At 71.2% G+C, this 115,343-nt stretch carries 89 protein-coding genes and 6 pseudogenes (1 of these 95 cut by a window edge); 57 read left to right on the forward strand and 38 right to left on the reverse strand.

All coding sequences use genetic code 11. The features are described from left to right. From GWK25_RS19540 to GWK25_RS19565, 6 genes are all read left to right on the forward strand, one after another. The coding region (locus GWK25_RS19540) for a sensor histidine kinase KdpD (protein WP_251828935.1) at positions 1-1,247 on the forward strand (1,247 nt) is incomplete at its 5' end. Further along, the gene (locus GWK25_RS19545; RefSeq protein WP_215451838.1) at positions 1,244-1,681 is read left to right on the forward strand and encodes a roadblock/LC7 domain-containing protein; all 438 of its coding nucleotides are present in this window, start codon (positions 1,244-1,246) and stop codon (positions 1,679-1,681) included. The genes GWK25_RS19540 and GWK25_RS19545, both read left to right, overlap by 4 nt. Before the next feature lie 20 nt (positions 1,682-1,701). Then, a complete protein-coding gene (locus tag GWK25_RS19550; protein WP_215451839.1) occupies positions 1,702-2,118 on the forward strand; it encodes a DUF742 domain-containing protein in 417 nt (138 codons plus the stop codon). A 187-nt stretch (positions 2,119-2,305) separates the two neighbouring features. After that, positions 2,306-2,911 carry an ATP/GTP-binding protein gene (locus GWK25_RS19555; protein WP_215451840.1) on the forward strand — a complete coding sequence of 202 codons (606 nt, stop codon included), beginning with the start codon at positions 2,306-2,308 and terminating at the stop codon, positions 2,909-2,911. A 224-nt stretch (positions 2,912-3,135) separates the two neighbouring features. Next, on the forward strand, positions 3,136-3,549 hold the full coding sequence (locus GWK25_RS19560) for a roadblock/LC7 domain-containing protein (protein ID WP_184897217.1): 414 nt from the start codon (positions 3,136-3,138) through the stop codon (positions 3,547-3,549). A 130-nt stretch (positions 3,550-3,679) separates the two neighbouring features. Continuing rightward, positions 3,680-4,759 carry a DUF6397 family protein gene (locus GWK25_RS19565; RefSeq protein ID WP_215451841.1) on the forward strand — a complete coding sequence of 360 codons (1,080 nt, stop codon included), beginning with the start codon at positions 3,680-3,682 and terminating at the stop codon, positions 4,757-4,759. Positions 4,760-4,767: 8 nt separating this feature from the next. On the opposite strand, the gene GWK25_RS19570 is transcribed toward GWK25_RS19565, so the two are convergent. Together GWK25_RS19570 and GWK25_RS19575 are read right to left on the reverse strand one after the other, a co-directional pair. Further along, the gene (locus GWK25_RS19570; protein ID WP_184897395.1) at positions 4,768-5,643 is read right to left on the reverse strand and encodes an acyl-CoA thioesterase II; all 876 of its coding nucleotides are present in this window, start codon (positions 5,641-5,643) and stop codon (positions 4,768-4,770) included. A 19-nt stretch (positions 5,644-5,662) separates the two neighbouring features. After that, positions 5,663-8,176, reverse strand: a complete 2,514-nt coding sequence (locus GWK25_RS19575) for an RNA helicase (protein WP_215451842.1) — start codon at positions 8,174-8,176, stop codon at positions 5,663-5,665. Positions 8,177-8,342: 166 nt separating this feature from the next. Here GWK25_RS19575 and GWK25_RS19580 point away from each other — a divergent pair, with 166 nt between their 5' ends. Beyond that, a complete protein-coding gene (locus GWK25_RS19580; RefSeq protein ID WP_215451843.1) occupies positions 8,343-9,137 on the forward strand; it encodes a metal-dependent hydrolase in 795 nt (264 codons plus the stop codon). 65 nt (positions 9,138-9,202) lie between these two features. Here GWK25_RS19580 and GWK25_RS19585 read toward each other — a convergent pair whose 3' ends face one another. The 3 genes from GWK25_RS19585 to GWK25_RS19595 form a co-directional block, all read right to left on the reverse strand. Next, positions 9,203-9,673, reverse strand: coding sequence for a DUF5709 domain-containing protein (locus GWK25_RS19585; protein WP_215451844.1), 471 nt, complete (start codon positions 9,671-9,673; stop codon positions 9,203-9,205). Between the two features lie 228 nt (positions 9,674-9,901). Further along, a complete protein-coding gene (locus GWK25_RS19590; protein ID WP_215451845.1) occupies positions 9,902-11,683 on the reverse strand; it encodes an ABC transporter ATP-binding protein in 1,782 nt (593 codons plus the stop codon). Next, positions 11,680-13,536, reverse strand: a complete 1,857-nt coding sequence (locus tag GWK25_RS19595; RefSeq protein ID WP_215451846.1) for an ABC transporter ATP-binding protein — start codon at positions 13,534-13,536, stop codon at positions 11,680-11,682. Before GWK25_RS19595 ends, GWK25_RS19590 begins: the two co-directional genes overlap by 4 nt. A 369-nt stretch (positions 13,537-13,905) precedes the next feature. Between GWK25_RS19595 and GWK25_RS19600 the strand changes: the two genes are divergently transcribed. The 3 genes from GWK25_RS19600 (at position 13,906) to GWK25_RS19610 (ending at position 17,922) form a co-directional block, all read left to right on the forward strand. Further along, complete coding sequence (locus GWK25_RS19600) at positions 13,906-14,601, forward strand: L,D-transpeptidase family protein (protein ID WP_215457453.1); 696 nt, start codon at positions 13,906-13,908, stop codon at positions 14,599-14,601. Between the two features lie 79 nt (positions 14,602-14,680). Beyond that, positions 14,681-16,339, forward strand: coding sequence for a peptide-N4-asparagine amidase (locus tag GWK25_RS19605; protein ID WP_215451847.1), 1,659 nt, complete (start codon positions 14,681-14,683; stop codon positions 16,337-16,339). Positions 16,340-16,482: 143 nt separating this feature from the next. Next, positions 16,483-17,922: a cation:dicarboxylate symporter family transporter gene (locus GWK25_RS19610; RefSeq protein WP_308404267.1), complete on the forward strand. Its 1,440-nt coding sequence runs from the start codon at positions 16,483-16,485 to the stop codon at positions 17,920-17,922. A 102-nt stretch (positions 17,923-18,024) separates the two neighbouring features. Here the strand turns inward: GWK25_RS19610 and GWK25_RS19615 are convergent, their stop codons facing one another. Next, complete coding sequence (locus tag GWK25_RS19615) at positions 18,025-18,480, reverse strand: MarR family winged helix-turn-helix transcriptional regulator (protein WP_215451848.1); 456 nt, start codon at positions 18,478-18,480, stop codon at positions 18,025-18,027. 134 nt (positions 18,481-18,614) lie between these two features. On the opposite strand from GWK25_RS19615, the gene GWK25_RS19620 reads away from it, so the two are divergent. Together GWK25_RS19620 and mltG are read left to right on the forward strand one after the other, a co-directional pair. Next, positions 18,615-20,546, forward strand: a complete 1,932-nt coding sequence (locus tag GWK25_RS19620; RefSeq protein WP_215451849.1) for an ABC transporter ATP-binding protein — start codon at positions 18,615-18,617, stop codon at positions 20,544-20,546. 53 nt (positions 20,547-20,599) lie between these two features. After that, a complete protein-coding gene (gene mltG, locus GWK25_RS19625) occupies positions 20,600-21,496 on the forward strand; it encodes an endolytic transglycosylase MltG (RefSeq protein ID WP_215451850.1) in 897 nt (298 codons plus the stop codon). Between the two features lie 98 nt (positions 21,497-21,594). Here mltG and GWK25_RS19630 read toward each other — a convergent pair whose 3' ends face one another. Then, the gene (locus GWK25_RS19630) at positions 21,595-22,671 is read right to left on the reverse strand and encodes an NAD(P)-binding domain-containing protein (RefSeq protein WP_215451851.1); all 1,077 of its coding nucleotides are present in this window, start codon (positions 22,669-22,671) and stop codon (positions 21,595-21,597) included. Between the two features lie 366 nt (positions 22,672-23,037). Between GWK25_RS19630 and GWK25_RS19635 the strand changes: the two genes are divergently transcribed. Further along, entirely contained in the window at positions 23,038-23,460 is a 423-nt protein-coding gene (locus GWK25_RS19635) for a secondary thiamine-phosphate synthase enzyme YjbQ (RefSeq protein WP_215451852.1), read from the forward strand. A gap of 311 nt (positions 23,461-23,771) precedes the next feature. Here the strand turns inward: GWK25_RS19635 and GWK25_RS43560 are convergent. Beyond that, positions 23,772-23,934: pseudogene (locus tag GWK25_RS43560) on the reverse strand (ISL3 family transposase); the annotation flags it as partial. Between the two features lie 57 nt (positions 23,935-23,991). On the opposite strand from GWK25_RS43560, the pseudogene GWK25_RS19640 reads away from it, so the two are divergent. After that, a pseudogene (locus GWK25_RS19640) lies at positions 23,992-24,525 on the forward strand (hypothetical protein); the annotation flags it as partial. Positions 24,526-24,687: 162 nt separating this feature from the next. Here GWK25_RS19640 and GWK25_RS19645 read toward each other — a convergent pair. Further along, positions 24,688-25,338 carry a TetR/AcrR family transcriptional regulator gene (locus GWK25_RS19645; protein ID WP_215451853.1) on the reverse strand — a complete coding sequence of 217 codons (651 nt, stop codon included), beginning with the start codon at positions 25,336-25,338 and terminating at the stop codon, positions 24,688-24,690. 744 nt (positions 25,339-26,082) lie between these two features. Between GWK25_RS19645 and GWK25_RS44545 the strand changes: the two genes are divergently transcribed. From GWK25_RS44545 to GWK25_RS19675, 6 genes and pseudogenes are all read left to right on the forward strand, one after another. Continuing rightward, complete coding sequence (locus tag GWK25_RS44545) at positions 26,083-27,255, forward strand: helix-turn-helix domain-containing protein (RefSeq protein WP_215451854.1); 1,173 nt, start codon at positions 26,083-26,085, stop codon at positions 27,253-27,255. Between the two features lie 548 nt (positions 27,256-27,803). Then, positions 27,804-28,574 (forward strand): annotated as a pseudogene (locus tag GWK25_RS19655) (aminotransferase class I/II-fold pyridoxal phosphate-dependent enzyme); the annotation flags it as partial. Positions 28,575-28,613: 39 nt separating this feature from the next. Further along, positions 28,614-30,401: an S-methyl-5-thioribose-1-phosphate isomerase gene (mtnA, locus tag GWK25_RS19660; RefSeq protein ID WP_215451856.1), complete on the forward strand. Its 1,788-nt coding sequence runs from the start codon at positions 28,614-28,616 to the stop codon at positions 30,399-30,401. Between the two features lie 25 nt (positions 30,402-30,426). Beyond that, positions 30,427-31,005, forward strand: coding sequence for an acireductone dioxygenase (locus GWK25_RS19665; protein ID WP_215451857.1), 579 nt, complete (start codon positions 30,427-30,429; stop codon positions 31,003-31,005). Then, positions 31,002-31,760 (forward strand): acireductone synthase, encoded by a 759-nt coding sequence (mtnC, locus tag GWK25_RS19670; protein ID WP_215451858.1) that lies wholly within the window; start codon positions 31,002-31,004, stop codon positions 31,758-31,760. The genes GWK25_RS19665 and mtnC overlap by 4 nt, the downstream gene beginning before the upstream one ends. Next, positions 31,757-32,587, forward strand: coding sequence for an S-methyl-5'-thioadenosine phosphorylase (locus GWK25_RS19675; protein WP_215451859.1), 831 nt, complete (start codon positions 31,757-31,759; stop codon positions 32,585-32,587). Before mtnC ends, GWK25_RS19675 begins: the two co-directional genes overlap by 4 nt. A gap of 169 nt (positions 32,588-32,756) precedes the next feature. On the opposite strand, the gene GWK25_RS19680 is transcribed toward GWK25_RS19675, so the two are convergent. The 7 genes from GWK25_RS19680 to GWK25_RS19710 all read right to left on the reverse strand — a co-directional run bounded on the left by GWK25_RS19680 (position 32,757) and on the right by GWK25_RS19710 (position 43,041). Beyond that, positions 32,757-33,995: a flavin reductase gene (locus GWK25_RS19680; protein ID WP_251829960.1), complete on the reverse strand. Its 1,239-nt coding sequence runs from the start codon at positions 33,993-33,995 to the stop codon at positions 32,757-32,759. Positions 33,996-34,111: 116 nt separating this feature from the next. Continuing rightward, positions 34,112-35,230: an acyl-CoA dehydrogenase family protein gene (locus GWK25_RS19685; RefSeq protein ID WP_251828938.1), complete on the reverse strand. Its 1,119-nt coding sequence runs from the start codon at positions 35,228-35,230 to the stop codon at positions 34,112-34,114. A gap of 16 nt (positions 35,231-35,246) precedes the next feature. After that, complete coding sequence (locus GWK25_RS19690; protein ID WP_215451861.1) at positions 35,247-36,098, reverse strand: alpha/beta fold hydrolase; 852 nt, start codon at positions 36,096-36,098, stop codon at positions 35,247-35,249. A gap of 20 nt (positions 36,099-36,118) precedes the next feature. Then, positions 36,119-37,213: a DUF3419 family protein gene (locus GWK25_RS19695; protein WP_251828939.1), complete on the reverse strand. Its 1,095-nt coding sequence runs from the start codon at positions 37,211-37,213 to the stop codon at positions 36,119-36,121. Positions 37,214-37,262: 49 nt separating this feature from the next. Beyond that, positions 37,263-39,872 (reverse strand): aminotransferase class III-fold pyridoxal phosphate-dependent enzyme, encoded by a 2,610-nt coding sequence (locus GWK25_RS19700; protein ID WP_215451862.1) that lies wholly within the window; start codon positions 39,870-39,872, stop codon positions 37,263-37,265. 29 nt (positions 39,873-39,901) lie between these two features. Continuing rightward, a complete protein-coding gene (locus tag GWK25_RS19705) occupies positions 39,902-40,945 on the reverse strand; it encodes a 3-oxoacyl-[acyl-carrier-protein] synthase III C-terminal domain-containing protein (RefSeq protein WP_215451863.1) in 1,044 nt (347 codons plus the stop codon). Next, positions 40,942-43,041, reverse strand: a complete 2,100-nt coding sequence (locus GWK25_RS19710; RefSeq protein WP_215451864.1) for an AMP-binding protein — start codon at positions 43,039-43,041, stop codon at positions 40,942-40,944. Before GWK25_RS19710 ends, GWK25_RS19705 begins: the two co-directional genes overlap by 4 nt. A gap of 827 nt (positions 43,042-43,868) precedes the next feature. Here GWK25_RS19710 and GWK25_RS19715 point away from each other — a divergent pair. The 5 genes from GWK25_RS19715 to GWK25_RS19735 all read left to right on the forward strand — a co-directional run bounded on the left by GWK25_RS19715 (position 43,869) and on the right by GWK25_RS19735 (position 48,699). Next, positions 43,869-44,876 carry a beta-ketoacyl-ACP synthase III gene (locus tag GWK25_RS19715; RefSeq protein WP_215451865.1) on the forward strand — a complete coding sequence of 336 codons (1,008 nt, stop codon included), beginning with the start codon at positions 43,869-43,871 and terminating at the stop codon, positions 44,874-44,876. A gap of 105 nt (positions 44,877-44,981) precedes the next feature. Continuing rightward, on the forward strand, positions 44,982-45,224 hold the full coding sequence (locus GWK25_RS19720; protein ID WP_215451866.1) for an acyl carrier protein: 243 nt from the start codon (positions 44,982-44,984) through the stop codon (positions 45,222-45,224). After that, positions 45,221-46,447, forward strand: a complete 1,227-nt coding sequence (locus GWK25_RS19725; protein WP_215451867.1) for a beta-ketoacyl synthase — start codon at positions 45,221-45,223, stop codon at positions 46,445-46,447. Before GWK25_RS19720 ends, GWK25_RS19725 begins: the two co-directional genes overlap by 4 nt. Positions 46,448-46,637: 190 nt before the next feature. Next, positions 46,638-47,822: a cytochrome P450 gene (locus tag GWK25_RS19730; protein ID WP_215451868.1), complete on the forward strand. Its 1,185-nt coding sequence runs from the start codon at positions 46,638-46,640 to the stop codon at positions 47,820-47,822. A gap of 64 nt (positions 47,823-47,886) precedes the next feature. After that, entirely contained in the window at positions 47,887-48,699 is an 813-nt protein-coding gene (locus tag GWK25_RS19735; RefSeq protein WP_215451869.1) for a class I SAM-dependent methyltransferase, read from the forward strand. A gap of 397 nt (positions 48,700-49,096) precedes the next feature. Here the strand turns inward: GWK25_RS19735 and GWK25_RS19740 are convergent, their stop codons facing one another. The 5 genes from GWK25_RS19740 to GWK25_RS19760 all read right to left on the reverse strand — a co-directional run bounded on the left by GWK25_RS19740 (position 49,097) and on the right by GWK25_RS19760 (position 55,317). After that, a complete protein-coding gene (locus GWK25_RS19740; protein WP_215451870.1) occupies positions 49,097-50,800 on the reverse strand; it encodes an alpha/beta hydrolase in 1,704 nt (567 codons plus the stop codon). Continuing rightward, positions 50,797-52,005 carry a serine hydrolase gene (locus GWK25_RS19745; protein ID WP_215451871.1) on the reverse strand — a complete coding sequence of 403 codons (1,209 nt, stop codon included), beginning with the start codon at positions 52,003-52,005 and terminating at the stop codon, positions 50,797-50,799. Before GWK25_RS19745 ends, GWK25_RS19740 begins: the two co-directional genes overlap by 4 nt. A gap of 496 nt (positions 52,006-52,501) precedes the next feature. Further along, positions 52,502-52,984: a hypothetical protein gene (locus GWK25_RS19750; RefSeq protein ID WP_215451872.1), complete on the reverse strand. Its 483-nt coding sequence runs from the start codon at positions 52,982-52,984 to the stop codon at positions 52,502-52,504. After that, a complete protein-coding gene (locus GWK25_RS19755; RefSeq protein ID WP_251828941.1) occupies positions 52,981-54,753 on the reverse strand; it encodes a glycoside hydrolase family 15 protein in 1,773 nt (590 codons plus the stop codon). Before GWK25_RS19755 ends, GWK25_RS19750 begins: the two co-directional genes overlap by 4 nt. Before the next feature lie 126 nt (positions 54,754-54,879). Further along, positions 54,880-55,317: a hypothetical protein gene (locus tag GWK25_RS19760; protein ID WP_215451874.1), complete on the reverse strand. Its 438-nt coding sequence runs from the start codon at positions 55,315-55,317 to the stop codon at positions 54,880-54,882. A gap of 82 nt (positions 55,318-55,399) precedes the next feature. Here GWK25_RS19760 and GWK25_RS19765 point away from each other — a divergent pair, with 82 nt between their 5' ends. The 4 genes from GWK25_RS19765 to GWK25_RS19780 all read left to right on the forward strand — a co-directional run bounded on the left by GWK25_RS19765 (position 55,400) and on the right by GWK25_RS19780 (position 61,583). Beyond that, positions 55,400-56,110 (forward strand): helix-turn-helix domain-containing protein, encoded by a 711-nt coding sequence (locus GWK25_RS19765; protein ID WP_308404487.1) that lies wholly within the window; start codon positions 55,400-55,402, stop codon positions 56,108-56,110. Positions 56,111-57,426: 1,316 nt separating this feature from the next. Then, on the forward strand, positions 57,427-60,183 hold the full coding sequence (locus GWK25_RS19770; protein ID WP_215451876.1) for a non-ribosomal peptide synthetase: 2,757 nt from the start codon (positions 57,427-57,429) through the stop codon (positions 60,181-60,183). Positions 60,184-60,220: 37 nt separating this feature from the next. Next, on the forward strand, positions 60,221-61,144 hold the full coding sequence (locus tag GWK25_RS19775) for an NAD(P)-dependent oxidoreductase (RefSeq protein WP_215451877.1): 924 nt from the start codon (positions 60,221-60,223) through the stop codon (positions 61,142-61,144). A gap of 16 nt (positions 61,145-61,160) precedes the next feature. Further along, the gene (locus tag GWK25_RS19780; protein WP_215451878.1) at positions 61,161-61,583 is read left to right on the forward strand and encodes a nuclear transport factor 2 family protein; all 423 of its coding nucleotides are present in this window, start codon (positions 61,161-61,163) and stop codon (positions 61,581-61,583) included. A 441-nt stretch (positions 61,584-62,024) separates the two neighbouring features. Here the strand turns inward: GWK25_RS19780 and GWK25_RS19785 are convergent, their stop codons facing one another. After that, a complete protein-coding gene (locus GWK25_RS19785; protein WP_251828942.1) occupies positions 62,025-63,092 on the reverse strand; it encodes a LysR family transcriptional regulator in 1,068 nt (355 codons plus the stop codon). Positions 63,093-63,211: 119 nt separating this feature from the next. On the opposite strand from GWK25_RS19785, the gene GWK25_RS19790 reads away from it, so the two are divergent. Continuing rightward, on the forward strand, positions 63,212-63,883 hold the full coding sequence (locus GWK25_RS19790) for an FMN-dependent NADH-azoreductase (RefSeq protein WP_215451879.1): 672 nt from the start codon (positions 63,212-63,214) through the stop codon (positions 63,881-63,883). A gap of 27 nt (positions 63,884-63,910) precedes the next feature. Here GWK25_RS19790 and GWK25_RS19795 read toward each other — a convergent pair whose 3' ends face one another. The 7 genes from GWK25_RS19795 to GWK25_RS19825 form a co-directional block, all read right to left on the reverse strand. After that, positions 63,911-65,233 (reverse strand): FAD-binding oxidoreductase, encoded by a 1,323-nt coding sequence (locus GWK25_RS19795; RefSeq protein WP_215451880.1) that lies wholly within the window; start codon positions 65,231-65,233, stop codon positions 63,911-63,913. Continuing rightward, on the reverse strand, positions 65,230-65,862 hold the full coding sequence (locus GWK25_RS19800; RefSeq protein WP_308404268.1) for a TetR family transcriptional regulator: 633 nt from the start codon (positions 65,860-65,862) through the stop codon (positions 65,230-65,232). The genes GWK25_RS19795 and GWK25_RS19800 overlap by 4 nt, the downstream gene beginning before the upstream one ends. 47 nt (positions 65,863-65,909) lie before the next feature. Then, positions 65,910-66,761 (reverse strand): alpha/beta hydrolase, encoded by an 852-nt coding sequence (locus GWK25_RS19805; protein WP_215451882.1) that lies wholly within the window; start codon positions 66,759-66,761, stop codon positions 65,910-65,912. A gap of 125 nt (positions 66,762-66,886) precedes the next feature. Continuing rightward, positions 66,887-67,600, reverse strand: a complete 714-nt coding sequence (locus GWK25_RS19810; protein WP_215451883.1) for an ABC transporter ATP-binding protein — start codon at positions 67,598-67,600, stop codon at positions 66,887-66,889. Then, a complete protein-coding gene (locus GWK25_RS19815; RefSeq protein ID WP_215451884.1) occupies positions 67,597-68,412 on the reverse strand; it encodes an ABC transporter ATP-binding protein in 816 nt (271 codons plus the stop codon). Before GWK25_RS19815 ends, GWK25_RS19810 begins: the two co-directional genes overlap by 4 nt. Further along, complete coding sequence (locus GWK25_RS19820) at positions 68,409-70,436, reverse strand: ABC transporter permease (RefSeq protein ID WP_215451885.1); 2,028 nt, start codon at positions 70,434-70,436, stop codon at positions 68,409-68,411. Before GWK25_RS19820 ends, GWK25_RS19815 begins: the two co-directional genes overlap by 4 nt. 104 nt (positions 70,437-70,540) lie before the next feature. Then, positions 70,541-71,854, reverse strand: coding sequence for an ABC transporter substrate-binding protein (locus tag GWK25_RS19825; RefSeq protein WP_215451886.1), 1,314 nt, complete (start codon positions 71,852-71,854; stop codon positions 70,541-70,543). A gap of 260 nt (positions 71,855-72,114) precedes the next feature. On the opposite strand from GWK25_RS19825, the gene GWK25_RS19830 reads away from it, so the two are divergent. After that, complete coding sequence (locus GWK25_RS19830) at positions 72,115-72,864, forward strand: hypothetical protein (protein ID WP_251828943.1); 750 nt, start codon at positions 72,115-72,117, stop codon at positions 72,862-72,864. A gap of 88 nt (positions 72,865-72,952) precedes the next feature. Here the strand turns inward: GWK25_RS19830 and GWK25_RS19835 are convergent, their stop codons facing one another. Next, the gene (locus tag GWK25_RS19835) at positions 72,953-73,570 is read right to left on the reverse strand and encodes a hypothetical protein (RefSeq protein ID WP_215451887.1); all 618 of its coding nucleotides are present in this window, start codon (positions 73,568-73,570) and stop codon (positions 72,953-72,955) included. Positions 73,571-73,898: 328 nt separating this feature from the next. Between GWK25_RS19835 and hisC the strand changes: the two genes are divergently transcribed. Both hisC and GWK25_RS19845 read left to right on the forward strand, forming a co-directional pair. Then, positions 73,899-74,945 (forward strand): histidinol-phosphate transaminase, encoded by a 1,047-nt coding sequence (gene hisC / locus GWK25_RS19840; RefSeq protein ID WP_215451888.1) that lies wholly within the window; start codon positions 73,899-73,901, stop codon positions 74,943-74,945. 5 nt (positions 74,946-74,950) lie between these two features. Then, the gene (locus tag GWK25_RS19845) at positions 74,951-76,636 is read left to right on the forward strand and encodes an aldehyde dehydrogenase family protein (RefSeq protein ID WP_251828944.1); all 1,686 of its coding nucleotides are present in this window, start codon (positions 74,951-74,953) and stop codon (positions 76,634-76,636) included. Between the two features lie 132 nt (positions 76,637-76,768). On the opposite strand, the gene GWK25_RS19850 is transcribed toward GWK25_RS19845, so the two are convergent. Then, positions 76,769-77,260, reverse strand: coding sequence for an Lrp/AsnC family transcriptional regulator (locus GWK25_RS19850; protein ID WP_215457460.1), 492 nt, complete (start codon positions 77,258-77,260; stop codon positions 76,769-76,771). A 129-nt stretch (positions 77,261-77,389) separates the two neighbouring features. Here GWK25_RS19850 and pdhA point away from each other — a divergent pair, with 129 nt between their 5' ends. From pdhA to GWK25_RS19920, 14 genes and pseudogenes are all read left to right on the forward strand, one after another. Then, positions 77,390-78,511, forward strand: a complete 1,122-nt coding sequence (pdhA, locus tag GWK25_RS19855) for a pyruvate dehydrogenase (acetyl-transferring) E1 component subunit alpha (protein ID WP_215451889.1) — start codon at positions 77,390-77,392, stop codon at positions 78,509-78,511. Between the two features lie 3 nt (positions 78,512-78,514). Further along, positions 78,515-79,588, forward strand: a complete 1,074-nt coding sequence (locus tag GWK25_RS19860; protein ID WP_215451890.1) for an alpha-ketoacid dehydrogenase subunit beta — start codon at positions 78,515-78,517, stop codon at positions 79,586-79,588. Further along, on the forward strand, positions 79,585-81,126 hold the full coding sequence (locus tag GWK25_RS19865) for a dihydrolipoamide acetyltransferase family protein (protein ID WP_215451891.1): 1,542 nt from the start codon (positions 79,585-79,587) through the stop codon (positions 81,124-81,126). The genes GWK25_RS19860 and GWK25_RS19865 overlap by 4 nt, the downstream gene beginning before the upstream one ends. A 178-nt stretch (positions 81,127-81,304) precedes the next feature. Further along, complete coding sequence (gene paaN, locus GWK25_RS19870; protein WP_215451892.1) at positions 81,305-83,005, forward strand: phenylacetic acid degradation protein PaaN; 1,701 nt, start codon at positions 81,305-81,307, stop codon at positions 83,003-83,005. After that, the gene (locus GWK25_RS19875; RefSeq protein WP_215451893.1) at positions 82,998-84,221 is read left to right on the forward strand and encodes a thiolase family protein; all 1,224 of its coding nucleotides are present in this window, start codon (positions 82,998-83,000) and stop codon (positions 84,219-84,221) included. The genes paaN and GWK25_RS19875 overlap by 8 nt, the downstream gene beginning before the upstream one ends. Continuing rightward, entirely contained in the window at positions 84,218-84,970 is a 753-nt protein-coding gene (locus GWK25_RS19880; RefSeq protein WP_215451894.1) for an enoyl-CoA hydratase/isomerase family protein, read from the forward strand. The genes GWK25_RS19875 and GWK25_RS19880 overlap by 4 nt, the downstream gene beginning before the upstream one ends. Then, a complete protein-coding gene (locus tag GWK25_RS19885) occupies positions 84,967-85,821 on the forward strand; it encodes a 3-hydroxyacyl-CoA dehydrogenase family protein (RefSeq protein WP_215451895.1) in 855 nt (284 codons plus the stop codon). Before GWK25_RS19880 ends, GWK25_RS19885 begins: the two co-directional genes overlap by 4 nt. Then, on the forward strand, positions 85,812-86,642 hold the full coding sequence (locus GWK25_RS19890; RefSeq protein ID WP_215451896.1) for an enoyl-CoA hydratase/isomerase family protein: 831 nt from the start codon (positions 85,812-85,814) through the stop codon (positions 86,640-86,642). The genes GWK25_RS19885 and GWK25_RS19890 overlap by 10 nt, the downstream gene beginning before the upstream one ends. 82 nt (positions 86,643-86,724) lie before the next feature. Next, positions 86,725-87,708: a 1,2-phenylacetyl-CoA epoxidase subunit PaaA gene (gene paaA, locus GWK25_RS19895; RefSeq protein ID WP_215457461.1), complete on the forward strand. Its 984-nt coding sequence runs from the start codon at positions 86,725-86,727 to the stop codon at positions 87,706-87,708. Further along, positions 87,705-87,998 (forward strand): 1,2-phenylacetyl-CoA epoxidase subunit PaaB, encoded by a 294-nt coding sequence (gene paaB, locus GWK25_RS19900; protein WP_215451897.1) that lies wholly within the window; start codon positions 87,705-87,707, stop codon positions 87,996-87,998. Before paaA ends, paaB begins: the two co-directional genes overlap by 4 nt. Before the next feature lie 10 nt (positions 87,999-88,008). After that, a complete protein-coding gene (gene paaC, locus GWK25_RS19905) occupies positions 88,009-88,836 on the forward strand; it encodes a 1,2-phenylacetyl-CoA epoxidase subunit PaaC (protein WP_215451898.1) in 828 nt (275 codons plus the stop codon). Beyond that, positions 88,830-89,342: a 1,2-phenylacetyl-CoA epoxidase subunit PaaD gene (paaD, locus tag GWK25_RS19910; protein ID WP_215451899.1), complete on the forward strand. Its 513-nt coding sequence runs from the start codon at positions 88,830-88,832 to the stop codon at positions 89,340-89,342. The genes paaC and paaD overlap by 7 nt, the downstream gene beginning before the upstream one ends. Then, positions 89,342-90,456: pseudogene (gene paaE / locus GWK25_RS19915) on the forward strand (1,2-phenylacetyl-CoA epoxidase subunit PaaE). Before paaD ends, paaE begins: the two are co-directional and overlap by 1 nt. 8 nt (positions 90,457-90,464) lie before the next feature. After that, complete coding sequence (locus GWK25_RS19920; RefSeq protein WP_215451901.1) at positions 90,465-91,232, forward strand: enoyl-CoA hydratase/isomerase family protein; 768 nt, start codon at positions 90,465-90,467, stop codon at positions 91,230-91,232. Between the two features lie 258 nt (positions 91,233-91,490). On the opposite strand, the gene GWK25_RS19925 is transcribed toward GWK25_RS19920, so the two are convergent. Next, a complete protein-coding gene (locus tag GWK25_RS19925; protein ID WP_215451902.1) occupies positions 91,491-94,817 on the reverse strand; it encodes an NACHT domain-containing NTPase in 3,327 nt (1,108 codons plus the stop codon). A 285-nt stretch (positions 94,818-95,102) separates the two neighbouring features. On the opposite strand from GWK25_RS19925, the gene GWK25_RS19930 reads away from it, so the two are divergent. From GWK25_RS19930 to GWK25_RS19960, 7 genes and pseudogenes are all read left to right on the forward strand, one after another. Then, positions 95,103-96,305: a cytochrome P450 gene (locus GWK25_RS19930; protein WP_215451903.1), complete on the forward strand. Its 1,203-nt coding sequence runs from the start codon at positions 95,103-95,105 to the stop codon at positions 96,303-96,305. Between the two features lie 186 nt (positions 96,306-96,491). Then, positions 96,492-97,052 carry an MSMEG_1061 family FMN-dependent PPOX-type flavoprotein gene (locus GWK25_RS19935; protein WP_308404269.1) on the forward strand — a complete coding sequence of 187 codons (561 nt, stop codon included), beginning with the start codon at positions 96,492-96,494 and terminating at the stop codon, positions 97,050-97,052. Between the two features lie 56 nt (positions 97,053-97,108). Continuing rightward, positions 97,109-97,978 (forward strand): ABC transporter ATP-binding protein, encoded by an 870-nt coding sequence (locus GWK25_RS19940; RefSeq protein ID WP_215451904.1) that lies wholly within the window; start codon positions 97,109-97,111, stop codon positions 97,976-97,978. Next, positions 97,975-98,952 (forward strand): ABC transporter substrate-binding protein, encoded by a 978-nt coding sequence (locus GWK25_RS19945; protein ID WP_215451905.1) that lies wholly within the window; start codon positions 97,975-97,977, stop codon positions 98,950-98,952. Before GWK25_RS19940 ends, GWK25_RS19945 begins: the two co-directional genes overlap by 4 nt. Positions 98,953-98,995: 43 nt before the next feature. Further along, positions 98,996-101,071: pseudogene (locus GWK25_RS19950) on the forward strand (iron ABC transporter permease); the annotation flags it as partial. A 351-nt stretch (positions 101,072-101,422) separates the two neighbouring features. Beyond that, positions 101,423-104,854 (forward strand): hypothetical protein, encoded by a 3,432-nt coding sequence (locus tag GWK25_RS19955; protein ID WP_215451907.1) that lies wholly within the window; start codon positions 101,423-101,425, stop codon positions 104,852-104,854. Continuing rightward, on the forward strand, positions 104,851-105,798 hold the full coding sequence (locus GWK25_RS19960; RefSeq protein WP_251828945.1) for a GNAT family N-acetyltransferase: 948 nt from the start codon (positions 104,851-104,853) through the stop codon (positions 105,796-105,798). The genes GWK25_RS19955 and GWK25_RS19960 overlap by 4 nt, the downstream gene beginning before the upstream one ends. Here GWK25_RS19960 and GWK25_RS19965 read toward each other — a convergent pair. The 3 genes from GWK25_RS19965 to GWK25_RS19975 all read right to left on the reverse strand — a co-directional run bounded on the left by GWK25_RS19965 (position 105,744) and on the right by GWK25_RS19975 (position 108,866). After that, positions 105,744-106,982 (reverse strand): PP2C family protein-serine/threonine phosphatase, encoded by a 1,239-nt coding sequence (locus GWK25_RS19965; protein ID WP_215451908.1) that lies wholly within the window; start codon positions 106,980-106,982, stop codon positions 105,744-105,746. The genes GWK25_RS19960 and GWK25_RS19965 overlap by 55 nt on opposite strands. Before the next feature lie 101 nt (positions 106,983-107,083). Continuing rightward, positions 107,084-107,848 (reverse strand): IclR family transcriptional regulator, encoded by a 765-nt coding sequence (locus GWK25_RS19970; RefSeq protein WP_215451909.1) that lies wholly within the window; start codon positions 107,846-107,848, stop codon positions 107,084-107,086. A 112-nt stretch (positions 107,849-107,960) separates the two neighbouring features. Continuing rightward, positions 107,961-108,866, reverse strand: a complete 906-nt coding sequence (locus GWK25_RS19975; protein ID WP_215451910.1) for a glycoside hydrolase family 16 protein — start codon at positions 108,864-108,866, stop codon at positions 107,961-107,963. Positions 108,867-109,070: 204 nt separating this feature from the next. Between GWK25_RS19975 and GWK25_RS19980 the strand changes: the two genes are divergently transcribed. Next, positions 109,071-110,057 carry an SDR family oxidoreductase gene (locus GWK25_RS19980; RefSeq protein WP_215451911.1) on the forward strand — a complete coding sequence of 329 codons (987 nt, stop codon included), beginning with the start codon at positions 109,071-109,073 and terminating at the stop codon, positions 110,055-110,057. A 128-nt stretch (positions 110,058-110,185) separates the two neighbouring features. Here the strand turns inward: GWK25_RS19980 and GWK25_RS19985 are convergent. Next, positions 110,186-111,455 (reverse strand): annotated as a pseudogene (locus GWK25_RS19985) (cytochrome P450). 185 nt (positions 111,456-111,640) lie between these two features. Between GWK25_RS19985 and GWK25_RS19990 the strand changes: the two are divergent. Then, on the forward strand, positions 111,641-112,129 hold the full coding sequence (locus GWK25_RS19990) for a DUF5709 domain-containing protein (RefSeq protein ID WP_215451912.1): 489 nt from the start codon (positions 111,641-111,643) through the stop codon (positions 112,127-112,129). Between the two features lie 104 nt (positions 112,130-112,233). After that, positions 112,234-112,458 (forward strand): phosphatase PAP2 family protein, encoded by a 225-nt coding sequence (locus GWK25_RS19995; RefSeq protein WP_374200626.1) that lies wholly within the window; start codon positions 112,234-112,236, stop codon positions 112,456-112,458. A gap of 49 nt (positions 112,459-112,507) precedes the next feature. On the opposite strand, the gene GWK25_RS20000 is transcribed toward GWK25_RS19995, so the two are convergent. Beyond that, the gene (locus GWK25_RS20000) at positions 112,508-114,838 is read right to left on the reverse strand and encodes a prolyl oligopeptidase family serine peptidase (RefSeq protein ID WP_251828946.1); all 2,331 of its coding nucleotides are present in this window, start codon (positions 114,836-114,838) and stop codon (positions 112,508-112,510) included. Continuing rightward, a protein-coding gene (locus GWK25_RS20005; RefSeq protein WP_215451914.1) for an N-acetylglutaminylglutamine amidotransferase crosses the window boundary here: on the reverse strand, positions 114,811-115,343 show its 3' portion. It continues 1,252 nt past the right edge of the window; 533 of the gene's 1,785 nt are visible here — the last part of the coding sequence; the start codon falls outside the window, past its right edge — the gene reads right to left on this strand; it ends in the stop codon at positions 114,811-114,813. The genes GWK25_RS20000 and GWK25_RS20005 overlap by 28 nt, the downstream gene beginning before the upstream one ends.

Genomic DNA, 115,343 nt, shown 5'->3' on the forward strand with positions numbered 1-115,343 from the left:
CGCCCGGCCCGCCCGCGGAGGACGAGACCGGTCAGGTGGCCGAGGCCCTCGGCACCGTGCACCGCGCGGCACTCCGCGCGGCGGTCGAGCGCGCCGAACTCGCCAGCGGCATCTCCGGGGTGTTCGTCAATCTCGCCCGCCGCAGCCAGATCCTCGTGCACCGCCAGCTCGGTCTCCTCGACAGCATGGAACGCCGCTCCGACGATCCCGACGAACTCAGCGACCTCTTCCGCCTCGACCACCTCACCACGCGCATGCGACGCCACGCGGAGAGCCTGATCATTCTCTCGGGTGCCGCCCCCGGTCGTGCCTGGCGCATGCCCGTGTCCCTGACGAACGTGGTCCGGGCGGCAGTCTCCGAGATCGAGGACTACGCGCGCGTGGAACTGCGGCAACTCCCCGAAGCGGAGATCGTCGGCACCGGGGTCGCCGACCTCACCCACCTCCTCGCCGAACTCGTGGAGAACGCCGCCCAGTTCTCACCACCCCACACGCGCGTACGCGTCACCGGCGAACCGGTCGGCAACGGCTACGCCCTGGAGGTCGAGGACCGGGGCCTCGGCATGGGCAAGGAGACCCTCGCCGAGGCCAATCGCCGCATCGAACAGTCCGAGGCCCTCGACCTGTTCGACAGCGACCGGCTCGGCCTGTTCGTCGTGAGCCGTCTCGCCGCCCGCCACGGCATCAAGGTCCACCTGCGGACCTCCCCCTACGGAGGCACCACGGCCGTGGTGCTGCTGCCCACCACGCTGCTCCACAGCGGCGTGCCGGAACGTTCCCCCGAAGCGTCCGCCGAAGCGCCCCCGGAGTCCGAGGAACGCGAGTACGCGCGCGTGACCGCGGCCCCGCGTCAGGAACCCGTGGAACAGTCGGCGAACCGCCACGCCCTGACGGCGCCCATGGCCTCCGCCGGGCGGAACACGGGGGAGCAGGGCCCGACCGAGGCGCTGCCCGGTGTGACCACCCTGCGGCCGAACCGCAGGGCGCCGGACCCGGAGGAGACGGAACGACTGCCGCGCCGCGTTCGACAGGCGCACCTCGCGCCCCAACTGCGCGAGCGACACACCGGGCAGCCCGCGTCGGTTGCGCCGCCCGGAGCGGACGACGAGCGCACGCCGGAACTCGTCAGGGACCGCATGGCGGCCTACCGCGACGGCTGGGCACGAGGCGGCGGCAGGGCACCCGGCAGAGGAGTCGCACAGGGCCCCACGACGGGCCGCGACAGCAGCGAAGGAGACCCCGCATGATCCAGGACCCGAGAACCACGGCCACCGAACGGTCCGGTGAACTCGACTGGCTGCTGGACGACTTGGTTCTGCGCGTGCACGAGGTGCGGCACGCCGTGGTCCTGTCCAACGACGGCCTGGCGGTCGGCGCCTCCAGCGATCTCAGGCGCGAGGACGCCGAGCACCTCGCCGCGGTCGCCTCCGGCTTCCACAGTCTCGCCAAGGGCGCGGGCCGTCACTTCGGCGCAGGGGGCGTACGCCAGACGATGGTCGAGATGGACGACGGCTTCCTCTTCGTCGCCGCCGCCGGAGACGGCTCCTGCCTCGCCCTCCTCACCTCCGTCACGGCCGACATCGGGCTGGTGGCGTACGAGATGGCACGGCTGGTGAAACGTGTCGGAGAGCACCTGCGGACACCCACCCGCGCCGGGGCACGCCCGCCCACGGCCGGATGAACCAGGGACGGGCCGTGCTCATGACCGAAGGCAGTGACACCGGTGCCCCGCACGAACCGGCGGGCGGTCGTTGGTACGACCACGAGGCCGGGCCACTCGTTCGCCCCTACGCCGTGACGGGCGGCCGCACCAGACCGGGCCACGGCGGACCGCGCTTCGACCTGATCGCCCTGGTCTCGCTCGACCCCGGCGCACGCGGCCCCGACGACGCGTCGCTCGGTCCGGAACACCGGGCGCTCCTGGAACTGTGCCGGACCGAGACCCAGTCGGTCGCTGAGCTCGCCGCCGGCGCCGACCTGCCCGTGGGTGTCGTACGGGTACTTCTCGGGGACCTCGTCGAGACGGGCCGAGTCACCGTCAGTCGCCCCGTGCCGCCCGCGCGACTGCCGGACGAACGGATCCTGCGGGAGGTGATCGAGGGGCTGAGGGCGCTGTAGATGAACACGCACTCGGTTGCGACCCGTACCGACTTGCGCACCCAACCCGGCACCGAACGGGCACAAGCGGTCGCTGGGAAGAAATACCGGTCCAACGCCCCACGAACGGGTGGCAGTTGCCAAGATGCTGACTCCTCACGGCCGTACCGATGTCGATTACGGCCGACACTCCCGAGAGAAGTGATCGATGGTCTCCGAGCATTCCGATGAGACAGACGACGACACGGGCGCCCTGGCACTGAAGATCCTCGTCGCCGGCGGATTCGGCGTAGGCAAGACCACGCTGGTCGGCGCGGTCAGTGAGATCAAGCCGCTGCGCACCGAGGAACTCCTGAGCGAGGTGGGCCAGTCGGTCGACGACACCGACGGGGTGGACCAGAAAGTCACCACCACCGTCGCCATGGACTTCGGCCGCATCACCATCAGGTCGGGGCTCTCGCTCTACCTGTTCGGCACCCCGGGGCAGGACCGGTTCTGGTTCCTGTGGGACGAGCTGGCGCAAGGGGCGTTGGGCGCCGTCGTCCTCGCGGACACGCGGCGACTGCAGGACTGCTTCCCCGCCGTGGACTACTTCGAGCACCGGGACATCCCCTTCGTGGTCGCCGTCAACTGCTTCTCGGAAGCACGCGCCCACGGCGCCCAGGACGTCTCACGCGCCCTCGACCTGGACCAGGGAACCCCGGTGGTCCTCTGTGACGCCAGGGACCGCGACTCCGGCAAGGAAGTGCTGATACGCCTCGTCGAATACGCCGGGCGGATGCACACCGCCCGGCTGCTCGACTCCGTGGGCTGAACCGGCGCCTACACGCCTGTACCTGGCCGGATACTGTCCCTTGACACCGCTGTTTCGGGTGGGGAAGCACCCGTTGTCGCTGTTCGCGCGGAAGGACCGGCATGCCTTGTCGGTCATCTTCCCTGCCATGTTCGGATCCTGCTTGCTCCGACAGCAGCCGTGGGGAAGGCTGAATCGTCGGATCCTCCGTGTCCGGGGGAACGACGAAACGGGGAGTGCGAACGATGTCGCAGAACGCGGGGCTCGGTTGGCTGCTGGACGACCTGACCGAGCGCGTGGAACCCATACGACACGCCCTGGTGCTGTCCAACGACGGACTCGTCACCGCGGCCAGCACCGGCCTGCGGCGCGAGGACTCCGAACACCTGGCCGCGGTCTCGTCGGGTCTGCACAGCCTCGCCAAGGGCTCGGGCCGCCACTTCGGCGCCGGTGACGTACGGCAGACAATGATCGAGTTCGACGACGCGGTGCTCTTCGTCACCGCCGCCGGGCCCGGCAGCTGCCTGTGCGTCCTCAGCGCGGCGGAGGCGGACATCGGGCAGATCGCGTACGAGATGACGCTGTTGGTGAACCGCGTCGGCGAGCATCTCCGAGTGGACGCCAGGCACCCCGAACGCTCCGCCGCGATGGACCGCTGACCTGCGGTTCTCTCTGTAGCGGGAAGAGTTGTCCACAGGCCCGCCACGACTTTCCGCGAACGGGCTACGGTTTTTCCCGAAGCGAGCGCGAGACCAGCGCGAGCACCACACCGCACGGGGGAGAACCGCCATGTCCGGCGACACCGTCACACAGTCGGCCACGCACACCACAACCGCCACGCACACCACGACCACCACGACCACCGAGCCCGGCACACCCACCACACGGGGCGGCACCCCGGCATCAGCGAGGGCGGCCGGGGCAGTCAGGACCGCCGGGGCGACCGGCGCCACCCTGGCACTGAGCCGAGCCGCCCGCGAACTGGGCCTGAAACGCAGCGAACTCGACCTCGCCGTACAACTAGGCTGCCTGCGAACGGTCGTCGACGACGGAGGCGGAGGCCGTCGCGTCACAAGGGCGGAGGTCGACCGGCTCCGTGCCGAGAAGGGCTTCCCCGAGACCCTGCGGGAACGGGTCGATGCCGTGGGCACCAAGGCAGCCGCCGAGATCCTGGGCGTGCCGCCCACCCGGTTCACACGCCTGGCACGCCTGGGACTGGTCACGCCGGTCAAGTTCTCCCTCAACCGCTACCGCGCCGTGCTCTGGTTCTATCCGTCGGCCGAACTGCGGCAGTTCGCGGCCGACGAGAGGAACGCCCCCTGGCTGACGGAGCGTGTCCCGGAGGACCTCAGGCGCCGACTGGACGGGGGCCTGGACCTGCGCCCCCGGAACTGGCGCGGGCGCCACCTCGGAGCCCTGCTGAGGCAGGCGGACGACCCCTGGAGCCGCGCGGCCGCCACGGCCTCGCTGCTCGACCCCGTCCAGGTCGCCGCGATCGTCCACGACCCCTACGAGCGCGCCCACCTGCATTTCCACCGGCCGGCGCGAACCGACCACGGGACGCCCGACTCACCCGCCGCACTGATCACCGCGCGGATCATGACCGCGGACGACCCCGATGAGATCGCCTGGCTGCGGGCGGACCTCCAGCGGTCCCTCGGCGAGGCCCGGGCCCACCGACTCGCCCCGAGGCCCCGCCGGAAGGTGCCGTGGTCTCCGGCCTGGGACGAGACGCCCGGCGCGACGCCCCGCCCCGCAGCGCGGCCACCCCGGGGCCGACGACGCCCCGGGCCGCCCGCGCCCGGCGCCGGCCCAGCTGCCGAAGGACGCCGCGGTCTGCTGGGCTGGCTCCGGCGCAGACACCACTGACCCGCTGGTCACGCCTCGAGCTTTCGGAACAACCCTTCCTGGACGACCGACACGAGCAGACGTCCTTCCAGGTCGTAGATACGGCCGCGGGCCAGTCCGCGGCCGCCCACCGCGATCGGGGACTCCTGGTCGTACAGGAACCACTCGTCCGCGCGGAACGGCCGGTGGAACCACATCGCATGGTCCAGCGACGCCATGTCGAAGCCACGAGGTCCCCAGAGGGGCTCCACCGGAATGCGGACGGCGTCCAGGAGCGTCATGTCGCTGGCGTACGTCAGCGCGCACGTGTGCACGAGCGGGTCGTCGCCGAGGGGACCCACCGCGCGCATCCACACCGCGCTGCGCGGCTCGGCGTGCTCGACCTCCTCGGCCGTCCAGCGCAACCGGTCGACGTACCGGATGTCGAAGGGCTGCCGCCGGGCCATGCGCTCCAACTGCTCGGGAAGCGTGCCCAGATGCTCGCTGATCTCCTGCGTCACCGTCGGCAGCGACTCGGGGTCGGGCACCTTTCGGGCCGGCGGCAACTGGTGCTCGAAGCTCCCCTCTTCAGGCTTGTGAAAGGAGGCGGTCAGATTGAAGATGGTGCGGCCCTGCTGCACGGCGGTGACCCGGCGCGTGGTGAACGACCGCCCGTCCCGCACCCGCTCGACCTGGTACACGATCGGCACCCCGGGACGGCCGGGGCGCAGGAAGTACGCGTGCAGTGAATGCACGGGCCGGTCGCCCTCGGTGGTGCGTCCGGCGGCCACCAGTGCCTGGCCGGCGACCTGCCCGCCGAAGACCCGCTGCAGGGACTCCTGCGGGCTGCGCCCGCGGAAGATGTTGACCTCGATCTGTTCCAGGTCGAGCAGGTCGACGAGCCGCTCGGCGGGGTTGGTCGTCATGTGCTGGCCTCTCCTGTGCTCACAGCTGACCGACGTCGGTGACCTTGACGACGGCGCGTCCCTCGGCGTCGGAGGCCGCGAGATCGATCTCCGCGCTGATCCCCCAGTCATGATCGCCGTTCGGGTCGGCGAAGGTCTGCCGGACCCGCCACAGCCCGTTCTGCGGCTCCTCCTCGATCATCAGCAGCCGCGGGCCACGGGCATCGGGACCGGTGCCGAGCTCCTCGTACTCGTCCCAGTACTTGTCCATTGCCTCGCCCCACCGCTCGGCGTCCCAGCCGGCCTCGGCGTCCATCTCGCCCAACTCGTCCACCTGGTCGAGCGCGGCCAGTTCGACGCGACGGAACATGGCGTTGCGGACGAGGACCCGGAAGGCACGCGCGTTGGAGGTGACCGGCTTGACCTGGTCGGCCCGCTCCTGGGCCTCCTCGGCCGTCATCTCCTCGGGGTTGGCCAGCTGCTCCCACTCGTCGAGGAGACTGGAGTCGACCTGGCGCACCATCTCCCCGAGCCAGGCGATCAGATCCTCCAGATCGTCGGACTTCAGATCGTCGGGGACGGTGTGGTCGAGGGCCTTGTACGCGCCGGCGAGGTAGCGCAGCACGATGCCCTCGGTGCGGGCCAGCTCGTAGTGGGACACCAACTCCGTGAACGACATGGCCCGTTCGTACATGTCACGGATCACGGACTTCGGCGACAGCGGATGGTCGCCGACCCAGGGGTGGCTCTTGCGGTACGTGTTGTACGCGTGGAAGAGGAGCTCCTCCAGCGGCTTGGGGTAGCTGACGTCCTGCAGCCGCTCCATGCGCTCCTCGTACTCGACGCCGTCGGCCTTCATCGCGGCGACGGCCTCACCGCGCGCCTTGTTCTGCTGGGCGGCGAGGATCTGCCGCGGGTCGTCCAGCGTCGACTCGACGACGGACACCATGTCGAGGGCGTACGACGGGGACTCAGGGTCCAGAAGTTCGAACGCGGCCAGGGCGAAGGTGGACAGCGGCTGGTTGAGCGCGAAGTCCTGCTGGAGATCGACCGTCAGCCGGACGATACGGCCCTCGGCGTCCGGCTGGTCGAGTTTCTCGACGATGCCGCCGTCGAGGAGCGAGCGGTAGATCGCGATCGCGCGGCGGATGTGCCGAAGCTGCTGCTTGCGGGGTTCATGGTTGTCCTCCAGCAGATGACGCATCGCTTCGAAGGCGTTGCCCGGCCGGGCGATCACCGACAGCAGCATGGTGTGCGTGACCCGGAAGCGGGAGGTCAGCGGTTCCGGGTCGGAGGCGATGAGCTTCTCGAAGGTGTTGTCGGTCCAGCCGACGAACCCCTCGGGAGCTTTCTTGCGGACCACCTTGCGACGCTTCTTCGGATCGTCGCCGGCCTTGGCGAGGGCCTTCTCGTTCTCGATGACGTGCTCGGGTGCCTGCGCCACCACGAACCCCGCCGTGTCGAAGCCCGCCCGGCCCGCGCGGCCCGCGATCTGGTGGAACTCGCGGGCCCGCAGGGTCCGCACACGATTGCCGTCGTACTTGGTGAGGGCGGTGAACAGCACGGTGCGGATGGGGACGTTGACGCCGACGCCGAGCGTGTCCGTGCCGCAGATGACCTTCAGCAGACCGGCCTGGGCGAGCTTCTCCACCAGGCGTCGGTACTTGGGCAACATGCCGGCGTGGTGGACGCCGATGCCGTGCCGTACGTAACGGGAGAGGTTGCGGCCGAACTTGGTGGTGAAGCGGAAGTTGCCGATCAGCTCGGCGATCCGGTCCTTCTCCTCCCGTGTGCACATGTTGATGCTCATCAGCGCCTGCGCCCGCTCCACGGCCTGCGCCTGCGTGAAGTGCACGATGTAGACCGGAGCCTGCTTGGTGGCGAGCAGCTCGGTGAGCGTCTCCGTCAGCGGGGTCAGGACGTACTCGTAGGACAGGGGCACCGGACGCGTCGCCGAGCGGACCACGGCGGTCGGGCGACCGGTGCGCCGGGTGAGGTCCTTCTCGAACATCGAGACGTCGCCGAGGGTCGCCGACATCAGGATGAACTGGGCCTGCGGCAGCTCGAGGATCGGGATCTGCCAGGCCCAGCCCCGATCGCCCTCCGCGTAGAAGTGGAACTCGTCCATCACGACCTGACCGACGTCCGCGTGCTTGCCGTCGCGCAGCGCGATGGAGGCCAGCACCTCGGCGGTGCAGCAGATGACGGGGGCGTCGGCGTTCACGGAGGCGTCGCCGGTGAGCATGCCGACGTTCTCGGTACCGAAGATCTTGCACAGCTCGAAGAACTTCTCCGAGACGAGCGCCTTGATCGGAGCCGTGTAGAAGGTGACCTCGTCACGGGCGAGCGCCGCGAAGTGGGCACCCGCCGCGATCATGCTCTTGCCGGAGCCGGTGGGCGTCGACACGATCACGTTCGCGCCGGAGACCACCTCGATGAGCGCCTCCTCCTGGTGCGGATAGAGGGTGAGACCGCGTTCCTGGGCCCACGACTCGAAGGCTTCGTAGAGGGCGTCGGGGTCGGCGGTCCGCGGCAGCTGATCGATGAGGGTCACGCCCCCATCTTGCCTGCCCGCGCACCCGATGGGGGAATCGGCTGCGGGACCGAAGATCGCGAACGCTACGCTGTGGCGCCGACGGAACGTCAGCGCACCTGGACAACTGGACAGCGGCACAAGGCGCCTGGACAGCGACACGAACAGAACGGGACGGGGCACGGCCATGATGGGACCAGCACACTCACTGTCGGGAGCCGCCGCCTGGCTCGGGGTGGGAGCCGCGGCGGCCGCCGCCGGGCACACGATGCCCTGGCCGGTGCTCCTTGTCGGTGCGCTGATCTGCGCGGGTGCCGCGCTCGCCCCCGACCTGGACCACAAGGCGGCGACGATCTCCCGTTCCTTCGGTCCGCTGTCACGCTGGGTGTGCGAGATCGTCGACAAGCTGTCGTACGCCGTCTACAAGGCGACGAAGAAGCAGGGCGACCCGCGCCGCTCCGGTGGTCATCGGACGCTCACGCACACCTGGCTGTGGGCGGCGCTGCTCGGCGCCGGTGCATCCGTCGCCGCCATCACCGGGGGCCGCTGGGCGGTGCTGGCCATTCTCTTCGTGCACCTGGTCCTGGCCATCGAGGGCCTGCTGTGGCGGGCGGCCCGGGGTTCGAGCAGCGATGTGCTGGTGTGGCTGCTGGCTGCGACGAGCGCCTGGATCCTCGCCGGTGTCCTGGACAAGCCGGGCAACGGGGCGGACTGGCTGTTCGCACAGCCGGGCCAGGAGTATCTGTGGCTCGGGCTGCCGATCGTGCTGGGGGCGCTGGTGCACGACATCGGGGACTCGCTGACCGTCTCGGGTTGCCCGATCCTGTGGCCGATACCGATCGGGCGCAAGCGCTGGTACCCCGTGGGCCCGCCGAAGGCGATGCGGTTCCGGGCCGGCAGCTGGGTGGAGCTGAGGGTGCTGATGCCGGTGTTCATGGTGCTCGGGGGAGTGGGCGCGGCGGCGGCGCTGAACGTCATCTGACCGGCCGCGGGCACTCCCGCCGAGGCTACGGCCGGCCCGCCCCGGGCGACCTGCTCGCGCGGCGGTCAGCTCGGCAGGGAGTCCTCGTCCACGATGTGCATGGCGGCCTCCTCGGCGGAGGCGGCGGCCCCGTCGATCCCCACGTCGGTGGCGATCATCCCGCTCTCCTCGTCCTCGTGCGCGCCCTCGTCGGGGGCGACCAGACGGCCGGAGCGGAGGTCGCCCACCTCGTTGTCCAGCGGCTCGCCGTCGGTGTCCTGGGAGTCGCCGATGCCGTCCCCGGCGGGGTAGGTGATGTCCGGGAGCTCTTCGGCGAGGCGCTGCTCCAGCGTCTCACCGCGCAGCCGCTCCGCCGCCGTCACACCGGTGTGCTCCACCGCCCATGGCCGCTCCGGTGGGGACCAGCCCCGGTCGAGGGGGTCGGCCACACCGTCGGCGACCAGGGTGTCCTCGGCGTCCAGCAGCCCCGCGTCGTCCTGGATCTCGGATCCGTCTGGCTGGTAGACGTCGTCTCCCCATCCGCCGGCTCTGTCCACGGGTACCTCCAGTGGTGGGGCGGGCCCGGTGCCACCGTTCGGCGACGGTGGGCGCACGGACCGCTGGGCCACGGCCCGAACCCCGCGAACCGGGCGGTTCACGGGCGTCCCCCGAATCAGTGCCCACCACCAGCCTTCCACTCGCGTTCGGCACCGCGCAACGGCAGGGCGACGGCAGCCGCCCTACCCCGCCGGAGCCGGCCCCCACTGCCGGGGCCCGCGCGTCGGTCAGCCGTGCCACGACCTCCACAGCGCGGCGTACGCGCCGTCCGCGGCGACGAGCTCGTCGTGGCTGCCCAGCTCGCTGATGCGGCCGTTCTCCACGACGGCGATGACATCGGCGTCGTGGGCGGTGTGCAGGCGGTGGGCGATGGCGACGACGGTACGGCCGTCGAGGACGCGGGCGAGGGATCGTTCCAGGTGGCGGGCCGCCCGCGGGTCGAGGAGCGAGGTCGCCTCGTCCAGGACCAGCGTGTGCGGGTCGGCGAGGACCAGCCGGGCCAGCGCGATCTGCTGGGCCTGTGCCGGGGTGAGCGTGAATCCGCCGGAACCGACCTCGGTGTCCAGCCCCTCGTCCAGCGCCCGCGCCCAGACGTCGGCGTCGACCGCGCCCAGCGCCGCCCACAGCTCGGCGTCCCCGGCGTCCGTGCGGGCCAGGAGCAGGTTGTCGCGGAGGGAGCCGACGAACACGTGGTGCTCCTGGTTGACCAGGGCGACGTGGGAGCGGACGTCCTCGGCGGGCATCCGGGACAGCTCGGCACCGCCGAGGGTGACACGGCCGTCGCGGGGCGCGTAGATCCCGGCGAGCAGTCGGCCCAGGGTCGACTTGCCCGCGCCGGACGGGCCGACGAGGGCGAGCCGGGTGCCGGGCGCGACCTCCAGGGAGACCTTGCGCAGGACGTCGACGCCTTCGCGGTATCCGAAGCGCACCCGGTCGGCGTGGACATGCCGCCCCTCTGGGGCCACGGCCGGGTCGCCCGCGTCGGGCTCGATGTCCCGGACCCCGACCAGGCGGGCCAGCGACACCTCGGCGACCTGCAGCTCGTCGTACCAGCGGAGGATCAGGTTGATCGGGTCGACGAGCATCTGGGCGATGAGCGCGCCGGTGGTCAGCTGCCCGAGGCCGATCCAGCCCTGGAGGACGAACACCCCGCCGATGATCAGGACGGACCCGAGGACCGTGGTGTGCGTGAAATTGATGACGGGGAAGAGCACCGACCGCAGCCACAGGGTGTACTGCTCCCAGGCGGTCCATTCGCGGACCCGCTGGTCGGAGAGGTCGATGCGGCGGGTGCCGAGGCGGTGGGCCTCGACGGTGCGGCCGGCGTCCACGGTCTCCGCGAGGACGGCGGCGACGGCGGCGTACCCGGCGGACTCCGAGCGGTAGGCGGAAGGGGCACGCTTGAAGTACCAGCGGCAGCCGACCACCAGCACGGGCAGGGCCAGCAGGACGGCGAGGGCCAGTGGGGGCGCGGTCACGGCGAGGCCGCCGACGAGCAGAACGACCCACACCACGCCGATGGCCAGCTGGGGCACCGCCTCGCGCATGGCGTTGGCGAGCCGGTCGATGTCCGTGGTGATGCGGGAGAGCAGGTCACCCGTGCCGGCGCGTTCCAGGACACCCGGCGGCAGGCCGACCGACCGGACGAGGAAGTCCTCGCGCAGGTCGGCCAGCATCCGCTCGCCGAGCATGGCGCCGCGCAGCCGTACCTCCCGTACGAAGACGGCCTGGACGACGAGGGCGACGACGAACACCGCCGCGGTGACTTCCAGATGGAGTTCACGCGCCCCCTCGGAGACCCGCTCGACGAGTGCGCCGAGCAGGTAGGGGCCCGCCATCGAGGCCACGACCGCGACCGTGTTGACGGTGATGAGCAGGACGAAGGCCCGGCGGTGCCGGCGGAACAGTTCTGCCACGTAGGCGCGTACGGTCGCGGGGGCGCCGACGGGCAGGGTGTTCGCCGTCGTCGGGGCGGCCGGGTCGTAGGCCGGGGGCGCCACGCCGATCATGCGGTCTCCTCGATCTCTTCCAGTTCGTCCAGCACGTCGCTGAGAGCGGTCCTGTGGTCCTGCGGCCGTGCGGTGAAGGCGGTCTTCTCGGCGGCCTTCTCGCCGGTCTTCTCGCGGGTCTCCTCGTCGGTCTCGCGGGTGACGACGGCCCGGTACCGGGGTTCCTTGCGGATCAGGTCGCGGTGCAGGCCGACCGCCGCCACCTCGCCGTCGTGGACGAGGACGACGCGGTCGGCGAGGTCGAGCAGGAGGGGCGAGGAGGTCAGCACGACCGTTGTGCCGCCCGCGCGCAGCGAGCGGACGCCGGTGGCGATCCTCGCCTCGGTGTGCGAGTCGACGGCGGAGGTCGGCTCGTCGAGGACCAGCACGTTCGGGTCCGTGATCAGGGAGCGGGCCAGGGCGAGTCGCTGGCGCTGGCCGCCGGACAGGGACCGTCCGCGCTCGGTGATCCGCGCGTCCAGTGGATCCTCGATGTCCAGTGACCCCTGGACCAGGGCTTCCAGCACGTCGCCGCACTGGGCGGCGGTCAGCGCCTCCTCGGCGGTGACGTGGCCCGAGGCGGGGACGTCGAGGAGTTCGCGGAGGGTGCCGGAGAGCAGCACCGGGTCCTTGTCCTGGACGAGGACGGCCGTGCGGGCGGAGTCGAGGGGCAGTTCGTCGAGCGGTACACCGTCGAGGAGCACGGAAGTGCCCTCCTCGGGGGCGTGGCCGCCCAGCCGTTCCGCCAGTCGTCCGGCCGCGTCGGGGTCACCGCACACCACCGCCGTGAGACATCCGGCGGGTGCGAGCAGCCCGGTGGCCGGGTCGTACAGGTCTCCGGTGGGCACGGTGGCCTCGCGGGACCCCTCGGTGTCCGTGCTCCGCTCCAGCGACAGCACCCTGGCGGCCCGTTTCGCGGACGGACGGGAGAAGGAGTACGCCATCGCGATCTCCTCGAAGTGTCTGAGCGGATACGTCAGCAGCATGACCGCGCTGTACACGGTGACCAGTTCGCCGACCGTGATCCGGCCCTCGCGGGCGAGACCCACGCCGTGCCAGACGACCGCGATCATCAGCAGCCCCGGCAGCAGCACCTGGATGCCGGAGATGAGGGCCCACATACGGGCGCTGCGGACGGCGGCGTGCCGGACCTCCTGGGAGGCACTGCGGTAGCGGTCCAGGAAGAGCTCCTCGCCACCGATGCCGCGCAGCACGCGCAGGCCCGCGACGGTGTCGGAGGCCAGCTCGGTGGCGCGGCCCGCCTTCTCGCGCTGGAAGTCGGCGCGGCGGGTCGCGCGGGGCAGCAGCGGAAGCACGGCAAGGGCGAGGACGGGCACCCCGACGGCGACGACGACGCCCAGGGCGGGCTGGTACACGACCAGGCCGACGCAGACCAGCACCACGGTGAGCGCGGCGGCGGTGAAGCGGGAGACGGCTTCGACGAACCAGCCGATCTTCTCGACGTCGCCGGTGGAGACCGCGACCACCTCTCCGGCCGCGACCCGGCGGGTGAGCGCCGAGCCGAGCTGGGCCGTCCTGCGGGCCAGCAACTGCTGGACGCGGGCGGCGGCCGTGATCCAGTTGGTGACCGCCGACCGGTGCAGGAAGGTGTCGCCCAGTGCGATGGTGAATCCGCACACCAGCAGTACCACGCCCGCGAGGGCGAGTCGGGAGCCGGAGCGGTCGACGACGGCCTGGACGGCGAAGCCGACGCAGAACGGAAGTCCGGCCACGGAGGTGAAGTGCAACAGCCCCCACGCCAGCGCCTTGAACTGTCCGCCCAGTTGATTCCGGCCGAGCCACCACAGGAATCGTGGGCCCGAGCGAGCGTCCGGCACGCCCGGGTCTTCGTACGGAAGGTCTTGAATCTGCATGACGTCCCAGAGGCTCGAGTCAGGGGTGGGGGAAGTGGGGGAGGAGTGGGGAGAAAAGGGGCGGCGCGGTCCAGCGACCGGCTGTGAAAGGTTCGCGTCGCGTCGCGGTCGGAGGCAAACGGTTTTCCGGGGCCGGGCAAAGTTTCGGCCTGAACCGTCCGTTGGAGGCCCGATGCGCGCGGCGGCGGGCGCTCGCGTCCGGTGAGCGGTGCGACGATGGATCGCATGCGAATAGGCGGTACCAGGCGGGGACGAACCGGCACGGTGAACGAAGAAGGTGTGGGCGGCGCGGGTGGTGCGGACGACGCGGGCGCGAGGAGGGGCGCGGCTCGTGTCGGGCTCGCCGTGGTGGTCTGTGGCGCACTGGTGATGTCGGCCGCGGCGTGCGGCGGTTCGGGTGACACGAGCGAGGCCGCCAAGGCCGACAGGAACGCCACGGCGTCCGGGGGCGGCACCGATCGCGCGGCGCCGGAGGCCGAGGACCCGACCCGTGTCCCGGGCGTCGGCGACCGTCTGCAGAAGCGGATCCCCGCGGAGTCCCGCCAGGTCGTGGCCGTCTACGGAGAGGGCAGGGACGACGCCGACGCCACGGTCGTGCTCTACACGAAGAGCGGCTCCACCTGGAAGAAGACCCGCAGTTGGGAGGGCCACAACGGAAAGAAGGGGTGGACCACCGACCATCGAGAGGGTGACAAACGCAGTCCGGTCGGCGTGTTCACGCTGAGCGACGCGGGAGGGGTCCTGGCCGACCCGGGATCCAAGCTGCCGTACAGCAGGTCGGCGTCGTTCCAGGCGCCGCACTACTGGGCCGAGTCGCACTGGCACGACTTCGACTACGTCATCGCGATCGACTACAACCGGGTCAAGGGCACCTCGCCGATCGACCCGACGCGTCCCGAGGGTCAGTCCAAGGGCGGGAGCATCTGGCTGCACATGGACCACGGCAGCGGAACCTCGGCCTGTGTCAGCCTGTCCAAGTCGGGCATGGAGTACCTGCTGCGTACTCTCGACCCGGCTCAGCACCCGGTGATCGTCATGGGGGACAAGGCGGCGCTGGAGGCTTGAGGCGCCCGGTACGCACTTGAGCGCTTGTGGCCGGAGATGCCATTGCGGCGGGGTGTCGACTCCCCGTAGAACTCCGGCCATGAGAAGCCGGATCATCATGTCCATGCTCAGCGGAGCGACCCTCCTGGCGAGCACCCTCCTCGGGGCCACCCCCGCCCAATCCGTCGCCATCTCCTCCCCGGCCGATGGATCCACCGCCGTCCCCGCCGAGTTCGGGTCCGACTGGCACGATCCGATCACCGCCGCTCCGCCCGTCTCCCGGCCCGAGAACGCGAGGTCGTGCGAAGTGACGGTCGCCGAGGCGCAGTTCAGGGACTTCACGCCGTACCGGGGGACCTACACGCCGCCGGGGGAGTGCGGGAAGAGATGGAGCAAGGTCGTCCTGCGGCTCGACGGCAAGGTGAAGGGCCGGCAGTTCGATCGCCTCGGCCATCTGCACATCGGCGGCGTCGAGGTGTTCCGGACGTCCACGCCGCAGCCTTCGCCGGACGGCATCGCGTGGTCCGTGGAGAAGGACGTCACGCGCTACAGCGACACCCTGCGCACCGAGCAGCCGGTCGAGATGCTCATCGGCAACGTCGTCGACGACACGTACACCGGCGTCCTTGACGTCAGGGTCACGCTGACCTTCTACGTGGGCAGGCCCGACACGAGGACGGCGGGCACCGTCCCCGACCGCGTGCTCACGCTCCAGGACGGCACCGCCCTCACCACCCCGCGCAACAGCGAGCGCGTCATCGCGGAGGTGTACGCGACCGGGTCCGGCGGCGGCTGTGAGGAGTACTGGTATCTGACGGTGCCCGACGAGGCGCCGTACTCCTGCAAGGCCGACGACGGGCCCTACCGTGAGGTGCGGATCTCGGTGGACGGGCAACTGGCCGGAATCGCCGCGCCGTTCCCGAACGTGTGGACCGGTGGCTGGTCCAACCCCTTCCTCTGGTACGTCGTCCCCGGTCCGCGCGCCTTCGACATCCAGCCTCTCCGCTACGACCTCACCCCCTTCGCGGGACTCCTCAACGACGGGCGGCCGCACCGGGTCGAGGTGTCCGTCGCCGGCGTGCCCGAGGGGCAGAGCGGCTGGAGCGCCCCGGTCAACGTCCTCGTCTGGCAGGACGAGAAGAAGGAGCACGTCACCGGCGCCCTCACGAAGGTGCGGGAGGGCGACTTCGCCAACGCGTCCACGTACACGCCGGGTACGGAGCACCGCCTCGACACCGAGGGGAGCCATCGGCTGAGCGTCGCGGGGTACGTCGACACCTCCCACGGCCGGGTCACGACCACCGTCCGCCGCAGCCTCCTCAACACCTCCACGCACACCTGGTCGGACGGCGAGAACCCCGACGCGCTCGACGCGAGGTGGAGCGACGACGAGACGGTCACCGTGAGTGGGGGCGGGGGCCGAGGCGTTCGTGGTCAGGACCGGACGACGCGCGTGCAGCGGTCGTACACGATGGACGGAACGACCACGCTCGGCGCGGGAGATCGGCTGCGGACCGTGCTCACGCTCGGCGACCGGGCGACCGTCACCGAGACGCACGGCGGGCGGCGCACGGCGTGGTCCCGGCTCGACGACACCTACACCGGTGATGCCACGTACACGGCGAACGTACCGCGGGACCAGCGGCACGCCGTCGGGACGACGAGCGAGCGCTACCGGACGTACGGGTCGGACGGCTGCTACGACCGCTCGCTGGTCTCCGTGCAGGGAGTGCTGACGGTGGACCGTACGGGCTGCTGATGCCCCATGCATGCGATGTGACGGCCGTTCGATGATTTACCTCCGTGAAACACGGCGGTCTTCCCCACGAGCGACGCCTCCCCGATAGTGATCGACGCGGAAGCGCTTTTCCGCATGACAGAAGATCCCTCGGAGGAGTGCCCGTGCCGCAGTCCGTACCGTCCCTGCCGCGACGCGTCGCACGCATGCTGCGTACCTCACTGTTCGCGCAAGTCGGAGTCGCGCTTGTGCTCGGAATCGTCGTCGGAAGGTTGTGGCCGGACACGGCCACGACCTTCCAACCGCTCGGCGACGGTTTCATCCGGCTCATCAAGACCGTCATCTCGCCACTGGTGTTCTGTGTGGTCGTCGTCGGTATCGCCAAGGCCGGCAACCTGAAGGCGTTCGGGCGGATCGGGCTCAAGGCCCTGATCTGGTTCGAGATCGCCTCGACGGCCGCGCTGCTCATCGGCCTGATCGCCGCCAACGTGTTCGGCCCCGGCTCGGGCATGAACGTCGACCCCGCGAAGCTCGACACCTCGGCGGTCGACGCGAAGACCGCCGGCGGCGAGCTGCCGACGACGAGCGAGTTCATCCTCAACGCGCTGCCGCAGAGCGCGATCGGCGCGTTCGCCGAGAACGCGCTGCTCCAGGTGCTCGTGCTCGCCTGCCTCACCGGCGCCGCGCTGCTGCACCTCGGTCACACCAAGGTGCCGAAGATCCTGCCCGCCATCGAGCAGGCCCAGGAGGTCATCTTCGCGATCGTCGGCTTCGTCATGAAGCTGGCCCCGCTCGCCGTGTTCGGCGCGATGGTGCACCTGGTCGGTGAGTACGGCCTCGGCGTGATGAAGACCTACGCCAAGCTGATCATCCTCTGCTACGCCGTCGCCGCCGTGTTCCTGGTGCTGCTGGGCGTCGCGCTGAAGCTGATGACCGGCCTGAGCCTGTGGAAGTTCGTCCGCTACACCCGGGCGGAGATGCTGCTCGCGCTCGGTACGGCCTCCAGCGAGTCCGTCATGCCGCGCATGATGCAGAAGCTGAGGCAGGCCGGAGCCCGTGACGACGCCGTGGGACTGGTGCTGCCCACCGGGTACTCCTTCAACCTGGACGGCGCGTCCATCTACCTCTCCATCGGCACCCTGTTCATCGCGCAGGCCGTGGGAGTGGACCTCAGTCTGAGCCAGCAGGTCACCGTCATCCTGGTCCTCATGCTGACCAGCAAGGGTATGGCGGGCATCCCCGGTTCGGCCTTCCTCGCCCTGTCGGCGACCGCCGCCTCGCTCGGCGCCATCCCGGCCGGCGCCGTCGCCCTCCTTCTCGGGGTCGACCGCATCATGGACTCGATGCGCGTCGCCACCAACCTGCTCGGCAACTGTGTCGCCGTCTTCGCGGTCTCGAAGTGGGAGGGCGCGCTGGACACCGACCGCGCGAAGAAGATGCTCGACGGCGAGATCGAGTTCGTGGAGGAGGACGACGAGTCCGGGTCCACGGCCACGAAGCCGGAGGCGAAGGCAGAGGCAGAGGTTCAGGGAGCGGCCGGGGACGCGGCAGGGGGCGAGCCCGAGAAGCCGGAGGCTCCCGCTCTCTCCAAGGCGGAGGCCTGATCTCTGGGGCCTGCTCTCTCCTGCTCCACACTCCGTACGGGGAAGGGCCCGGCGCGAACTACGCGCCGGGCCCTTCCCCGTACGCCTGCTCGGCGCCTCCGCTCAGCAGCGCCGCTCCGCCGTCGGCGCGCCGTCGACCAGCGTGTCGAGCAGGCCTTCGAGGACCCCCCGCTGGTCGTCCGACAGCGGCGCCAGGATCTCCTCCGCCGCCGAGCGGCGCGCGTGGTGCAGCTCCCGCAGGACCTTGAGGCCCTCGTCCGTGACCTCTATCCGGATGACTCGCCGGTTGGTGGGATCGGGCGCCCGGCGCACCCGCCCGCTCTCCTCCAGCGCGTCGACGAGGGTCGTCACGGCCCGTGGCACGACCTCCAGCCGCTCGGCGAGATCGGCCATTCGTGGCGGCGCGTCGTAGTGGGAGAGGGCGCGCAGCAGTCGCGACTGCGCAGGGGTGATCTCCAACCCGCTCTGCTGGAGATGGCGCTTCTGGATGCGGTGCACACGGCGGGTGAGCCGCAGCAACTGCTCGGCGAGCAGTCCGTCGCCGTCGGGGTCGGTCATACCGGGAACAATATCAGGACGATGTTCATTGTGAGTATAGGTAACAATGAGCTAAGCTCCGCAAGGCTTCGAGAAGTCCCCTCATCGCGACTCACCTCGTACCTCCCCATCCGCCTCACCTCCCGTAGGAGCCCATGCATCCCGACCACGAACCCCACGCACCCACCCGGGCGCCGTCCGCCGACACGCGAGACCAGCCCCGACAGGTGCGCCGCATCCTGAAGCTCTTCCGCCCCTACCGGGGTCGGCTCGCGATCGTCGGACTCCTCGTCGGCGCCGCGTCGCTCGCGTCGGTCGCCACACCGTTCCTCCTCAAGGAGATCCTCGACACCGCGATCCCCGAGGGCCGCACCGGGCTGCTGAGCCTGCTGGCCCTGGGGATGATCCTGAGTGCCGTCCTGACCAGCATCTTCGGCGTCCTGCAGACGCTGATCTCCACGACCGTCGGTCAGCGGGTCATGCACGATCTGCGCACCGCCGTCTACGGCCGACTGCAGCGGATGTCGCTCGCCTTCTTCACCCGGACGCGGACGGGCGAGGTCCAGTCCCGCATCGCCAACGACATCGGCGGCATGCAGGCAACCGTCACCTCCACGGCCACCTCCCTGGTGTCCAACACCACCAGCGTGGTCGCCACCGTCGTCGCGATGGTCGCCCTGGACTGGCGGCTCACCGTGGTCACCCTGCTCCTGCTGCCTCTCTTCGTGTGGATAAGCCGCCGGGTCGGAGACGAGCGCAAGAAGATCACCACGCAGCGGCAGAACCAGATGGCCGCCATGGCCGCGACGGTCACCGAGTCGCTCTCCGTCAGCGGCATCCTGCTCGGACGCACCATGGGCCGCGCCGACTCGCTCACCAAGTCCTTCGCCGAGGAGTCGGAAGGGCTTGTCGACCTGGAGGTCAGGGCCAACATGGCCGGGCGCTGGCGCATGGCCGTCATCACGGTCGTCATGGCCGCCATGCCCGCCGTCATCTACTGGACCGCCGGCATCGCGCTCCAACTCGGCGGCCCGTCCGTCTCCGTCGGCACGCTCGTCGCCTTCGTCTCGCTGCAGCAGAACCTGTTCCGGCCGACCGTGAGCCTGCTGTCCACGGGTGTCCAGATCCAGGCATCGCTCGCCCTCTTCCAGCGGATCTTCGAGTACCTCGACCTGCCGATCGACATCACCGAGTCCGAGCATCCGGTCCACCTCGACCGGATCAAGGGCGAACTCCGTTTCGAGAACGTCGAGTTCCGCTACGACGCGGAGGGCCCTGGCGCCCCTGGCGGCCCCGGCGGAGCCGGTGGCCTCGGCAAGAACGGCAGCCCCGGCGGCTCCGGCGGCGAAGCGAAGCCGCGCCCCGTCCTCGACGGCATCGACCTGATCGTTCCGGCGGGCGGCAGCCTCGCCGTCGTCGGGCCGACCGGTGCCGGCAAGTCCACGCTCGGCGCGCTGGTGCCGAGGCTGTACGACGTCACGGGCGGCCGGGTCACCCTCGACGGGGTCGACGTCCGCGACCTGGACTTCGACACGCTGGCCCGCGGCATTGGCGTCGTCTCGCAGGAGACGTACCTCTTCCATGCCTCGGTCGCCGACAACCTGCGCTTCGCCAAGCCGGACGCCACCGACGAGGAGCTGTACGCGGCGGCGCGGGCGGCCCAGATCCACGACCACATCGCGGCCCTGCCCGACGGCTACGACACCGTCGTCGGTGAGCGCGGCCACCGCTTCTCCGGTGGGGAGAAGCAGCGGCTCGCCATCGCCCGGACCATCCTGCGCGACCCGCCGGTCCTCATCCTGGACGAGGCGACCAGCGCCCTGGACACCCGTACCGAGCACGCTGTGCAGGAGGCCATCGACGCCCTCTCCGCCAACCGCACCACCGTCACCATCGCGCACCGCCTCTCCACCGTCCGCGGCGCCGACCAGATCGTCGTGCTCGACTCCGGGCGTGCCGTCGAGCGCGGTACGCACGAGGAACTGCTGGAGAGCGGTGGGCGGTACGCCGCGCTGGTCCGGCGGGACGCGCGGCTGACGCCCGCCCGCGAGGTGGCCAAGGTGCCGAAACTGGAGCCGACAAGATGAAGATATGCCGGGTCATGCCGGTTTTGAGGTGATATGCGGGTTACCGTGCCCGCATGCAGATGAACACTCCGCCACGGAGCACGATTCGACTGACGCGTCGGGGCCGGGCCGCCCTCATCGCGGCGGGGGCCGTCGTGGCGGCCACCGCCGTGGCGGTGCCGCTGCTGAGCGTGGGGGGAGGCGGCGGCGCGGAAGAGCGCCCGACGTCCCTGGTGATCCCGGAGGGCTGGCGCTCCGGCCAGGTCTACGAAGCCGTCGACAAGGCCCTCGCGCTGCCCGCCGGATCCACCAGGAAGTCGCTGTCCAAGGCCAGCCTGATGCTGCCCGACGACGCCGAGGGCAACCCGGAGGGCTATCTCTTCCCGGCGACGTATCCGCTGCGGGAGAAGTCGACCCCCGAGTCCCTGCTGGCGGTCATGGTCGAGACCGCGAACAAGAAGTTCAACGGCGGCCAGGTCACGGCCGGGGCCCAGCGCAACGCGATGAACGTCTACCAGGCGGTCACGATCGCGAGCATCATCCAGGCCGAGGCGGCCACCGAGGAGGACATGGGCCGGGTGGCCCGGGTCATCTTCAACCGCCTGGAGCGCGGGATGCCGCTGCAGATGGACTCCACCATCAACTACGCCCTGAACCGCTCCACGCTGAACACCACCGTGGACGACACGAAGATCGACAGCCCCTACAACTCGTACCGGCGCATGGGGCTGCCGCCCACCCCGATCGCCAACCCGGGTGAGGCGGCGATGCGTGCGGCCGTCAACCCGGCAACGGGCGATTGGCTGTACTTCGTCACGGTCAAGCCGGGCGACACCCGCTTCACGGCGAACTACCAGGAACACCTGCGCAATGTCGCCGAGTTCAACCAGAACCGCAGGAAGGCGGCGTCACCGGGGGCCGGGGCGGTCACCGGGTCGCCCTCGGCCTCCTCCTCACCCGCGACCGGCTGAGCCGAGAGGTCGGCCGACCGAGACGCCGGGCGAGCTGAGAAGGTCGGCTGAACCGAGGGCCGGGCGAGCCGAGAGGCGCGGCCGGGTCGGTGGGGACGTCAGGCGGCGGCCGGGTCGTTCGCCAGGAGCCGCCGGATGTCCCGCACCGCCGCACGGCCGGCACGATTGGCGCCGATCGTGCTCGCCGAAGGGCCGTAGCCGACCAGGTGGACGCGGGGGTCGGCGACCGCGCGCGTGCCGTCGACGCGGATGCCGCCACCGGGCTCCCGCAGCCGCAACGGGGCCAGGTGGTCCACGGCGGCTCGGAAACCGGTCGCCCACAGGATGACGTCGGCTTCCACACGGCGGCCGTCGTCCCACTCCACGCCGTCGGGGGTGATCCGGTCGAACATCGGCAACCGGTCCAGGACGCCGTCCGCGATGCCCTGCCGGATCGCGTCGTTGAGCGGCAGCCCGGTCACCGACACGACACTCCTCGGCGGCAGCCCCTGCCGCACCCGCTCCTCCACCAGGGCGACCGCCGCCCGTCCCGCACCCTCGTCGAACGGTCCCTCGCGGTACACAGGCGCACGCCTCGTCACCCAGGTCGTCGCGGCAGCGTACGGCGCGATCTCCAGCAGGTGCTGGGTCCCGGACGCGCCTCCGCCGACGACAACCACCCGGAGGCCCGCGAACTCCTCGGGTCCGGGGTACTGGGCGGTGTGCAACTGCCGTCCCCGGAAGGTCTCCTGGCCGGGGTAGCGCGGCCAGAACGGCCGGTCCCACGTCCCCGTCGCGTTGATCAGCGTCCGTGTCGACCACGAACCGTCCGAGGTCTCGACGTCCAGCCGCCCGCCCTCGCCCTCCCGCACCGCGCGGACGTCCACGGGCCGCCGTACCCGCAGGTCGAAGGTGCGTTCGTAGGCGGTGAAGTACTCCCCGACGACCTCGGAGGACGGCCGGGCCGGATCGGCTCCCGTCAGCTCCATGCCGGGCAGCGCGTGCATCCCGTGCACCTTGCCGTACGTCAGCGACGGCCAGCGGAACTGCCAGGCGCCGCCCGGCGCGGGGGAGTGGTCCAGCACGACGAAGTCGCGCTCCGGCTCGAAACCGGTGCGGCGCAAGTGGTAGGCAGCGGCCAGACCTCCCTGGCCGGCGCCTATGACGACCACCTCGACCTCACGCATGTCGTTCATGCTTCTACCAACGGGGAGGGGGTGCCGGATCTTCCCGGGGGACCTGCCGCCGTGGTGGCCAGCCTTCAGCCGTCGCGGCCCAGCAGGGCTACGAACTCGTCGAACTGGCCGTGGCGTTGGAGGCCGTCGAAGGAACGGGTGAGCCCTTCTACGTGCATGGCGAGCCGCGCGGATGCCAGGGCAGCAGCCTTGCGGGGGACTCCTGCGGCGGGAATCCAGCTCTGGGGGAGGGGAGGAGCGCCCTGGGCGCAATGCCGCGGAGCGACGTGTGGCGCCGCCGCTCGCGGAGCGGCTGTTCACGGCGCCTGGTCACTGACGCGTCGGCGGGTCCCCGCTGGCACCCACTCGGTGCGCGAGGATGGAACCATGTCCGATGCCTTCACCACCCGAGTCCTGAACGTCGCCTCCGGCTCTCGCGAGCGGATCGTCGACCTCACCCGAGACTGCGAGGCGTTCCTCCGCGAGGCCGCGGACGGCCGGGACGGCCTCCTCAACGTCTTCGTCCCGCATGCCACGGCCGGCATCGCCATCATCGAAACGGGCGCCGGCAGCGACGACGACCTCCTCGCCGCCCTGCGCACCCTGCTGCCCGCCGACGACCGCTGGCAGCACCGGCACGGCAGCCCCGGCCACGGCCGCGACCATGTCCTCCCCGCCATCGTCCCGCCCCACGCGACACTGCCGGTCATCGGCGGGAGGCTGGAACTGGGGACGTGGCAGTCGGTGTGCCTGGTCGACACCAACCGGGACAATCCGAACCGCCAGGTGCGACTGAGCTTCCTGGGCTGAGCAAGATCGTCCTGGGCGCGGCCGCCAAGTCTCCGTACCTAGCGTGTTCGAAACAGAGAAGTCTTGCGCGGTACGGACCTGAACATGATCGAACGCCCTTAATGGCGGATGCGGAAAGTGCCTGCTCGGCGTGCGACGGCTGTCGCGGATGAAGCCAGCTACGTCGGATGACCCGGCCGAAGTTGGGCCCTTGGCTCCACGATGAGAGGGGTCCGTACGACGGATCGGTGGCTGCCGCCGTGGACCGGCTCGGCCGCAACGTCGTGGACTGCCTCAACACCGGCTACCGAATATTTGCCCAGTGCTCCACTCAGGACGCGGCTGGCGTGACGTGGGGTGGTGACGGGGCGGTCGCCTTCGGCGCGGCCCTGGTTGAGGTAGCGGACCAGCGGGTTGGCGCTTGCCGGTGCAGCCCAACTCCCGGATCTCTTCGAGGAGGTGGGTGACCGGAACGGCGGGTTCCTCGGCACGGCGACGCGGTGGTGGACTCGGCCCGGACCCGGGGCGTGGCCGTGCCGTTTCCCGGAGTACGCGCTGCGCCATCCGCGGCGCCTGCCGCTGCCGCAGTAGGCCATCCCGCGGTTGATCGGCGTGGACGATTTCGCCCTGCGCCGCCGCCACCGCTACGCCACGATCATCACGGATGCCGAGACCGGCCGCCGAGCCCTGTCCGACGCAGTGCAGGTCAGCGACCGATGGCACCTCTGGCGAAGTCTCTGCGACAAAGTCCAGCTCGAGGTCCGCGCCCACGACGGATGCTGGGCCACCATCAACCCGCCCCGCCCCGCCCCGCCCCGCCCCGCCCTGCCCCGCCCTGCCCCGCCCCGCCCCGCTCCGCTCCGCCCCGGCGGAGTACGCGAGCAGACCACACCCGAACGCTGGAACAAGATCCACGATCTCCTCGGCCAGGGCGTCGGCCTGCTCGACTGCTCCCGCCGCCTCAAACAGGCACTGAACACCGCCAAACGCTACGCCCGCATGCCCGAACCCCAGGCCCTGCGCATCGCCCCCGCCTTCCGGCCCACCCCCGTAGACCCCTACCGCGAGCACCTGCGCCGACGCCGCCGTCCGCCATGTCCTCGACGACCAGCGCCGAAAGCCCCGAAAAAACCGTCCCCATAAGGGAGTTGCTATCCACCACAGGATCATGATCAAGGACTGCTGCTCGGCGTCACCACCGACTACGGGCCAGAGCCGAACGATTTACAGTCCCGCCGGTCCTCATCTTCAGAGGTCGCTGTCCAGCAGCGGGATCATCTGCTCTACCGCGCGGCGCACGTCGAGCAGCGCCGCCTCGAGGTCGACCTCGTCGGGCTCGAGCAGCCATTGATAGGCCGCGCCGCACAGGCCGCTGACCAGGAGCCGCGCGACTCCGTCGGGGGAGACGGCCCGACCGATCGTGCCGTCGTCGATGCCTTGCTGCAGGCTCATCGCCACGTCGTGCCGGAGCGTGCGATGCAACCGCCGAATGCGTTCGCGCAGGGAGGCCACGGAATTGAGCGCCTCGAACATCAGTGCGCAGATGCCGCGCATCGCGTCGGGGGAGCGGCGGTATCCGTACAGGACGGAATCGATCACGACGAGAGCGGCGTCGCGTCCGGTCAGCCCGGTGGCCTTGGCGTGGCCCTCCCGGTCCCACCAGGTGAGCGTCGCACGCTCGATGAGGGCGTGGAGCAGGTTCTCCTTCGAGCCGAAGCGCCGGGTGATCAAGCCGTGACTGTAGCCGGCCCGGTCGGCGATCAGTGCCAGGGTCGCGCGTTCATAGCCCACTTCGGCAATGAGCTCCTGCGCGGCATCGAGGAGCCGCCGCGTGGAGACCTCGGCGCGGGCTTGCTTGGTAACGGGCAGAGCGGGGGGCGGAGTCGGTGCGGAAGCCACGGGGAGACCCAAACCTTAGGGAATTTGACTGTCAGTCACCTCCGGCCCCCGTCGCGACGCGGGCGGCCGAAGATGGTCATCGTCTCATGGCGCTGTGGTAAAGGTTTGTTGCTGGCTACCTACTTTTTTGTTTGACTACTTTCGCCCTGGATCCCTATCAAGGAGAGCCCTCATGGCCGATCGCCACCCGGCCGTCGTTCTCAGCAACTCCACCCCGGGGCGAACCGCACCCGATCTCGGCCGATCCGGCCTCCCAGCACCGTGAGCTGATGACGCAGCGCGAGGTCTCCGCGTCCCCGTCCCGGTGGCTCACCGGCGGCAGGCGCGGCAGGGCGAAAGCCGCGGCAGGGCGAACGCGTTGGCCACACCCAGACAGGCAAGTCGAAGCAGCACGACAGATCATCCTGCTCGGTTCATCAGGTGCCCAGAGCACCGCACCCGCCCAAGGGCCCGCGCTCGACGCCATCGGTGCACCAGCCCTCACGAGGACGGATGAGTTTTGGCCAAGGACACCGGTGCTCGACGCACTCACCGTCATGGGCGGCAGGGGCACCGCCGCCGTCGATCTGCAGGCAGACACCCCGCTGCCCGTATTCGGCGACGTCACGCGCGCCCGATGACGGGCGGCCTGGGTCTGCTCGGAGGCCCGTCCGAGCGTCCACCCCCGCGGAGGGGATCGTCGAGGCCGTCGGCACTGGGGCTACGTACAACGAGGCCGAATGAATCGCAAAGGATGTTCTCAGCGTGGAAAATCTCAAGGGCACAGTCGAAGCTTTGACCGATTGGCTTGTAAAGAATCAATGGGTGGTGGTTGAGGACATCCTCACTGCGGTGTGGCGTGATGGAATTCCGGACAGCCCCCTCAGTAGGGATCCCGCGTTGGTGACGGTGGTGCGGTCGGAGACCAAGATGCTTTTCGCGCGCACTGTACGAGGGATCCGGGACTCGTTACAGGAGCCGGTCCGGTCACCCGAGGCACGGCACATCGCCCGCATTGCAGCACTGCACGAGACGCCGCTGAATGACCTGGTCGCCAGTTACCGGATTGCCCACGGGGTCGTTCAGGACGCGTTCTTCCAGGCCGCGCACGAGGCGGACCTTCCGGAAGCCGACGTACTGCCCGGCTTACAGCATTGTTGTAGCCGGCTTTCCCATCTGATGGCGTTGGTCACCGAGCTGGTGACGGATGAATACACGGAGGCTGTTCGAGCGAGCACCATGGACGAGAACACGTTACGGCTCCAGGCAGTACGGACCGTCCTGAACCACGCCGACTCCGCCGCCGAACTCCCCTTCTACGACCTGAACGCCGAGCACGTCGCCGTCGTGGCCTCGGGTGCGGCGGCGAGAACGCTCGCCGAGTTCGCACGCGAACGCGGAGACTCCGCCCTCTCCGTCTTCGTCGACCGCGGCGTGGTGTGGGCGTGGTTCAGCTCGGTGGGGCCGGAACAGGTGCACGAGGCGGTTCTGGAACGCACGCCGCACATCCGGCTGGGAACCGGCGGGCCCGGCAAGGGAGTTCGGGGTTTTCGTCAGGCCCACCGAGAGGCCCGATCCGCCTATCACGTGTGCGACCAGACCGAGCGCCGGAGCGCGCACTTCTACGAGGTTGCCCCCGAGGTGATCGGAATGGCCGACGTGGACGCCGCACGCAGTCTCGTCCACCGGCACCTCGGCCAACTCGTCGGCGGCGGCAGCAGACACAGCGTGCTGCGCAAGACGCTCGAAACCTATCTCGCGTCGGGGCAGTCCGCGCGCTCCGCCGCCCTCAAGCTGGGGCTGACGGAGCGGACCGTCGCAAACAGACTGCAGGCCGCGCGGGCGCTGCTGCCGCCGCACACGGAACTGTCCTCGCTCGAACTCGCGCTCTCGTTGCGGCTGCGGTCCCTGGTCACGGGCCAGTCGTCGGATACATAGCCCGTTCGGCAGCCCGGCCGTACGAGGAATCGGCTCCGTCCCGGTCCGCACCGCGGGCACGCGCCGCACGCGCGGTGCCCGTGAGACCCGGCCGGGACAGCCGCAGGTCTCGGGAACCTGCAATGGCCTTCCTGAATCGAGAAGATCACGGGCGGATATTTCTCACTGTTGTCATTGTCCGCGAACAGCGCGTGATGGCAGGCTGAATCAACAGGGGAGGCGCCCCGATATCACTGTGCAGCACCCTGGAGGCTGCCACGAAACGCTTCCCGACCGGTCGGGCCTGAACGGCGTACGGAGACCGGGATCACACAACAGGTATTCCGGCCATCACCCCAGGATTCGGATACGGCGTACATGACCCCTGACTTGAGCGCGACGTTTTTCACCGGACCTCGAATGCCCGCCCATGACTCCCCTCCGGGGATCTCCGTTCCCGTTCCGTCCGGCCGATTTCGTGCCGATCGTCCTTCTCCGCGGCTGCGCTGTCGTATCACTCATGACATGTGGACGGGAACATGGCGGACAGGCCCCTGCTGAATCGCGGCCTGCGCCGTGCGATCGCCGGGCACCAACAGCGCTTCTATGGGCTGGAGTACGACCCGGAGAGCGGGGTGGCCGTATCCACAGGCGCCATCCAGGCACTGGCGGCGCTTCCGGGGCTCCTGGAGCCCGGCGACGAAGTGATCGCCCTCGACCCCTGCCACGACTCCTGCGCCGCCTGTATCGCCATGGCCGGAGCCCTCCGCGTCCCGGTCATCCTGCGCCCGTCGGCGTTCCGGCCCGAACCGGCGGAGCTTCACCGGGGCATCACGCCCCGCACCCGACTGCTGCCGCTCAACTCGCCGCACGATCGGACCGGTTCGGTGCTGCAGGACGAGGACCTGACGGCGATCGCCCAGCTTGCCGTCGAACGTGACCAGCTGATCATCTCGGACGAGGTGTACGAACACCTGGTGTACGACGGCGTCCGGCACCGGCCGAGCGGCTCTCTGCCCGGTATGCGTGCGCGCACGGTGTCCGTATCGTCCGCCGGGAAGACCTTCTCGTTCACCGGCTGGAAGGTCGGCTTGGTCACCGCGCCGCCGAAGCTCGCCGCGGCCGTGCAGACCGCCAAGCAGTACCTCACCTTCACTCGGCCCTTCCAGCACGCCGTCGCCGAAGCTCTCCGCCTGCCCATCATGTTCCACGCCGATCCGGAGGCCGGTCGCTCGCTCGTCCGCTTCGCCTTCTGCAAGGGGGCCGACGTGGTGCGGGAGCCCGGCGCACGGCAGGAGGCACTGGCCGGCGGACCCGTCCCGCCTTCCGTCATTCCCTGAGCGCGGCTGGGAGCAGTCCGCTCGGACCAGAGGAGGATCATGACTACCCGTTCCGCCCACTCGGCCACGGTGCCCGGGCCCGAGACGTCTTCACCCGATGGCCGGACCCCGTCCGCTCCCGCCGCCTCGCTCACCTGGTCCGACGGGGCCATCAGCATCGTCGACCAGCGGGCCCTGCCGCACGAGATGCGGTGGCTGCGGCTGGAGACGGTGGACGAACTCATCGACGCCATCCGCTCGCTGGCGGTGCGAGGTGCTCCCGCGATCGGACTGGCCGGAGCGCTGGGCGTGGCCCTGTCCGCGCACCGGCACACCGCACCCGGCGGCACCACTGACGAGGCCGCGGTGCGCGCCGACGCCGCGCGGATCGCCACGGCACGGCCCACAGCGGTCAACCTGGCACAAGCCGTCGCCCGGGTGGTCGAACGTATTCCCGAAGGGCCCGACGTGGTGCTCGACACTGCGCTGCGGGCGATCGACGAGGACATCGCCACAAACCGTGTCTGTTCCGTCAGCGCCGCCGACCTCGTCGCCGGACTGCTGCCGGGCCGGCCGCTGCGCGTGCTCACGCACTGCAACACCGGTCGTCTGGCCACGGCGGCGGGCGGCACCGCTCTCGGCGCCGTCCTGGAACTCGCCGCACGCGGACGGATCGCCGAGGTACTGGTGGACGAGACGCGCCCCCTGCTGCAGGGAGCCCGGCTCACGGCCTGGGAACTCGAGGAGGCCGGCGTGCCGTACCGGCTGTGCCCCGACTCCGCGGCCGCCGCCGCGATGTCGGGATCCCTGGTGGACTGCGTCCTCGTGGGCGCCGACCGCATCGCGGCGAACGGCGACACCGCCAACAAGATCGGCACCTACGCCTTGGCGGTGGCGGCCGCGAGGCACGGCATCCCGTTCGTCGTCGTGGCGCCGGAATCCTCGTGGGACCCGGAACTGCCGGACGGCTCCGGGATCGTGATCGAGGAGCGGGCGGCGGACGAGGTCACCACGCTGGCCGGGGTCCGGATCGCCCCCGAGGGCGCCCGGGTGTTCAACCCGGCGTTCGACGTGACGCCGCACGAGCTGATCACCGCGCTCGTCTCCGAGGAGCGTGTGCTGCGACCAACCGCCTCCGTCGCGCCGACCGCCTCCGCCGCGCCGTCGGCTCTTCCCCCGGATGGCGCGGCCGAGCAGCACCGGGTACGTGCGGCCGCGGCTCTCGCCGAGCAGTCCCGCGATCTCTACCTGCGCGGGTGGATGCCCGGGACGTCCGGCAACCTCTCGGTCCGGCTGCCCGGCCCGTACTCCCGCGCGCTCATCACCGGCAGCGGCCTGGACAAGGGCACCCTCAGCCCGCGGGACATGGTGCTGGTGGACACCGCCACCGGGCAGGCCGCCGGACCGGCCGGTGACGGGCCGCGGCCCTCCGCGGAGACCGCTGTCCACACCGCCGTCTACCGGTCCGTCCAGGAGGCGGGCGCCGTCGTGCACGCGCACTGCCCGTACTCCACCGCCCTGGCCCGTCGTATCGGCGCCGTCGGCCACCTCTCCTGGCTGCCCCTGCGGGACCTGGAACTCCTCAAGGGACTGGGCCTCGCAGACCCCAGCCACACCGCGCTGCCCGTGTTCCCCAACTGGCCCGATGTCGCCCGTATCGCCCAGGACGTGGCCGGTCATCTGACCCAGCACCCCTCTTCACCGCCGGCGCTTCTCATCGCCGACCACGGCATCACGGTCTGGGGAAGCGACCTGGTACAGGCCCGCAACCGGCTGGAGTGCGTCGAGGCCATGTGCCAACTGCTGCTGCTCACCGGCGAGTCGGACCCGATCCACCTGGCCGCTTGACGCCTTCCGGAAAGGAATCACCTCCGTGACCCTGCTCCAGATCATGCCTGAGGACGCACCCGAGAAGGTGCTGCTGCATACCCGCGACGAAGCGGACATCATCCGCGAACTCGCCCCTCACGGCGTCACGTTACGACGCTTGCCGCTGCGCACCGACGACACCCCCTCCCTCGACGACCAGGCCCTGCTGGACCTCTACCGCGAAGAGATCGAGGAGGTGTGCGCCCAGGACTCGATGAAACTCGTCGACGTGGCCCGGCTGCACCCGGCCCCGACCGAGGAGTGGCGTGAGCGCGCCGCAAAGGCCAGGTCGACTTTCCTCGAGGAGCACCTGCACAGCGAGGACGAGGTCCGCTTCTTCGCCCACGGCCGCGGCCTGTTCACCCTGCACCTGGACGACCGGGTCTTCGCCGTGTTGTGCGAGGCCGGTGATCTGCTGTCGGTGCCGGCTGGTGTCCGCCACTGGTTCGACATGGGCGAGCACCCCGATTTCGCCGCCATCCGCTTCTTCCAGGAGGAGGACGGCTGGGTCGGCGACTTCACCGGCGTACCGATCGCCGGCGGTTTCCCCGGGCTGGACGACCTCACCGGGTCCGGCCGGTGAACGGTCTTCGCGCGCATGCGGTGGTCCTCGACATCGAAGGCACCACCGGGTCCCTGACGCACGTACGTGACGTGCTCTTCCCGTACGCCCGCAAGCGGCTGGAGGACTGGTTCCGGCGCCACCGTGACGACCCCCGGCTCGCGGCCCTGCTGGACGCCGTACGCAAGGAGGCGGGTCGTCCGGAGCTGGATGCGACGGGCGCTCTGTCGGCACTGGCCGCATGGTCGGACGCGGACGTCAAGGCGGCCCCGCTCAAGACGGTCCAGGGATGGATCTGGGCCGAGGGGTACGCGAAGGGCGACCTGCACGGGCACGTCTACCCCGAGGTGCCCCGCACGCTGCGCCGGTGGCGGGCGGGCGGGATTCGCGTCTTCACCTACTCATCGGGCTCCGCCGAGGCCCAGCTGGACTGGTTCGGCCACACCGTGTACGGAGACCTGACCGGGCTGCTGGACGAACGGTTCGACCTGGAGAACGCGGGTGCCAAGAACGATCCCGACTCCTATCGGCGGATCGGCCGTGTGATCGGTGGCTCCGGCCCGCCGCCCGTCTTCCTCAGCGACACGGCGTACGAACTCGACGCGGCGACGGCCGCGGGCTGGACCGCTGTCGGCGTACGCAGGGACCACGACCCCCGCGGACCCGAGGTGCCCGGTCACTTGACGGTGCCCGCCCTCGACCAGCTTCGTCTGCGGCCGCTCCACGCTGCCGCCGGCGGCCACAACGGAAACGTCGGAGAGGTGTTCTTCTCATGAGCACAGCACAGCGGTCCGCCGCCTCGGCCGAGATCGGGGTGATCGGCGGCACCGGCTTCTACGAGTTGCTGTCGGATGCCACCGAGATCACGGTCAGCACCCCCTACGGCGACCCGACGGACACGCTGACCGTGGGCACGGTGGGCGAACGCCGGGTCGCCTTCCTGCCCCGGCACGGTCGCGGCCACGACCACCCCCCGCACCGCATCAACTACCGTGCGAACCTCTGGGCGTTGCGTTCGATCGGTGTCCGGCAGATCCTCGCCCCGTGCGCCGTCGGCTCGCTCCGCCGCGATCTCCCGCCCGGCAGTGTCGTCGTCCCCGACCAGGTGGTCGACCGAACCAGCGGCCGGACGGGAACCTTCTTCGACGACAGCGTCGCGCACGTGTCCTTCGCGGACCCGTACTGCGACGCGGGCCGCTCGGCCGTCCTGAAGGCGGCCACCGACTGCGGGGTCGAACCGGTCACCGACGGCGGCACGATGGTCGTCATCGAGGGCCCGCGCTTCTCCAGCCGCGCCGAGTCCCGCTGGTACGCGGCGGCGGGCTGGTCACTGGTGAACATGACCGGTATGCCCGAGGCCTCCCTGGCCCGAGAGCTCGCCCTGTGCTACACCTCGGTGGCCCTGGTCACCGACATGGACGCGGGCGTCGACTCCGAGGAGAGCGTGGCCCAGGAGGACGTCTACGAGGTCTTCGCCCGCAACATCGAGCGATTGCGCGGTCTCGTCCTGAGCACCGTGCCCCGGCTCCCCGAGGACCGAGCCTGCCGCTGTGCGCAGGAACTGGACGCGGTGGACGCGCTCTTCGCTCCGCCCGCCGCATAACCCCACCCCGCCTGCGGATCCCGGTGACGCGGTGCGGGGAGAAACGCGGGCAGAACAGACGCACCCCGGTGTCCTCGTCGCGATGGCGACGACACCGGGGTGCAGCCCGGTGTACGGGCGACCGCCCGCCGGGACGACTCGGTGGCCGCCGCACGCGGGCAGGTGGGAGTCAGACGAGCTGGCTGCGCGGATCCGGCGAGCGGTCCGCCGACGCCGACGAGGGCCGGTGCCAGCCACGCCGGTAATGGATCAGGGGTGGTGCGCCGGTGAGCGACACGGTCTCCAGTCGGCCGACGAGAATGTTGTGGTCGCCTCCGGGCAGAACGTGCTCCCGCGCGCAGAGGAACCTGGCCGACGCGCCGGGCACGCCGGGCACACCCCCCTCCAGAGGAACGAGACCGGCTTCCGCCGCGGCCCGCTCGTGCCGCGCGAAGGCGATCGCCACGTCGGCCTGTTCGTCGGTCAGGACGTTGATCAGGAAGCGGCCTGCCGCTGCGAACACGTCATGGGTGCTCCCGGTCCGGTTCATGCAGACCAGGAGCAGGGGCGGTTCCGCGGACAGGCTGCAGACCGCGCTCGCGGTGAACGCACGCGGCTTTCCGTCGTCCCCCGTGGCGGTGACGACGGTCACCGGAGAGGCAAGATGGGACATCGCCTCCCGGAAAACCTCCGCGGTCACGGCCGTCACGGGCGCGGCGGGGCCGTCACCGAGCAGGACGGAACGCATCCGCTCCGCGATGCCGACCGCCCGGCCGTCCCCCGTGTGCGGTCCGCCGCTCACCTTCAGCCGCGTGACCGGGCCCATGGTGAGCCTGGCCCACAGCTCCGCGTCCCGTTCCGCGTCGCCGGCCTCCTCGTCGCCGGTGAACATCGTGACCGGGCAGCCGAGCGGCAGAGCCCGGTCCGCCTCGCCGTACCGGCCGGACCACTCCCGGTCCCCGCGGGTCCGTGGGCCGGCGCAGGAGCGGTCGTCGTCGAACTCCAGGAACTCCTCGGGCACGCAGACCGCCCCCACCAGGGCTGACAGGAACGTGAGGTCGGGGCGCGTCCGCTCCCCCGTGCTTGCGTCCTGGCCGCACCGGCCCGGCGGCCGGGCTCCGGCGAACACGAACATGTGGCGCGGAGACCGGTGCCCCGCCCCCACGAGCCGGCGCGCCGCCTCGTACCCGATCAGACCGCCCCTGCCGCAGCCGTAGACGGCATAGGGAGCGTCACCGACCTGCCGCCGAAGGCGGTCGACGACGATGTCGACCGCCTCGGTGAACTTCCTGTACGACCTGTCGTCCTCCCGGTCTCCGGGGCCGCCCGGCTCGATCGTGACGATCTCGACCTCTGGGCCCAGCGCGGCCGTCAGAAAGCTCAGGGAATGATCCGGCTCATCTCCGCAGGGAATGCAGCAAAGTTTCATATGCACGTCCGAAGTGATGTCGGGGGCAGGTAACGAGTCCGACGCGGCCGTGCCGTCCGCCACCCATGACGGCGGACGGCACGCACGCGCCCGTGGTCACGGGCGCGTGCGTGCCGTCACGGCATCACGAGGGGCTCGCCGGAGATGAACCGGTCGAGAGGCTCGGCCATGGCGCTCCTGGCCGGAGGGTGGAACGCCATGGCCCGGGCGGACGTGAAGAACATCGTGCTGAAACCGCTGATCATGTAGGACGTACCACCGAGGAGTTCGGTGGCGTGCGCAGCCACCCGCTCCACGGTCCGCTGCGCCGAGTACCGCACGTACAGTGCGCGAGCCACGCCCAGCGGGTCGTCGCCGCCAGGCGTCGCCGCCCTGGCGACCGCCTCCAGGGAGGCCATGGTGGTCTCCAGGTCACCGACGAGCTCCATCCTCTCGGCGGCGGAACCCCTGCCCTGCTGGAGCACCGCCTCGACCAGACCGCTGGCCGCGCCGACGTAACTGGCCGACATCAGCAGCTCGAAGACATGGAACACCGTCGCGAGCGCCGTGTTCAGGGACTGCGGGTCTCCCAGTGACGATATGCAGTCGTCCGGGACGTCGACATCGGTCAGCACGACCTCGCACGTCTCCGAACCGGGCAGCACGGGCGAGTGCCCGAGCGGCCGCACCTCGATGCCTTCGGTGTCGGCCGGGACGATCGCAAGAGCCATCTCGGTCTCTCCCGATTCCGGCGACGTCAGCATGACGCTCGCCGTGAGGTAGTCCATCGACTTCGACAGGCTGCACGGCTTCTTGACGCCGTTGAGACGCCACCCGCCGCCGTGTCGTTCACCCTTCATCAGGGGTTTCAGAATGCTGGCGGCAGGCTTGCCCTCGCCGAACCCCGACGCGAGGTAGAGGTTGTTCTCGGCGACCGCGCCGAGCAGTTCCTCGGTGGCGGGACACGGCGGCATGGCGATCACCGTGCACACGTGCATGTTCGCCGCGACGGACAGCGACGGTGACCGCGCGCCCAGCACACGTTGGACGTGCAGTGCGTCCACCAAGGTGGCGTCCAGCCCGCCCAGTTCCTCGGGAACCATGAGAGCTGGCCCGCCGTGCTCGCGGAAGATGGCCAGTCCGGGGGACTTCTCGGATTCCAGCTCCGCCACCGGGACCTCGCGGAGCCGCTGCTCGAGACCGGGGAACAGCCGCTCGACGGTGGCCAGTTCCGGGACCATGAAGTTGATGGACATGTTTCAACCTCTCATCTCACATGGCATCGTCCGACGGTCCGTCGTCGATGAACTCAGTGATGCGCTCGACCAGCCAGTCGGGCTCGTCGAGCGAGACGAAGGCGCGTGAGTGCTCGGCGATCACCACCGAGCTGCGCGGGAAGCACGCCGCCAGCCGCTGCGCGTGCTCGAACGGGAAGAGGGGGTCCTTCCGGGACCACACGACGAGTACACGGCCCCGGAACCGGTGCAGTTCCCCGGCCACCGCGCGAGTGACCTCGGGGCGAAGGCCCCTCAGGAGCTTGGTGAAGTCCCTTTGCACTGCCCGGTCGTGGGGCAGCGCGCCGATCAGCTCCCCGATCGTCGCCGGCGCCACCCTGCTGCGCGCCACGAGCATCATCATCAGCCGCTTGACGAGGCCCAGACGCAGGGAGAGTGACACGGCCCTTATGACGCCGGGGACGGCCGCCAGGGCGGGCAGCGGAGCCAGCAGCTTCGGGGGGCAGTTGTCGAAGGCGTCCGAGGGGAGGAGCACCAGACGATCGAACAACCCCGGTTCACGCGCCACGGCGATCTGGGAGATCGCCCCGCCGGTGTCGCTGCCGACGAGTACGACGGGCCCCGGCAGTTTCCGCGCGATCTCGATCACGCGTGCCGCGTGTGCCTCCAGGCTGCAGTCCGCGTCCGGTTCGAGCGGTGTGCGGTGCCCGCCCAGCGGCAGGTCGGGCAGCACCATGTGGAACCGGTCGCGCAGCCCCGCGACGAGCGGGTCCCACACGTGCCCGTTGACCATCAGCCCGTGCACGAAGAGCAGAGCCGGACCCTGTCCTGTGCGCCGTAAGTGGATCGGGCCTCCAGAGGTCTCCACCCGAACCGTCTCGTCCTGCATAACGGACTCCGTCCCTTCGCTCAGCTTTTCAAGGTGAGCACCTCGATGTCGTAGACGAACGCCTTGTCGTCCTGGGTGAGTGACGAACTCAGCATGTCGTCACGGACCAGCCTGGAGCGTGCGTCCTGCGGCACCTGGTGCTTGGCCAGGAAGTTGCGGTAGCACACCCGCCCATCGACCCTGCCGGCGCGCACTATATGACGCATGATCAGGTCGAACCCCTCCTGGTCGATGCAGCTTGTCACATCGGACAACGAGAACTTGTCGAGCGAGCCCTCGGGGGTCTTCGCCATGTAGTCGATGAGGTTCTCGGTGATGATCTCGACCTTCGTGCGCGCGGTTCGGATCGCCTCGTAGTTGTCCCGCAACAGGTAGTGCGGCAGCGTCTCGCGGTCCGGGTAGCGCCCGAGGAACGTGAACGCGAGCCAGTGGTTGTCCTTCGCCAGGTGGTTCATGAAGGAGTGGTGGACGCGTTCGAGCACGTAGCCGCCCACGGAGTCCACGTCGATCGTGATGCGGTAGCCGGGGTCGTTCAGCACGGTTTTCAGCACACGCTCGGAGAACCCGTACCGGACCAGCGACCGCCACAGGACGCCGTCGATCTTGCCCAGATAGACGGCCCGCTGCTCGTCCAGCGTGCGGGCCGAGAACAGGTCGCGCATGGCGCGGCCGTACAGGACCCGCATCGCCGGGGCGACGACACGCCGGTAGAACTTCTCGTGCCGCCCCGACATCACCAGGCCGCTCTCGACCTCGCCGCGGTGCCGCGAGAAGTAGCGGAACGCGTTGTGGCTGATCTTCCCCTCGAGTTCCGAGAACAATCGCCACCGGTCCGGGCACGGGTCGATACCGAGGAACGCGAGCAGCGTGTCGTACTCGAAGTGCCTGATCGCTGCCAGTTTCACCTCGAGGAGGTAGTTCTGCCCGGGCGCGGTGTCCACCGACACCACCGAACGCGGGTCGTTGGCGACCAGGCTCAGGGTGCGGCAGCCGCTGCCCGTGACGCTCAGTACGTCCTCGCCGGCCGAGACACCCAGAGCCCGCATCTCCGAGTCGGAGTCCTCGTCACACGTGCTGTACAGAATCCACTTCTCCGAGCCCTTCGAGCTCATCATCACCATTCCCCATTCGGGATTGACAGGACAGTCCGCCGACGCCCGGCGGTCACGTCACGAAGAAGCCGTCGTTGGCCATGTCCGCCACACTCAGGTCGAACGCCTTGCCGGTGGTGGCCAGGTCGTCGTCGGTATGCGCGGTACTGAGCAGGAAGCTGTGCAGTTCCGGCATGTACACCCCGTGCCGGCGCATGTAGTAGGCGAGCGCGATGGTGGCCTTGAAGTTGCTGCCGGCCATCCGCTCCCGGTAGACGCCCGCCGATCGGTGGCTGAAGTTGAGCGAGAAGATCGACCCGCGGGCGTTGATGCGGCAGGAGATGTCGCGTTTGCGGGTGCTCTCCAGGAAATCGGCGCGCAGCCTCTGTGTCTTCGCTTCCAACTCGTCGTAGAGGTGCTGGTTGGCCCGCAGGTGGGCGAGGACCGCGGTGCCTGCCCGGCAGGTCATGGAGTTCCCGCTCAGCGTGCCGCCGGCGAACGCCTTCTGCTCGTAGTCGATGAACGGGTCCTCGGAACTGCGGCTCATCTCGACCAGTTCGGCCCGGCCGACCACCGCACCACAGGGCAGACCCCCGCCGATGATCTTGCCCAGACAGGTGAGGTCCGGCTCGATACCGGCCAGGGTCTGGGCCCCGCCGTACGCCACCCGGAAGCCGGTGACGACCTCGTCGAAGACCAGCGGGACACCCGACTCGGTGCACAGCTTCCGCAGGGCCGCCAGGAAGTCCTGGTCGAGAGTGGTCGTCGAACTCGGCATCGGTTCGACGATGACGCAGGCCACGTCATCGAGCCGCTCCCTGAGCCGTTCGAGGCCGCCGATATCTCCGTACTGGAGCACCAGGGTGCTCCGCACGACGTCCTCGTTCGAGCCGAGGGTGCCCGCGATCGGATCGGGCGCGTGCTTGTCCCCGGTGAAGCGGAACCACGAACTGACCATTCCCTGGTCCGAGAACCCGTGATAGTGACCCTCGAACTTCACCACCGTCTTGCGCCTGCGGTACGCCCGGCACAGCCGGATCGCCAGCAGCACCGACTCGGTGCCGGAGTTGCACAGCAGCGCCCGTTGTGCGGAGGGGAACGCCTCGACGAGTGTCTCGGCCAGTTCGACCTCGGGCTCGTTGCCGATGCCGTTGAGCAGGCCGGCCGCGATACCTGTGCTGATCGCCTCGTTCACCACCGGGTGGGAGTAGCCCAGGATGTGCGGACCGTACCCGCCGGAGAGGTCGACGTACTCGTTGCCGTCGAGGTCGCGGACCCGCCCGCCCTGCGCCTCCTTGACGAAGATGGGGTAGGTGCTGGGGAAGAAGTAGCGGTGGATATGGGTGGGCGCGACGAGCGAGCGGTTCGCACGGTCCCGCATCTCGAGGGAGCTCGGGATCTGGTTCTTGAACTGCGCGTCGAACCGCTCACGGACCTCCTTGCTCATGTAGGGGGAGTATCGGTCCGTGAACTTGCGGGCGTTGTCCCAGATGTTGATGTCCGGGTCGAGCTGGGTGGCGAAACCCTCGCAGGACAGGAACACGAGCTCGACCTTGGTGAAACTCGTGGTGTACCGGGCACCGTACTTCCGCAGGATGGTGCTGACATCACGGAAGTAGCTGATCGTCGACCAGCGGTTCGAGACGGTGTCGAAGTGATGCTCCAGCGCCGCCACGAGCTCCTTGCGGTATTCGTCCCAGCGCTCGGTGAGATTCTCCTTGCCGGTGACGAAGTGAGCGGTGAACCGCTCCACCGCGATGTCCCACTCCTTGCGGGTGCACGCGTAGTAGAAGGACGACAGGCCCCACTTCTCGTCCTCGCTGAGCTCGACGGTGATCCCGTAGTCGAGCAGGATCAACTCGCCCTGCTCGGAGAACAGGATGTTGCCCGGGTGCGGATCACCGTGGGACAGGCCGTGCATGTACAGCATGGTGTAGATCGTGTCCTGCAGACGCCGGGCCAGCTGTGCGGGCGGCAGACGCACCCGGTGGCCCTCGTTCCCGCGGATGCCTTCCATGAACTCCATGGTGAGCATGCGGGGCGTGACGAAGTCCGGTATCACCTGCGGCACCCGCACGTAGGGGTGGCCCTTGAAGTTGCGGTACACCGTCTTCTGCCGGGCCGCCTCCTGGAGCATGTCGGCTTGCGAGCGGAACAGGTTGGCGACCTCGGTGAAACGGCGGACGCCGTCGGACTCGGCGACGGCCGGGATCATCCTCTCCGCCAGGCGGACCCCCCTGCCCATCAGCCGCAGATTCTGGTCGATGTGCTCGGGCACCCCGTCCTTCACCAGCTTCACGGCAACCTGCCGGCCGTCGAGCAGCCGGGCCCGGTGGACCTGGGCGACCGAGCCGCTGGCGACCGGTTCGAGGTCGAACTCGCGGAAGACGCTGTTCATCGGGGCGCGCAGCTCCCGCTCGACCACGGCCCGTGTGGTGGCCGCGTCCATGCGGGGAGCGTCGTCCTGGAGCGTGCGCAGGGTCTCCACCCACTCGCCGGGCACCAGGTCGGACCTGGTGGCGAGCAGCTGGCCCATCTTCATGTAGATCGGGCCTGCCTGGACCAGACAGTCCAGCAGCCGCTCGGCTTCCTCGGCCTTGAGATCCTCGCGTGGGTTCCGCAGACGGGACGCGGAGTATCCGAGGAGATGGCCCAGCACGTTGGTGACGGGTTTCATCGGCATATTGGCCATGGTGCTGTTCGTCCTCCAGGTCAGTACACGAAGGAGAAGGCGCTGAACGACATGCCCGCGCTGCCGACCCATCCGACCGCGCGGTCACCGCGCTTGAGGCGTCCCTCGTTCACCGCGGTGGCGATGGCGGTCGGTACGGAGGCCGAGACAATGTTTCCGGTGTTCTGGAAGACGTGGAAGATCTTGTCGCCCAGGCCCACGCCGTCGGCCATCTCCTGCCAGAACCGCTTCGCGGAGGCGTGTGTGAACACCGCGGCTGCCTCCTCCTTGGGGGCGTCGAGCCGCTTGAAGACCTCCACGGCCTCGCTCCGGGCGGCCTCGTGCAGTTCGAAACCGAACGACGTGAAGCGGTGGACGCCGTTCCTGGCGATCTTCTCCGAGGGCCGGCTGAAGTCCGCGTAGCCGTCCATGGGGATGTTGCACAGGTCGGCGAGGTCGGGGCGTGAGGAGAACGCGAAGGACCACGGTTCGTGGTCGTCCGCCGTCAGAATGGTCGCGGAGGCGGCCTCGCCGAGGGTGTAGGCGGGGAAGCTCCAGGTGACCGCGTCGGTGTTGGGCAGTGCGAACACGCCCGGGTAGACCGGCCCGGTGGGACGCATGTTGAACTCCGCGTTGACGAGCATCGCGGTGCGGCACGCTCCCGAGGCGAACAGGCCCTGGGCGATCTGGAGCGCTCTGGTCCAGCTCATGCACGCGTCAAGGACATCGAAGCACTGGGCACGTTGGATGCCGAGCGCCGCGGCGGCGTGGTACGACCCTCCGGGTTCGAGGAAGCCCCTGCCGATGCCGGTGTAGATGACGACGTCGATACTCTCCCGCGTCACCCCTGCCTCGTCGATCGCCTCCTCCGCGGCGCGGACGAGCAGGTCGATGGGGCGCTCCCCCTCATCGGCCCAGAGGCGGCAGTCCGACCCGGAGTACGCGAGCCAGAAATTGATCTTCCGTAGGGCGTCTTCGATGTCACCCTCGAAGACGCCGGCACTGTGTTCGCGGACGAGGTCGAGGATGTCGTCGTTGGTGACACGGCGCGACGGCAGGGCAGCGGATACGGCGGCGATCCTCATCGGCCCGCCCCCGCGGTGAGGTCGGCGGCGGGGGTTGTCAGACGTGCCACGACGAGCGTGGCCAGCTCGTCGATCGACTCGGACTCCCACATCAACTCGGGGGGCAGCCGTAGCCCCGTCCAGTCCTCCAGGGTCTGGTGCAGTTCCAGCATGTCCACCGAGGAGAGCCCATGGGCGGACAGTGGTTCCCGGGCGTCGATGCTGCTCGTTCCTTCGCCGGCTTTTCCGGCGATCCAGTGCTCGATGTGTGTACGGCAGTTCTCGTGGAGCGACTGGAGCGCGGAGGTGAAGGCCGGCTGCGCGGCCGGCCCGGGCGTCTCGGCGCCGGACCGGACCGGACCTGCGTCCACGGCACCTGTGTCCACGGCACCTGCGTCCTTACGAGCCCTGACGACGAGCCGGCCCTCGAGGAAATCGGCCTTGCAACGGGTCCGCTGGATCTTGCCGCTGGTGGTCACGGGGACCGTTCCGGTCTCGGCGACCACCACCGTGGCGGCAAGGTCGTGGCTGCGCCAGACGGCCTGGCGGATGGCGAGGGCCACGTCCGCAGGGGAACTCTCGTCGCGCCGGGCGCATTCGGCGACCACGACGACGCTCTCCCGGGCCCCTTCGGTGACGCCGAAGGCCGCGGTGTGACCGCGCCGGACGGCGGGGTGACTGTCCTCGACGGTCCGTTCGATGTCCTGGGGGTAGTGGTTGACCCCGTTGACTATGACGACGTCCTTGATCCGTCCGCATATGTAGAGCTGCCCGTCGTGGACGAACCCCAGGTCTCCCGTCCTGAGGTGGGGGTCGGCGCCCTCGTCCAGGACACGCGCCCGGAAGACGTCATTGCTCTCCTGTGGCCGGTCCCAGTAGCCGCGGGAGACGATGGGGCCGGTGACCCAGACCTCTCCGGCGTGACCGTCGGGAAGACGTTGCCGGGTCTGCGGGTGCACGATGGCGACGCGGGTGTCGGCGACGGTCGTGCCACACGAGACGAGCGGACGCACGACCTTGTCGGCAGGCAGCTCCACCACCGGGCTCCCTGGAGTGGCGGGACCGAAGGTTCCCCAGGTCAGCGGTTCGTCCGGCATCTTGTTCGTGACCTTCAACGTGGCCTCGGCGAGACCGTAGGAGGGACACAGGGCGCCGGTCCGCAGGCCGTGTTCGGCGAACGTCCGCTGGAAGCGCTGCTGGGTGTCGAACTGCACGGGCTCCGCGCCGTTGCCGGCCGTGACCAACGAGCTCAGGTCCAGCCCTGCACGCTGCTCCTCGGTGGTGCCCTCGACGCAGAGGTCGTAGGCGAAGTTCGGGGCACCGGTATGCGTACCGCGATACTGCGAGATGGCCCGCAGCCATCGGATGGGCCTGCGGACGAACGTGGCCGGGGCCATCAACACGCAGTGGGCGCCGGCGAAGACCGGCAGCAGGATCGAACCGATCTGACCGTAGTCGTGGAAGTGAGGCAGCCACGACACCCAGCGGCTGTCGGCGTCGACCTTCCACGACATCGCAGCCTCGGCGCACTGCGCGACCATGTTGGTGTGGTCCACGATCACCCCCTTGGGGGCAGAGGTGGAACCGGAGGTGTACTGCAGATACGCGACCGTGTCCGGGGCGACACCGTCGAAAGCCGACGGGCCGGTGACGTCGCGCGCCGGTCCGGTGACGTCGTCCGACGACGCGTCCGTGCCCAGCCAGGGCAGGTTCGCCACCCGGGTGTCCTCGCCGAACAGCGACTTCCGGCTCGCCCCCCGCTCCGTGGTGAGCACGGCAGCGGCCTGGCAGTCCCGTGCGATCGCCTCGACCGTCGAGGCGGTGCGGTGCTGCGGAACGTACAGCGGAACGCCGATGATCCGGGCGTACAGGCAGGCGTAGAACGCGACGACGTAGTCGAGGCCCGCCGGGTGGAGCAGCAGAACACGGTCGCCGGGGGAGACGACCGACAGCAGCCGGGCGGCCAGTACGAGGGCTCGGTCGTGCAGTTCCCCGTAGGTGAGCGTGCCCACCACGTCGAGATCACCCTCAAGAAAGGTGAACGCCGAAACATCCGGGTCGTCTTGGGCGCGCTTCTGCAGAATTCGGACGAAATCGGTTTCCAGCACGAGTTCCACGTGGTGTTACCTCATTCTGACGGTGACGAGTGGATATGCAAATCGGCTGCGACCGGCTGAACGTCGCGGCATGCGACGCACAGCCGGTGAGGCGAGAAGAAAAGAGACCGGAGACGGAGAGCCACCCGCCGCGGCGGGTCCTTTCGCCTCCTTGCGGTGAACGCCCACATCCGGGGTCGGCTTCTTGACCAACGAGCCTGCCATCACCCGGCGCGCACGGGCAATGACAACAATGCGAAAGATCTTCGGCGTGATCTTCGTAGTCAGGGAATGCACCTGCAGAGTGGGCGGCGATCCCTGGGGCGCTTCGCCGATATCCTCGACACGCCTCGGAGATGTTCCGATGCTCAAAGCTCCCGAGCGCGCGTATTTCCTGTACTGGGAAAAGGGGAGTCGGGCGTTTTCCGATTCCTGACCTTGTTCGCCCGCGCCCGCCGGTGGCAGGCTACTCGTGCCTCGGAGCCACGCCGTTTCCCCGGGCCCGGCTCCATGAGGCACATTCGCCCCGGCGGCGCCCGGTTCGCGCGTCATTGCATGCCGATCCTGATGAACGGCAGCCTTGACGCATCGCCCGTGCATCGAGAGGACTTGGCCACGGAATCCTGCCCGGCACAGAACAGGACGCAGTTCCGTGTTGCTCCCCCTCGGACGCATGTCCTGTCGCCAGTTCCTGAGCCGGCCGTCGAGCCGTTCCGACGAAGACCTCACCGCAGCGGCCGGCGCGGCGAGGCCGGGCGGTCCGGCCTTCTGCCGCGGCGTCGCCCCTGACCACCTCCACCGGCCACCCCGCCCCCCCCAGATCCTCAGGACCAGGGAGTCACACTGGTATGACGTACCGATCCCCTCGTGCCGCGGTCCTCACCGGCCTCGGCTCCTGGCTGCCGCCCGACACAGTGACCAATGCGGACCTGGAGGCCACCCTCGACACCAGCGACGAATGGATCCGCAGCCGTACCGGCATCGCGACCCGCCGTCGGGTCTCGCCGGGCGTGTCGACGTCGGACCTCGCCGTGGAGGCCGGCCACAAAGCCCTGAAGTCCTCCGGCTCCGGAGGGGCCGACGCAGTGGTGCTGGCCACCACTACGCCCGACGAGTTGTGTCCCGCGACGGCGCCGGACGTCGCCTCCCGGCTGGGCCTGTCGGGCGTGGCCGCGTTCGACGTCTCCGCGGTCTGCGCGGGCTTCGTCTACGGGCTGGCCACGGCCGCCGGCCTCGTCGCCACGGGCGTCGCCGACCGGGTTCTGCTCATCGGGGCCGAGGCGTTCAGCACCCTGATAGATCCCGGCGACCGCTCCACGGCGGCCATCTTCGGCGACGGCGCCGGAGCCGTCGTACTGCGCGCCGGCGAACCCGACGAGCCCGGCGCGATCATCTCCCTCGTGCTCGGGAGCGACGGTGGCGGGAACGACCTTCTGAACGTGCCCGCGGGCGGTGCACGACGGCGCGTCCCGACCGAGGAGCACTCCCGGTACCTCCGGATGCAGGGGCGCGAGATCTTCCGCTTCGCCGTCCGTCACATGGCGGCCGCCTGCGCCACGGCCGCCGAGCGGGCGGGGTGGCAACTCTCCGACATCGATCGTCTGGTGGCCCACCAGGCCAACGCACGCATCAGCAACGCGCTCGGCCACGCACTGGGCGTCCCGCCGGAGGGCCGCGCCTCGAACATCGAGCACGTGGGCAACACGGCCTCGGCCTCGGTGCCGCTGCTGCTCGACGAGGACAACGCGTCCGGTGCCCTGTCCGAGGGCCAGCGGGTGATGATCACCGCGTTCGGCGGCGGACTCGCCTGGGGCGCGGCCACCCTCGTCTGGCCGTCGCTCACCACCGTCACCTGATCCGGCGTCAAGCCCCTGCCCGCGGCCGGTCGCAGGACGCCGCCGCAGGACTTCCCGGTCGCCCGGTCCGCCCGGATTCCCCGATGCCACCGACAAGGAGCTGACATGAACGGTTACGACACGCTCAAGAGGATCATCATCGAGGACCTGAAGGTCCCCTCCGATCTCGTGAGCCCGGGAGCCTCCCTGGATGACGTCGAGTTCGACTCCCTCACCCTGGTGGAGCTGACCGTCATCCTGGAACGAGACCTCGGAGTGGACATCCAGGACCAGGAGTTGCGGGACCTGGCCACCTTGTCGGACATGGGCCGCCTGGTGGAGGACCGGGTTGCCCAGGGCCAGTCATGACGATCCGCGCCGACATCGCGGTCACCGGTCTCGGGCTGGTCACTCCGGCCGGAGTCGGAGTGGAACGCAACTGGTCCGAGGTGTGCCGGGCACGCGGCACCGCGGCGGCCCTCGATCCGGAGCTGGACGGCGTGCCGGTCTCCCTGGCGTGCCGCGTTCCGGACTTCGACGCCGAGGCACTGCTCGGCGGCCGGCGTGCCCATCGACTTGACCCCTTCGTCCAGTTCGCCCTGGTCGCAGCGTATGAGGCCCTGGCCGATTCCGGTCTGGACCCCGCCACCTGGGACGGCGCACGGGTGGGGGTCGTACTGGGCAACGCCGGAGCGGGCCTCCAGACCTACGAGGGGCAGCACAGGGTGATGCTCGACCAGAAGCCCCAGCGTGTGACACCCCTGCTGCTCGCCATGTATCTGCCCAACATGATGGCGGGCCAGGTGGCGATCGAGTTCGGTGCCACGGGCCCGAACCTGGTGGTGGCCACGGCGTGCGCCTCCGGGAACACGGCCATAGCCACCGCCTGCGACCTGCTGGCCCTCGGGCGCTGCGACGTGGTCCTCACGGGTGGCAGCGAGGCGATGGTCACCCCCCTGGCGATGTCCGGATTCGCGAACATGGGGGCCCTCTCCACGCGGACCGACGCCCCGGAGAGCGCCTCCCGGCCCTTCGACGCCGACCGCGACGGCTTCGTCGCCGGGGAAGGGGCTGGACTGCTCGTCCTGGAGCGCGCCGGGGACGCCCGAGCCCGCGGCGCGCGGATCCGGGCGCGGATCGTCGGGCACGGCTCGACCGCCGACGCCCACCACATCACCGCACCGCACCCGGACGGCCGCGGGCTGGAGCAGGCCATGCGGCTCGCGCTCGCCGACGCCGACGCCGCCCCCGCAGACGTGTCCTACGTCAACGCGCACGGAACGTCGACTCCGCTGAACGACCTTGCGGAAGCCAGGACACTGCGCCGGGTACTGCCCGCCGGCCCGCTCGTCAGCTCCACCAAGGGAGTCACCGGGCATCTCCTGGGGGCAGCAGGGGCGATCGAGGCCGCCTACACCGTGCTCGCCCTCGAGAACGGCCTGGTCCCGCCCACCGCCAACCTCCGCACACCGGACCCGGAGATCGACATCGACGTCGCGGCCACTCCGATCCGCCGCGACATCGAACTGGCACTGAGCAACTCCATGGGCTTCGGCGGCCAGAACGCGGTCCTGGCGCTGAGCCGGGCGTGACCGTACCCCGGGCACGGCGGCCGGAACGCGGCTCACGCCGCCCCGCGCAGTCCACGCCCGCCTGCTGGTCCGCGAGGAGACCGTGCACCGCATCGCCGCGGCCAAAGGCCCCCATCCCACCCTCCGCCCGCTTCCCGAAGCCCTGTTCCGGCGGGGCCATCGACGTCCCTTCACCTGCGAGGTCACTTCCATGAGACAGCCGGTCGCCTTCCCTCAGGACCGCACGTGCCCCTATCACCCGCCCGCCGGCTACGAGTTGCTGTCCCGCCCGCTGTCCCGGATCACTCTCTTCGACGGCAGCGAGGCGTGGCTCGTCACCGGTCATGGCGCGGCCCGTGAACTCTTCGTCGACCAGCGGCTGTCCTCCCGCAGCGACACGCCGGGCTTCCCGATCCCCAGCGCACGCCTCGCCGGATTCCGCGAGGTGGTGCCCGCCCTGATCGGCGTGGACGACCCTGAGCACGGCGCCCAGCGGCGGATGCTGATCCCGGGCTTCACCGCCAAACGCACCGCCGCCCTGCGGCCGCGGATCCAGGAAACGGTCGACCGCCTCCTCGACTCCATGGAGGCGCAGGGCTCGCCCGCCGACCTGGTGAGTGCCTTCACGCTGCCCCTGCCGTCCATAGTCCTCTCCGCGCTGCTAGGCGTCCCGTACTCCGACCACGAGTTCTTCGAGGTCCAGTCGCGTCGGTTGCTGCGTAGTACGAATGTCGCCGACGCAGTGGACGCGCGTTTCCAACTGGAGGAGTACCTGGGCAAGTTGATCGACCGCAAACAGCACGAACGCGGCGACGGCATCCTCGACGAGCTGGTCCACAACCAACTGCGCGAGGGCAAGACGGACCGGGAGGAACTGGTCGCCCTGGCCCTGGTCAACCTGGCCGGCGGGCACGAGACGACGGCGAACATGATCTCGCTCTCGACCTTCACCCTGCTGCAGCACCCGGAGCGCCTGGCCGAACTCCGTGCCGATCCCGGTCTGCTGCCCGCCGCCGTGGAGGAACTCCTGCGGTTCCTGTCCGTCTCCGACTGGCTGCTGCGGGTGGCGACCGCGGACATCGAGATCGCCGGAGCAACGATCCGGGCCGGCGACGGTGTCGTCTTCTCGACCTCCGTCATCAACCGGGACCCCGAGAAGTTCCCGGCCCCGGACACACTCGACTGGGGCCGTTCGGCCCGTCACCACATGGCGTTCGGCTTCGGCACCCACCAGTGCATCGGCTCGAACCTGGCCCGCGCCGAGATGGAGATCGCTCTGCACAGCCTCTTCACCCGCTTCCCCGGACTGCGGCTGGCCGTGCCCGCCGAGGAGATTGCTCTCAATCCCGGCGACACGGTCCAGGGGATGCTCGAACTTCCCGTCGCCTGGGGATAGCGAATTCACCGCGATACCGGGTGCCCTCGGGCAGGGTGTCGAACGAAAAGGGAGAACTGCCGACGTGAGACAGAACGACATCGCAGAGAGAAACTACGTTCACGGCCACGCACCTGCGGAGCAGCAGCGTCTCATAGACCAGGCCGCACTGTGGCAGGACAGACTGATACTGGACGGTACGACCCTCCTCCCCGGCACCCGTCTGCTCGAGGTGGGCTGCGGGGTCGGCGCGGTACTGGGCACCTTGGGGCGTGCGTTTCCCGATGTGCAGCTGTCCGGTGTGGACATCGAACCCGCCCAGATCGGTTTCGCTCGCAAGCATCTCGCCGACTGCGGGGTGACCGCCGATCTGCATGTGGCTGACGCCCGGGAGCTGCCGTACGAGAACGCGTCGTTCGATCATGTGTGGATGATGTGGGTGCTCGAGCACATGACCGAGCACGACGCCAAGGCGGCGCTGCGCGAGGCACGACGGCTGCTCCGCCCGGGAGGGACGATCACCTCCATCGAGCTCGACTACGCCACCATCAAGGTCGGCCCGCCGACCGCCGGCCTGGACGCACTGATGCCCGCGCTGGTCCAGGCGATGCGAACATTCGGCCAGAGCGACGCCGGAACGCAATTGTGGGGCTGGCTGGAAGAGACGGGCTTCTCGGGCATCGACCCCGGCGAGCGGCTGTATTCGTTCAGGGGCGCGGAGGCAGAGCCGATGGCTCGCTATCTTGCCGATTCGGTGGAAGGCGCCATGACCGCCATCACCTCGCTTCCGTGCACCCCTGACGAGGAAACACTGCGCCAAGCGCTGACCGAGCTACGCGGATTCGGTGCCGAGTCATGGGTGCGATGCGTCGTCCACAAAGCACAGGCGACCGCCTGACACTCCGTCGTCCGGGACGCACCACGGAGTGGTCACGTTGTGGGAGCCGTCCTGGGCGGCTCCGCACACGCGGACCGGCCCCGTACACGCGGACCGGCCCCGTACACGCGGACCGGCCCCCGTCGTCGCCGGAGCGGCTACTCACCGCTGTTCGCGCTGTGCGCACGGACCGAAGGGTCGGCATCCACCACCTGACTGGGCCCAGCAATGGCCCAGCGAGGAGATCTGGAAAGCCCGGCTGGCAGGCTGACAGGCCGTCGGGGTCACCGCGTCGGACAGTCCGGCGCTCAACTTCTCTCGCCCGGACGTGGAAAGACCGCCACCGCCGACGCGCTGTCCTCGCACTGTACGACGTACAGGCGGGAACTGCCGTGGCAGTGGCGGCCGGTCGCCTCTCTCAGCGGGTTGACCGCTCGCAGGTGACGTCCGCAACGGGCAGGCGGCCGGTGGCGAGGTAGGTGTTGACCGTCGCGTCGACGCAGGAGTTGCCGAAGACGCCGTACACGGCGTGCTGGTCCGCGCCGCGGAGGGTGACCAGGCGGGAGGAGGGCCACATGCGGCGCACCGTCTGCGCGTTCCGGTAGATGGTGCGCGGGTCACCGGTGGCGTTGACGAGCAGGGCCGGAAGGTCGCCGCGGATCGTGGTCGGGCGTTCGCGGGGCGGGTCCCAGAACGCGCACGGCCCGATGTTGTCGGTGACCGGGCCGAACAACGGGTCCCGCGCGCGGGCACGTTGGACATCGCGCCAGTACGCCTCGGGGGAGCGCGGCGCGGACACGTCCCCGCACAGGATCGCTGTCTGGACACTGCCGTACGCGGAGTCGGATCCGTTCAGCAGGAAGTCGAGTGTTCCGGCCAGCCACGGCGAGGGGGTGACCGTGTGGCCGCCGGCGGCGCGACGCATGTCCCGTACGGCCTGCGCGAGATCGGCGTAGGCGGCGTCGTTGTCCTGTGAGAGGCCGCTGAAGACGACGACGGGCACCAGATGCTCGTCCACCCGGTGGGCGCCGATCAGCAGGGGTGTCCGTCCGGCCGCGGTCTGGACGCTGTCCACGGCTGCCAGCACCTCGCCCTGGGTGCGGCCCAGACCGTAGACGGTGTCGCGGGCGGCCGCCCAGGTGGCCCAGCCCATGAGAGCGTGCCGGTTGGCCGGTTCCGTGCCGCGCAACAGCCGGGGGCTGTAGCGGCCGGGGGCGACGAGGCCGTCCAGTACGACTCGGTCGGTGCGGCCGGGGAACATCGTGGCGTACACCTGGCCGAGGTAGGTGCCGTACGAGTAGCCGAGGTAGGAGATCCTGCGCTCGCCGAGCGCGCCGCGGATGATGTCCATGTCGCGCGCGGTGTTCCGGGTGGTGGCGTAGGGCAGGACGTCACCCTGGGACGTCCTGCAACGATCGGCGAGTTCTCTGGCGAACCCCACCGCGCGGTCGAACCCCGCCCGGTCCGTCCCCGCACCGCGTATGAAGGAGCCAGTGGGCCAGCGGCAGTCCAGCGGCGTGCTCCGGCCGACGAAACGGGGGTCGACCCCCACGACGTCGTAGCGCTCACCGACCTGCTTCATCGTCGTGCGCACCCACGGCGGGTCGCCGATGGTCTGCCCGCCGGGGCCACCGCCGTTGAGCATGAGCGTGCCCGTGCGACGGGCCGTGTCGGTGGCCCGGATCCGCGAGATCGCGACGGTGATCGTGCGGCCGTCCGGATCGTCATAGTTCAACGGGACGGTGACATCGGCGCACTGGGCACCCGCCTGCTGGAGTTCCTTGCCGGTCTCGTCGTCGGGTCCGAGCAGGCAGCTCTTCCAGTCGAGGTGCTGTCGGTAGTAGTGGGCGAGGGGGTCAGCGGTCGTACGGGCGGGTTCCGCCGCGGCGGGCGACCCGGGGACGGTGAGCGCCCCGACCAGGCACAGGGCGGCGCCTGCCGCGGCGCGCGACACAAGCCGGCGCAGGCCGTCGGCCGCGGTACCGCGCGGGCCGGCCGTGCTCGCGGCTGCGGGACGGGTGGAGGCAGGCGGCGGGGCGGCGGGGGAAGGAGCCGCACCGGTCGAGGAGGTGGGGGGCGAAGCGGCACCGGACGGTGTGCCGGGGGAGGGGGAGCCGGTCATGCGGAAGTCCTTTCGGAAGGCCTGCCCTCGCAGAGGGACTTGTCGACGAGGTCCAGGAAGGCAGCCTCGGCCTGGAGCGAGGCGGGCACCTCGTTCAGGGCGACGGCGACGCTCCGGCCGCCGGGACCGACGGCGACCAGCGCGCGGTGACCACCGGGCACCGTGCCCGCGTGCCCCCACCACGTCCCCCCGCAGGACAGTGGTGTCGAGATCAGCCCCAGCCCATAGCGGGCGCCCGGCCAGAGCCGGTCGACGTCGACCTCCACCGTCCGTCGCATCTCCGCGAGCTGGGCCGCCGGCAGGAGGCGGCCGTCGAACAGGGCGGCGGCGAACCGCGTCAGGTCGCCCGGTGATGACACGAGGGCGCCGCCGACCCCGCCGAAGGTCATGTTCCAGGCCGTGCCGTCGACGCGCCTGCCGCCGCCGTCGGTGAAGTAGCTGCGGGAGTGCGCTCCTCGAAGGCGGGTGTCGTCGCCGGGCCAGTAGGTGTCGTGCAGCCCGAGGGGCTTGATGATGCGGCGCGTGATCTCCGCCTCGGGGCTACGTCCCGTGACCTCGCGGACGAGCATGCCGAGGATGAGGTAATTGGTGGTGGCGTAGTGCCAGGTGCCCTGCGGGCGCGGCAGTTCGAGAGCACGCGTGACGAGGTCGCGCGGCTCGAAGTGGCGGTACCGCTGCCGTTCGAGATGCTCCCATTCGGGAGCGTCGAGATAGTCGGGCAGTCCACTGGTGTGCTGCAGGAGTTGTCGTACGGTGATCAGGCGGCCGTCGTGACCGTTCCCCTGGATCAGGCCGGGGAGATAGCGGTCGACGGGGGCTTCCAGCGAGAGTCGGTGCTCGGCGACGAGTCGGAGGACGAGTGTCGCGGTGAACGTCTTGGTGACGCTGCCGACGCGGAGCCGGTCGGTGGTGTTCGTCGGGCGTCCGGTGCGCAGGTCCGCCGTTCCGGCTGTCTCGGTCCAACGCCCGCAGGGTCTGCCCGCGGTGGGGTCGACCACCAGGACCGCGGCACCGGTGATGCCGTGGTGGTCGGCGAGGCTGCGCAGCGCCTTGCGGGTCCGGTCGTGAGTGCCGCAGTCCACGGCAGAGCCGGAGTCCGGCGCCTGCGCGGTCGCCGCCGGGCCGGTGGCCAGCAGGACGGCCGTCACCAGCGCCGCGAGACCGACGCGCCTGCCGGTCTTCGAAGTCGGTAAGAAGGTTGACATGCCACATCACGGTAGGCACGGGCCGTCCCGTGATCACTCCGGCAGGCATGTGCTTCCGAGTTGACGCCAGCCCGAGCAGAGAGCAGGGAGGAGACCCCCTGGACGGGTTGGACCTGCTGTTGGTACGGGCGGGCCGGTGCGGCGGTTGCCCCCGTTCCCACGACGACGAGCGGCAGTGCGAGACGGCCGCAGAGCGGGACGAGATACTGCGCCCGGAAAGCTCACGGGCGGCGGGTGCTGGACGCGTTGTGGGGCTTGCGTACGGGTGGTTCGCAGGCGTCGGCCCGGTCGCGGTACGAGGGCCGCGTCGACACGGTGATCGCGATGTGCCGGCCGTCTGGAACCGAGTCGTGGAACCGGGTAAGTCCGAGGCCGCCCCAACGGAGTTTCGTGGATACGAACACGAGTGGCACGGACCGTCGGGTCCGAGTGAGCTTCGTCGGTCAGGTGCCTTGGCCGGACTCCGGGGGGCACGGTCCGGCCGTACCCAATGCCCTCAGGCCGGCAGGGCGGTGAAGCCTCCGACGATCGCTCCGAAGCCGACATGGGCCAAGACGGTGACCACAGGGGTTCCGGGCCCGTAGTTGCGCATCAGGAAGCCAGGAGGTTCGAGCAGGGCCACGTCAGGGGCGCTGGTCAGCGGGCTGCCCATGCGGGGGTGGACGAGCGGCAACAGGACGTTCACCAGGGCCGTGCCGGCGAACAGGCCGTGCGCGAGTCCGAACAGCGCCCCCAGCCACCAGCCGCTGTGGTCGATGGCGAGGAAGACGGCGAAGTAGACGAACCCGAATATCTGTCCATTGAGGAAATGCATCAAGTAGCCGATGGCCTTCGCGCGGGTGCGGTTGACGGTCACCGCGGTGCCGAGGAGGAAAGGCAGGTCCATCCGGGTCAGGCTCAGCTCACTGGCAGCGCGCAGCGCCGTCGTGAGCGCCAGTGTGCCGACGAAGGCTCCCGCGGCGGCTGACCAGGCGCTCATCGCGAGACGTCCTCAGTCGCCCCGTCGATGGCGCCGGCGGCGCTGATCAGCGCCAGATGGCTCAGTCCCTGAGGAAGGTTTCCCAGGAAGTCGCCGGTGGCAGGGTCGATCTCTTCGCTGTAGAGGCCGACGTCGTTGGCCAGGCCGACCAGCTCGTCCATCAGCTCGATCGCCTGGGGAAGGCGGCCGGTGCGGGCGAGGGATTCGGCGAGCCAGAAGGAGCAGGAGAGGAAGGCGCCTTCGCCGCCGGCGAGTCCGTCCTCGCCCGAATAGCGGTCGACGTACGGCCCGTGACGAAGGTAGCGGTCCAGCGTGGTGATCGTGGACCGTATGCGCCGCTCATCGCCGTATCCGTAGAGGTTCCCCAGCAGGACGGCGGCGTCCAGATCCTCGGCGTCGGCGGCGCGAACGTAGCTGTCGCGGGCGGATGAGAAGCAGCGGGTCTCGATGAACGCGGTGATCTCGTCACGTGCGGCGTGCCAGCGGTTCACATGCTGGGCGGGGACCAGTCCGCGGCGGGCGAGGTCGGCGGCGCGGTCGAGCGCGACCCAGCACATCATCTTGGACTGGGTGAAGTGCCGAGGCGGACTGCGCACCTCCCAGATACCCGAATCGGGTTGCCGCCACTTCGTACAGACCAGGTCGGCGAGCTCCACGAGGCGTCGCGCGACGTCCGCGTCCAGCCGTCTGGCGGCCTGGGCGTACAGCCAGGCGGTCTGCACCAACTCGCCGTAGATGTCGAGCTGTGCCTGGCCGGCCGCGGCGTTGCCGATGCGGACCGGGCCCGAGCGCCGGTAGCCCTCCCAGGGCAGGGTCCGCTCAGGGGTGCGATGGCCGCCGTCCAGCCGGTACAGCACCTTGAGGTCGGGGTGGGTGAGCTGGGAGGCGTGCATCAGCCACCAGAAGTAGGCGTGCGCCTCCGCCGGGCAGCCCAGCCGCAGGAAGGCCGCCAACGTGAAGGCGGAGTCGCGCACCCAGGAGAACCGGTAGTCCCAGTTGCGCTCGCCGCCGATCTCCTCCGGCAGTGAAGTCGTCGCCGCGGCGGCGATCGCACCGGAAAGGGCATGGACGAGCAGCTTCAGGACCAGCAGGCTGCGCATCACCGCTTGCTGCCACCGCCCCGTGTACAGGCGGTCCTCGGCCCAGCTCCGCCACGCCGCGCCCGTGCCGTCCAGGCGCGCCTCGCACTCGCGGCGGGCGGGCAGGACGAGTGGCTCCTGTTCGGCGAACGGCATCGCGATCATGGCGCGTCGGCCCTGTGGCAGCTCGAATCGGCCGCTGATCACGCCCCTGTGGCATTCGGGTTCGCCGGCATCCCACGCGCAGACGGCGAGAGCGCTGCCGCCGGCTGTCGCCACCGGGACGCCCGCGCGCCGCGCGAGCCGTGTGCGGTGGGTGCCGTAGGCGAAGCAGGGCTTGACGCTCCACCGCAGCGGCACGGACCCGGACAACCCGTCGACACGCCGTAGCAGTTCCCGCATCGGTGTCAGTGCGGTGTCGTCGTGCAGGGCGAGCGCGTCGGTGACCCGCACCGAGCCGGTGTGGGTGACGAAGGTCGTCTCCAGCACATTGGTGCCGGGCAGGTAGCGGCGCTCCGTCCGGTAGGGCACGACCGGCTCGAGCCGGAACCCGCCCCCGCCGGAGGCGTCCAGGAGGGCGCCGAACACGGCGGGGGAGTCCAGATCGGGCAGGCCCAGCCAGTCCACCGACCCGTCACGTGCCACCAGGGCGGCGGTGCGGCCGTCGCCGATCACCGCGTACTCGCGCAACGGAACATAGCCACCCGTCCGTGAGCCCCCGGCCCGGAGGCCAGGCCCAGGCGATGGTCCCGGAGAACCGCTGAAGGTTCCCAAGACACCACCGTCCCATCGGCTTCCGTGCCTCGTCGAGGGGCTTCAGCGCGACTTGCGCGCGCCGTGATAGCGCTGGGCGAGCCGGGCGAGGGCCACCGCGCCGAGCAGGAGGCCGAAATCGCGCAGCGCGATGTCGTAGTAGCCGGGGATGCTCAGCAGATTGACGATGATCCCGACGAGCCATCCGGCCACCAGCCAGCCCCCGAAGCGCGGTGCGAGGGCCACGACGATGCCCGCGACGATCTCGATGACACCGACGGCGTACATGGCGGCCTGCACACTGCCCGGAACGACGTCGTCGATCCACGGCGCCAGGTAGGTGGGCCAGTCCACGAGCAGGTTGGTGAACTTGTCCAGCCCGAACAGGATCGGCGCCACGGTGAACCCCGTGCGCAGGATGACGAATGCCTGGTAACCGGGGTCGGTGAGCACGGAACGCCGGGGGGTGGCGGTGGTGGTGGTTGTGGTTGCGGACGACATGGCGCCTCCTTCTATAGGCAACTCTCGCTATCAATAGAAGCGGGCCGGCCTTCTTTAGTCAATGGCTGTGGGTTTTACACTGGTGTTCGTGGACCGTCCGAAGGAAGCACCCCGACCCGACATCTCCGCCGTGGCCGCTCTCGACGAGCCGACCCGCAGGAGGCTCTACGACCATGTCGTTCGCCAGCCGGAGCCCGTCAGCCGCGACGAGGCCGCCGGAGCTCTCGGACTGGCACGTCAGACCGCGGCCTTTCACCTGGACCGGCTGGCTGACGAATCACTGCTCGACGTGGTCTACGAGCGGCGCAGCGGCCGCAGCGGGCCGGGCGCGGGCAGGCCGGCCAAGCTCTACAGGCGCTCCACCAAGCAGGTCACCGTCAGCCTGCCCGAGCGTCACTACGAGCTGGCCGGACGGCTCCTCGCCCAGGCCGTGGAGGAATCCGAGGTCAGCGGAGAGCCGGCCCGCGCTGTCCTGCACCGGACAGCCCAGCAGCTCGGCGAACAGCTCGCGGGCGAGAACAGCCCAGGTGTGACAGATGTGGTGGAGCTGCTGGAGCGGTACGGGTTCGAGCCGCGCCAGGACGGTGACGGCATCGTGCTGGGCAACTGCCCCTTTCACGCGCTCGCCCGCCTGTACACCCAGACGGTCTGCGGCATGAACCTCCACCTGCTTCGCGGCGTCCTTCTCGGGCTGGAGGAAGACGGCCTCCAGGCCTGCCTGGAGCCCAGCCCCGGCCACTGCTGCGTCCGCCTTCGGCCGGCCACCCCCCGGCCTGCGACCCCGAGCTCCTGAGGGCGGCAGCGGGCGAGGGCAGGGCGCAGGAAATTCGCAGGGCGCCGCCACGGCTTGGACACCGGAGGCCCGAGTTGCTTGTCGAGCTTGGGCAGATTGCGGGAACTGGCGACGGATCGGGGACGACGCCCGAGCCTTGGCCCGGCAGCTCATCGGCGTCGGCCACACCAGTGTCCCGCAATGCCTCGCTGTGATTTGGGATAGGGCGGGGTCGCAGACGAGTTTCGGATCGAAGCGTGGTGGATGCATGGGCTGGAACCGGATGGCACTCCCGCGCAGTCATGCCGGTAGACGACTCAGAACTTCCGGAAATCCACTGTGCGAAGGTAATTGTGCCGACGGAACGGCCGGTATCGAGAGCATGGTGCCGGCACGGCAACGCGACGTCCGAGGCACCGAATGGCGTCTTCAAGACGGAATCGATCGAAATGTGGGACTCCTGATGGGTGTCGACCGAGTCGAGCCGGTGGTCTTTCAGGGAATCATGTGGCAAACGAAGAACCTCTCGCCCCTCCGCACTCGACTGCACGGTGCATGCACTGCAGGACCGCCGGCGGAGTCCGGAAGTGTGACTGCCGACTCGGCCGCTGGTTCGGCGAGCTGAGGTTCAACTGCCTGGCCGGACCCCGGCGAGGTCATCGGGGCGACTGGCCGCCACGCCGAGGCCGGCTCTCGGTGCGGATCTGTCACGGGCGCTCGGAGGAGGAGATCCTGATGCCGCGCTGTCCCTTTCCGGTACATGTCTCGATTGCTTACGCCCTCCGTCAGGAAAAACGGCACCGGGCTATGTTGTGGTGCATCCGAAGTCGCAATGTGACGGGCGAGCCGCCTGGGCCGATGATGCGCAGGTCGGAAATGGGACTCCTTTGTCTGTTCCGTAGAACTCCGTCCGGCCAGTGTGTCCTCCCTCACGTCCGGTGATGTTTGGCGGGCCTTTTTTACCTTTTTCCGGCACTTTCTGCTTCCTCTTTGAAGCTTTGACAAGCCTGACCGTCGGTTCTTATTGTTGGCGCGCATTCGGAGTCCCGATGTCGTGGCTCCGGGGACTGTTCTGGTCGGCGGGGGACGATGAACAGGTGCTTGCCCAATCGGTCGGTGAAAATCGGATCACACCCTTCCGATTATTGGCTCTCCGGCGAGAGCCAACGCCCGCCGCGCTGCCTCCCTGCTTTCCCGGCCGCTGTCACCGCCGCCCTTTCCGTGCGCGGTCGAGAGTGGCTCACCAGCACGTCCGAACGACTGTCAGTACGCCGTTCGGCACGCCGTTCCGGCGATCCCGGGCACGACGGCCGACGAAGAGGAAGAAGGCATCCCTCATGACCACAGCCGTGACGAGGACGCGGACCATCGTGGACCTGTTGTGCGACGCCGCCCGGGACCACACGAAGTCCGGGTTGCGCTACCCGCGGGGCGCGGACGACCGGGACGCACCCTTGCAGAGCTATGACGGCCTCCTCGACGAGGCGCGCTCGGTCCTCACCGGCCTCAGGGAACGCGGCCTCGTGCCGAGGGACAAGGTCGTCCTGCTCCTGGAGAAGCCGAGGGAGTTCCTCGCCGCGTTCTGGGCCTGCCAGCTCGGCGGGTTCGTGCCCTGCCCCATGGCCGCCCTGGGCGGGGACCCGGAGCGGTGGGCGGCCCAGCTGACGCACGTCGACACCCTCCTCGGGCACCCGCTGATCGTCACCAGCGCCACCCTCGCCGCCGAACTCCCGCGTGCGCAGGGCCTGTCCGTCGTCCCGTTGGAGGACCTGCGCGCCGAGCACCCCGCAGACTCCTTCCACGAGGCCGATCCCAAGGACGACGCCGTCCTCGTGCTGACGTCCGGCTCCACCGGCAGTTCCAAGGCCGTGCGGCTCAGTCACGCCAACCTGCTCGCCTCCATGGCCGCCAAGAACGGCTACCACGGGCTGACCGCCCAGGACGTCAGCCTCAACTGGGTCTCCTTCGACCATGTCGCCGCCCTGCTCGAATGCCACCTGCTGCCGCTGTACGCGGGCAGCACCCAACTGCACGTCGAAGCGCCCGTAGTGCTCCAGGAGCCGCTGAACTTCCTGCGGATCATCTCCGGATTCGGCGTCACCATGACCTTCACCCCCAACTTCCTGCTGGGGTTGATCAATGCGCAGGCCGACCGGCTCGACGAAGTGACCGGCGCCGAGACCGACCTGTCGCGGTTACGGCACATCATCAGTGGTGGCGAGGCCGTCGTCCGCACCACCGGCGAGACCTTCCTCAGCCGCCTCGCTCCGTACGGGCTGCGTGCTGACGCCCTGTGGCCCGCATTCGGCATGTCGGAGACCTGCGCCGGCAGCATCTACTCCGTCGATTTCCCGGCCGCCGACCAGGGGCAGGAGTTCGCGAACCTGGGACGGCCCGTCGAGGGGCTGCGCATCCGCGTCGCCGACGAGACGCACCGCGAACTGCCTGCGGGCGGAGTGGGCGAGCTCCAGCTCAACGGCCCGATGATCACGGCTGGTTACCACAACAACGAGCAGGCCACACAGGAGGCCTTCACCCCCGACGGCTGGTTCCGCAGCGGTGACCTCGGCAGGATCGACGACGGCCGGCTCACCCTCGTCGGGCGCACCAAGGACAGCGTCATCGTCAATGGTGTCAACTACTTCAGCCACGACATCGAGACCCTCCTCGAAGGACTCGACGACGTGGCCCCCTCGTTTGTCGCCGCCTTCCCCACCCGCGCCCCCGGCAGCGACACCGAGCAACTCGTGGTCGCCTTCCATCCGGAGTGCGCCGAGGGTGACGAGCTCGCCCTGTACCGGGTGCTGAGCGCGGTGCGCAGCAGCGTCGTCATGCACTGGGGTTTCCGGCCCGCGCTCATCCTGCCGCTGCCGAAGGACGCCTTCCCCAAGACGAGCCTCGGCAAGATCCAGCGCGCGCTGATGCGCAAGCGGCTGGAGGCAGGGGCGTACGACGAGGTGAAGGGCGTCGTCGACGACCTGCTTCTGCGTCGACTCGGCGGCTACAGCGCCCCCGAGGGCGACACGGAGAAGGTCCTCGCCGGCATCTACGCCGAGATGTTCGACACCGACCCCGGCCGGATGAGTGTCACCGCCAACTTCTTCGACCTGGGTGGCACCTCACTCGACATCCTGCGTCTGCGTTCCCTGGTCGCCCAGCGCCTCGGCGCGGACGGCCTGCAGATCATCACCGTGCTGCGGGCGCCCACCGTGCGCGCCCTGGCCGCTCACCTCGACGGGACCGCGGACGGCGAGGGGGAATACGACCCGATCGTGCCGATGCAGGTCACCGGCGACAAGACCCCGCTGTTCTGCGTCCATCCGGGCGTCGGCGAGGTCCTCGTCTTCGTCAACCTCGCCAAGTACTTCGTGGGCGAACGGCCGTTCTACGCACTGCGTGCCCGCGGCTTCAACCCCGGCGAGAGGCCCTTCGAGAGCTTCGCCGAGATGGTCGACACATACGTCGGAGCCATCCGTTCCCGCCAGCCGCACGGCCCGTACGCCGTCGCGGGGTACTCGTACGGCGGCGCGGTCGCCTTCGAGATAGCCAAGGTGCTCGAGGCGCAGGGTGAGCGCGTCGACTTCGTCGGCAGTTTCAACCTGCCGCCGCACATCAAGTACCGCATGAACGAGTTGGACTTCGTCGAGACCGCTGCCAACCTGGCGTTCTTCCTGGAGCTCATCGACAAGAAGCAGTCCCTCGAACTGCCCGCACAGCTCCGGTCGTCGTCCAAGGACGAGCAGCTCGCCTACTTCATCGACCATGCGCCAGAGGGCCGTCTCGCCGAACTCGACCTCACCTTCGAGAGGTTCAAGGCATGGGCGGAACTCGCGGACGGTCTCACGAACCTCGGACGCGACTACTCGCCCGCCGGCCAGGTCCGCTCGATGAGCGTCTTCTACGCCATCCCGCTGCGCGGTACCAAGGAGGACTGGCTCAACAACGAGCTGCGCCGCTGGGACGAACACGCCACCGGCGAGAACCACTACATCGACGTACCCGGCGAGCACTACACGCTGATGGGCCCGACCCACGTGGCTGCCTTCCAGTCGATCCTGCGCAAGGAGCTCGACCGCGCCCTCGGCGACGCCTGAACCCCACCGATTCCCGACCCCCGAGGAGGGGCAGTACGTGAACCGCAAGAAGATCCTGGTGACCGGTGCCACAGGACTGGTGGCGGGACCGGTCGCCGAGGCGCTGGCCGAGGGCAACGAGGTGTGGGCGCTGGGGCGCTTCGGCGCCCCCGGGGCCGAGGAGAAGCTGACCCGCCACGGCATCCGCACCTTCCGCTGGGACATGGACGACACCGGCGGCGGCTCCCTGAAGGGCCTACCGGAAGACTTCACCCACGTCTTCCACTCCGCGGTCAACCGCGGCGAGGACGGCGACTTCAACGCGGCCGTCGAGGCCAACTCGGTCGCCGCGGGGCGCCTGATGACCCATTGCCGTACCGCCGAGGCGTTCCTGTACGTGTCCACCGGCGCCCTGTACGCACGCCAGACCCTCGACCACAAGTACACCGAGACCGACCCGCTGGACGGCAAGGCCGACTGGCTGCCCGTCTACCCCGTGGCCAAGATCGCGGCCGAGGGCACGGTCCGGGCGTTCGCGCAGACCCTCGGCCTGCCGACCGTCATCGCCCGCCTCAACATCGCCTACGGGCCGTCCGGTTACGGCGGCGTGCCGATGCTCTACTTCAAGCGCATGCTCGCGGGCGAGCCGATTCCGGTCCCGTTGGAGGGCCAGAACTGGACCTCGCTGCTGTACATCGACGACCTCGTCGAGCAGGTCCCGCACCTGTGGAGCGCGGCGAGCGTCCCGGTGACCCTGACCAACTGGGGCGGCGACGAGTCCGTCGGCATCACCGACTGTGTCCGCTACCTGGAGGAACTCACCGGGGTCGAGGCGAACCTCGTACCGAGCGAAGTCACCCGCGAGACCTACCAGTTCGACCCGACGCTGCGCCGCTCGCTCACCGGGCCGTGCAAAGTGCCGTGGCGCGAGGGCATCCGGCGCACCCTCGCGGTCCTGCACCCCGACCACCTCGAGAAGTGAGAGGACGGCTCCCGTCATGACCGACAGCAGCGGCGGTACCCACAGCACGGATCCACTGGCACCGATCCACGCCGCCTACGCCGCCTTCGCGGCCCGCGATGTGAACGCGCTCCTGACTGTCTTCGACCCGGACATCGAGTGGGTGCACCCCGAGGGGATGGACAAGTACGGCCTCGGCGGCACCAAGCACGGGCACGCCGGTGTCAAGGAGTTCCTCGCGCGGGTGCCCACCGTCCTCGGCGGCATACGGCTGCACCCGGGCGAGTTCATCCGGGAGGGCGACCGTGTGGTCGTCTTCGGCCGCCGGGACATCACCTCCCTGAGCGGTCACACGGAGACCCAGCCGTTCGTGCACTCCTGGGTCCTGCGCGACGGGCGGGCCGTCCGCATGGAGGACATCTTCGACACCGTCGCGTTCCACCGAGTGATCGAGAGCTGACGGGCGACGACGACGCACGCCCGACCGGGTCCGGAGGAGACCTTCACACAGACCGCGCTGCGCCTGCCGCTGCCGACGGTCCCTCCGGGCCGGGAACCGGCGCACGCACCCGGCTGCCCGGGGCCCGCATCCGGACCGCCGCCTCCACCGCCACGGCCGCCCGCGAGGTCACCGAGGCAGGGCTCCCCGACCACGCGGCCATCGCGGCCGCGTCGCCGCGTCGGGCCGCCGACATGTACGTGCTGCGTATCCTCACCCCGGGCCTCGGCCCGGAGGTGCGGCCTGGGCAGCCATCCTCGCTGACCGCCGCAGCCGGCTGACGCCTGCGGCCGGGGCGGCGCCGGGAGCGAGCCGGTCGCGGGGGCGGAAGCGGGTGGTCGGTCGGTGTGGGGGTGGTCGGCCGGTCTGGGTGCGGTCGGTCAGGTGACGGCTGACGAGCCGTCACTCCGTGGGCCGAGGAGGTTTCCCCGGCCGTCGGCCGACCCGGCTCGTCGGCTGCGGGCCGGGGGTGTCGCCGGCCTCGCCTCGGCGGAGTTCGCCGGCCCCCAGGGAGCGGAGTTCGTCCGTCGTGGGGTGGTGGTTCTGGCCTGCCGAGGATCGACGCAGTTCGTCGGCCGCCTCCCGTACCGCCGGCAGCAGGGCCGCCACCGGCGGGCTGTCCAGGGCGCCCTCACGTACCACGAGGGTGATCCGGCGGCTGGGCCGGATGCCCTTCAGCGCGATGCGGGCCACCGGATGCCCCGGCCGGTCGGGCACCAGATCGGGGACGAGCGCCACGCCCCAGCCCATCGAGACCAGTCCGAACACGGCCTGCATGTCCCCGATGTCGGAGACGATGTCGGGGGCGAAACCGGCGTCGGCGCACAGGTGCAGGACCAGCTGTCCGAGCCTGGACGTCCGGTCCAGCAGCCACGGCTGCTCCGCGAACTCGGCGAGGGCACGCGGCTCCTCGCTCCGGGCGAGCGGGTGACCGGGCGCGACGGCCAGGCGGATGCGGTCACTGAGCACCTCCTCCTCGTACAGCCCCGGCACCCGTGGCTCGGGCACCTGCGGGTAGCCGGAGGCCAGGACGGCGTCGAGCCGCCCGAGCCGGACCGTCTGCCGGCCCTCGTCGGGGTCGACGCCGTGCAGGGTGATGCGCAGTTCCGGATGACGTACGCGCAACCGGTTCAAGGCCGGCACCAGCAGGGCCGGACCCTCGTGGAGCGGTACGCCCACCCGCAGCTCACCGGTGACCTTGCCGTCTCGGGCATTCAACTGTGCCTCTGCGGCCTCGAGTTGGGCGAGGACGCGCTCGGTGTGCGCCACCAGCAGTCGTCCGGCGGCGGTCAGCTCGGCCCGTTTGCTGCCACGGTCCAGCAGCGCGGCGCCGGTCTCCGACTCCAGTGCGGACAGCTGCTGGGAGACCGCGGAACGCGTGTAGTTCAGTGCCTGCGCGGCCGCGGCGATCGAGCCCCGGGCCCCCACCTCGCGCAGCAGCACCAGTTTCCGTACGTCCAGCACCGTCATCCTCGCTAACGCTTCTGGTTAAGAAGTAACACGCCAGATTACGGGACAACGGTCCTGCCTGCGACTTCAATGGAGATCGACACCCCCTCAACGCGCCTACCGGACAAGGGACTTCCGCCATGCCCGTACTGCTTCATCTCGACTCCAGCCCCCGCCGGGGCTCGGTCTCCCGCCAGATCTCGGGTGAGTTCGCGGAGACCTGGCGCAAGGCCAACCCCGACGGCCGCTACGTCTACCGTGACCTGGCCGCCGACCCCGTACCGCATGTCGACCACGCGCAGATCGAGGTCATGCACCGCCTGGAGACGGAGGGCATACGCGACTTGGCGACGGCCCGCGCGGCCGCGCGCACGCCCGAGGAGGAAGCGAGCTGGGCGGTGACCTGGCCGCTGATCGAGGAACTCCTTACGGCCGACACCATCCTGCTCGGCGTGCCGATGTACAACTTCTCGGTGCCGTCCACGTTCAAGGTGTGGTTCGACCGCGTCCTCATCGCGCCGCTGATCGCCGACCCGGCCACCGGCCAGGGCCCGCTCTCCGGCAAGAGGGTCGTGGTGGCCTCCGCTCGCGGCGGCGCCTACGGGCCGGGCACGCCCCGTCACGAATTCGACCACCAGGAGCCGTACCTGAAGGCGGCGCTCAGCATGGTGGGCCTCGCCGGCGACCTCACCTTCCTGCACGCGGAGCTGACCAAGTCGGCGCACGTGCCCCGGCTCCAGCAGTTCAAGGAGATGGCGGCCACGTCGTACCAGGCGGCGATCGACGGCGCCCGCACACACGGCGAGGCCTGAACAGCCCGTACGCCCCGGAGACCGCTCTCACCGCAGCGGGAAGTTGCGGTCGAACACGTTGTCCGGGTCGTACCGGGCCTTGAGCGCGCGCAGCCGGGTCAGGGCCGACTCGGGGAACGCCTCGGCGAGGGCCTCGGGGGAACGGCGGGTGTCGAAGCTGAGGTACACGCCGTTCACCTCCGGGGCGAGCCGGGCCCAGTGGGCGTCGAGGGAGCGCTCCCGGTCGGGCACGGTCGCGGAGAGCAGGTGGAAGTTCTGGGTCCGGTGGGGGTAGGCGGTGGCCGAGGCACTGACGTCGTTGACCGCGCAGCCCACCGAACGGAACTGCCCCATCAGCACCTGCTCCGAAGCCAGCGCGTCCGCGAGGGAGCGGGCGGTGTGCGTGGAGACGCGGTCGAGCAGTCCCGAGCGGGTGGCACCCAGGCCCTGGCCTCGGTGCGGGGCGCCGCCGACCGGCACCAGCGCCGGGTACGGGGCGAGCACCGCCTCCTGGTGCAGCATCGGGCCCAGGCCGAGGAGGGGAGCCAACACCCGCTGAGCGGCGTCCGGGCGGTCTCCGGCGTACACCGCGGCCACGTGAGCCATGGCCGGGCGGCCCGGTGCGGCGGGCATGAGGGTGAGGAAGCTCGTGAGCTCGCGGGGCGCGGCCTCGAGAACGGCCGCCCACTCCTCGACGAGCGACGCGGTCTCCCGCGCGTCGAAGACCAGGTTGGCGAAGACGACGTCACCTGTCTCGGACGCCTCCAGCTCCACCGCCGTGACCACGCCGAAGTTGCCGCCCGCGCCCCGGACCGCCCAGAACAGATCGGGGTGGTGCTCCGCGTCGGCACGGACGAACGTGCCGTCGGCCAGGACGAGTTCGACGGCCGTCACATGGTCGATGGTCAGCCCGTCCCGCCGCGCGAACCAGCCCATGCCGCCTGCGGTCACCAGCCCGCCCACGCCCACGTCGCCGGTGTCTCCGGAGCTGACGGCGAGCCCGTGCGGGGCGAGGAACTGCGCGACTGCGCCCCAGCGGGCGCCCGCTCCGATCCGGACCCGGCGTCGCGTCCGGTCCAGCACCGCGACGTGGTCGAGGCGGGAGACATCGACGACGACACCGCCGTCGTTGGTCGACCGTCCGCTGATGCCATGCCCGCCGCTGCGCACGGACACCACTGTGCCCTTGCCGCGGGCGTACGCCAGTGCCTCGGCCGTCTCCTCCACGCTCTCGGGGAAGATCACCACGGCCGGGGCGCCCCGGTGCACGTATCCGTGGCGCACCCGCTCGTAGCGAGTGTCCGACGGCAGGACCGCCCGGCCGGTGAGGGACGCGGGTAACGCGACGTGGGCGAGGCCCTGTTCCGTCATGACGGGGAGGTCCCTTCGAAGGACTCGGGAGGATCGACGGGCTCGAGAAGGCACCGGATGGTGCGCGTCAGGTACGCCACGAGCCGGTCCGGCGGCATCTCGGCTACCGGGCCGTCGCGCAGCACGTACCGGCTGAAGATGACGCCGATGAGCTGGGAGGCCAGCAGGTCGACACGCTCGTCCGCGTCGGGCCCGCTCAGCACCGTGCGGTATGCCTCCATGCTGCTGCGCCGCATCGCCGCGTACAGGTCGGTCGCGGCCTGCTCGTCGGAAGCGGCGCTGCGGATCAGCGCGAGGAACGGATCGTTGCCGTCGGCGTGTTCCATACGTTCGACGAAGGCCCGTGCGATCCGGTCCGGCATGGTCTCCGGTGGGCCGGGGAGCAGTTCGGGCAGGTCGCGGGGGCCGGGCACGGCCGCGAGGAACAGCTGCTCCTTCGAGCCGAAGTGCCGCATGACCAGACCGTGGGTGACACCGGCCCGCCCCGCGATCTCCCGGATGGTTGCACGGGTGTAGCCCCGCTCGGCGAACGCGGCCCGCGCCGCCTCCAGGATCGCCTCGCGGTGGATTTCGGGGGCGCGGACGCGTCTCCTCGCGACGGCAGGGACGCCGGGCGGTTCACTGCTCACTCTCTTAATGTACATCTGGTCATTAGTGCGGCCGATGGCCGACCCGCTCAGGTGAGGACGCGGTTCAGCCAGGCCAGCAGGTCGCTGACGATCTCCTGTTTGTTGGTCTCGTGGAACAGTTCGTGGCGGGCTGCGGGATAGATGAGGTAGGTCACGTCGGTGACGCCGGCCTCGCCGTAGCGTTCGACGAGCAGGTTGCTGAGGGAGAGACCGGCGTTCAGCGGGTCGTGATCCCCGACGAGGACGCAGACGGGCAGCTCCGCCGGGATGCCCTTGGGCCTGGCCAGTGACGCCGAGGCGAGGGTGATGCCGGCCATGCCCTGGGCGTCGAGGCTGAAGCCGCACAGGGGGTCGGCGAGGTAGGCGTCGACGGCCGGTTCGTCCCGGCTCAGCCAGTCGAACGGCGTACGGCCGGGCTCGAACGCCCTGTTGAGCGCGAGCAACGGGTCTTCTCCTGCCGCGGCCTCCTGCGCCTGTGCCGCGAGCATGGCGTCGACCGCGGTGGTACCGGCGAGGGCGAGTGCGTCGATCAGGTGGGCGTGGTCCAGGACGTACTGCTGCGAGGCGAAGGAACCGAGGCTGTGTCCGAGCAGCACCAGGGGCAGGCCGGGGTGCTGTTCGCGGATGGTCTCCGACAGGGTGACCATGTCACCGACGAGTCGGTTCCAGCCGTCGTCACCGAGATGACCGGGCTCGGCGTGCCTGCTCAGCCCGTGTCCGCGGTGATCGTTGGCATAGACGGCGTAACCCTGGGCGGTCAGTGCTGCCGCGAGGGGGGCGTAACGGCCGGCGTGCTCTCCCATGCCGTGGGCGATCTGGACGACGGCGCGCGGGGGCGTGTCCGGCTTCCACTCGTGCACGTGGATCTGGACGCCGTCTTCGCTTTCGAAGGTGAACATCGGGTTCCTTGTCTTGGGTACGCGGGCAGCCCTGAGAGCCCGGCCGAGCGGCAGAGGGTGGGCCGGCCCGAGTGGTTCAGGCTCACGGCGGGTGTGGTGTACGGCGGTTGTGCCCGCCGGCCGGGTCAGGCGTGCTGCTCGCCGAGGTAGCCGGCGATGATCCGGGACTGGTCGGCCCGGAGTTCCCGGGCGGAGGCGTGCGCGGTGATCTCGCCGTGGGAGAGGACGTAGCCGCGGTCGGCGATGTCGAGGGCGAGGCCGACGTGCTGTTCGACGAGCAGCACCCCGCAGCCGGTGTCGTCGGCATAGCGCCTGACGATGGGCAGCAACTCCTCGACGATGATGGGTGCAAGGCCCAGGCTGAGTTCGTCGAGCAGGAGCAGCTTGGGGCCGCGGGCCAGCGCTCGCCCCATGGCGAGCATCTGTTGCTCGCCGCCGGAGAGCAATCCTGCCTTGCGGTCCTGGAGGCGGGACAGGGCGGGGAAGTAACGCTGGGCGGCCGCCTGGTCGAGGCGCTCGCCCCGGTGACCGAGGCGCAGGTGCTCCGCCACCGTGAGGCCGGAGAAGATGCCGCGTCCTTCCGGGACGTGGGCGATGCCGAGGCGGGCGCGGGTCGCTGCCGGGGTCCTGCCGAGGTCCGTCCCGTTGAAAGTGATCGTGCCGGCGAGGGGGCGCAGCAGCGCGGAGACGGTCTTGAGCGTGGTGGTCTTCCCCGCTCCGTTGGCCCCGAGGAGGGCGACGACCTCTCCCGCGCCCACTTCGAGGTCGAGCCCGCGGATGACGGCGGCTCCGTCGTATCCGGCGGTGAGTCCGGCCACCTTCAGGACTGGGGTGCTCATGCTGTCTCCGGTGTGCTGGTGAGGGCCTCGGCGGAGCCGTCGGCCGAAGTGCCGGACGTGGTGGCGGGCTGTACGGCGGATGCCCCGAGGTAGGCGGTCACGACGGCGGGGTCGGTTCGGACCTGTGCCGGTGTCCCGGAGGCGATCACCTTGCCGAACTCCAGGACGACGACGTGGTCGCAGATGCCCATCACGAGGCTCATGTCGTGGTCGATGAGGAGCAGCGAGGTACCGGCGTCGGCGACCGCGCGCAGTCTGTGTCCGAGTTCGGCGCTCTCCGTCGTGTCCAGGCCGGCCGCGGGTTCGTCCAGACAGATGACGCGGGGACGGGCTGCCAAGGCCCTTGCCACACCGACGAGTTTGCGTCTGCCCTGGGACAGTTCGTGCGCCGAGGCGTCGGCCAGGTCCTCGAGTCCCAGGGCCGCGAGGGCCTGAGGGACGGCGGGGTTCGGGGAGGGGCGGCGGCCGAAGGTCTCGCCGAGCGCGGTCCACCACGTCGAGGGGTCCGCCGTGACCTGGAGGTTCTCCGCGACCGTGAGGTCCTCGAAGAGTTCGCTGCTCTGGAAGGTGCGGGCGAGCCCTCGGCGGGCTCGTACATGGGGCGGCCGTCCGGTCAGGTCCTTGCCGTCCAGTTCCACCCGTCCCCGGGCGGTGACGAGACCGGTGACCGCGTCCACGAAGGTGGTCTTGCCGGCCCCGTTGGGGCCGATGAGCCCCACGAGTTGGCCCTCGCCGACCTCCAGGGAGACGTCGCTGAGCGCGTGGACGCCGCCGTAGCTGACGCCCAGCTGCTGGACGGAGAGTACGTTCACGGTGCGACCTCCTTGGTGTCGGCGGGAGTACGGCCGAGGTGGATCTCCGGGGAGCCGACGGCGGATGCGCCGTCGGCCGGTGGTCCCGTCGTGGCCGCCGCGCGTCTCGCCCTCTTCGCCGCCCTGCGGCGGTGGGCGGCGCCCGCGATGCCGTCGGGGTTGGCGATCAGCGTCACGATCAGGGAGACGCCGCCGAAGAGCAGGGCCCAGGTCCCCTTGATCCCGAACCACTTGTCCAGTGCGTGGGGCAGCAGCGCCTCGGTGGACATCAGCCCCGCGAACACGGCTCCGGACACCATGGTGATGCCGCCGATGTAGGCGAAACCGATCAGGCCGAGTGCGGCCAGGGCGGTGAACCGGGCGGCGCTGACCGAGCCGAAGTTGTAGCCGTAGAGGGTTCCGGCGGCGCTGGCGATGAAGGAACTGATGGTGAACGCGGCGATCTTCACGGCCCGGACGTCGACACCGGCTGCCGCGGCGGCGCGCTCGTTGGAGCGGACGGCGAGCATCCGCCGCCCGAGTCCGGTGCGCCGCAGGTGGGCGACGTACAGTCCGAGGGCGACGGTGACGGCCAGGACGAGGAAGCCGAACATGGGGCTGGGTTCGTTGCCGTCCAGGCCGCGGAAGTCCGCTTTCGGACCGAGGTCGATCCCGAACAGGCTCGGCGGGGGTACGGACACTCCGGCCGTTCCGCCGAACGAGGTGTTGTTGAACAGTGCCTGTTCCATGGCCAGGGCCGCGGCCAGGGTGACGACGGCGAGGCTCACGCCCCGCACCCGCAGGGCTGAGACGCCCGCGGCCACCCCGAGCAGTGTGGCCAGCACCATCGCGCCGATGGCGGAGAACGGGAACGGGATGCCCCACCCGACCGAGAGGCGGGAGAGGACGAAGCCCGCCGTTCCGGAGAGCGCGAGCTGCATCACGGAGATCTGTCCGACGTAGCCGGTGATGACGACGTAGGACAGGACGATGACCATGCCGATCAACGAGTTCGTGAGTGCCTGGCGGAAGTCGAACGGGAGCACTATCAGTGCGGCGGCGGCGACCGTGGCGGACATCAGAGCGGGACGCAGCAGCCGCTCCGGCAAGGGCACCGCGGGCAGCCGCTGTTCGACGAGTTCACCGCGGCGCGGCAGACCGGCGCCCCGCACGTACAGGGCGACGACCATCAGGGCGAAGACGAGAAGCTGCTGGAGGCCGGGCATGGCGTTGCCGTTGTCGGTCGGGAACCAGCTCTGTGTGGACAGGTAGTACACGATCGACTGGAGCACTCCGATGAGGATCCCCGCGCCGCAGGCGATCCACAGCGAGGTGAACCCGGCGAAGAGGGCGGCGGCCAGGGCCGGGACCACCTGCAGCGGAAGCGTCATGGAGTCGACCTGGACGATGGGCGCAGCCAGGACACCGAGCAGCCCGGCGACCAGGGCGGCCAGGAGCGTGTTGGCCATCGAGACGCTGTTGGGCGACAGGCCTGCGAGCAGAGCGGCCTGTTCGTTCTCCGAGGCCGCGCGGGTGGCCAGGCCGAAGCGGCTCCACCGGTACAGGGCCCCGAGGACCAGGGCGATCACGACGACCAGTCCCGCCAGGACGAAGCGGTCGGAGGGTGTGGTGATGCCCAGCATGGTGACGGTGCCGGCCGGAAGGATGCTCGGTGCCTGCTGCGGCTGCACCCCGAAGACCAGGAGCACGGTGGCCTGCAGGGTGAGCAGGACGCCGAGGGAGGCCGCGAGTTTGGCCAGGGGCGAGACGGTGCGCAGCGGCTTGAAGACCGCCACCTCTGTCAGCACTCCGACGGCGAGCGCGACCGCGAGGGCCCCGACGAGAGCGGGCACGACGGGCAGCGTGAGCCCGAAGAAACCGGTGGTCAGGGCCCAGAAGGCATAGGCCGAGGCCATGGCGACGGCGCCGGTGGACAGGTTGATGATGCCCGAGCCCCGGTAGGTGACCACCACGCCGAGCGCGATGCCGGCGATGAGTGCCCCCTGGCCGAGGCCGAGCACGGCGAAGAGCAGGATCTGTTCCAATTCATGACTCCTGTCATGAGTCCGCGGGTCCGCGAGTCCGCACCGCTGAGGCTGCGTCAGGGGAGGCGCGTGGCCTCAGCGGTGGCGGCGGGGGAGGGCGGGTCTCACTGGGGCGGGCGGATCCAGTCGGTCAGGGGCTTGAACTGGCCCTTGCCCTCGTACTGGTAGAACCTCGCCTGGTCGTTGCAGACGGCGGGGGCGTCCGGGTACTTGCCGCACTCGACCTCTGCGGCGCCCATGACGACCGGCCCGGGGAACTTCTTGAGCTGTTCGGTCACCGACGCGGGGGTGATCTTGTCCGGGCCGATGGCGTTGAGCACCTTCGCGTACGTCAGGATCGTGCTCCAGCCCAGCGGCGCGAAGACCTTGGACTGGTCGTCCTTGCCCAGCCCGGCCTGCGCCGAGGCCTTCAGGTACGCCTTGGAGTCGGCGGCCGAGTTGTCCATCGGCAGCGTCTGGGCGACGCCGTACGTCCAGGTGGGCAGATCCCCGCCGAGCCCTTGGGCCACATCGGGGGACATGCACAGGGGCGTGGAGACCACCGGCTTGGTGACATTGAGCTGCTTCAGTGCCTTGGCTATGCCGACGCATCCGCCACCGATGGAGATGGGGACCACGACGTCCGCGGTGTTCGCCCCGGCCGCGGTGACCGGGCCGATCAGGTCGGTGGACTGCGCGTCGAATCCGACGGACTTCACCTTCAGGCCGGCGGCCTTCAGGCCCTTCACCGCCGCCCCGGAGGCGATCTTGTCGCCTGGGGTGCTCGTGTGGATCACCGCCGCGGTCTTCGCCTTCAGCACGTCACGGGCGTACGTGCCCCAGGTGCCGAAGATGTGCGGCAGGTCGCCGAACGTGCTGAAGGTGTTCTTCGCGGTGGGCATGGTCGGCCCCGTGGCCACTCCGACCAGCACGGGCTTCTTCCCCGCGATCACGGAGTTGAAGGAGGCGTCGCCGAGGTAGAGATTGCCGACGCCGATGGCGGAGACCTGCTTGTCGCCCAGCAGTTGCTGGCCGCACTTCTGTCCCTCCTCCTCGGCGGAGACCACCGTGCAGACGTTCAGCTTCAGCGGGTGTCCGCCGATGCCGCCCAGCTCATCGTTGACGTACTTCACGGCGGCACGGGCACCCAGGGTGGCTTCGGGGTTGCCGCCGGGGCCGCCTTCGACGTTCACCCAGCCCAGGGTGACCGGGGCGAGGCCGGCGTCGGCCTTGCCCGCCTTTCCACCGACGTAGCCGAGGTAGTCGGTCACGACGTCACTCGCCGAGCGGGAGTCCGACGTCGCGGAGGAGCCACCTCCGGAGGCGCCGGACGACGAAGGTGCGCCGGTGCCCGATCCGCTGCACGCGGCGACGCCCAGCAGGGGCGCCATGGCGGCGGAGACGAGGCCGAGTCTGAGGGGACGTGAGATTGCGGGCATGCGGGATCCTCCAGGATCGGAAACGGCAGGGCGGTGCCCGGCACGGCATGCGGGGAGAGTGCGGAAGGCGGAGGAGAGCAGGGCGGCGCACCGGGACGACCGGTGCCTCGGTCCAGCCCGAGGAGCTTCGAAAGGCCAGGTGACCGGCGCTTTCGAGTTTCGTAACTTTCTTACGGATCGGGAATCTAGGTGTACGCTGGCGCCCTGTCAACGCCTCGGTTCACACCGAATTAACGATCATGAAATGGGAGGAGAAGGACATGACGGAGCGCGCCGCGAGACGCAGGCTCCCCCGGCGCTCACCCGAAGAGACTCGGGCCCTCATGCTGGAAGCGGCCACCGAACTCGTCTGCGCCGGCGCCTCCGACACGAGCGAAGAGGCCGTCTCCGCGGCCCTCGCTCACATCCGCGTCAAGCGGGTCACCGAGGAGGCCACCCGCATCATGCGGGAGAGGCTGGGCGACGACACGGCACCGGCGATCACGACCGGATCCATCTACCAGATCTGGCCCGCGCAGGCCGACTTCCAGGCAGATCTCCTCTTCCACCTCACCAGCCGGCAGGCCGAACTGGTCCCGGGGCTGCCGGAGAGCATCCGCCGTTTCAAGGAGGCGGTCGACAGCGGTACGACCTGGCAGGAGGCTCTCAACGACGTCCTGACGGACAACCACGAGAACCACCGTGTGGACCCGGTCTACCGTGTGCTGCTCGGCTTCTACGCCAGTGCCGCCAACCCGCGCGTCCGCGACGCCCTGGGGCACTACGGCGAGTCGTTCACCGAGGTCGCCTGCGAGGCGTACCAGGCGCTGCTGGACGCCTACGGGCTGCGCATGCGCGCGCCCTACAAGATCGAACATCTCGCCACCACCATCGCCGCCCTGCTCGACGGCTTCCACATGCGCTGGATCGCCGGACATCCCAACCTTGAGGACCCGGAAGGACGGGACCACTGGTCCCTCGCCACCCGGGCCGCGGTGATGGTGTTCGACCAGTTCACCGAACCGGCGTAGACGGGTGCGCACGTCCCTGCGTCGATGAGCGGAGCGTCCGCGCATCGGATCGGCGATCTGCCGCCGACATGATCGCCCGTGCGAGCGGTCACGGATGGTCGATGCCCCAGGGGTTCGGGGTGGGGTCTGCGGGTGTGCCGCACGCGGTCTTCGGTGGGAGGAGGCGCTGGGCGGCGATTCGGGTGGTGCGGAACGCCGTGTCCGCCGTCGTGGAGGCGGGCGTCAAACGACTTGTGGCGGAGGGGAGTTCGGTCCGCCCCAGAGGCCTGCCCGGGTACGCCGCCATGAGGAGGCCGGTGCAGTCGTCGCGTTCCCCCGGTGCGAGGCCCGCGGGGAAGCCGATGGTCCGGGGGCTGCTCCCGTCGGTGGCCAGGCGGAAGCGCAGGACGGACCTCAGGTTCGTCCCCGCCGACGTGGCGGTGGCCTCCCAGAACTGGACCTGCACCGTGATCGGTTCGCACAGGGGCGCGCCGGTGTGCGGACCGATCACCGCCGCCGCGTCCTCGGCCGCCGCCTCGTCGGGGAACGACACCCGCAGCCACTCCGCCCGCCTCTCGGCCGACCAGCCGCCGGCCGCCCGGCAGGCATCGGCGTTCGCCTGCACTCCGTCGGCCTTTGCGGCCTGTTCCGCGCAGCCGGTGGTCAGCAGCGTGAGCACCGCCGTCAGTGACGCCAACGACCCGTGGGCGAGCTGGGGCCTGGACATGGTCTCCCTCGATCGGCGCGGGCGAGGCGCCGGCGGCCTCGCTCAGTGGAGGCAGTCTTCGCGGAGCACGACGAGGGCCGGGGGACCGGAAAGGGGCATGTGGCCGACTTGTGATCAACAGGCTCTCGCGGGGCCGGGCCGTCCGTCTCGCGGGAACGGCTCCGGCGGGGGTCCGACGGGACTACTTGCTGGTACAGGCGCGGCCGATCGACAGTCTGTCGCCTGATTTCCCATTTTGTTGAACGGGTGTCGATCGCTGTCCACGATTCTCCTGTCCAGTGCCCGGAGGCACGACTTCCGGCCCCGTCGCTGCAGAAGCGAGTCGAGCATGGTGCGCGTCCGTTCGTCCCTGGCCCAGCTGCCCGCCTACGTCCCTGGCCGCAAGTTGCCCGGCGCGGTCGCGCTGGCGAGCAACGAGTCCCCGTACGGGCTGCTGCCCGGTGTCGCGGCGCGGCTCGCGGAACTGGCCCAGGGGGTGTCGCGGTATCCCGACATGAGCGCCGCCGCACTCGTCCGGGCCCTCGCCGAGCACCACGACGTCGACCCCGAGCGGATCGCGGTGGGCGCCGGTTCCTCGGAGGTCTGCGCACAGCTGCTGCACTCGGTCGTCGGGCCCGGCGACGAGGTCGTCTTCGGCTGGCGGTCCTTCGAGGCGTACCCGATCCTCACCGCGGTGGCCGGCGGTACGGCGGTGCGGGTCCCCCTGCGCGCGCACGGGCTGGACCTCGACGCCATGGCCGAGGCGGTCGGTGACCGGACCCGGCTGGTGTTCGTCTGCAACCCCAACAACCCCACCTCCACCGCGATCGGCGAGCAGGCGCTGCGCGACTTCGCGGACCGGGTGCCCCAGGACGTACTGATCGTCGTCGACGAGGCGTACCGGGAGTACGCCGACCCGGAGCTGGTCCCCGACGCCCTCGCTCTGCTCGGCGACCGGCCGAACGTGGTGGTGCTGCGGACCTTCTCCAAGGCGTACGGCCTGGCCGGCCTGCGGGTCGGCTACTGCGTGGGCTCGCCCGGCATCGCGGAGCACGTCCGCAAGACCCAGATCCCGTTCAGCGTCAGCGCCCTCGCCCAGGAGGCGGCGGTGGTCGCCCTCGGCGAGCACGCGGAGGTCGTCCGGCGGGCCGCCCTCACGACCGCCGAACGGCAGCGGGTGACACTGCGGTTGCGCGACCTCGGCTTCGAAGTCCCCGACTCCCAGGCCAACTTCGTCTGGCTGCCGCTCGCCGGTGACAGCGCGGACTTCGCCCTGCACTGCCTCGGCGGCGATGTCGTCGTACGCCCCTTCGTCGGCGAGGGCGTCCGGGCCACCATCGGGCTGCGGGCGGAGAACGACGCCCTGCTCGGGCTCGCCGCGAGCTGGAGAGGCTGACGGCCATGCGGGTGGGGCCGTACGAGCGGCATCGCGAGCTGCTGCAGCAGGCGGTACGGGCAGTGGCGGCCGGTGAGTGCTGCGCACCGTTCACTCGCGCGGGGCGGGGCGGCGCCGACGCGGGCATGAGGTCGGCACGGACCGCGGAGAAGGTGTTCGGCTCGCTGTCGGGCCGCGCCTTCGAACTCGGCCAGCCCGGTGAACTCGGCCGGGTGTGCACCGAGTCCTCGCCGTACGGGGTCGTCATGGACATCGGCTATCCGCGGTGCGACCCCGCGGCGCTGGTGGCGGCGGCCGGCCGGGCGATGGCCGGCTGGCGGGCCGCCGGGCCCTACCAGCGGGCCGGGGTGGCGGTGGAGATACTGCGCCGGCTGAACACCCGCAGCCACGAGCTGGCGCTCGCGGTGCACCACACCACGGGCCGGTCCCTGGCGGCCGCGTTCCGGGCCGCCGGGCCGCCCGCCCAGGACCGCGCCCTGGAGGTGGTGGCCCGCGCGTTCGCCGAGTCGGAGCGTGTTCCCGCGGACCTGCGCTGGGAGAGTCCGCGCGGCCGGAAGGAACCGCTGGCGATGGCGGGCACCTGCGCCCTGGCGCCGCGGGGTGTGTCGCTGCTCGTCGGCTGTCCCGAGCATCCCACCTGGAACGGCTGGCCGGCCCTGTTCGCCAGCCTGGTGACCGGCAACCCGGTGATCGTGGCCCCGCATCCCCGGTCCGTGCTGCCGCTGGCGATCACCGTGCGCGTCGCGCGGCAGGTGCTGACGGAGGCCGGGCACGACCCCGACCTCGTCACCCTGGCCGCCGCGGCACCCGGGGAACCCCTGTGGCAGCGGCTGGCCACGGACCCGGCGGTACGCATCGTCGACTTCACCGGTCCTGCCCGGTTCGCCGACTGGCTGGAGCAACACGCCCGACAGGCCGCCGTGTTCGCCCACCGGACCGGACTGAACACTGTGGTCGTCGACTCCACCGAGGACTACCGCGGCCTGGTGCGGGGCCTCGCGCTCTCCCTGTGCCTGTGCGGCGGAACGGTCCGCACGACACCGCAGAACATCCTGGTGCCGACGGCGGGCATCGCGACCGACGAGGGCCACAAGACCCTCCGCGACCTCGGCGCCGACCTCGGCGACGCCGTCGACCGGCTGCTCGGGCACCCGGTCCGCGTGGCCAGGCTGCTGGGCGCGATCGTCGACAACGAGGTGCGCACGGGACTGACACAGGCCGCGCGGTACGGTGCGGTGGTGCACGCCTCCGGGGCGCTGCACCACCCGGATCATCCCGGCGCCGACCTGCGCAGCCCGCTCGTGGTCCGGCTGGCGGCGCGGGACGAGCGGGTCTACGCCCGGGAGTGGCCCGGGCCGGTCGCCTTCCTCGTGGGCACCGACTCGACCACGCACAGCCTGGAGATCTTCCGCCGCACGGTCGGCCGCCACGGTGCGCAGTTCGCCGTGGTGCACTCGACCGATCCGCTGGTCCTGGCGGCCACCGAGGCGGCGGCGCTCGACGTCGGCGTCCACCTGGTGGAGAACCTCGCCGACGACCTGCCCGCCGACCCCTCCTCGGCCGCGCCCGAACCGCCGGGCGGCGGGGCGCACTTCGTCACCGGACGGTTCCGGGTCGTGCGCTCACGCGGCCGCAGCGCCACCGCCGTACGCCCGCCCGGGCGCGACTCCGGGGAGCTCGTCGGCGCCTGACGGGCCGGCCGCACTCCACCGGCCGCACTCCGTCGGCCCGGCCGGACGCCAGGGGGCCCGGTCGGGGCGGCCCGAGGACCGGTCGGCGTGGTCGGGGCCGGTCGGCGTGGCCGGTGCCGGTCGGCAACCCGGTCAGCCCGTCCAGTCCGCCCCGCGCCCCCGCACTTCGTCGAACACCAGCCAGGTCCGCGTCGAACGCACCCCGGAAACCCCCTGGATCCTCTCCAGCACGACCGAGCGCAGCGCCTCGTTGTCCGGCGCGCGCACCAGCACCAGGACGTCGAAGTCGCCCGTCACCAGGGAGACATGCTCCACGTACGGGATCTCGCGCAACTCGCGCGAGATGTCCCGCCAGGCGGCCTGCTCGGTGCTCAGGGTGACATAGGCGCTGGTGCCGAGGCCGGCCCGCTTGGGGTTCAGCTGCGCGGTGAAGCCGGTGATCACCCCCTCGGACAGCAGCCTGGCGATGCGTGTGTAGGCGTTGGCGCGCGAGATGTGCACCTGTTCGGCCAGCGCGCGGACCGACTGGCGGGCGTCCTTCAGCAGCCGGGCCAGGATCTGACGGTCGGTGTCGTCGAGCGGGACGGCAGTTCGTCCGGGCACGGGCCCCGTCGGCGAGTCCATCTCAGACACATTGTTCTCCAGAAGCTGAGAATTCGGCACTTCATCTGCGGTTCACGCGAAGTCTTGAACACATATTCCCTCGTCGTCACCATTCTCCTGTCAAGCGTCCAGAGAAAGCGAGCGCCCTCCATGTCCGTGAAGAGCCTCCGACAGACGGTCCAGGGCCTCCTGCCGTCCCTCACGCCGGTGCGGTTCGTGGCCGAGGACGGCACCGCCGTGGCCAAGCCCCCGGCCGGCTACCGCGAGCCCTCGGTGGAGGTCCTGCGCGAGGCCTACCGGCGGATGGTCCTGGGGCGCCGCTTCGACACCCAGGCCACCGCGCTCACCAAGCAGGGGCGCCTCGCCGTCTACCCCTCCAGCCGGGGCCAGGAGGCCTGCCAGGTCGGCGCCGTGCTCGCGCTGCGCCCGGACGACTGGGTGTTCCCGACCTACCGGGACTCCGTCGCCCTGGTCACCCGGGGCATCGACCCGGTCGAGGTGCTCACCCTGCTGCGCGGCGACTGGCACTGCGGCTACGACCCGGCCGCCACCCGCGTCGCCCCCCAGTGCACCCCGCTGGCCACCCAGGTGCTGCACGCCACCGGCATGGCCGAGGCGCAGCGCCGCAAGGGCGAGGACGGCGTGGCGATGGCCCTGATCGGTGACGGCGCCACCAGCGAGGGCGACTTCCACGAGGCGCTGAACTTCGCGGCCGTCCTCCGCGCGCCGGTCGTCTTCTTCGTCCAGAACAACAAGTACGCGATCTCCGTCCCCCTGGCCAGGCAGACCGCGGCACCCGCCCTCGCCTACAAGGGCATCGGCTACGGGGTGCGCTCCGAGCAGGTCGACGGCAACGACCTGGTCGCCGTGCTCGCGGTGCTCACCGACGCCGTCGCGCACGCCCGCGCCGGGCACGGCCCCGTCCTGGTCGAGGCGCACACCTACCGCATGGACGCGCACACCAACGCCGACGACGCGACCCGCTACCGCGACGCCGAGGAGGTCGAGCGCTGGGGCGCCGCGGACCCCCTCAGCCGACTGGAGACACACCTGCGGGCCCGCGGCGCCCTCACCGACGCCGACACGGCGGCCGCACGGGAGGAGGCGGAAGCCCTGGCCGCGGACCTGCGTACCCGCATGAACACGGACACCGCCCCCGACCCGCTGGAGCTGTTCGACCACGTCTACGCCGAGCCCACCCCGCAACTGCGCGAGCAGCGCGCCCAGTTGGCGGCCGAGCTCGCCGAGACCGCCCTGACCCAGGAGGACTGACCCATGGCCGAGACCACCGAGGCCACCGGCCCCACGGAACCCACCGGGCCCACCGAGCCCACCAAGGTCACCATGGCGCAGGCGCTCAACACCGCCCTGCGCGACGCCCTGCGCGAGGACGACCGCGTGCTCGTCTTCGGCGAGGACGTCGGCCCGCTCGGCGGCGTCTTCCGCATCACCGACGGACTGACCCGCGACTTCGGCGAGGAGAGGTGCTTCGACACCCCGCTCGCCGAGGCCGGCATCGTCGGGCTCGCCGTCGGCATGGCCATGGGCGGCTTCCGGCCCGTGGTGGAGATGCAGTTCGACGCCTTCGCCTACCCGGCGTTCGAGCAGATCGCCTCCCACGTCGCCAAGCTGCGCAACCGGACCCGGGGACGGCTCTCGCTGCCGCTGGTGATCCGCGTCCCGTACGCGGGCGGCATCGGCGGGGTCGAGCACCACTGCGACTCCAGCGAGGCGTACTACGCCCACACCCCCGGCCTGAAGGTCGTCACCCCGGCGACGGCCGAGGACGCGTACTGGCTGCTGAGGGACGCCATCGCCGACCCCGACCCGGTGGTCCTCCTGGAGCCGAAGAAGCTCTACTGGTCGCGCGAGGACACCGATCTGGCGCGGCGCGGCGCGCTGCCGTTCGGGCGGGCCGCCGTACGGCGGGAGGGCCGTGACGCCACGGTCGTCGCCTACGGGCCGTCGGTCCCGGTGGCCCTGGCCGCGGCCGAGGCCGCGGCGGCCGAGGGCATCGAGCTGGAGGTGGTCGACCTGCGCACGATCGTCCCCTTCGACGACGAGACGGTGTCGGAATCGGTACGGCGGACCGGGCGATGCCTGGTCGTGCAGGAGGCTCAGGGTTTCGCCGGGGTCGGGGCGGAGATCGCCGCGCGCGTCCAGGAACGCTGCTTCCACTCGCTGGCCGCACCCGTCCTGCGCGTGGCCGGCTTCGACATCCCCTACCCGCCGCCGAAGCTGGAGCACGCGCATCTGCCCGGCGTCGACCGGATCCTCGACGCCGTCGACCGCCTCCAGTTCGGCGACGAACCGGACACCCGGCATCTTGTGAAGGGAGCGGTCGCATGACCACCGCAACGCGTCCGGAGCAGCTGTTCCGGCTGCCCGACCTCGGCGAAGGGCTGACCGAGGCGGAGATCGTCGAGTGGAAGGTCGCCGTCGGCGACACCGTGACCGTCGACCAGGTCGTGGTCGAGGTCGAGACCGCGAAGGCCGCGGTCGAGGTGCCGGTCCCGTACGCGGGCACCGTGCTCCGGCTGCATGCGGAGGCGGGCACGGCGCTGCCGGTGGGGGAGCCGTTGATCACCGTGGGGGAGGGGGCACCCGCCGTGGCCGACGGGTCCGCGGGCGGGCCCCGGACCGAGCAGGCGGGTGGCGCACCGGAGCCGGGGAGGGCGGCCGACGCGGCGGCGGAGCGTTACCGGGAGGAGGAACAGGCCGGATCCGGCAATGTGCTGATCGGTTACGGCACCGGCCACGGTCCGACGACCTCGCGCCGCCGCCGCCGCGCCGCAGCGGCGGCGGGCCCGTCCGTGGGCGCCGCGCCTGCCGGAGCCGCCGGAGATGCTGCCGGTGCCGCGCAGCGATCCGGAGCGGTCGAGAGTGCCGCACCGGCGGGCGGCTCCGCATCCGCGTCGCACGCCGCACCGGACATCTCGGCCACCGCCACCGCCACCGCCACCGCCGCCCCGGCGCCTGCCCCCCGGGTGATCTCGCCTCTCGTGCGGAGGATGGCCCGGGACCACGGCGTAGACCTCGGCGGCCTTTCACCGTCCGGGCCGGCGGGCGTCGTGCTCAGAAGGGACGTCGAGCAGGCCGTCGCCCGGGCCGCCGGGCGGCAGGCCGCGAGCCCGAGCCCGGCGCACGAGGCCGCGGCCCCGGCTCCCGCACCGTCGGAGCCGACCACGGCGGCCGGTCCCGAGCGCATCCCCCTGCGCGGAGTCCGCCGCGCCGTCGCAGACAAGCTCTCCCGCAGCCGGACCGAGATCCCCGACGCCACCACCTGGGTCGACGTGGACGCGACCGGGCTGCTGGAGGCCAAGAAGGTGCTGGAGTCCGCCGGTTCCGGCACGCGCATCGGTCTGCTGGCGCTGTTCGCCCGTATCTGTGTCGCCGGGCTGCGCCGCTTCCCCGAGCTGAATTCCACGGTCGACACCGAGCGCCGGGAGATCCTCCGCCACGGCCAGGTGCACCTGGGCTTCGCCGCCCAGACCGAACGCGGGCTGGTCGTCCCGGTGGTCCGCGACGCCCACCTCATGACGACCGTCCAACTGGCCGCCGAACTCGCCCGGTTGACCGAGCTCGCCCGCGCCGGGAACCTGCCTCCGTACGCGCTGACCGGAGGCACCTTCACCCTCAACAACTACGGGGTGTTCGGCGTCGACGGATCCACACCGATCATCAACCACCCGGAGGCCGCCCTGCTCGGCGTCGGGCGCCTGGTCGACAAACCATGGGTCGTGGACGGCCGGTTGACGGTCCGCAGGGTCACACAGCTCTCCTTCAGCTTCGATCACAGGGTCTGTGACGGGGGAGTGGCCGGTGGCTTCCTGCGCTTCGTGGCCGACTGCGTCGAGCGTCCGGCGACCCTGCTCGCGGACGTCTGATCCGCCGGCCTCACCCGTAGGCGCCCACCCCGGTCCCTCGCCCGCTCCGGGGCCCGACGCCTCGCGGCCCCTGCCTCACAGGCCCTGCATTCCAGGCCCTGCCTCCCGACCCGCCCCGCATCCGCCGCCTGGCGGACCGCACCCACCGACCTACCGAACGTTCGGCCAGGAGTTCCCGATGCCCACCGATTTCCACGCCCGCCACGCGGACCTGCTCCAGCAGGCCGTGGAGCACGCCGCCGACCGCGGCCACTGGACGCCCTACCCGGAGACACCCAGCACCTCCGCCTACGGAGCCGAGGCGCCCCACCAGGGCGAGGCCGCCTTCCGCGCCCTCCTCGGCAACCCCTTCCCCCTCGAAGGACACCCCGGCGCGGGCACCGTCCCCGCCACCGAGTTCTCGCCCTACGGCTTCCCGCTCGGCATCAGCTACCCCTACCTCGCACCCGACACGGCCGTCACCACGGCCAAGGCCGCCGCCACGGCATGGCGCGCCGCGAGCCCCGACACCCGGGCCGGGGTCGCGGCCGAGATCCTGGCCCGGCTGAACGCGGCGAGCTTCGAGATCGCGCACGCCGTCCAGCACACCACCGGCCAGCCGTTCGTGATGGCCTTCCAGGCCGGCGGCCCGCACGCCCAGGACCGAGGGCTCGAAGCGGTGGCGTACGCCTGGTACGAGCAGAAGCGCCACCCGGCCACCACCCGCTGGAGCAAGCCGCAGCGCCGGGGCGGCCCCCTCGCCATGGACAAGACCTACACCCCGGTCGGACGCGGCGTCGCCGTGCTGATCGCCTGCAACACCTTCCCCACCTGGAACGGCTACCCGGGCCTGTTCGCGAGCCTGGTCACCGGCAACCCGGTCATCGTCAAGCCGCACCGGCGGGCCGTGCTGCCGCTGGCCATCACGGTACGCATCGCCCGCGAGGTCCTGGCGGAGGCCGGATTCGACCCCGACGTGGTGCTGCTCGCCGCCCAGCGCCCCGGCGAACGCACCGCCCCCGCCCTGGCCACGCACCCCGACGTGCGCATCGTGGACTTCACCGGGTCCAGCGAGTTCGGCGACTGGCTGGAGACCAACGCCCGCCAGGCCGCCGTGCACACCGAGAAGGCCGGACTGAACACCGTTCTCGTCGACTCCACCGACGACTACGCCGGACTGCTGCGCAACCTGGCCTTCTCGCTCGCCCTCTACAGCGGTCAGATGTGCACCACCCCGCAGAACATCCTGGTCCCGCGCGCGGGCTTCACCACCGACCAGGGGCCGCGCACGGCCGACGCGTTCGCCGCCGACCTGGGCACGGCGCTGGACAAGCTGCTCGGCGACCCCGCGCGTGCCGCCGCCACCCTGGGCGCGATCGTGAACGAGGGCGTCCTGAACGGGCTGGAGGAGGCGGCGACAGTCCTCGACGGCCGTATCGCGCACCCCTCCCGGAAGCTGACGCACCCCGAGCACCCCGAAGCCCTCGTCCGCACCCCGCTGGTGGCCCGGCTCGACGCCGGGGCCGACGAGAAGACGTACACCAGCGAGTGGTTCGGACCGGTCTCGTTCGTCATCGGCACCGACTCCACCGCGCACGGCCTGCGGCTCCTGCACGACACCGTCCGGCGCCACGGCGCGCTGACCGCCTCGGTGTACACCACCGACGCCGACGTGCTGGAGGCGACCCGCGAGGCCGCGCTGGACGCGGGCGTGCACCTGTCGGAGAACCTGACCGGCGCCGTCTTCGTCAACCAGTCCGCCGCCTTCAGCGACTTCCACGGCACCGCGGCCAACCCCGCCGCCAACGCCGCCCTCACCGACCCGGCCTTCGTCACCGGCCGCTTCTCGGTGGTCCAGTCCCGCCGCCACGCCCCCGCCGAGGAGCCCGCCCATGTCTGACGACGTCTTCCTGATCGACGGCGCGCGCACTCCCCAGGGCCGCTACGGCGGCGTACTGGCCTCCGTACGTCCCGACGACCTGGCCGCCCTGGTGGTGGGTGAGGCCGTGCGCCGCGCGGGGATCCCGTCCGAGGCCGTGGACGAGGTGGTCCTCGGGGCCGCCAACCAGGCCGGTGAGGACAACCGGGACGTGGCGCGCATGGCCGTACTGCTGGCGGGGCTGCCGCACACCGTCCCCGGCTACACGGTCAACCGGCTCTGCGCCTCCGGGCTGACCGCGGTCGCGAACGCCGCCCAGGCGATCCGCTCCGGGGAAGCGGACCTGGTGGTCGCGGGCGGGGTGGAGTCCATGACCCGCGCCCCCTGGGTGATGGCCAAGCCCGGCACCCCCTGGGCCAAGCCGGGGGAGGTGCACGACACCTCACTGGGCTGGCGCTTCACCAACCCGCGCTTCGCCGCCGCGGACCGGGCCGTGCCCCCGGGGGCCGGTCCCGAGACAGTCAGGGTGACCCTCACGATGGGGGAGACGGCCGAGGAGGTCGCGGCCCTGGACGGCATCACACGTGCCGAGTCCGACGCGTTCGCGCTGCGCAGTCACCAGCGGGCCGTGGCGGCCCGGGAGGCGGGGCGCTTCGACCGCGAGATCGTGCCGGTCCCGACGAAGGACGGCGAGGTCACCCGTGACGAGGGGCCGCGCCCCGGCACGACCCTGGAGAAGCTCGGCGCGCTGCGGACCATCTTCCGCGAGGACGGCATCGTCACCGCCGGTTCCTCCTCTCCGCTGTCGGACGGCGCCGCCGCGCTGGTGGTCGCGAGCGCCGAAGCGGTACGGCGGTACGGGCTCACCCCACGGGCGCGGATCGTCACCTCCGCGTCGGCCGGCGTGCAGCCCCATGTCATGGGCCTCGGCCCGGTTCCCGCCACGGAGAAGGCCCTGGCCCGCGCCGGATGGCAGGCCGGGGACGTGGACGCGGTCGAGCTGAACGAGGCGTTCGCCGCGCAGGCGCTGGCGGTCATGCGCCGACTCAAGCTCGACGAGGAGAGGGTCAACGCCGACGGCGGCGCCATCGCGCTCGGCCATCCCCTCGGCTGCTCCGGCGCCCGCATCCTGTTGACGCTGCTCGGCCGGCTGGAGCGCGAGGACGCCCGCCGGGGCCTGGCGACGCTGTGCGTGGGAGTCGGCCAGGGCGTCGCGATGCTCGTGGAGCGCGTATGAGCACCGCAACCGCCTACGAGACGCTGCTCGTCGAGGAACGCGAGGACCGGGTCGTCGTCACCCTGCACCGGCCCGAGGCGCGCAACGCCATCAGCGGCCGCATGATCGCCGAACTGCACGAGGTGTGCGGTTCTCTGGAAGCCGATCCGAAGCTGCTGCTGCTCACTGGGCACGGCGGTGTCTTCGCGGGCGGTGCCGACATCGCCGAACTGCTGCGACGCGGCCGCGACGAAGCCCTCCAGGGCATCAACAGCCGCCTGTTCGAGCGCGTGGGCCGACTCCCCATGCCCACGCTCGCGGCCGTCGACGGCTGGGCCCTGGGCGGCGGCGCCGAACTGGCGTACGCCTGCGACCTGCGCATCGCGGGTCCGGACGCCGTCTTCGGCAACCCCGAGCCGGGGCTCGGCATCCTCGCCGCGGCCGGGGCCTGCCGACGGCTGCCCGAGCTGGTCGGCGAGTCCGTCGCCAAGCAGGTGCTGCTGGCGGGGCGGAACCTCGACGCGGCCGCGGCTCTGGCGGCGGGGCTGGTCATCGACGTCGTACCGGCGGAGAAGCTGCTGGACGAGGCGCACGCCCTGCTCGACCGGATGGCCCGCTCCTCCGCCACCGCGCTGCGGCTGACGAAGCTCGTCGTCGACACACCGGGCGCCCATCCGGTCGTCGACGACCTCGCGCAGGCCGTGCTGTTCGAGGGACAGGACAAGAAGGACCGCATGACACGCTTCCTGGAGAAGAGGAGCCGGGCATGACCTCAGCACCCGCAGTCGTCGGCGTCGTCGGCGGCGGCCGCATGGGCGCCGGCATCGCACAGTCCTTCGCGACGGCCGGTTCGGCCGTGACCGTCGTGGAGAGCGGCGACCAGGCCGCGGCCGCGGCACTGGACCGTGTCGCCGCCGGACTGAGCAGAGCAGCCGAACGCGGAGCCCTCGCCGAGCCCGTGGAGGAGGTGCTGGCCCGGGTGACGACGGTTCCGTCCGTCGACGCCCTGCCCTCGCACGCCGACCTGGTCGTCGAGGCCGTCCCCGAGGACGCCGCGCTCAAGGCGCGGCTGCTGGCCGCCGCCGAGCGGGCGGTGAGCCCCGGCACCGTACTGGCCAGCAACACCAGTTCCCTCTCGGTCACCGATCTCGCCGCCGTCCTCACCCGGCCCGACCGCTTCCTCGGCATGCACTTCTTCAACCCGGTGCCCGCCTCCGCACTGGTCGAGATCGTCGTCACGCCCGACACCGGGACCGACACCGTGGAGGCGGCCCTCGACTGGACCCGCTGCCTCGGCAAGAAGGACATCGTCGTGCAGGACACGCCCGGGTTCGCCAGCAGCCGCCTCGGCCTGGCCCTGGGCCTGGAGGCGATCCGCATGGTCGAGGAGGGCGTCGCCGAACCGGACGCCATCGACGACGCCATGCGGCTCGGCTACAAGCACCCCATGGGGCCCCTGCGCCTCACCGACCTGGTCGGACTCGACGTACGCCTCGCCATCGCCGAGCACCTGCACGCCACACTCGGCGAACGCTTCGCCCCGCCCCGGCTGCTGCGCGACAAGGTCGCCCGCGGAGAGCTGGGGCGCAAGACGGGCAAGGGGTTCCACACATGGGAGTGAGCGGCACGGCCGCGCCCGCGGGCGACGAGGCGCGCAGCGGCGGCGTCGGCTACACCCTGGACGGCGGGGTCGCTGTCATCGCGCTGCGCAGACCCTCGGCGGGAAACGCCCTGGACACGTCGGCGCGCGCCGGACTGATCGCCGCCGTGCGCCGGGTACGCGGCGACGGCGACCTCGTCCGGGCGGTGCTCCTCACCGCCGAGGGCCGGCACTTCTGCGTCGGACAGGACCTCAAGGAGCACGCGCGGGCACTGGAAGCCGCACCCGCCTCCGCCTTCGCCGTCGTCCGGGACGAGTACAACCCGCTCGTCGAGGAACTGCGCACGCTGCCGCAGCCCGTGGTCGCGGCCGTCGAGGGCGCCTGTGTCGGAGCGGGACTGGGGCTCGCGCTCTGTGCCGACCTGCGGGTCGCCGGATCCGGGGCCCGCTTCGCGACCGCGTTCACCGGGATCGGCCTGGCCGCCGACAGCGGTCTGAGCGCGGCCCTGGCGCAGGCGGTCGGTCCCTCGCGGGCCGCCGCCCTGATGCTCCTCGGCGACCGCTTCGACGCGGAAGCGGCGCAGCGGTGGGGCCTGGTCCACACCGTGGTGCCGGACGGCGGCGCCGCCACGGAGGGTCTGGCTCTCGCCAAGCGCCTCGCCACCGGTCCCACCGCCGCGTACGCCGAGGTCAAGGCGCTCCTCAGGGCCGACGGAGCGCCCCTGCCCGTTGTCCTGGAACGCGAGGCGGCGGCCCAGGAGCGACTGGGCGCCACCGAGGACCACCGGGCCGCCGTACGGGCCTTCCTCGACGGCCGGCAGCCGTCCTTCGACGGCCGCTGACCCGACTGCGGCGCTTGCCGTGACACGAAGAACTCAACCGTGACGCACACCGAGCCAATGTTCGGTGGGGAAGGCAGGAGAGATGCCAGCGACACACGCCGACGCGTCGGCGGACCGTGCAGAGCCGGAACTCCAGGAGCATTTCGATGCGACGATCGCGCGGGATCAGCGGATCGAGCCGCGGGATTGGATGCCGGAGGGGTATCGCCGGACGTTGGTGCGGCAGATCGCGCAGCATGCGCATTCGGAGATCATCGGTATGCAGCCGGAGGGGGAGTGGATCACGCGTGCGCCGTCGCTGCGCCGTAAGGCGATCCTGTTCGCGAAGGTGCAGGACGAGGCGGGGCACGGGCTGTATCTGTACTCGGCGGCGGAGACGCTGGGTGCCGATCGCGCGGATCTCACGCAGTGGCTGATCGAGGGGCGTCAGAAGTACTCGTCGATCTTCAATTATCCGACGGTGAGTTTCGCCGACGTGGGGGTGATCGGCTGGTTCGTGGACGGTGCGGCGATCTGTAATCAGGTGCCGTTGTGCCGGTCGTCGTACGGGCCGTATGCGCGGGCGATGGTGCGGATCTGCAAGGAGGAGTCGTTCCATCAGCGGCAGGGTTATGAGCTGTTGCTGACGTTGATGCGTGGTACCGACGCGCAGCGGGCGATGGTGCAGGACGCGGTGGACCGCTGGTGGTGGCCGTCGCTGATGATGTTCGGTCCGCCTGATGACGCCTCGCCGAATTCGGCGCAGTCGATGGCGTGGAAGATCAAACGGCACAGCAACGACGAACTGCGCCAGCGGTTCGTCGACATGACCGTCCCGCAGGCCGAGAAGCTCGGTGTCACCCTGCCCGACCCCGAGTTGAGCTGGAACGCCGAGCGCGGCCACCACGACTTCGGCACCCCCGACTGGGCCGAGTTGACCAGGGTGATCTCCGGCGACGGGCCCTGCAACGCCGAGCGCGTCGCCCGGCGCCGGGCTGCCCATGAGGAGGGCGCCTGGGTGCGTGAGGCGGCCACGGCCCACGCCGCCAGGCAGGCGTCCCGTACGCGGAAGGGAGCGGTGGCATGACCGCCGGGAAGAACGACTGGCCGTTGTATGAGGTGTTCGTGCGGGGCAAGCGTGGTCTGAACCATGTCCATGTGGGTTCGTTGCACGCCGCTGACGACCGTATGGCGCTCACGCACGCGCGTGACCTGTACACGCGCCGCAACGAGGGCGTGTCGGTCTGGGTCGTGCGCTCCGAGTACATCGCCGCTTCCACCCGTGACGAGAAGGATCCCTTCTTCGAGCCGAGTGCGGACAAGGTGTACCGGCATCCCACGTTCTACGACATCCCCGACGACGTCCCGCACATCTGAGGAGCAGGGTATGAGTGACGACCACGTCTACCTGAGCCTCGCCGAGGGGCACGAGGACGACACCCGCTGGGCGTACGGCACCGGTTTCGAGGACCCTCTGCACGGGGTGGACACCACGGTGCCCGAGGGAGTGGACACCGGCGAACTGGCCGCCGTCTGTGTGGCGTTGGCCGACGACGCTCTGGTCAGTGCGCAGCGGCTGGCCGAGTGGACCACCCGTGCGCCCGAGCTGGAGGAGGAGGTGGCCCTGGCGAACATCGGGCTCGACCTGCTGGGTCAGGCCCGTCTGCTGTATGCCCGTGCCGGGCAGGTCGACGGTACCGGGCGGGGCGAGGACGCCTACGCCTACTTCCGTGACGCCGGCGACTTCCGCAACGTGCGCCTGGCCGAACTGCCCTGCGGGGATTTCGCGTTCACGGTCGTCCGGCTGCTCGTGCTGTCCAGCTGGCGTCTTGCGCACTTCGAGCGGCTGGCAACGCACCCGGACCCGGTGCTCGCGGCGATCGCGGCGAAGGGCGTCAAGGAGCTGAGCTATCACCGGCAGTACGCCGCCGAATGGGCCGTACGCCTCGGCGACGGCACCGCCGAGTCGCGTCACCGGATGCGGGACGCGCTGGAGCAGGTCGCGCCGTACCTGGAAGAGCTGTTCACCGCGTACGACGTCTGGGAGCAGGTCGGGGCGGTGCTGAAGCAGGTCACGGAGGCGGCCGGAGTGCCCTTGCCGGTGTGCCGACCGCTGCCCGGCGCCGGGCGCGACGGCGAGCACGGCGCGCACCTCGCCCCGCTGCTCGCCGAGTTGCAGAGCGTGGCCCGCGCCCACCCGGACGCGACATGGTGACCGCACTGACGGATGAGCGCCGTGCCCGTCGCATCGCCGCGTCCGTGCCGGACCCCGAGCTGCCCATGCTCACCCTGGCCGACCTCGGCGTGCTGCGGGGCGTCGAGACCGGCGAGGACGGGACGGTCGTCGTCAGCCTCACCCCGACCTACTCCGGCTGTCCGGCCATGGCCGAGATGCGCGCCGACGTGGCCGCGCGCCTGGCAGCGGCCGGATACGCGGTCCGGGTGCGCACCGTGCTCGACCCGCCCTGGACCACCGACTGGATCACACCGAGCGGTCGCCGCACCCTCGCCGAGCACGGCATCGCGCCCCCGGGGCCGGCGACGCGACCCTCCTCCGGGCCGGTGCCGCTGACGCTGTCCCCCACCCGCCCCGCGGTGCCGTGCCCCTTGTGCGGCTCGGCCGACACGCAGGAGACCTCCCGCTTCGGCGCAACCTCCTGCAAGGCGCTGTGGCGCTGCAGTGTCTGGCGCGAACCCTTCGAGTACGTCAAGGAGATCTGATGGAGGACCAGCTGCCACCCGGCACCTCCGCCCCCGTGCCCGTGCGGCGACGCCGCCCGGCTTTCCACCCCTGCGCGTGGCCGCCGTGCAGCGGCTGTGCGAGGACGCGGTCGCGGTCGGCTTCGACATCCCGGACGACCTGGTGGAGGAGTTCGCCTTCGCCCCGGGGCAGTCCCTCACCCTGCGCCGCGAGATCGAAGGGCGGGACGAGCGTCGCTCCTACTCGATCTGTTCGCCGGTGGGCGCTCGGCCGCGCATCGGGGTGCGCGAAATGCCCGGCGGGCTGTTCTCCTCCTGGCTGGTCCACGACGTACGGCCCGGCGACACCCTGGAGGTGATGGCCCCCACCGGCGCCTTCACCCCCGAACTCACCGCGCCCGGCCACCATGTGCTGATCGCCGCCGGCTCCGGCATCACCCCCATGCTCTCCATCGCCGAGTCGGTCCTCGCCGCCGACGACCGCTCGCGGGTCACACTGTTCTACGGCAACCGCCGCACCGGATCGGTCATGTTCGCCGACGAACTCGCCGACCTGAAGGACCTCCACCCGGCCCGCTTCCAACTCGCCCACGTCCTCTCCCGCGAACCCCGCGAGGCCGAGATGCTCTCCGGCCGCCTGGACACCGACCGCCTCTCCGCCCTCATCGGCGGCCTCGTCGATGTCACCGCGGCGGACCACTGGTGGCTGTGCGGACCCCACGGCATGGTCCGCGACGCGCAACGGGTCCTGGCCGGTCTGGGGGTGCCCGACACCCGTATCCACCAGGAGCTGTTCCACGCGGACGACGCACCGGTACGGCAGACGCGGCGGCACGAGGAAGCCGTCACCGAGGGCCCCGTCAGCCTGGTCACCGTCACGCTCGACGGCCGGTCCACCACGGCCGCGCTGCCCCGGGCGGCCACGGTGCTGGACGGTGCCCAGAAGACGCGCCCGGACCTGCCCTTCGCCTGCAAGGGCGGTGTGTGCGGCACCTGCCGTGCCCTGGTCACCGCAGGGGAGGCCGACATGCGCCGCAACTTCGCCCTCGAAGCCGCCGAGGTCGCGGCCGGCTATGTGCTGACCTGCCAGACCTTCCCCGTCTCCGAGACGCTGACCGTCGACTTCGACAGCTGAGGAAGCCCATGTCCGTGCATCTGGAAGTCGCCGAAGGTGTCGGCACGATCCGCCTCGACCGTCCGCCGATGAACGCCCTCGACATCGCCACCCAGGACCGGCTCGGCGAACTCGCCGCGGAGGTGACCGAGCGCGACGACGTCAGGGCGGTGATCCTCTACGGCGGCGAGAAGGTGTTCGCGGCCGGCGCGGACATCAAGGAGATGAAGCCCCTCGACCACGCGGGCATGGTCAGGCGCTCGCGGCCGCTCCAGGACGCCTTCACCGCTGTCGCTCGCATACCCAAGCCGGTCGTCGCCGCGATCACCGGCTACGCACTCGGCGGCGGCTGCGAGCTGGCCCTCTGCGCCGACCATCGGATCGCTGCCGACCATGCCAGGCTCGGCCAGCCCGAGATCCTGCTCGGACTGATCCCCGGCGCGGGCGGTACCCAGCGCCTGTCCCGGCTCGTGGGCCCCTCCAAGGCCAAGGACCTCATCTTCACCGGCCGGACGGTCAAGGCTGACGAGGCCGTTCGGATCGGCCTGGTGGACCTCGTGGTTCCGGCCGCCGAGGTGTACGCGCACGCGCGGGACTGGGCCGCCCGGCTGGCCAAGGGCCCCGCACTCGCGCTGCGGGCCGCCAAGGAGTCGATCGACCGGGGCCTGGAGACCGACCTCGACACCGGTCTCACCATCGAGCGCAACTGGTTCGCGGGCCTGTTCGCGACGGAGGACCGCGAGCGGGGGATGCGCAGCTTCGTCGAGGAGGGCCCCGGCCGGGCGACGTTCCTCTGACACACGGCTCGCAACGGTTGGATCGCGCGGCTTTCCCCGGCCGACATGACGGGTCGTCCCGCCGGCCGGAGGTTGCCAGGCAGGGGCGGCGTCACTCTTCCGTCGCCGGCCTCTGCGCCGTGGCCTCCGCGCGCCCGGGCCAGGTGAGCTCCTGATGCGCTCCGACCCCGCGGGCACGAGGAGTTGTGACCTAGCGACAGGCGACCTCAGGTGCTCCAGTGTGAGGGCGGAGCCTCGAAGGGGCCCAGAAGACCCTGATCAAGTCGTCGCGGCTCCTCCTGCGACGGCGATGGGGTGCACCGTGCCGTCGCGCAGGACCCTTACGCGGGCGCGGCGACTCGCCTCGTAGGCGTGATGGTGGGCCTGGGGGAAACGCATGCTGTCGAGGTCGCCGCCGGGAAGGAAACGGACGAGCCAGGCGACCGACTCGGGGCCCTCGGTGGCGGCCGCGGCCACCGTCAGCAGCTTTTCGTAGTCTCTGCGGAGGGTGCCGAAGCCTGCGCTAGGGGTGCTCTGGAAGTACTGGAAGACGGCTTGGACCCGCGAAGGAGGTATGACGTTGGGGATCTCGTAGGGCTGCAAGTGTTTACCGCTGCTCAGCTGGTCCAGGCATCCGTCCACTTCGTCCTCGGGCGAGAACGCGTACAACCAGTCCCGTGCCTTGACGCCCTCGGGGCCCTGCAATGCGGCCCGGGCGCGCAGGTCCTCCACGATCCCGGTGACGCCGTACGGCACCAGGACCGAGACCAGGCGATGTGGGGTGGACACGGATTCGTCCATCTCCTCCTGGACGTTCCAACGGTCCAGCAGTACCACTTCGCCGTTCACGATCGCCGTGCGGATCACGTCCAGGACCACCGGCACCCCCCACGCGGCCAGCGTCGCCGACGCTGCCACGCGCAGGCTCGCGTCGGGGTGGCGGACGAACCTGTCGAGTTCCTGGGGGTCTCCAGGGCTCTCGTCCAGGCATTCGAGCGCCAGGCAGCGTGCCTGGATGGTCACCGTGTTGTCCCGGACGAGGGCGAGGAGTTCGTCTCGCGGAGCGCGTCCGTGACCTGCGGCGACATGGTCACGTACGGCCGTGAGCAGAGCCGTGCCGCTGCCCATCGAGCGGAACCGGTCCAGCAGTGTCCGCACCCCCGCCTCGCCCGCCGCGTCGAGGTAGGCACCGGCCACGTCTTCGTCGTCGAGGGCCTGCTGCAGGAGGCCGAGCAGCCGTTCGGCCGTGCCGGGGTCCCGATTGTTTTTGAGCGCGTCCCGTACGGCCGCGGCGACGACCTCGAACCATTGCAGGCGCACACGTCTCTCCAGCGCGTCGAGGAAGACTTCGGCCGGAGCACCCGCCTGACCCAGTGCCCGGACGACCAGAGCGATTCCCTTGGCCGCCGACCAGGTGCCGCGTCTGGACCCGTCGCCCACATGTGTAAGCCGCCTCTCCAACTCCGCACGTAGCGCAGGAACCGCAGCCTCCACCCGCAGGGTGCCCAGCGCGGTGATCAGGGCCTCCCTCAGGTAGTGGACAGAGTCGACCCCGCCCAGGGAGAACGCGCCCAGCAGCCGTTCCCCCACCCGTCTTCCTCCGTGCGCCCCCAGCGCCTGGATCAGTGCGAGCCGGGCCTCGCCGTCGCGTTGGTCGTCACAGATGTACGCGATGACCTCGTCCAGTTGCTCGTCGGACCGTGCCATCCCGACCAGTGCCTCGGCCGCCCGGCGTTTCTCGTCCAGGTGAAGGGAAGCGCCCAGCAGATGCCAGACGGTGGCCACGATCTCCCGTCGCAGGGCCACGTCGGCCACGCGGGGGCTGCCCGTCAGGCAGCGGGCTGCCAGCAGCAGGTCGGTGTGGAAGAGGTCGTCGTCGGGCAGGACGAGGAGCCCGGAGCCGTCGGTACGAGGCTGGTCCGGGTCCAGTTGCAGGAGCCCGGACAGCAGCGGTGACGTGTCCGGCAGAGCCCCCGCCAGCAGCAGGATCACTTCCTCCCACCACGGGTCGTAGCGTGCCGTCACCGCCTGCCTGATCCCCTCGGCGCCCCGCTCCAGCAGGGCCGCGGCGGTGAAGTGTTCCTGGAGGGTGAGATGCAGGAAGCCGTACCAGCCGTGCGCCTGTGGCTTGAGCAGGCCGTACTGTGCGGCGATCTCCTCGAGGATGGCGCGGCTGTCCTCGGGGGCGATGTCGATCGTCGGCAGGAAACGGGCGATCTGGTCGAGTAGGTCGTCCTCGGGGAAATAGCGCAGACCGCGCTGGTGGTAGTGGCGGGCGATCTCCTTCAGCAGGTCCTGTTTGCGGTCCGTGGTGAAACGGCTGTAGCGCGAGATCTTGCGATGGGCGTCCCACTCGCGGAGCAGGACCTCCACACACCGCTGGTACAACGCCGCCCGTCGCTCCGGAAGTTCGAGATCCCGCTCGTAGACGATCGCGATCAGACTGAGCAGCAACGGGTTCGCGGCCAGAGTCTGCAGTCGGCCGTTGGCCGAGAGGGCCCTGGTCAGGCCCCCTCGGCGACGGTCACCGGGGCCGAACCAGTTGCTGACGAACATCTCGATCTGGGGCCACTCGAAGTCGAGGGCCTCCAACACCTGGAACTGGGGCAGCCCGCCCCGCCAGCCCTGCCGACGGCACGTAGTGGCGATCGGAGCCCGGGGAAACCGAGTTGCCAGGCGCGCCAGTTCGGTGGTGACGCGGTGATAGGCGCTCTCCGCCTCGCGTGCGCTCTCACCGCCCAGCACCTCGTCCAGGCCGTCCAGCAACAAGGCCGCACTGCCCTCGGTGAGCTTCTCCACGATGTAGTCGCGGGCCTCCTCGAAGCCGTACTGATCCGCCCAGTGTTCGGCGAGATGGTCGAGCAACGACGCGTGCCCGCTCTCGATGAACCGGAACAACTCGACGTACGCCGGCAGCACCGGCAGCGACTCGTGCTCCGACTGGGTCGCCATGCGAAGGGCCAGGTGCCGCAGCATCGTCGTTTTCCCGGCGCCCGGGTCACCCACGACCACGATGCGCCGGTAGCGCTGGAGAGCGTCGACGGGCGCGTACGTGTGGACGACGGCCTGGGTGTCCGCCGCGGCGCGGGCCTCGGCGCGCTCCGCCTCCGTGCGCCAGGTCCGGCGCTCGGCGTCCGTACGACGAGCCTGGCGCTCGACCTCGTCGGCGGACAGGAACCGCAGCGGCTGCTGCTCCTGCACCCCCACCTGCACGTACAACTGCTCCAGTCGCAACGGTCGCGACATGTCCAGGATGCGCATGGTCGACAGTTCCTGCACCAGCCGCGCACAGTAGGCCGCCGCACCCGCCTCCAGCGTGGAGCGTCGGGCTGCCACTCGCTGGACAGCCCGTTCCCGCTCCTGTTCCTCCTCGCGGGCGGCGCGCCGACGTTCACGCTCCGTCAGTTGCCGTTCGTGCTCCCATTCCTGCTCCTTCAGGCGCATCTGGGCGGCGGCTTCGAGTTGGATCCGCTGCCGCTCCAGACTCTGTACGCGCTGCGACTGCCACAGTGCCACCGCCGCGGCGACCATCGCCGCCAGGATTCCTCCGAGTGCGGTGATGACGGACGCGCTGTCCAGCGCGAGGTGTTCACCTGACAGCGACACAGGCCCCCGCCCCTCCGTACGACTTCTGTCGATTCTGGCAGCGGGGGCGGCCGTTGAAACCCTTTCGGACTCCTTTCCAGCGAGGGGCGTTGAGGGGGACGGTGACGCTGACGCGGTGGAGTGGTGCGCACGGCGTAGGTGGAGAGCCGGGGGGCCTCCGCCTCGACCTGCCGAACACGCGCCCCCCTCGGCGCGTTTCGCGCGATCCGGCGGGCGCGTGCGCCGGTCGCGTCTGTGTCGTCGGAGCGCCGTCCCCAGCGGCGATCTTGACTAGGGTGGAGCTCCATGTCGACCACAACGCCCGAGCAGCCGCCCCTCGTCGATCCCGCCGAACTCGTCGCGGACCCCTACGCGGTGTACACGCGGCTGCGGGAGACCGGGCCGGTGCACCGGATCGCCGGGACGGACGGACTTCCCGCCTGGCTGGTCACGCGGTACGACGACGTGCGTCAGGCCCTCGCCGACCCCCGGCTCTCCCTCGACAAGCGCAACGCGACCCCCGGCGGTTATCACGGGCTCGCGCTGCCGCCGGCGCTGGACGCGAACCTGCTGAACATGGATCCGCCGGACCACACCCGCATCCGGCGCCTGGTGTCCCAGGCGTTCACCCCGCGCCGTGTCGCCGGCCTGCGCGACCCCATCAGGCGGACCGCCGACGCACTGCTCGACGCCGTCGAACCGCACGGGCGCGCCGACCTCATCGCCTCGTACGCCGCGCCACTGCCGATCGCCGTGATCTGCGACCTGCTCGGCGTGGCCCCGCACGACCGGCACGACTTCCGGTCCTGGACCGACACTCTGATCGCCCCGGACCCGACACGACCGGAACGCGCGAAGGGGGCCGTCCGTGACATGCTGGGCTTCTTCACCATGCTCATCGCGGGCAAGCGCGCCGAGCCGTCGGACGACCTGCTCTCCGCGCTGATCGCCGTACGCGACAACGGGGACCGGCTCAGCGAGGACGAACTCATGTCCCTCGCCTTCCTGATCCTGTTCGCGGGATACGAGAACACCGTCCACCTCATCGGCAACTCCACCCTGGCCCTGCTCCGCCACCCCGAGCAACTGCGCGCCGTGCGTGCCGACCCCGGCCGACTGGGCGGCGCGATCGAGGAGTTGGCCCGCTACGACGGTCCCGTACCGCTGGCCATCCGCCGCTTCCCCGTCGAGGACGTCACCATCGGCGGGGTGGTCGTCCCGGCCGGTGAGACCGTCCTGCTCTCCCTGGCCGCCGCGCACCGGGACCCGCACCGCTTCACCGACCCCGACCGGCTCGACATCGGCCGCGACGCCACCGGGCACCTCGCCCTCGGCCACGGTATCCACTACTGCCTCGGCGCGCCGCTGGCCCGGATGGAGACCGAGATCGCCCTTGCCGCGCTCCTCGACCGGTTTCCCGGTCTGGCCCTCGACATCGCGCCGGACGAGGTGCGTTGGCGGCCGTCCATGCGGGCCCGCGGTCTGCTCGAACTGCCGGTGCGGTTCTGAAGGGTGCGCCGGGCGCCCTCCGACGTGTGCCTCGCGGGTGGGGTGCTTCATGAGGTAAGGCTGGCCTAACTTCGATTAGTGTGCGGGTGCACCTGTCTTCTCGCGTACACCTTGGGGGTCCGCCTTGCCGCGCACGATCGAGACCAGCACCGGAGAGGGGCCGGCGCCGGAGAGGGGCGGGAGTCCGTGATTGGCGACGGGCGGGACACCGGGACCGCCGACGGGCGGCGCGAGGAGGCGTGGGTCGAACTGGAGTCGCGCGAGGCGTTGCGCGCACTGCTGGGCGAGCCCTGGCCGGTGGTGATCGAGAAGGTCCATGACCGGCTGACCGACCAGGACCGGGGCATTCTGGCGCGCTCCCCGTTCTGCCTGCTGGCCACCTCCGACGCCCGGGGCGGCTGTGACGTCTCCCCGCGCGGGGACGCCCCTGGGTTCACCCATGTCGTGGACCCCGGTGTGATAGCCCTGCCCGACCGGCCGGGCAACCGGCGCGGCGACAGCTTCCACAACATCCTCGACAACCCGCACGCCGGCCTGCTCTATCTGATCCCCGGCTCCAAGGAGGTCCTGCGGATCAACGGCCGGGCGCGGATCCTCACCGACGCCCCGTTCTTCGACGCGATGACACTCGACGACCGGCGGCCCGCGCTGGCGCTGGTCCTGGAGATCGACGAGATCTATCTGCACTGCCCGCAGTCCCTGCGCCGGTCGGGCGTGTGGGATCCGCGGTCGTGGCCGACCGGCTGAATCCGGCCGACGGGGCCCCTTGTCGGCCACTATTTAGGTTAGGCTAACCTTCGCATGTGAGATCTGGTGAGGAAGCAGCCGACACCCCGAGGCTACGCGGGCATGCCCTGTCGGCCACGGGCGTGACCGTGTCGTACGACGGCGTCGATGTCGTGCACGACGTCGCGATCGCGCTCCGGCCCGGCGAGGTGACCGCACTGGTAGGTCCCAACGGCAGCGGCAAGTCGACGCTGCTACGGACCGTCGCCCGGCTGCAACGGCCGCGCCACGCCGCACTCCGGATCGACGCCGACACCGACGGACTCGCCCTGACCTCCCGTGAGTTCGCGCGACACGTCGCGCTGCTGACCCAGGGTCGGCCCACGCCCAGCGGACTGACCGTGCGTGACGTCGTCGAGTTCGGCCGCTACCCGTACCGGGGCCGCTTCGGCCGCAGGGACCCCGACGCGACGGCCGCCGTCGACCGGGCTCTCGCGCTGACCGGCGTCTCTGACCTCGCCGAGCGCGGAGCCGACCACCTGTCGGGCGGGCAGTTGCAGCGGGTGTGGCTCGCCAGTTGTCTCGCCCAGGAGACCGGCGTGCTCCTGCTGGACGAGCCGACCACCTATCTCGACCTGCGCTACCAGGTCGAACTCCTCGACCTCGTCCGCGATCTGGCGGACGACCACGGCATCGCCGTCGGCGTCGTCCTGCACGACCTCGACCAGGCGGCCGCCGTCGCCGACCGGATCACCCTGCTCGAAGCGGGCCGGATCGTCGCCGAGGGCCGTCCCGAGGACGTCCTGACGCCGGAACGTCTGACCGCCGTCTACGGCATCCGCATCGATGTCGACACCGACCCCCTCACCGGCCGACTGCGCACCCGCCCGATCGGTCGTCACCACACCCGCACCACCCGAAGCGAAAGGCTCCGCACCACCTCATGAGACGTCTCCTGCTCCCCGCGGCCACCGTCGTCGCGGCCCTCACCCTCGCCGCCTGCGGTACCACCGAGCCCGCCGCCGACAGCACCGAGAAGACCTCCGAGGCCATCACCCTCACCGACTCCACCGGCAAGAAGGTCGAACTCGACGGCCCGGCCACCAAGGTCGTCGCCACCGAGTGGAACGAGGTCGAGTTCCTCCTGACCCTCGGCGTGGACCCCGTCGGCGTCGCGGACGTCAAGGGCTACCGGACCTGGGACCAGGCCGTGCCGCTGAAGAACGAGCCGAAGGACATCGGCACGCGCGGCGAGCCGAGCATGGACACCATCGCCTCCCTCAAGCCCGACCTGATCGTGGCCTCCTCCGACCTGGCGCCGGCCGCGGTCAAGCAACTGCGCGAGATCGCCCCGGTGCTGGGGATCCAGTCCGCGGACGCCTCCGACCAGATCGGGCAGATGCTGGACAACCTCGACCTCATCGCCAAGGCGACCGGGACCACCGACAAGGCCGAGAGCGCGCGGAAGAGCTTCGAGGCCAAGGTCGCCGAGGGCAAGAAGGCCCTCGCCGACGCCGGTCTCGACGGCACGGACATCGCCTTCGCCGACGGCTACGTCGCCTCCAACCAGGTCTCCCTGCGCCCCTACACCAGCGGTTCGCTGATCGGCGCCGTCAACGAGCGGCTCGGTCTGAAGAACGCCTGGAAGGTGAAGGGCGACGCCGACTACGGGCTCGGCACCACCGACGTCGAGGGTCTGACCGGCCTGCCGAAGGACGTCCAGTTCGCCTACATAGGCAACGACGAGGACGAGAGCAGCAACCCCTTCGGCAACGAACTGGCGAAGAACGCGGTCTGGAAGTCCCTCGCGTTCGTGAAGTCCGGTGATGTGCACCGACTGCCCGATGGCATCTGGATGTTCGGCGGCCCCGGCTCGATGGAGGCGTACATCGACGCCCTCGTCGACGCGCTGACGAAGTAGCAGAGCCGAAGAGAGAAGAAGAGCAGAGCACACGAAGCAGAAGCACGGAGCCATGGCCGTCACCGCGACTTCCCCCGCCACCCGTCCGTCGGCAGCGGCGACCCGGACGGGCGCGGCCGCGGTGACGGCCGCGCTCGTCCTCCTGGTCGCCGCGCTCGCCGTCGTCGACCTCACCCAGGGCACGGCCGCCGTCGGGCCCGCCGAGGTGCTCAAGGCCCTGACCGGGCGCGCCGACCCCGGCGACGCGTCCGTCGTGATCGCCTCCCGGCTGCCCCGGATGGCCGCCGGGATCCTCGTCGGCGTCCTGCTCGGTGTCGCCGGGGCCGTGCTGCAGGCCGTCAGCCGCAACGTGCTCGCCTCGCCCGACACCCTCGCCGTGAACGCCGGCGCCTACCTGGCGCTCGGTATCGTCGGCGTCACCGGTGTGTCGCTGCCCCTGCTCGCCTCCTCCGGCGTCGCGTTCGTGGGCGGGCTGCTGGCCGCGGGCGTCGTACTCTCCCTCTCCGGCCTCGGCACCGGCACCGTACGGCTCGTGCTCGCGGGCACCGCCCTGATGCTGGGCCTGAACTCCCTCACCGAGGGCCTGCTGCTGCTGTTCCCCCAGCAGACCGAGGGCCTCTACCAGTGGAACCAGGGCAGCATCGGCCAGAACGGCTTCGACGGGGTCCTGCAGATGCTGCCGGTCGCCGCGATCGGGCTCGTCGGCCTGCTGCTGACGGCTCGTCGGGTCGACGCGCTCGCCCTCGGCGACGACGCCGCGCGCGGGCTCGGCGTCCCGGTCCGCGCCACGCGGGTGACGGTCGTCGTCCTGGCGACCCTGCTGTCCGCGGCGGCCGTCACCCTCGCCGGGCCCATCGGCTTCGTCGGCCTGTGCGCACCGGCGCTGGTGCGTCCCCTCGCCCGCGGCTTCCGGGGCTTCACGCGCTCACGGGGCTTCCTCCCCGCGGCCGGTCTGGTCGGGGCCGCGCTGGTCCTCGGGTCGGACGTCCTGCTGCGCGCCCTCGTTCCCGCCGACACGGCGGTCGCCGTGCCCACCGGCGTCGTCACCAGTCTGATCGGCGCCGTGTTCCTGGTGGTCATGGCGCTCCGGCTGCGCGACACCTCCGGAGCCGAGGCGCCGGACCGACTGCGCATCCCCAGCCGTACGGCGTTCCTGGTCACGGTGGCTGTCCTCGTGGCCGTGACGGTGGGCGTCATCGTCGCCGGCGTCCTGCTGGGCGACAGCAAACTCCTGCTCGGGGATGTCGCGAACTGGGCGCAGGGACGGGCGGGCCGCACCGTGTCCTTCGTACTGGACACCCGGGTGCCGCGCGTTCTCGCGGCCCTCTGCGCGGGCGCGGCCCTCGCCCTGGCCGGCACGCTGGTGCAGGCCGTGACCCGCAACCCTCTCGCGGAGCCGGCGATCCTGGGCGTCTCCGGCGGTGCCGCGCTCGGCGCCGTCCTGCTCGTCACCACCGTGCCCGTCGTCGGGGGCTGGGGCATCGCGGGCGCCGCGTTCACGGGCGCCGCCCTCGCCTCGGTGATCGTCTTCGGGCTCGCCGCCCGGGGCGGCTACCAGCAGAACCGGCTGGTCCTCGTCGGCATCGGCGTGGCCGCCGCCGCGACGGCACTGATCAGCCTGCTCATCGTGCTCACCGACCCCTTCAACGCCACCAAGGCGCTGACCTGGCTGTCCGGTTCGACGTACGGCCGGACCATGCCGGACGTGCTCCCCGTCGCGTGCGTGGTGGCGGTGGGGCTCGTCGTCGCGGTCGCCCGCCGCACCGAACTGGACCTGGTCTCCCTGGACGAGCACACCCCCCGCCTGCTGGGTCTGCCGCTGTCCCGGGCCAGACTCGGATTCCTGACGATGGCAGTCCTGCTCAGCGCGACCGCCGTCGCCTCCGCCGGCACCATCGGTTTCGTGGGTCTCGTCGCACCGCACGCGGCGCGGGCCCTGGTGGGCCGGCGGCACGTGCGGGTGGTCCCGGTCGCCGTCCTCCTCGGGGCCACCCTCGTCTGCACGGCGGACCTCCTGGGCCGCACGGTGATCGCCCCCGCCCAGCTGGGCGCCGGCCTGATGACCGCCGTGATCGGCACGCCGTACTTCCTCCACCTGCTGATACGGACCCGACGGTAGCCGCCGCGGCCGTCGTCGGGAGGCGCGCGTCGGCCGACCTTCTTGAGGGTGGCCGGCCGTCCTTGGGAGGTGCTTGTCGGCGGAGGTCTCGACGTGCGGGCCGGTTGTCGTCCGGGGCGCGGGTCGGTCGACGTCCGGGGGATCGGGGCGGCCGGAGTTCGGACGTCCGGGTCGGTCGACGTCCGCGGGTTCGGGGCGGCCGGAGTTCGGACGTCCGGGCCGGTTGTCGTCCGGGGCGGGGCAGTTGTCGTCCGGAGTCGCGGGTCGGTCGTCGTCCGGAGGTGTCGGCCGCCCCGGTCACGCCGCGCTTAATCGATCGCGGCGGCTGACCCCGCCCGGCACAATCGGCGCATGCCGACCACCGCGGAGCAACTGCTGTCCGCCCTCGAACCGTTGCCGTTCCCCGCACGCCTCACCCGGACGGCACGGACCGCCCGTCGGCTCGCGGACGAGGGGGCGCTCGCCCCGTTCCTGACCGACCTGGACGGACGCGGGCCCTACGAACGGCGGCTCGCGGCGCTGGCGGCCCTCGTCGGACGGGACGTGGAGTTCCTCGCACAGCGGCTCGCGGACCCGGACCCGGTGGTCGCCGGGTACGCGCGGCGCGCCGCACGCGACCTGCCCGTACCGGACCGCGCGATGGAGGCCGCCTACGACGACGCACCGGCCGTGCTCCGCCGGCGCCTGGCCCGTCTGCTCGCCACCGGAGGCCGCACCGCGCTCGCCGAGCGGATGGTGGCGCGGTTGCGCGCCGACTGGGGCGACGCCGAGGCCGCGCGGCTGCTGCCGGCCTGCTCCACCCCGTTCGTGGCACGGGAGCTGCCCGCACTCGCCCACGCCGTGGACGGCTGGACCCGGCTCGCGACCCGGCACCCCGACCCGGTGCTCGACCACGCCGAGCGGACCCTGGCCGACCGGGCCGGCGGGCAGCAGCGGGACGACTGGTGGGCCCTGCACGCCACCACGGTCGCGGCGCTCGCGCCCCTGCGCCCCGAGCGGGTGCTGACCCTGCTGGAACGGTACGGCCCCGGTGGCCTGCCGCCCGCGCTGAGCCGGGCACTCGCGCCCCTGGCCACCGCCGACGTCGAACGCGTCATCCGCTGGCTCACCTCCCCCGACCGCGAGCGGCAGCGCCACGAGAGGGTGCCGCCGCCCGGAGTGCTGCGCGCGCTCCTGCGGGCCGAGCCCGCGTCGCTCACCGCGTTGGGCAGGCACTGGCTGCGGCGCGGCCCGCACTTCGCCGCACTGGTCAGGGCCATGGCCCCCGGCCGACGCCCCGCCTTCGTGGACGCGGTCGGCGGCGGGACCGCTCACGATCCCGCCCAGGCCGTCCTGGAACTGCTGCCGCGCGAGCGCCGCTGGGCGGAAGTGCGGCGCGCGGCCGCCACGTTCGACGGCACGGACTACTGGTGGGACGACCTGGACATCCTCGCCCACGGCCCGCTCGACGAGGCGCGCTCCGCGCTGCTGGCCGCGATCGGGCGGTCCCACGCCGCCGACCGGGCCGCCGCGTGGCCACTGTACGTGGCCTGCGCCGCCCGGGACGGCGGCCCCGGCGCTGTCACCGAAGTGCTGACGGCGGCGGGACGGCGGCTGCGCAACGAGCGGGACACCGTCCGCGCCGCGGCGCTGGGCGCGTTCGCCGAAGCGCACCCGCGGGTCTTCGCCCCGGCCGACGTACCCCTGCTCGACGCGATCGCCACCGACGCCCTGGAGGCCAGGGACACGTCGACCGCCACCCTGGCGGCCTTGCGCACGCTGGCGATCGGCCTGCTCGTCGAACACGCCGGGGCCGCCACGGGTGACGCGCCGGGCCATCGTGGCGAGGCGGCAGTGGACACGGGGACCGGCCTGCGGGAGTGGGCGCTTCGTACACTCGTGCGTATCACGGAGCGGGTCGGGGTGCCCGACTTCGGGCCGCTCCGTCGTGCGCTGCGAAGGGGACAGGAGCAGCACCTCCTCGACGCCCTGCGCCCCTCGCTCGACGCCGGGGCCGGACGGGCCGACTTCCGGCTGCTGCTGGGATTCGCCGCCGCGCTGGGACCGCGCGCCCGAGGGCTGCCCGAACTCCAGCACCGGCTCGCCACGGCGGTGGAACGCGGCGACGACGAGACCTTCGAGGCGGCCGCACGGCTGTGGCTGGCCGCACCGGCGACCCGCGACGAACGGGCCGCCCGCATCGTCGCCCGGGAGCCGTCGGCGGTCGTCCTCCCTCCCGTACGACACGTGCTGTCCCGGCGGCGCACGGACCTGCTGGACGCCCTGCTGGCCGATACCCCGCCCCACGGCCGTTTCCTGGTGGACGGCGCCCGGCGCCCGCTGCCGGACCTCGCCGACAGCGACCGGTGGCTGCCACGCCAGCAGCGGGCGGCGGTCCGCCTGGCCGGGGAGGCGATCGCGGACCGTACGCTCCCGCTCGACGACCGGGCCGCCCTGATCCGGGCCGCCGCGCCGGTGCCCGAGTTCGGGCGCGCCCTGGCGTTCGCGCACGAGGACGACCCCGACGTGGTCGTCGCCGAGGCCGCGCTCGGCGCCCTGCCCCGTACCGACCGGCCGCACGACGCCCTGCCGACCCTGCTGGACCGGGCCGACGGCGACCGGGCCAGGGTGGCCGTGTACGCGGCGGCCCGCGCCGCCCGCTTCGCCGCCCCGTCCCGACTCGCCCACGCCCTGGGCCCGTTGCTCACCGGCGAGCGGCCCGCCAAGGTCACTTCCCGCAAGGAAGCCGTACGGCTCGCTGCCCGCTTCCTGCCGGCCCGGATCGCGGTGCCCCTGCTGGCGCGCGCCTTCCACGCCCCCGACCGGCACCCGGACGTGCGGGCCGCCGTCGTCCGTGCCCTGCCCCCGCTCCTCGGTGAGCCGCAGGCCCGGGGCCTGATCGAGGACGCGGCACGCGACGACACCGCTCCCGTGCACGAGGCCCTACTGGCCGTCACCCCCTGGGAGTTGGCCGAACCGCACCGTCGCGCGTACGCCGCCGTCGTCTGCTCGGCCTACGACACCTCCCTCGCGCTCATGGAAGGCTTCGCCGGCCACACCGTGCTGCACGCGATGGGCGTGTGGTGCCGCTACTCGCCCGAACTCGCCCGCCGCATCTCCGGAACGGTCGGCGACCTCGGTGACCGGGCGCGCTGGAGCTACGCGGCCTGGGCGCTGCGTGACCTGGCCGTCTCCGAACTGCCCCACCCCGTGGGCGGTGCCGCGCCCGGCAGTGTGTTCCACAGCACCGTGGCCGCGCTGTTGGCGGCGACGCACACCCCGGAGGGCGGCTGCGACGCGCTGGAGAACCGTGACGTGCCGGCGCTGCAGCGACTGCGGCATCTGACGTCGTTCTCCTACGCCGCGAACGTCCGCGCCGAGTTGCTGGAGGCGGTCGCGGAGCAACTGGCGGGCGAACCACTGCTCGCGCCGGAACGCGTCGAGCTGCGGGGCCTGTTGGTCGGCCTCGCCACGGAGCCGGCCGCACTCCTCGAACGACTGCGGGACCTCGCGGCGGAGTTCGAGGACGTCGGGGTGAGCGTCGCGACCCAGACCTCCGAACGGCTGCGCCTGGCCTCGGTGCATCGCGCTCCGGGGTGCGCCGAGGCCCTGCTGACCGCCGCCGACGGGTTCGCCCGCGACGGCCGCACCGCGACCGGCCTGCTGGCGGTCGGCCTGGTGCGGGGGACGGGGCAGTCCCTCGGCTGGACCGAGGAATGGCGCTCCCTGCTGCGCCTGCTGCGCCGCCATCGGGACCCCGACGTGCGCCACCAGGCGTACCGGACCACGACGCACAGCGAATGACCCGCCCGGACGGTCGGCGCCCCGCCGCCGACGACCGCTCGCATCCCACCGACGACGTCGCGGACGGCCGCTCGCATCTCACCGACGACGGCGGCGGCCGCTGGCTTCTCACCGACGACGTCGACGACTTCCTCGCCCGGGTCGGAGGCTTCCTGCGCTCGCGCCCTGCCCCGCACACCGTCCAACTGACGGTCACCGAGACACTGCGCACGTCCGGGCCGCACGCGTACGGTGCCGAGGCCCCGGTGCTGGGGCGGCTGGAGCGGGCGGGCGAGGTCCGCGCCACCTTCTTCCGCACCCCGCCCCACCGTCTGAGCCTCACCCCGCTCACCCCCGAGCAGGCCGACGCCCTCGCCGACCACCTGGCCGAGCTCGGCCACCGCCTCCCCGGGGTCAGCGCGGATCGCGACACCGCCTCCGCCTTCGCCCGCGCGTGGCACCGGCGCACCGGCGCGGTGCCGACACGGTGCGCACGTCAGCGCCTGTACCGCCTCGGTACGCTCACCCCACCACAGCCGCTGCCGCCGGGCCGGAGCCGGGTGGCCGGACCGCGGGACCGCGAGCGACTCGTGCGGTGGTACCACGAGTTCGCCGCCGATGTCGGTGAGGCGCCCTCCGAGGCCGCCGCCGCCCGCTTCGCCGACGGGCGCGTCACCCTGTGGGAGCACCCCGAGGGCACCCCCGTCTCCCTGGCCGGGGTCACCCCGGTGATCGCCGGGCAGGTGCGGGTGACCACCGTCCACACCCCGGTCCATCTGCGCGGTCGTGGATACGCGGGTGCCGTGACCGCCGAGGCGAGCCGCGCCGCGACGGCCGCAGGCGCCCGACAGATCCTGCTGTTCACCAGCCTCGACAACGCCACGAGCAACGCGCTCTACCTGCGCCTCGGTTATGTCCCCGTCGGCGACTTCGCGGCGTACGACTTCTCGCCGGTACCGCTGTGACGAGGAACCCCCGGGAGGGGTTGGCCCGGCCCCGGGGTGGAGGCTGTCGGTTTGCGCAGCAGCAGGAGGGCCGCGTCGTCGTGCAGGCGGCCGCCCACATGTTTCAGCACTTCGTCGTGGAGGGCCGTGAGGGTGCGGGCCGGCTCCTCGCAGAGATGGTGTGCAAGTCGCTCCGCGAGCGGGTAGAACTCGCGGTCACGGTCCCGGGCCTCCGTGACCCCGTCGGTGTAGAGCAGCAGCTGGTGACCGTCGGCGAAGGGCAGGGTCTGCAGCGCGGGGGTCTCGCCGGTGAGGGCGCGCAGCCCGAGGGGCGGCGCCGGTAGGGCCGGCTCGACGGGGACCACGTCGGCGCCGCGCACCAGCAGCGGCGGCGCGTGTCCGCAGTTGACCAGCTCCAGCCGATCCGGCTCGGGGTGCCCGGCGACCACGGCGGTGACGAAGTCGTCGCAGCGCAGATTGCGGGCCAGGCTCCGCTCGATCCGGTCGACCACGGCGAGCAGGTCGGGCTCCTCGTACGCCGCCTCCCGGAACACCCCGACCACCAGGGCGGCGACCCCCACCGCGGGCAGCCCCTTGCCGCGCACGTCGCCCACGATCAGCCGCACCCCGTAGGGGGTGGGCACGAGCGCGTAGAGATCCCCGCCGATACGGGCCTCGGCGGCGGCCGCGCTGTACCGGACGGCCACCTGGAACGGGCCGACGACCGCCGGCACCGGCTGCAGCAGCGCGTGCTGGGCGGCCTCGGCGACCGAGCGGACGGCCGCCAGGACCCGCTCGCGGCGCCCGCGCAGCGCACCGGCCAGCCCGCTGGCCAGGGTGACGGCCGCCAGCGCGGACAGCACCGCGGCCAGCTCGTGTCCCCGCGCGCCGTCCCGGACGCCGAGCATCGTGCCCAGCACCCCGGCGAGCAGCCCGACACAGAGGACGCCGCCCGGCCCGCTGGTGGTGGCGGCCAGCGCCGGCCCGGCCGCGAGCAGCGGCAGCCAGGTGTGCCCGGCCCCGCCGAACAGACCGACGACCACGATGACGGACACGATCAGCACGAGCACGACGGGCAGGACGGGCGTACCGGAGGCGAGCTGCGCGGCGACCCGGTTGCGGGCCGCCGCTTCCGGGGCGGCCGCTCGTCCCGGGGACGGCCGGATGGGCTCCTGGTTGCCGTCGAGCTCTCGGGTGTGCCTCATGTTTCGCCCGCAGTCCTCACCTGTGCGTGGAGCATCCGCTCCGGAATTGTCTGTTTGATCCAGGAAAGAGGATGGGTGCGGGCGCCACAAGGAGCCGATTTTCAGATAGTGAGCGACAGGCCTCTGGTCACCCGGCTCGCGGTCGGGAGCAGCCTGGCCCGGACCTCGTCGAGGCGGGAGAGCCGGTCCGCCCGCAGCGAGACCCCGAGCGAGCCGAGAGTGTCCCCGCTGTACACGGGCACCGCGACACAGACCGTGCCGAGGGAGTACTCCTCCAGATCCGTGACGGCCGGTGCGAGGGGGGAGGAGTCCAGTCGGCGGAGCAGTTCCGGGGCGTCGGTGATGGTCCGCGGAGTGAGGTCCGCCAGGCGGTGCCGGGAGAGATAGTCCTGGCGGGACTCCTCGTCCAGCTCACGCAGCACCGACTTGCCCAGCGCGGTGGCGTGCCCGGCGTCCTCGAAGCCCACCCAGAGGTCCACCCGGGGCGCCCGGGCGCTGTCCACGATCTCGGCGACCCGGATCTCACCGTCCTCGTAGAAGGTGAGGTACGCGGCGCTGGTGAGCTCGTCCCGCAGCGCGGCGAGCGTCGGCCGGACCCGGCTGAGCAGGGCCTGCCCCCGGCCGGTGGTGTGCAGGGCCGTCACCTTGTCGCCCAGGACGAAGCCGCCGTCGGCCAGTTTCCGCAGGTAGCCGTCGTGGACCAGGGTCCGCAGCAGATGGTAGGCGGTGGCCAGGGGCAGCCCGGTCTCCCGTGCCAGCTGTTTCGCGGGCGCGCCGTTCTCGTGGGCGCTCACCGCCTCCAGCAGGCGGAAGGCCCGCTGCACGGAGGTGATGAGTGTGGGGCCGGGGGCTTCGTGCGCAGCCATACGACCAGCGTGCGCCGGGCACGCGACCTCGGCAAGCTCCGCCCGGGCAAGCCACGTCCGGGCGAGCTCCGCCCGGACGTGGCACTCGCGCCGGGCCCCTCGACCGGGACGATCACTTCCACCCGTACGCGTAGGCCGCGACCCAGGTGATGTCGAGCTGGGCGCTGCTGCCCGGCTCCGCGCCCGGTCCCTCCAGGGCGCTCTCGTTCTGCAGCACCCACGACAGCGGCCGGTCCGGCACGTCCCGGGTGTCGTGGCCCACCTGCCGCCCGTCCACGAAGAACCGGACATGGCCCGGCGTCCACTCCGTCGACACGGTGTGCCAACGGGTCCAGTCGTCGCTTCCCGGGAAGTACCCCTGTTCACCGCCGCCGCAGGGATGGTGGAAGGCGGTGAGGTCACCGGTCCACTCACCCTCCGGATGATCCATCTCGCAGCCGCCGCCGTAGTGCAGCCAGGCCGACTTGTATCCCGGGGCGAGCTTCGTCACCTTGATACGGGCGCTGTACTTGCCGTACTTCATCTGCATGACCGCACGGGGTACCACCGCCGCAGCGTGCACGGGACCTCCGTCGGCCGGCCGCCACATCCGGATGAACATCCGGCCGTCGCCGTTCTCCGCAGGGCCCACACTCACGGTGTCCTCCGGGTGGTAGACGCCCACGACCTCCCGGCCCCGGTCGTTGGCCGTGTCACGCCAACCCGTCGGATACGCCCACCAGTTGTCGCGGTACGCGCCGGTGAGGCCCCCGCAGTGGGCGGCGGAGGTGTCGACCCGGTGCTCGCAGTCGCTGAACCCACCCAGCGGCACCCGGTCGCCGTCGAAGTCCTCCGCGAGCACCTGCCAGAACGGCCCGCAGTCGCCCCGGGGCAGGTCGGTGCCGGCGACACGGCAGGCGTCGGCCGACACCGGCGCTCCCTCGGCGCGGGGAACGCCGAGGAGCGTCACCAGCAGCAGGAGACCCACGGAGGGCCACACCGCGCGTCCACGACGTTTCGGTGCCGCGTGCGAACCCATCGGACAGCCCCCTTCGTCCCACCGCGGGATGCGTGGTGCGAGGGAGCATCGTCACCGCACGGCCTCTCCGGCGCCATCCCCCCGGCAGGGGGCCTACCGGAGGGGCATGTTCCGCCCGCACCGAGGTGAATCGGTGGTTTCGGGTACTCGGGGCCCGGAGCCGGACGCGGCGCGTCCGGGACGTCTGACCTGAGGAGGTATGCGATGCGGCTGCGGGAGCACGTGGTGGTGGTGACGGGAGCGTCCAGCGGGATCGGCCGGGCCACGGCCGAGGCCTTCGCCGGCAAGGGGTGCGCCGTGGTGCTGGCCGCCCGCCGTGAGGAAGCGCTGGAGGCGACCGCCCAGGAGTGCGAGAAGCACCGTGGCGCGCGGACGCTGGTCGTGCCGACCGACATGACGGACGCCAAGGCGGTCGAGGACCTGGCGAGGCGCGCGGTGGAGGAGTTCGGCCGGATCGACGTCTGGGTCAACAACGCGGCCGTCAACGCCTTCGGCCGGTTCGAGGACGTACCGCTGGAGGACTTCCGGCGGGTCCTGGACGTCAACGTGATGGGTTACGTCCACGGGGCGCGCGCGGCGCTGCCGGTGATGCGCGCGCAGGGGCGCGGGACGCTCGTCAACATCTCCTCGATCGTGGGAGCCGTCGCGCAGCCCTACAGCCACCCGTACAGCATGTCCAAACACGCCGTGCAGGGCTTCGGATCCAGCCTGCGGCAGCAGCTGCGGGTGGAAGGGGTGAAGGGCGTGCGGGTGTGCACGGTGATGCCCGCGACCATCGACACCCCGCACTTCGAACAGTCGGCGAACTACACCGGGCGCAAGGTCGTCGCCATGCCGCCCGTCTACAGCCCCGAGCGGGTCGCCAAGGCCGTCGTCGACCTGGTGCGGCACCCGCACCGGGAAGTGGTGGTCGGTCCGGCCGGGCGGGCCCTGGTGCGCAGGGCGCGGAAGAACCCGGCCCTGGCGGAGCGGGTGATGGCCAAGCAGACCGACAGGACCCATCTGTCCCACGACGAGGCCGCACCGGCCACGCACGGAACACTGCACGTCCCCGCTCCCGGCGAGGGAGCGGTGCACGGAGGCTGGGGCGGCAGGCGCCGCACGGCGCTGCGCCGGACGGCGGTCGTCGCGGTGCTGGGCGCGGGCGCGGCCGCCGCCGGACGCCGGATCAGCCGGGAAATGGCCGCCTGACCGGGCCGGCCGCCTGACCGGGCTGACCGACGGGCTGACCGCCTGACGGCACCCGGCCGGGCTGCTCGGCCTGGCCGAGCGGACGGGGCGGGGGTGCGGGCGAACGGCCCGCACCCCCCCGCCGGGTCTCAGCGCGACGCGGGTTCCCGCTCCGGTACCCGGACGGACTCCATGACGAAGCCGCTGCGCACCCGCGCCGGCATCCGGGTCAGCGGGATCCGCAGATCCTGCGCGGGCACCTCGTACTCCAGCCGGGCCAGCCGCGGCCCCAGGGCCCGCAGCAGCGCGACGGTGACGTCCTCGCCGGGGCAGCGATGACCGGTGGCGCGGTCGCCGCCGCCCTGCGGCACCAGGTCGTCACGGCCGGGCGGCCGCTCCAGGAAGCGCTGCGGTTCGAAGGTGTACGGCAGGTCCCACAGGTCGGGGTCGTGGTTCTGCCCGTACAGGTCGAGCAGGACCATGGTGCCCGCCGGGATCGGCTCGCCCCGCCACTCCAGGTCGGTGACGGCCAGCCCGCCGACGAAGGGTGCGAACGGGTAGAAACGGCGCAGCTCGTGGGCGAACGCCACGGCGTACTCGGGGTCGTCCTCGGCCAGTCGTTCCCGGACGTCAGGTCGCAGCCGCAGCGCGTGCCCGGCGTAGGTGACGAACCAGCACACGGCGACGGTGGGGCGGACGATGTTGAGGAGCTCCACCGCGGCGGTGTGCGGGTCGAGGGGCAGGCCGTCGGCGTCCTGGTGCCGGACCACCACGTCCAGCGGCGATCCTGGCGGCGCGGTGGCGGCGCCCTCCCGGACGTCGCCCACCAGACCTGCCAGCCAGGCCTCGCAGCGGCTGCGGGCCCGGCGGGCCCGCCAGTGCCGGGGCCCCGCCGTGGCGAAACCGTCGACCATGGCGACCATGTCCCGCGCCGTGTCCTCGGCCGCGGACTCGTCCAGCGGGATCCCGGCCCAACGGCAGACACCCAGCGTGAGCGCCCGGCTCGCCTCGTCGAACAGCACGACCGAGCGCCGGCCGGGCCACGACCGTACGGCCGTGTCCCCAGGCGTCGGCGACGTGTTCCACCAGGTCGGCGACCGCCTTCGGGCCGGTGAGCAGCGAGAGGAACAACTCCTTGCGCAGGCGGTGGGCCGGACCGTCCAGGGTGTGCACCGCCCCGTGGCCGAACAAGGTGCTCAGCACCGGGCCGGGCAGCGCCGTCGCTCGCTCCACGTGCCGCTCGTCGTAGAAGAACCGGACGGCCTCCGGGCCCCACAGGGCGACGGTGTGGCGGCCCGTCAGGCGGGCGCGGACCAGGGGACCGGCGGTGCGGCGCCGACGGTCGGGCAGCCAGGTGTACCCCTTGACCAGGGCCGCGAGCGAACTGTCGACCAGCGGGGTGCGAGGACTCGGATTCATGCCGACCCGAGTGCCCGCCCCGGTCCGCCGGTAACGCGGGGAGGCGGGCACTCGCAACGGTGGGCGAAGCGCGCGTCGGCCGCCGACGCGACCGGCGGCGGTCGCGGCACAGAGGTGTTACACCCCACGGAACTCGGTACTCCGCACGGAGACCACCAACCGGCCGAACACCCCCGGAGGCGAGCATGAGCGACGAGAACATGGCGGACGACGCCTACCAGCCCACCGGTGGCAACGAGGAGCAGGAGGACGCCGCCCCCCTGGATCTCCAGGATGCGCTCGACGAACGTACGTACGACGACATGCTGGACGAGGGCTATTCGCCGCCGGAGAGGCCGCTGGGCGTCACCAAGAGCGGGACCACGGCCGCCGAGCAGCACGAGGGCGAGTCCCTCGACGACAGACTGCGGCAGGAGGTGCCCGACGTGGAGGTGCCGGCGGGGGACGGTATCGGCGACCTCCCGGGCGGGGAGGGCGAACCCCTTGATCCGGAGGCCGGAGCGGACCGCGCCGGCCGTCTGGTCGCACCCGACGAGGGCGCCCGGACGGACACCACCAAGGAACTGATCGCCGAGGACGAGGGCATCGACGGCGGAGCGGCGGGCGCGGAGGAGGCGGCGATGCACGTCGTCCCCGACGACGCACTGTCACCGACGGACCCGCCGGAGGCCTGAAGGGCTCGCGTCGGCTCGCGTCGGCCGTCGTGATGGCCGGATGGGGCGGTGGGCGCGGCCGGCGAGCGTCGGCGGCGGGCCTGGCGGCGCTGACGGTGGCGCAGGTGAGCTCCAACGCGATCGGCAAGCAGCTGGTCGACCGGCGCAGGCCCCCGAGGGAGTGGTTCCCGCACGCCGAGGTCGACGACCGTCCCGCGTCGTCGTCCTTCCCGTCCGGCCACACCGCCGGCGCCGTCGCCTTCACGGCCGCCGTGATCGGCCTGGCCGGTGCCTGGGCCGCCCGCAGTCTCCCGCGCCTGCTGCTCCTCGCCGTCCGCCGACTGCCCTGACGCGCGAGGAGTCGGCGGATCACGAGGATGACATGAATCGGGCGGCGGTCTACTCGGCGATGTGGCGCTGGAGCCAGTCGGCGGCGGTCCGACGGAAGATCCTGCGGCTGTCCGCGCGCAGGAAGTCGTGGCCCTCGTCGCGGAGCAGAAGCAGTTCCGCCCGCAGACCGCGCTCCCGGGCCGCGCGGACGAACTGCTCGGACTCGCCGAGCGGGACATTGGTGTCGTGCTCGCCGTGGACCGTGAGGACGGGGACGCGCAGGGCGTCCACGCGGGTCATCGGGGACAGCGCGTGCAGCAGTTCACGGTCGTGTTCCGGGTGTCCGTACTTGTGTGCGGCCGACTCCGCGATCCACGGCTCCGTACCGGCGTAGAAGGTCGCGAAGTCGGACATGCCGCAGGCCGCGACGCCGGTGCGGAAGAGGTCCGGGTGCCACACGAGGGACGCCATCACCAGGTAGCCGCCGTAGGAGCGTCCCATCACGGCCAGCCGCCGGGGATCGGCGAGACCGGAGACGACCACATGGGCCGCGCAGGCGGCCACGTCCTCGATCGCGGCGAACCGGCCCGTCCCGAGGTCGGCGTCGACGAAGGACCGGCCGTGCCCCGACGAGCCGCGCACGTCCGGCGCGAAGACGTCGAGGCCCCGGCCCAGCAGCTCGTGGTAGAGCGGGTTGAACACCGGCCGCTCCTGCTCCTCCGGTCCGCCGTGCAGGTGGATCACACAGGGCGCGGGCTCGCCGGCTCCCCGGTCGGGAGCCCGGTAGTACCAGCCGCTCAGCGGCAGTCCGTCCCGCGCGACGGGCCGCAGCGGCACGGGACGTACGGGCGGGCGGCCGGGCGGGACCGCGTCCTCGTCCCGGGACGACCACGCGGTCCGTCGCCCGGTGCCGTCGGGGAACCACCACACGCCGGGGCGGCGCTGCGAGCCGGACAGGGCCAGCACGAGTTCCGCCCGGCCGCCGACGCGCGGGATGCGCGTCACGACCTCGTGCGGCAGCGACACCGTCCGCGACGGCCCCACCCGGGCCTCCCCGGCGGACGTCGGCGACACGGCGGTCACCTCCAGCTCGGTGGCGCCGCGCACGTTCCAGGCGAGGGCAGCCGTGTACCCGTCGTGGCCGAGGGCCAGCAGCTCCAGTCCGCAGTCCGCGCGCTCGGCGGCGACGCTCCACCCCAGGGCCGCGCCCTCGGCGTCGAGGCGCACGGCGAACAGCGCGGCGAACTCACGGGCCGCGTCGCTGCGCAGCCAGAGTGTCGTACCGTCCGGGGAGAACCGGCCGATCCACGGGTCCCCGTCGGCCACGTGCAGGGCGAAGGTGGTCCGTAGATCGCCGGTCCGGACCACGAGGGCCTCACGGCGGCCGCGCGGCCCCCGGCGCAGGAGGGCCAGCCGCCCGTCCCTGCTGATGTCGCACACGCGCAGGGTCGCCGCGCCGCGTTCCACCGCCAGCAGGGTGGGCGCCGCCACGCCCAGGGGGTCCACCAGATAGGCGGCCAGCCCTCCACCCGACGTCCTCTCGCGGGCCGTCTCGCCGTCCCTCTCGTGGGCGCCGGGCGGCCCCGTGTCGCCCCGGTCCTCGGGGTCTCGCGTGTCCCGGCCGGACCCGGGGCCGGCCTCGCCGTGGTGCGGGCCGCCGAGGAGCACGGCCCGGCCGTCGCGGGTGGCCCAGCCCGGCGGGCGGGGTGCGGTGTAGGTGTCCGGATCGGCGAGGCCGGGGCCCGTGGGAGCGACCCCCTCCTCCCCTTCGGCCGCGCCTGGCATGCGGACCGGCTCGGCGACGGTGACGGCGACGGCCGTTCCGTCGTGCTGCCAGCAGCCCAGATACGCGGAGCTGCCCGGTTCGGCTCCGGCGAGGATGCGCCGCCCGGTTCCGTCGGGCCGGACGCACAGCACCCTGGTGTGCTCGCCGCCTCCCGGGGCTGTGGTGTAGGCGATCCAGCGACCGTCGGGCGACCAGGCCACCTCCTTGACCGGGTGGGGATCCGAGTCCAGCAGATGGACCTCGTCCCCGTCGACCGGCCCGGTCCACAGCTGGGGGACCCCGCTCCGGTCGCAGATGAACGCGACGTACCGGCCGCTCGGGTCCACCGACGGGTACCAGCAGCCGTGCGACCGCAACGGCTGTGGCGTGTCCAGCGGGGCGGCGGTGTCCGGCAGCGGGACCGGCACCGGGGCCGTGGCGGCCGCAGGCGTCGGCACGAGGGCCGTGTCTGCCTGACCGTTCGTTCCCGGCGCCCCCGGGGCCGCGGCGGCCGGGCTGTGCTCCTCGGGGCGCCATGGGGTGCCGTCGACGAGGTCCTCGCCGGCGGGGGAGGGGCGGGGGGAGCCCGTGAGGGGGTGCGCCCCGGTCACCTGATTCCGTGCGTTTGCAGCCATATCTCCAGCAAAGCTACCTGCCACAGCTCGTTCGCCCCACGCCTGGCGCGGTGTTCGTCCGGGGCCGCCAGCAGCCGGGCCACGTAGGCGTCCCGGAAGATGCCGCGTGACCTGGCCTCGGGCGCGGACAGGGCCTCACGGACCCGCCCCAGCACGGGTCCCGCCATGTGCTTGACGGCGGGGACGGGGAAGTACCCCTTCGGCCGGTCGACGACCTCGGCGGGCAGGACCTCGCGGCCCGCGGCCTTGAGCACCCCCTTCCCGCCGTCGGCGAGCTTCAGCTCCGGTGGGCAGAGGGCGGCCAGCTCCACGAGTTCGTGGTCGAGGAACGGGACACGGGCCTCCAGGCCCCAGTCCATCGTCATGTTGTCCACGCGCTTGACCGGGTCGTCGACGAGCATCACCTCGGCGTCGAGCCGCAGTGCCGCGTCGAGCGCGGTCTCGGCCCCGGGGCGTGCCATGTGGGCGCGCACGAAGCGGCCGGATACGTCGTGATCGGGCAGCA

Source organism: Streptomyces sp. ATCC 21386 (assembly GCF_018728545.1).
Lineage (GTDB): Bacteria > Actinomycetota > Actinomycetes > Streptomycetales > Streptomycetaceae > Streptomyces.

Bases quoted from the DNA above. Each gene is read 5' to 3' on its own strand.
- GWK25_RS19545 (WP_215451838.1), top strand. From the start codon at position 1,244: ATGATCCAGGACCCGAGAACCACGGCCACCGAACGGTCCGGTGAACTC.
- GWK25_RS19550 (WP_215451839.1), top strand. From the start codon at position 1,702: ATGACCGAAGGCAGTGACACCGGTGCCCCGCACGAACCGGCGGGCGGT.
- GWK25_RS19555 (WP_215451840.1), top strand. From the start codon at position 2,306: ATGGTCTCCGAGCATTCCGATGAGACAGACGACGACACGGGCGCCCTG.
- GWK25_RS19560 (WP_184897217.1), top strand. From the start codon at position 3,136: ATGTCGCAGAACGCGGGGCTCGGTTGGCTGCTGGACGACCTGACCGAG.
- GWK25_RS19565 (WP_215451841.1), top strand. From the start codon at position 3,680: ATGTCCGGCGACACCGTCACACAGTCGGCCACGCACACCACAACCGCC.
- GWK25_RS19570 (WP_184897395.1), bottom strand. From the start codon at position 5,643: ATGACGACCAACCCCGCCGAGCGGCTCGTCGACCTGCTCGACCTGGAA.
- GWK25_RS19580 (WP_215451843.1), top strand. From the start codon at position 8,343: ATGATGGGACCAGCACACTCACTGTCGGGAGCCGCCGCCTGGCTCGGG.
- GWK25_RS19590 (WP_215451845.1), bottom strand. From the start codon at position 11,683: ATGATCGGCGTGGCGCCCCCGGCCTACGACCCGGCCGCCCCGACGACG.
- GWK25_RS19595 (WP_215451846.1), bottom strand. From the start codon at position 13,536: ATGCAGATTCAAGACCTTCCGTACGAAGACCCGGGCGTGCCGGACGCT.
- GWK25_RS19600 (WP_215457453.1), top strand. From the start codon at position 13,906: ATGTCGGCCGCGGCGTGCGGCGGTTCGGGTGACACGAGCGAGGCCGCC.
- GWK25_RS19605 (WP_215451847.1), top strand. From the start codon at position 14,681: ATGAGAAGCCGGATCATCATGTCCATGCTCAGCGGAGCGACCCTCCTG.
- GWK25_RS19615 (WP_215451848.1), bottom strand. From the start codon at position 18,480: ATGACCGACCCCGACGGCGACGGACTGCTCGCCGAGCAGTTGCTGCGG.
- GWK25_RS19620 (WP_215451849.1), top strand. From the start codon at position 18,615: ATGCATCCCGACCACGAACCCCACGCACCCACCCGGGCGCCGTCCGCC.
- mltG (WP_215451850.1), top strand. From the start codon at position 20,600: ATGCAGATGAACACTCCGCCACGGAGCACGATTCGACTGACGCGTCGG.
- GWK25_RS19630 (WP_215451851.1), bottom strand. From the start codon at position 22,671: ATGAACGACATGCGTGAGGTCGAGGTGGTCGTCATAGGCGCCGGCCAG.
- GWK25_RS19635 (WP_215451852.1), top strand. From the start codon at position 23,038: ATGTCCGATGCCTTCACCACCCGAGTCCTGAACGTCGCCTCCGGCTCT.
- mtnA (WP_215451856.1), top strand. From the start codon at position 28,614: ATGACTACCCGTTCCGCCCACTCGGCCACGGTGCCCGGGCCCGAGACG.
- GWK25_RS19675 (WP_215451859.1), top strand. From the start codon at position 31,757: ATGAGCACAGCACAGCGGTCCGCCGCCTCGGCCGAGATCGGGGTGATC.
- GWK25_RS19680 (WP_251829960.1), bottom strand. From the start codon at position 33,995: ATGAAACTTTGCTGCATTCCCTGCGGAGATGAGCCGGATCATTCCCTG.
- GWK25_RS19685 (WP_251828938.1), bottom strand. From the start codon at position 35,230: ATGTCCATCAACTTCATGGTCCCGGAACTGGCCACCGTCGAGCGGCTG.
- GWK25_RS19690 (WP_215451861.1), bottom strand. From the start codon at position 36,098: ATGCAGGACGAGACGGTTCGGGTGGAGACCTCTGGAGGCCCGATCCAC.
- GWK25_RS19695 (WP_251828939.1), bottom strand. From the start codon at position 37,213: ATGATGAGCTCGAAGGGCTCGGAGAAGTGGATTCTGTACAGCACGTGT.
- GWK25_RS19700 (WP_215451862.1), bottom strand. From the start codon at position 39,872: ATGCCGATGAAACCCGTCACCAACGTGCTGGGCCATCTCCTCGGATAC.
- GWK25_RS19705 (WP_215451863.1), bottom strand. From the start codon at position 40,945: ATGAGGATCGCCGCCGTATCCGCTGCCCTGCCGTCGCGCCGTGTCACC.
- GWK25_RS19715 (WP_215451865.1), top strand. From the start codon at position 43,869: ATGACGTACCGATCCCCTCGTGCCGCGGTCCTCACCGGCCTCGGCTCC.
- GWK25_RS19720 (WP_215451866.1), top strand. From the start codon at position 44,982: ATGAACGGTTACGACACGCTCAAGAGGATCATCATCGAGGACCTGAAG.
- GWK25_RS19725 (WP_215451867.1), top strand. From the start codon at position 45,221: ATGACGATCCGCGCCGACATCGCGGTCACCGGTCTCGGGCTGGTCACT.
- GWK25_RS19730 (WP_215451868.1), top strand. From the start codon at position 46,638: ATGAGACAGCCGGTCGCCTTCCCTCAGGACCGCACGTGCCCCTATCAC.
- GWK25_RS19740 (WP_215451870.1), bottom strand. From the start codon at position 50,800: ATGACCGGCTCCCCCTCCCCCGGCACACCGTCCGGTGCCGCTTCGCCC.
- GWK25_RS19745 (WP_215451871.1), bottom strand. From the start codon at position 52,005: ATGTCAACCTTCTTACCGACTTCGAAGACCGGCAGGCGCGTCGGTCTC.
- GWK25_RS19750 (WP_215451872.1), bottom strand. From the start codon at position 52,984: ATGAGCGCCTGGTCAGCCGCCGCGGGAGCCTTCGTCGGCACACTGGCG.
- GWK25_RS19760 (WP_215451874.1), bottom strand. From the start codon at position 55,317: ATGTCGTCCGCAACCACAACCACCACCACCGCCACCCCCCGGCGTTCC.
- GWK25_RS19770 (WP_215451876.1), top strand. From the start codon at position 57,427: ATGACCACAGCCGTGACGAGGACGCGGACCATCGTGGACCTGTTGTGC.
- GWK25_RS19780 (WP_215451878.1), top strand. From the start codon at position 61,161: ATGACCGACAGCAGCGGCGGTACCCACAGCACGGATCCACTGGCACCG.
- GWK25_RS19785 (WP_251828942.1), bottom strand. From the start codon at position 63,092: ATGACGGTGCTGGACGTACGGAAACTGGTGCTGCTGCGCGAGGTGGGG.
- GWK25_RS19790 (WP_215451879.1), top strand. From the start codon at position 63,212: ATGCCCGTACTGCTTCATCTCGACTCCAGCCCCCGCCGGGGCTCGGTC.
- GWK25_RS19795 (WP_215451880.1), bottom strand. From the start codon at position 65,233: ATGACGGAACAGGGCCTCGCCCACGTCGCGTTACCCGCGTCCCTCACC.
- GWK25_RS19805 (WP_215451882.1), bottom strand. From the start codon at position 66,761: ATGTTCACCTTCGAAAGCGAAGACGGCGTCCAGATCCACGTGCACGAG.
- GWK25_RS19810 (WP_215451883.1), bottom strand. From the start codon at position 67,600: ATGAGCACCCCAGTCCTGAAGGTGGCCGGACTCACCGCCGGATACGAC.
- GWK25_RS19825 (WP_215451886.1), bottom strand. From the start codon at position 71,854: ATGCCCGCAATCTCACGTCCCCTCAGACTCGGCCTCGTCTCCGCCGCC.
- GWK25_RS19830 (WP_251828943.1), top strand. From the start codon at position 72,115: ATGACGGAGCGCGCCGCGAGACGCAGGCTCCCCCGGCGCTCACCCGAA.
- GWK25_RS19835 (WP_215451887.1), bottom strand. From the start codon at position 73,570: ATGTCCAGGCCCCAGCTCGCCCACGGGTCGTTGGCGTCACTGACGGCG.
- hisC (WP_215451888.1), top strand. From the start codon at position 73,899: ATGGTGCGCGTCCGTTCGTCCCTGGCCCAGCTGCCCGCCTACGTCCCT.
- GWK25_RS19845 (WP_251828944.1), top strand. From the start codon at position 74,951: ATGCGGGTGGGGCCGTACGAGCGGCATCGCGAGCTGCTGCAGCAGGCG.
- GWK25_RS19850 (WP_215457460.1), bottom strand. From the start codon at position 77,260: ATGGACTCGCCGACGGGGCCCGTGCCCGGACGAACTGCCGTCCCGCTC.
- pdhA (WP_215451889.1), top strand. From the start codon at position 77,390: ATGTCCGTGAAGAGCCTCCGACAGACGGTCCAGGGCCTCCTGCCGTCC.
- GWK25_RS19860 (WP_215451890.1), top strand. From the start codon at position 78,515: ATGGCCGAGACCACCGAGGCCACCGGCCCCACGGAACCCACCGGGCCC.
- GWK25_RS19865 (WP_215451891.1), top strand. From the start codon at position 79,585: ATGACCACCGCAACGCGTCCGGAGCAGCTGTTCCGGCTGCCCGACCTC.
- paaN (WP_215451892.1), top strand. From the start codon at position 81,305: ATGCCCACCGATTTCCACGCCCGCCACGCGGACCTGCTCCAGCAGGCC.
- GWK25_RS19875 (WP_215451893.1), top strand. From the start codon at position 82,998: ATGTCTGACGACGTCTTCCTGATCGACGGCGCGCGCACTCCCCAGGGC.
- GWK25_RS19880 (WP_215451894.1), top strand. From the start codon at position 84,218: ATGAGCACCGCAACCGCCTACGAGACGCTGCTCGTCGAGGAACGCGAG.
- GWK25_RS19885 (WP_215451895.1), top strand. From the start codon at position 84,967: ATGACCTCAGCACCCGCAGTCGTCGGCGTCGTCGGCGGCGGCCGCATG.
- GWK25_RS19890 (WP_215451896.1), top strand. From the start codon at position 85,812: ATGGGAGTGAGCGGCACGGCCGCGCCCGCGGGCGACGAGGCGCGCAGC.
- paaA (WP_215457461.1), top strand. From the start codon at position 86,725: ATGCCAGCGACACACGCCGACGCGTCGGCGGACCGTGCAGAGCCGGAA.
- paaB (WP_215451897.1), top strand. From the start codon at position 87,705: ATGACCGCCGGGAAGAACGACTGGCCGTTGTATGAGGTGTTCGTGCGG.
- paaC (WP_215451898.1), top strand. From the start codon at position 88,009: ATGAGTGACGACCACGTCTACCTGAGCCTCGCCGAGGGGCACGAGGAC.
- paaD (WP_215451899.1), top strand. From the start codon at position 88,830: ATGGTGACCGCACTGACGGATGAGCGCCGTGCCCGTCGCATCGCCGCG.
- GWK25_RS19920 (WP_215451901.1), top strand. From the start codon at position 90,465: ATGTCCGTGCATCTGGAAGTCGCCGAAGGTGTCGGCACGATCCGCCTC.
- GWK25_RS19930 (WP_215451903.1), top strand. From the start codon at position 95,103: ATGTCGACCACAACGCCCGAGCAGCCGCCCCTCGTCGATCCCGCCGAA.
- GWK25_RS19945 (WP_215451905.1), top strand. From the start codon at position 97,975: ATGAGACGTCTCCTGCTCCCCGCGGCCACCGTCGTCGCGGCCCTCACC.
- GWK25_RS19955 (WP_215451907.1), top strand. From the start codon at position 101,423: ATGCCGACCACCGCGGAGCAACTGCTGTCCGCCCTCGAACCGTTGCCG.
- GWK25_RS19960 (WP_251828945.1), top strand. From the start codon at position 104,851: ATGACCCGCCCGGACGGTCGGCGCCCCGCCGCCGACGACCGCTCGCAT.
- GWK25_RS19965 (WP_215451908.1), bottom strand. From the start codon at position 106,982: ATGAGGCACACCCGAGAGCTCGACGGCAACCAGGAGCCCATCCGGCCG.
- GWK25_RS19970 (WP_215451909.1), bottom strand. From the start codon at position 107,848: ATGGCTGCGCACGAAGCCCCCGGCCCCACACTCATCACCTCCGTGCAG.
- GWK25_RS19975 (WP_215451910.1), bottom strand. From the start codon at position 108,866: ATGGGTTCGCACGCGGCACCGAAACGTCGTGGACGCGCGGTGTGGCCC.
- GWK25_RS19980 (WP_215451911.1), top strand. From the start codon at position 109,071: ATGCGGCTGCGGGAGCACGTGGTGGTGGTGACGGGAGCGTCCAGCGGG.
- GWK25_RS19990 (WP_215451912.1), top strand. From the start codon at position 111,641: ATGAGCGACGAGAACATGGCGGACGACGCCTACCAGCCCACCGGTGGC.
- GWK25_RS20000 (WP_251828946.1), bottom strand. From the start codon at position 114,838: ATGGCTGCAAACGCACGGAATCAGGTGACCGGGGCGCACCCCCTCACG.